General features: G+C 41.5%; 109 protein-coding genes and 6 tRNA genes (2 of these 115 running past the window's edge). 46 read left to right on the forward strand and 69 right to left on the reverse strand.

Translation table 11 applies throughout. The features are described from left to right. The 3 genes from ACGHEH_RS04375 to arcA all read left to right on the forward strand — a co-directional run. A protein-coding gene (locus tag ACGHEH_RS04375; protein ID WP_390442080.1) for an ATP-binding protein crosses the window boundary here: on the forward strand, nucleotides 1–627 show its final stretch. It extends 996 nt beyond the left edge of the window; only the last 627 of its 1,623 coding nucleotides appear in the window; its start codon lies beyond the left edge, outside the window; its stop codon occupies nucleotides 625–627. Between the two features lie 44 nt (nucleotides 628–671). Then, nucleotides 672–1,139, forward strand: a complete 468-nt coding sequence (locus ACGHEH_RS04380) for a YfiR family protein (protein ID WP_390442082.1) — start codon at nucleotides 672–674, stop codon at nucleotides 1,137–1,139. A 107-nt stretch (nucleotides 1,140–1,246) separates the two neighbouring features. Then, the gene (arcA, locus tag ACGHEH_RS04385) at nucleotides 1,247–1,963 is read left to right on the forward strand and encodes a two-component system response regulator ArcA (protein WP_390442085.1); all 717 of its coding nucleotides are present in this window, start codon (nucleotides 1,247–1,249) and stop codon (nucleotides 1,961–1,963) included. Nucleotides 1,964–2,115: 152 nt separating this feature from the next. Here the strand turns inward: arcA and arcB are convergent, their stop codons facing one another. Then, nucleotides 2,116–4,440 carry an aerobic respiration two-component sensor histidine kinase ArcB gene (gene arcB, locus ACGHEH_RS04390; RefSeq protein WP_390442088.1) on the reverse strand — a complete coding sequence of 775 codons (2,325 nt, stop codon included), beginning with the start codon at nucleotides 4,438–4,440 and terminating at the stop codon, nucleotides 2,116–2,118. A 208-nt stretch (nucleotides 4,441–4,648) separates the two neighbouring features. Here arcB and folE2 point away from each other — a divergent pair, with 208 nt between their 5' ends. From folE2 to ACGHEH_RS04410, 4 genes are all read left to right on the forward strand, one after another. Next, complete coding sequence (gene folE2 / locus ACGHEH_RS04395) at nucleotides 4,649–5,569, forward strand: GTP cyclohydrolase FolE2 (protein WP_390442090.1); 921 nt, start codon at nucleotides 4,649–4,651, stop codon at nucleotides 5,567–5,569. A gap of 75 nt (nucleotides 5,570–5,644) precedes the next feature. Next, nucleotides 5,645–6,241 (forward strand): DUF2726 domain-containing protein, encoded by a 597-nt coding sequence (locus tag ACGHEH_RS04400; RefSeq protein ID WP_390442092.1) that lies wholly within the window; start codon nucleotides 5,645–5,647, stop codon nucleotides 6,239–6,241. Nucleotides 6,242–6,417: 176 nt separating this feature from the next. Further along, on the forward strand, nucleotides 6,418–7,125 hold the full coding sequence (gene mtnN, locus ACGHEH_RS04405) for a 5'-methylthioadenosine/S-adenosylhomocysteine nucleosidase (RefSeq protein WP_390442095.1): 708 nt from the start codon (nucleotides 6,418–6,420) through the stop codon (nucleotides 7,123–7,125). After that, nucleotides 7,125–8,090, forward strand: a complete 966-nt coding sequence (locus tag ACGHEH_RS04410) for a cobalamin biosynthesis protein (protein ID WP_390442098.1) — start codon at nucleotides 7,125–7,127, stop codon at nucleotides 8,088–8,090. The genes mtnN and ACGHEH_RS04410 overlap by 1 nt, the downstream gene beginning before the upstream one ends. A 75-nt stretch (nucleotides 8,091–8,165) precedes the next feature. Here ACGHEH_RS04410 and tyrS read toward each other — a convergent pair whose 3' ends face one another. Then, complete coding sequence (gene tyrS, locus ACGHEH_RS04415; protein ID WP_349285742.1) at nucleotides 8,166–9,365, reverse strand: tyrosine--tRNA ligase; 1,200 nt, start codon at nucleotides 9,363–9,365, stop codon at nucleotides 8,166–8,168. A 148-nt stretch (nucleotides 9,366–9,513) separates the two neighbouring features. Here tyrS and ACGHEH_RS04420 point away from each other — a divergent pair, with 148 nt between their 5' ends. Continuing rightward, on the forward strand, nucleotides 9,514–10,848 hold the full coding sequence (locus ACGHEH_RS04420; protein ID WP_390442100.1) for a peptidoglycan DD-metalloendopeptidase family protein: 1,335 nt from the start codon (nucleotides 9,514–9,516) through the stop codon (nucleotides 10,846–10,848). A 245-nt stretch (nucleotides 10,849–11,093) separates the two neighbouring features. Here the strand turns inward: ACGHEH_RS04420 and mdh are convergent, their stop codons facing one another. Beyond that, nucleotides 11,094–12,035: a malate dehydrogenase gene (mdh, locus tag ACGHEH_RS04425; RefSeq protein ID WP_058030924.1), complete on the reverse strand. Its 942-nt coding sequence runs from the start codon at nucleotides 12,033–12,035 to the stop codon at nucleotides 11,094–11,096. A 297-nt stretch (nucleotides 12,036–12,332) separates the two neighbouring features. Between mdh and argR the strand changes: the two genes are divergently transcribed. Then, on the forward strand, nucleotides 12,333–12,800 hold the full coding sequence (gene argR, locus ACGHEH_RS04430; protein ID WP_058030925.1) for a transcriptional regulator ArgR: 468 nt from the start codon (nucleotides 12,333–12,335) through the stop codon (nucleotides 12,798–12,800). Here argR and ACGHEH_RS04435 read toward each other — a convergent pair. From ACGHEH_RS04435 to ACGHEH_RS04455, 5 genes are all read right to left on the reverse strand, one after another. Then, nucleotides 12,797–13,714, reverse strand: a complete 918-nt coding sequence (locus tag ACGHEH_RS04435; RefSeq protein WP_390442104.1) for a Dyp-type peroxidase — start codon at nucleotides 13,712–13,714, stop codon at nucleotides 12,797–12,799. The two genes, argR and ACGHEH_RS04435, sit on opposite strands and share 4 nt — an antisense overlap. A 27-nt stretch (nucleotides 13,715–13,741) precedes the next feature. Next, complete coding sequence (locus tag ACGHEH_RS04440) at nucleotides 13,742–14,773, reverse strand: ABC transporter ATP-binding protein (protein WP_390442107.1); 1,032 nt, start codon at nucleotides 14,771–14,773, stop codon at nucleotides 13,742–13,744. Continuing rightward, the gene (locus ACGHEH_RS04445) at nucleotides 14,770–16,404 is read right to left on the reverse strand and encodes an ABC transporter permease (RefSeq protein ID WP_390442110.1); all 1,635 of its coding nucleotides are present in this window, start codon (nucleotides 16,402–16,404) and stop codon (nucleotides 14,770–14,772) included. The genes ACGHEH_RS04440 and ACGHEH_RS04445 overlap by 4 nt, the downstream gene beginning before the upstream one ends. After that, nucleotides 16,404–17,408, reverse strand: a complete 1,005-nt coding sequence (locus tag ACGHEH_RS04450; protein ID WP_138480136.1) for a Fe(3+) ABC transporter substrate-binding protein — start codon at nucleotides 17,406–17,408, stop codon at nucleotides 16,404–16,406. The genes ACGHEH_RS04445 and ACGHEH_RS04450 overlap by 1 nt, the downstream gene beginning before the upstream one ends. Nucleotides 17,409–18,100: 692 nt before the next feature. Beyond that, the gene (locus ACGHEH_RS04455) at nucleotides 18,101–18,769 is read right to left on the reverse strand and encodes a tRNA-uridine aminocarboxypropyltransferase (RefSeq protein ID WP_390442114.1); all 669 of its coding nucleotides are present in this window, start codon (nucleotides 18,767–18,769) and stop codon (nucleotides 18,101–18,103) included. A 68-nt stretch (nucleotides 18,770–18,837) separates the two neighbouring features. On the opposite strand from ACGHEH_RS04455, the gene ACGHEH_RS04460 reads away from it, so the two are divergent. Then, nucleotides 18,838–19,374: a GNAT family N-acetyltransferase gene (locus ACGHEH_RS04460; RefSeq protein ID WP_390442117.1), complete on the forward strand. Its 537-nt coding sequence runs from the start codon at nucleotides 18,838–18,840 to the stop codon at nucleotides 19,372–19,374. Between the two features lie 288 nt (nucleotides 19,375–19,662). On the opposite strand, the gene ACGHEH_RS04465 is transcribed toward ACGHEH_RS04460, so the two are convergent. The 10 genes from ACGHEH_RS04465 to rplU all read right to left on the reverse strand — a co-directional run bounded on the left by ACGHEH_RS04465 (nucleotide 19,663) and on the right by rplU (nucleotide 23,574). Then, nucleotides 19,663–19,739: transfer RNA gene (locus ACGHEH_RS04465), tRNA-Arg, on the reverse strand. Nucleotides 19,740–19,776: 37 nt separating this feature from the next. Continuing rightward, nucleotides 19,777–19,853, reverse strand: a tRNA-Arg gene (locus ACGHEH_RS04470). Nucleotides 19,854–20,004: 151 nt separating this feature from the next. Then, nucleotides 20,005–20,081 (reverse strand) — tRNA-Arg (locus ACGHEH_RS04475). A gap of 59 nt (nucleotides 20,082–20,140) precedes the next feature. Next, a tRNA-Arg gene (locus ACGHEH_RS04480) sits at nucleotides 20,141–20,217 on the reverse strand. Between the two features lie 120 nt (nucleotides 20,218–20,337). Beyond that, nucleotides 20,338–20,430 (reverse strand) — tRNA-Ser (locus ACGHEH_RS04485). A 241-nt stretch (nucleotides 20,431–20,671) separates the two neighbouring features. Further along, complete coding sequence (locus ACGHEH_RS04490) at nucleotides 20,672–21,046, reverse strand: DUF3718 domain-containing protein (protein ID WP_390442119.1); 375 nt, start codon at nucleotides 21,044–21,046, stop codon at nucleotides 20,672–20,674. Nucleotides 21,047–21,125: 79 nt separating this feature from the next. Continuing rightward, complete coding sequence (gene folA / locus ACGHEH_RS04495; protein ID WP_390442121.1) at nucleotides 21,126–21,617, reverse strand: type 3 dihydrofolate reductase; 492 nt, start codon at nucleotides 21,615–21,617, stop codon at nucleotides 21,126–21,128. Nucleotides 21,618–21,675: 58 nt separating this feature from the next. Beyond that, on the reverse strand, nucleotides 21,676–22,833 hold the full coding sequence (cgtA, locus tag ACGHEH_RS04500) for an Obg family GTPase CgtA (protein WP_390442124.1): 1,158 nt from the start codon (nucleotides 22,831–22,833) through the stop codon (nucleotides 21,676–21,678). A 152-nt stretch (nucleotides 22,834–22,985) separates the two neighbouring features. Further along, nucleotides 22,986–23,243, reverse strand: a complete 258-nt coding sequence (gene rpmA, locus ACGHEH_RS04505) for a 50S ribosomal protein L27 (RefSeq protein WP_058030934.1) — start codon at nucleotides 23,241–23,243, stop codon at nucleotides 22,986–22,988. 19 nt (nucleotides 23,244–23,262) lie between these two features. Continuing rightward, nucleotides 23,263–23,574 (reverse strand): 50S ribosomal protein L21, encoded by a 312-nt coding sequence (gene rplU, locus ACGHEH_RS04510; RefSeq protein WP_058030935.1) that lies wholly within the window; start codon nucleotides 23,572–23,574, stop codon nucleotides 23,263–23,265. Between the two features lie 389 nt (nucleotides 23,575–23,963). Here rplU and ispB point away from each other — a divergent pair, with 389 nt between their 5' ends. Beyond that, a complete protein-coding gene (gene ispB / locus ACGHEH_RS04515; RefSeq protein ID WP_390442128.1) occupies nucleotides 23,964–24,935 on the forward strand; it encodes an octaprenyl diphosphate synthase in 972 nt (323 codons plus the stop codon). 62 nt (nucleotides 24,936–24,997) lie between these two features. Here the strand turns inward: ispB and lptG are convergent, their stop codons facing one another. Together lptG and lptF are read right to left on the reverse strand one after the other, a co-directional pair. After that, the gene (gene lptG, locus ACGHEH_RS04520) at nucleotides 24,998–26,065 is read right to left on the reverse strand and encodes an LPS export ABC transporter permease LptG (RefSeq protein ID WP_390442131.1); all 1,068 of its coding nucleotides are present in this window, start codon (nucleotides 26,063–26,065) and stop codon (nucleotides 24,998–25,000) included. Then, a complete protein-coding gene (gene lptF / locus ACGHEH_RS04525; protein ID WP_390442134.1) occupies nucleotides 26,062–27,174 on the reverse strand; it encodes an LPS export ABC transporter permease LptF in 1,113 nt (370 codons plus the stop codon). The genes lptG and lptF overlap by 4 nt, the downstream gene beginning before the upstream one ends. A gap of 195 nt (nucleotides 27,175–27,369) precedes the next feature. On the opposite strand from lptF, the gene pepA reads away from it, so the two are divergent. The 5 genes from pepA to ACGHEH_RS04550 all read left to right on the forward strand — a co-directional run bounded on the left by pepA (nucleotide 27,370) and on the right by ACGHEH_RS04550 (nucleotide 33,299). Beyond that, a complete protein-coding gene (gene pepA / locus ACGHEH_RS04530; protein ID WP_390442136.1) occupies nucleotides 27,370–28,878 on the forward strand; it encodes a leucyl aminopeptidase in 1,509 nt (502 codons plus the stop codon). 110 nt (nucleotides 28,879–28,988) lie between these two features. Beyond that, complete coding sequence (locus ACGHEH_RS04535; protein ID WP_130257318.1) at nucleotides 28,989–29,435, forward strand: DNA polymerase III subunit chi; 447 nt, start codon at nucleotides 28,989–28,991, stop codon at nucleotides 29,433–29,435. Between the two features lie 22 nt (nucleotides 29,436–29,457). Next, on the forward strand, nucleotides 29,458–32,313 hold the full coding sequence (locus tag ACGHEH_RS04540; protein ID WP_390442139.1) for a valine--tRNA ligase: 2,856 nt from the start codon (nucleotides 29,458–29,460) through the stop codon (nucleotides 32,311–32,313). Between the two features lie 120 nt (nucleotides 32,314–32,433). Further along, complete coding sequence (locus ACGHEH_RS04545; RefSeq protein WP_390442141.1) at nucleotides 32,434–32,877, forward strand: hypothetical protein; 444 nt, start codon at nucleotides 32,434–32,436, stop codon at nucleotides 32,875–32,877. 98 nt (nucleotides 32,878–32,975) lie between these two features. Continuing rightward, nucleotides 32,976–33,299 carry a hypothetical protein gene (locus ACGHEH_RS04550; protein ID WP_390442143.1) on the forward strand — a complete coding sequence of 108 codons (324 nt, stop codon included), beginning with the start codon at nucleotides 32,976–32,978 and terminating at the stop codon, nucleotides 33,297–33,299. Here the strand turns inward: ACGHEH_RS04550 and ACGHEH_RS04555 are convergent. The 7 genes from ACGHEH_RS04555 to ftsY all read right to left on the reverse strand — a co-directional run bounded on the left by ACGHEH_RS04555 (nucleotide 33,259) and on the right by ftsY (nucleotide 40,766). Continuing rightward, the gene (locus tag ACGHEH_RS04555) at nucleotides 33,259–34,494 is read right to left on the reverse strand and encodes an HD-GYP domain-containing protein (protein WP_390442145.1); all 1,236 of its coding nucleotides are present in this window, start codon (nucleotides 34,492–34,494) and stop codon (nucleotides 33,259–33,261) included. The two genes, ACGHEH_RS04550 and ACGHEH_RS04555, sit on opposite strands and share 41 nt — an antisense overlap. Nucleotides 34,495–34,662: 168 nt before the next feature. After that, nucleotides 34,663–34,998 (reverse strand): ribonuclease E inhibitor RraB, encoded by a 336-nt coding sequence (rraB, locus tag ACGHEH_RS04560; protein ID WP_130254004.1) that lies wholly within the window; start codon nucleotides 34,996–34,998, stop codon nucleotides 34,663–34,665. Next, entirely contained in the window at nucleotides 34,976–35,710 is a 735-nt protein-coding gene (locus ACGHEH_RS04565) for a 1-acylglycerol-3-phosphate O-acyltransferase (RefSeq protein ID WP_390442148.1), read from the reverse strand. Before ACGHEH_RS04565 ends, rraB begins: the two co-directional genes overlap by 23 nt. Before the next feature lie 169 nt (nucleotides 35,711–35,879). Further along, nucleotides 35,880–36,743: an RNA polymerase sigma factor RpoH gene (rpoH, locus tag ACGHEH_RS04570; protein ID WP_390442152.1), complete on the reverse strand. Its 864-nt coding sequence runs from the start codon at nucleotides 36,741–36,743 to the stop codon at nucleotides 35,880–35,882. A gap of 279 nt (nucleotides 36,744–37,022) precedes the next feature. Then, nucleotides 37,023–38,009: a permease-like cell division protein FtsX gene (gene ftsX, locus ACGHEH_RS04575; protein WP_390442155.1), complete on the reverse strand. Its 987-nt coding sequence runs from the start codon at nucleotides 38,007–38,009 to the stop codon at nucleotides 37,023–37,025. Further along, complete coding sequence (gene ftsE, locus ACGHEH_RS04580; RefSeq protein ID WP_390442158.1) at nucleotides 38,006–38,683, reverse strand: cell division ATP-binding protein FtsE; 678 nt, start codon at nucleotides 38,681–38,683, stop codon at nucleotides 38,006–38,008. Before ftsE ends, ftsX begins: the two co-directional genes overlap by 4 nt. A 70-nt stretch (nucleotides 38,684–38,753) precedes the next feature. Beyond that, the gene (gene ftsY, locus ACGHEH_RS04585) at nucleotides 38,754–40,766 is read right to left on the reverse strand and encodes a signal recognition particle-docking protein FtsY (protein WP_390442161.1); all 2,013 of its coding nucleotides are present in this window, start codon (nucleotides 40,764–40,766) and stop codon (nucleotides 38,754–38,756) included. A gap of 183 nt (nucleotides 40,767–40,949) precedes the next feature. Between ftsY and rsmD the strand changes: the two genes are divergently transcribed. The 12 genes from rsmD (at nucleotide 40,950) to ACGHEH_RS04645 (ending at nucleotide 53,792) form a co-directional block, all read left to right on the forward strand. Beyond that, a complete protein-coding gene (rsmD, locus tag ACGHEH_RS04590; RefSeq protein WP_390442164.1) occupies nucleotides 40,950–41,537 on the forward strand; it encodes a 16S rRNA (guanine(966)-N(2))-methyltransferase RsmD in 588 nt (195 codons plus the stop codon). Between the two features lie 139 nt (nucleotides 41,538–41,676). Beyond that, a complete protein-coding gene (gene rpsU, locus ACGHEH_RS04595) occupies nucleotides 41,677–41,892 on the forward strand; it encodes a 30S ribosomal protein S21 (protein WP_010362466.1) in 216 nt (71 codons plus the stop codon). A gap of 21 nt (nucleotides 41,893–41,913) precedes the next feature. Beyond that, nucleotides 41,914–42,360, forward strand: a complete 447-nt coding sequence (locus ACGHEH_RS04600; RefSeq protein WP_138567347.1) for a GatB/YqeY domain-containing protein — start codon at nucleotides 41,914–41,916, stop codon at nucleotides 42,358–42,360. A gap of 74 nt (nucleotides 42,361–42,434) precedes the next feature. Beyond that, entirely contained in the window at nucleotides 42,435–44,174 is a 1,740-nt protein-coding gene (dnaG, locus tag ACGHEH_RS04605; protein WP_390442171.1) for a DNA primase, read from the forward strand. Between the two features lie 119 nt (nucleotides 44,175–44,293). Beyond that, nucleotides 44,294–46,129, forward strand: a complete 1,836-nt coding sequence (rpoD, locus tag ACGHEH_RS04610) for an RNA polymerase sigma factor RpoD (protein ID WP_138567345.1) — start codon at nucleotides 44,294–44,296, stop codon at nucleotides 46,127–46,129. Between the two features lie 67 nt (nucleotides 46,130–46,196). Continuing rightward, nucleotides 46,197–47,075: a 50S ribosomal protein L11 methyltransferase gene (prmA, locus tag ACGHEH_RS04615; RefSeq protein WP_390442174.1), complete on the forward strand. Its 879-nt coding sequence runs from the start codon at nucleotides 46,197–46,199 to the stop codon at nucleotides 47,073–47,075. A gap of 278 nt (nucleotides 47,076–47,353) precedes the next feature. Continuing rightward, the gene (gene dusB / locus ACGHEH_RS04620; protein WP_390442177.1) at nucleotides 47,354–48,325 is read left to right on the forward strand and encodes a tRNA dihydrouridine synthase DusB; all 972 of its coding nucleotides are present in this window, start codon (nucleotides 47,354–47,356) and stop codon (nucleotides 48,323–48,325) included. A gap of 15 nt (nucleotides 48,326–48,340) precedes the next feature. Beyond that, a complete protein-coding gene (gene fis, locus ACGHEH_RS04625; RefSeq protein WP_005491017.1) occupies nucleotides 48,341–48,631 on the forward strand; it encodes a DNA-binding transcriptional regulator Fis in 291 nt (96 codons plus the stop codon). Nucleotides 48,632–49,051: 420 nt separating this feature from the next. Continuing rightward, nucleotides 49,052–50,638 carry a bifunctional phosphoribosylaminoimidazolecarboxamide formyltransferase/IMP cyclohydrolase gene (purH, locus tag ACGHEH_RS04630; protein ID WP_058030955.1) on the forward strand — a complete coding sequence of 529 codons (1,587 nt, stop codon included), beginning with the start codon at nucleotides 49,052–49,054 and terminating at the stop codon, nucleotides 50,636–50,638. A gap of 95 nt (nucleotides 50,639–50,733) precedes the next feature. Continuing rightward, nucleotides 50,734–51,567: a class I SAM-dependent methyltransferase gene (locus ACGHEH_RS04635; protein WP_390442180.1), complete on the forward strand. Its 834-nt coding sequence runs from the start codon at nucleotides 50,734–50,736 to the stop codon at nucleotides 51,565–51,567. Nucleotides 51,568–51,582: 15 nt separating this feature from the next. After that, on the forward strand, nucleotides 51,583–52,866 hold the full coding sequence (gene purD / locus ACGHEH_RS04640; protein ID WP_390442183.1) for a phosphoribosylamine--glycine ligase: 1,284 nt from the start codon (nucleotides 51,583–51,585) through the stop codon (nucleotides 52,864–52,866). A gap of 110 nt (nucleotides 52,867–52,976) precedes the next feature. Continuing rightward, the gene (locus ACGHEH_RS04645) at nucleotides 52,977–53,792 is read left to right on the forward strand and encodes a DUF2797 domain-containing protein (protein WP_058030958.1); all 816 of its coding nucleotides are present in this window, start codon (nucleotides 52,977–52,979) and stop codon (nucleotides 53,790–53,792) included. Between the two features lie 62 nt (nucleotides 53,793–53,854). Here the strand turns inward: ACGHEH_RS04645 and ACGHEH_RS04650 are convergent, their stop codons facing one another. Beyond that, on the reverse strand, nucleotides 53,855–56,389 hold the full coding sequence (locus ACGHEH_RS04650; protein ID WP_390442187.1) for an EAL domain-containing protein: 2,535 nt from the start codon (nucleotides 56,387–56,389) through the stop codon (nucleotides 53,855–53,857). A 76-nt stretch (nucleotides 56,390–56,465) separates the two neighbouring features. On the opposite strand from ACGHEH_RS04650, the gene ACGHEH_RS04655 reads away from it, so the two are divergent. Then, nucleotides 56,466–56,777: a hypothetical protein gene (locus ACGHEH_RS04655; RefSeq protein ID WP_390442189.1), complete on the forward strand. Its 312-nt coding sequence runs from the start codon at nucleotides 56,466–56,468 to the stop codon at nucleotides 56,775–56,777. 26 nt (nucleotides 56,778–56,803) lie between these two features. On the opposite strand, the gene ACGHEH_RS04660 is transcribed toward ACGHEH_RS04655, so the two are convergent. The 6 genes from ACGHEH_RS04660 to ACGHEH_RS04685 all read right to left on the reverse strand — a co-directional run bounded on the left by ACGHEH_RS04660 (nucleotide 56,804) and on the right by ACGHEH_RS04685 (nucleotide 61,837). Continuing rightward, complete coding sequence (locus ACGHEH_RS04660; protein ID WP_390442191.1) at nucleotides 56,804–57,721, reverse strand: histone deacetylase family protein; 918 nt, start codon at nucleotides 57,719–57,721, stop codon at nucleotides 56,804–56,806. Between the two features lie 156 nt (nucleotides 57,722–57,877). Further along, entirely contained in the window at nucleotides 57,878–59,437 is a 1,560-nt protein-coding gene (locus ACGHEH_RS04665; RefSeq protein ID WP_390442194.1) for a serine hydrolase, read from the reverse strand. Nucleotides 59,438–59,459: 22 nt separating this feature from the next. Then, nucleotides 59,460–59,960 carry a gamma-glutamylcyclotransferase family protein gene (locus tag ACGHEH_RS04670; RefSeq protein ID WP_390442195.1) on the reverse strand — a complete coding sequence of 167 codons (501 nt, stop codon included), beginning with the start codon at nucleotides 59,958–59,960 and terminating at the stop codon, nucleotides 59,460–59,462. Nucleotides 59,961–59,962: 2 nt separating this feature from the next. Continuing rightward, nucleotides 59,963–60,589 carry a LysE family translocator gene (locus tag ACGHEH_RS04675; protein WP_390442198.1) on the reverse strand — a complete coding sequence of 209 codons (627 nt, stop codon included), beginning with the start codon at nucleotides 60,587–60,589 and terminating at the stop codon, nucleotides 59,963–59,965. After that, entirely contained in the window at nucleotides 60,573–61,364 is a 792-nt protein-coding gene (locus ACGHEH_RS04680) for a hypothetical protein (protein WP_390442201.1), read from the reverse strand. The genes ACGHEH_RS04675 and ACGHEH_RS04680 overlap by 17 nt, the downstream gene beginning before the upstream one ends. Before the next feature lie 2 nt (nucleotides 61,365–61,366). Then, on the reverse strand, nucleotides 61,367–61,837 hold the full coding sequence (locus tag ACGHEH_RS04685; protein ID WP_390442203.1) for a CreA family protein: 471 nt from the start codon (nucleotides 61,835–61,837) through the stop codon (nucleotides 61,367–61,369). A 66-nt stretch (nucleotides 61,838–61,903) separates the two neighbouring features. Between ACGHEH_RS04685 and ACGHEH_RS04690 the strand changes: the two genes are divergently transcribed. The 3 genes from ACGHEH_RS04690 to ACGHEH_RS04700 all read left to right on the forward strand — a co-directional run bounded on the left by ACGHEH_RS04690 (nucleotide 61,904) and on the right by ACGHEH_RS04700 (nucleotide 64,754). Next, entirely contained in the window at nucleotides 61,904–62,233 is a 330-nt protein-coding gene (locus tag ACGHEH_RS04690; protein ID WP_390442206.1) for a 5-carboxymethyl-2-hydroxymuconate Delta-isomerase, read from the forward strand. A gap of 57 nt (nucleotides 62,234–62,290) precedes the next feature. Next, nucleotides 62,291–62,998: a pseudouridine synthase gene (locus ACGHEH_RS04695; RefSeq protein ID WP_390442208.1), complete on the forward strand. Its 708-nt coding sequence runs from the start codon at nucleotides 62,291–62,293 to the stop codon at nucleotides 62,996–62,998. Nucleotides 62,999–63,125: 127 nt separating this feature from the next. Further along, nucleotides 63,126–64,754, forward strand: a complete 1,629-nt coding sequence (locus ACGHEH_RS04700; protein ID WP_390442211.1) for a methyl-accepting chemotaxis protein — start codon at nucleotides 63,126–63,128, stop codon at nucleotides 64,752–64,754. Between the two features lie 81 nt (nucleotides 64,755–64,835). On the opposite strand, the gene ACGHEH_RS04705 is transcribed toward ACGHEH_RS04700, so the two are convergent. From ACGHEH_RS04705 to ACGHEH_RS04720, 4 genes are all read right to left on the reverse strand, one after another. After that, the gene (locus ACGHEH_RS04705) at nucleotides 64,836–66,011 is read right to left on the reverse strand and encodes a mandelate racemase/muconate lactonizing enzyme family protein (protein ID WP_390442214.1); all 1,176 of its coding nucleotides are present in this window, start codon (nucleotides 66,009–66,011) and stop codon (nucleotides 64,836–64,838) included. Between the two features lie 8 nt (nucleotides 66,012–66,019). Then, entirely contained in the window at nucleotides 66,020–66,787 is a 768-nt protein-coding gene (locus ACGHEH_RS04710; RefSeq protein WP_390442217.1) for a class II aldolase/adducin family protein, read from the reverse strand. 131 nt (nucleotides 66,788–66,918) lie between these two features. Continuing rightward, nucleotides 66,919–67,239: a c-type cytochrome gene (locus ACGHEH_RS04715; RefSeq protein ID WP_058030971.1), complete on the reverse strand. Its 321-nt coding sequence runs from the start codon at nucleotides 67,237–67,239 to the stop codon at nucleotides 66,919–66,921. A 54-nt stretch (nucleotides 67,240–67,293) separates the two neighbouring features. Then, the gene (locus tag ACGHEH_RS04720) at nucleotides 67,294–67,836 is read right to left on the reverse strand and encodes a DUF2058 domain-containing protein (RefSeq protein WP_390442219.1); all 543 of its coding nucleotides are present in this window, start codon (nucleotides 67,834–67,836) and stop codon (nucleotides 67,294–67,296) included. Between the two features lie 260 nt (nucleotides 67,837–68,096). Between ACGHEH_RS04720 and ACGHEH_RS04725 the strand changes: the two genes are divergently transcribed. After that, nucleotides 68,097–69,239: an MFS transporter gene (locus ACGHEH_RS04725; protein WP_390442222.1), complete on the forward strand. Its 1,143-nt coding sequence runs from the start codon at nucleotides 68,097–68,099 to the stop codon at nucleotides 69,237–69,239. On the opposite strand, the gene ACGHEH_RS04730 is transcribed toward ACGHEH_RS04725, so the two are convergent. Both ACGHEH_RS04730 and ACGHEH_RS04735 read right to left on the reverse strand, forming a co-directional pair. After that, nucleotides 69,212–69,718 (reverse strand): prolyl-tRNA synthetase associated domain-containing protein, encoded by a 507-nt coding sequence (locus tag ACGHEH_RS04730; RefSeq protein ID WP_390442224.1) that lies wholly within the window; start codon nucleotides 69,716–69,718, stop codon nucleotides 69,212–69,214. The genes ACGHEH_RS04725 and ACGHEH_RS04730 overlap by 28 nt on opposite strands. After that, entirely contained in the window at nucleotides 69,711–70,052 is a 342-nt protein-coding gene (locus ACGHEH_RS04735; protein WP_390442226.1) for a hypothetical protein, read from the reverse strand. Before ACGHEH_RS04735 ends, ACGHEH_RS04730 begins: the two co-directional genes overlap by 8 nt. 190 nt (nucleotides 70,053–70,242) lie before the next feature. Between ACGHEH_RS04735 and ACGHEH_RS04740 the strand changes: the two genes are divergently transcribed. Both ACGHEH_RS04740 and ACGHEH_RS04745 read left to right on the forward strand, forming a co-directional pair. Continuing rightward, a tRNA-Ala gene (locus ACGHEH_RS04740) sits at nucleotides 70,243–70,318 on the forward strand. Between the two features lie 417 nt (nucleotides 70,319–70,735). Continuing rightward, complete coding sequence (locus ACGHEH_RS04745; protein WP_390442229.1) at nucleotides 70,736–72,583, forward strand: cation:proton antiporter; 1,848 nt, start codon at nucleotides 70,736–70,738, stop codon at nucleotides 72,581–72,583. 26 nt (nucleotides 72,584–72,609) lie between these two features. Here ACGHEH_RS04745 and ACGHEH_RS04750 read toward each other — a convergent pair whose 3' ends face one another. The 11 genes from ACGHEH_RS04750 to ACGHEH_RS04800 form a co-directional block, all read right to left on the reverse strand. After that, on the reverse strand, nucleotides 72,610–73,233 hold the full coding sequence (locus tag ACGHEH_RS04750) for a tetratricopeptide repeat protein (protein WP_390442231.1): 624 nt from the start codon (nucleotides 73,231–73,233) through the stop codon (nucleotides 72,610–72,612). Nucleotides 73,234–73,351: 118 nt separating this feature from the next. Further along, the gene (locus ACGHEH_RS04755; RefSeq protein ID WP_058030976.1) at nucleotides 73,352–74,668 is read right to left on the reverse strand and encodes an adenylosuccinate synthase; all 1,317 of its coding nucleotides are present in this window, start codon (nucleotides 74,666–74,668) and stop codon (nucleotides 73,352–73,354) included. A gap of 179 nt (nucleotides 74,669–74,847) precedes the next feature. Continuing rightward, nucleotides 74,848–75,729, reverse strand: coding sequence for a protease modulator HflC (gene hflC, locus ACGHEH_RS04760; protein ID WP_390442233.1), 882 nt, complete (start codon nucleotides 75,727–75,729; stop codon nucleotides 74,848–74,850). A gap of 5 nt (nucleotides 75,730–75,734) precedes the next feature. Continuing rightward, the gene (gene hflK / locus ACGHEH_RS04765) at nucleotides 75,735–76,907 is read right to left on the reverse strand and encodes an FtsH protease activity modulator HflK (protein ID WP_390442235.1); all 1,173 of its coding nucleotides are present in this window, start codon (nucleotides 76,905–76,907) and stop codon (nucleotides 75,735–75,737) included. Nucleotides 76,908–77,006: 99 nt separating this feature from the next. After that, complete coding sequence (hflX, locus tag ACGHEH_RS04770) at nucleotides 77,007–78,296, reverse strand: ribosome rescue GTPase HflX (RefSeq protein ID WP_390442238.1); 1,290 nt, start codon at nucleotides 78,294–78,296, stop codon at nucleotides 77,007–77,009. A 19-nt stretch (nucleotides 78,297–78,315) separates the two neighbouring features. Then, nucleotides 78,316–78,585 (reverse strand): RNA chaperone Hfq, encoded by a 270-nt coding sequence (hfq, locus tag ACGHEH_RS04775; RefSeq protein ID WP_390442240.1) that lies wholly within the window; start codon nucleotides 78,583–78,585, stop codon nucleotides 78,316–78,318. Nucleotides 78,586–78,659: 74 nt separating this feature from the next. After that, on the reverse strand, nucleotides 78,660–79,553 hold the full coding sequence (gene miaA, locus ACGHEH_RS04780; protein ID WP_390442421.1) for a tRNA (adenosine(37)-N6)-dimethylallyltransferase MiaA: 894 nt from the start codon (nucleotides 79,551–79,553) through the stop codon (nucleotides 78,660–78,662). A 23-nt stretch (nucleotides 79,554–79,576) separates the two neighbouring features. Beyond that, nucleotides 79,577–81,436, reverse strand: coding sequence for a DNA mismatch repair endonuclease MutL (gene mutL, locus ACGHEH_RS04785; RefSeq protein ID WP_390442243.1), 1,860 nt, complete (start codon nucleotides 81,434–81,436; stop codon nucleotides 79,577–79,579). Nucleotides 81,437–81,442: 6 nt separating this feature from the next. Then, nucleotides 81,443–82,783 (reverse strand): N-acetylmuramoyl-L-alanine amidase, encoded by a 1,341-nt coding sequence (locus ACGHEH_RS04790; protein ID WP_390442246.1) that lies wholly within the window; start codon nucleotides 82,781–82,783, stop codon nucleotides 81,443–81,445. Then, nucleotides 82,761–83,246 carry a tRNA (adenosine(37)-N6)-threonylcarbamoyltransferase complex ATPase subunit type 1 TsaE gene (gene tsaE, locus ACGHEH_RS04795; RefSeq protein ID WP_390442248.1) on the reverse strand — a complete coding sequence of 162 codons (486 nt, stop codon included), beginning with the start codon at nucleotides 83,244–83,246 and terminating at the stop codon, nucleotides 82,761–82,763. The genes ACGHEH_RS04790 and tsaE overlap by 23 nt, the downstream gene beginning before the upstream one ends. 2 nt (nucleotides 83,247–83,248) lie before the next feature. Continuing rightward, complete coding sequence (locus ACGHEH_RS04800; RefSeq protein WP_390442250.1) at nucleotides 83,249–84,727, reverse strand: NAD(P)H-hydrate dehydratase; 1,479 nt, start codon at nucleotides 84,725–84,727, stop codon at nucleotides 83,249–83,251. Between the two features lie 12 nt (nucleotides 84,728–84,739). Between ACGHEH_RS04800 and queG the strand changes: the two genes are divergently transcribed. Next, entirely contained in the window at nucleotides 84,740–85,873 is a 1,134-nt protein-coding gene (gene queG, locus ACGHEH_RS04805; RefSeq protein ID WP_390442253.1) for a tRNA epoxyqueuosine(34) reductase QueG, read from the forward strand. Nucleotides 85,874–85,888: 15 nt separating this feature from the next. On the opposite strand, the gene ACGHEH_RS04810 is transcribed toward queG, so the two are convergent. The 3 genes from ACGHEH_RS04810 to ACGHEH_RS04820 all read right to left on the reverse strand — a co-directional run bounded on the left by ACGHEH_RS04810 (nucleotide 85,889) and on the right by ACGHEH_RS04820 (nucleotide 89,613). Beyond that, nucleotides 85,889–87,016: a two-component system response regulator gene (locus ACGHEH_RS04810; protein WP_390442256.1), complete on the reverse strand. Its 1,128-nt coding sequence runs from the start codon at nucleotides 87,014–87,016 to the stop codon at nucleotides 85,889–85,891. A gap of 58 nt (nucleotides 87,017–87,074) precedes the next feature. Beyond that, a complete protein-coding gene (locus ACGHEH_RS04815; protein WP_390442258.1) occupies nucleotides 87,075–89,036 on the reverse strand; it encodes an ATP-binding protein in 1,962 nt (653 codons plus the stop codon). A gap of 91 nt (nucleotides 89,037–89,127) precedes the next feature. Beyond that, on the reverse strand, nucleotides 89,128–89,613 hold the full coding sequence (locus ACGHEH_RS04820; protein WP_390442261.1) for a GNAT family N-acetyltransferase: 486 nt from the start codon (nucleotides 89,611–89,613) through the stop codon (nucleotides 89,128–89,130). A 76-nt stretch (nucleotides 89,614–89,689) separates the two neighbouring features. Between ACGHEH_RS04820 and ACGHEH_RS04825 the strand changes: the two genes are divergently transcribed. The 4 genes from ACGHEH_RS04825 (at nucleotide 89,690) to ACGHEH_RS04840 (ending at nucleotide 91,638) form a co-directional block, all read left to right on the forward strand. After that, entirely contained in the window at nucleotides 89,690–90,229 is a 540-nt protein-coding gene (locus tag ACGHEH_RS04825; RefSeq protein WP_390442264.1) for a glutathione peroxidase, read from the forward strand. Between the two features lie 81 nt (nucleotides 90,230–90,310). Then, a complete protein-coding gene (locus ACGHEH_RS04830) occupies nucleotides 90,311–90,592 on the forward strand; it encodes a peptidylprolyl isomerase (protein WP_349285420.1) in 282 nt (93 codons plus the stop codon). 92 nt (nucleotides 90,593–90,684) lie between these two features. After that, complete coding sequence (locus ACGHEH_RS04835; RefSeq protein WP_390442266.1) at nucleotides 90,685–91,266, forward strand: glutathione S-transferase family protein; 582 nt, start codon at nucleotides 90,685–90,687, stop codon at nucleotides 91,264–91,266. A gap of 21 nt (nucleotides 91,267–91,287) precedes the next feature. Further along, nucleotides 91,288–91,638 carry a DUF2750 domain-containing protein gene (locus tag ACGHEH_RS04840; protein ID WP_390442424.1) on the forward strand — a complete coding sequence of 117 codons (351 nt, stop codon included), beginning with the start codon at nucleotides 91,288–91,290 and terminating at the stop codon, nucleotides 91,636–91,638. On the opposite strand, the gene ACGHEH_RS04845 is transcribed toward ACGHEH_RS04840, so the two are convergent. Together ACGHEH_RS04845 and panP are read right to left on the reverse strand one after the other, a co-directional pair. After that, a complete protein-coding gene (locus ACGHEH_RS04845) occupies nucleotides 91,615–92,004 on the reverse strand; it encodes a VOC family protein (protein ID WP_138477985.1) in 390 nt (129 codons plus the stop codon). The two genes, ACGHEH_RS04840 and ACGHEH_RS04845, sit on opposite strands and share 24 nt — an antisense overlap. A gap of 401 nt (nucleotides 92,005–92,405) precedes the next feature. Continuing rightward, nucleotides 92,406–94,031 (reverse strand): pyridoxal-dependent aspartate 1-decarboxylase PanP, encoded by a 1,626-nt coding sequence (gene panP / locus ACGHEH_RS04850; protein ID WP_390442270.1) that lies wholly within the window; start codon nucleotides 94,029–94,031, stop codon nucleotides 92,406–92,408. 259 nt (nucleotides 94,032–94,290) lie between these two features. Between panP and ACGHEH_RS04855 the strand changes: the two genes are divergently transcribed. Next, complete coding sequence (locus ACGHEH_RS04855; protein ID WP_390442272.1) at nucleotides 94,291–96,168, forward strand: EAL domain-containing protein; 1,878 nt, start codon at nucleotides 94,291–94,293, stop codon at nucleotides 96,166–96,168. Nucleotides 96,169–96,231: 63 nt separating this feature from the next. Here the strand turns inward: ACGHEH_RS04855 and ACGHEH_RS04860 are convergent, their stop codons facing one another. The 7 genes from ACGHEH_RS04860 to rph form a co-directional block, all read right to left on the reverse strand. Further along, nucleotides 96,232–96,903 carry a tRNA (guanine(46)-N(7))-methyltransferase TrmB gene (locus ACGHEH_RS04860; protein WP_390442275.1) on the reverse strand — a complete coding sequence of 224 codons (672 nt, stop codon included), beginning with the start codon at nucleotides 96,901–96,903 and terminating at the stop codon, nucleotides 96,232–96,234. Further along, nucleotides 96,903–97,676: an ABC transporter permease gene (locus tag ACGHEH_RS04865; protein ID WP_138477977.1), complete on the reverse strand. Its 774-nt coding sequence runs from the start codon at nucleotides 97,674–97,676 to the stop codon at nucleotides 96,903–96,905. The genes ACGHEH_RS04860 and ACGHEH_RS04865 overlap by 1 nt, the downstream gene beginning before the upstream one ends. After that, complete coding sequence (locus tag ACGHEH_RS04870; RefSeq protein WP_390442278.1) at nucleotides 97,673–98,593, reverse strand: ATP-binding cassette domain-containing protein; 921 nt, start codon at nucleotides 98,591–98,593, stop codon at nucleotides 97,673–97,675. The genes ACGHEH_RS04865 and ACGHEH_RS04870 overlap by 4 nt, the downstream gene beginning before the upstream one ends. Before the next feature lies 1 nt (nucleotide 98,594). Then, nucleotides 98,595–99,218, reverse strand: coding sequence for a flavin prenyltransferase UbiX (locus tag ACGHEH_RS04875; protein WP_390442281.1), 624 nt, complete (start codon nucleotides 99,216–99,218; stop codon nucleotides 98,595–98,597). Between the two features lie 30 nt (nucleotides 99,219–99,248). Continuing rightward, nucleotides 99,249–100,616, reverse strand: a complete 1,368-nt coding sequence (mpl, locus tag ACGHEH_RS04880; RefSeq protein ID WP_390442284.1) for a UDP-N-acetylmuramate:L-alanyl-gamma-D-glutamyl-meso-diaminopimelate ligase — start codon at nucleotides 100,614–100,616, stop codon at nucleotides 99,249–99,251. 293 nt (nucleotides 100,617–100,909) lie between these two features. After that, the gene (gene pyrE, locus ACGHEH_RS04885) at nucleotides 100,910–101,554 is read right to left on the reverse strand and encodes an orotate phosphoribosyltransferase (protein ID WP_058031001.1); all 645 of its coding nucleotides are present in this window, start codon (nucleotides 101,552–101,554) and stop codon (nucleotides 100,910–100,912) included. A 21-nt stretch (nucleotides 101,555–101,575) separates the two neighbouring features. Next, nucleotides 101,576–102,289 carry a ribonuclease PH gene (gene rph / locus ACGHEH_RS04890; RefSeq protein ID WP_058031002.1) on the reverse strand — a complete coding sequence of 238 codons (714 nt, stop codon included), beginning with the start codon at nucleotides 102,287–102,289 and terminating at the stop codon, nucleotides 101,576–101,578. A gap of 202 nt (nucleotides 102,290–102,491) precedes the next feature. Here rph and ACGHEH_RS04895 point away from each other — a divergent pair, with 202 nt between their 5' ends. Then, on the forward strand, nucleotides 102,492–103,367 hold the full coding sequence (locus tag ACGHEH_RS04895; protein WP_390442288.1) for a YicC/YloC family endoribonuclease: 876 nt from the start codon (nucleotides 102,492–102,494) through the stop codon (nucleotides 103,365–103,367). 49 nt (nucleotides 103,368–103,416) lie between these two features. Here the strand turns inward: ACGHEH_RS04895 and ACGHEH_RS04900 are convergent, their stop codons facing one another. From ACGHEH_RS04900 to ACGHEH_RS04920, 5 genes are all read right to left on the reverse strand, one after another. Continuing rightward, nucleotides 103,417–105,747 (reverse strand): DUF2357 domain-containing protein, encoded by a 2,331-nt coding sequence (locus ACGHEH_RS04900; protein WP_390442290.1) that lies wholly within the window; start codon nucleotides 105,745–105,747, stop codon nucleotides 103,417–103,419. 32 nt (nucleotides 105,748–105,779) lie between these two features. Next, nucleotides 105,780–107,690 carry a restriction endonuclease gene (locus tag ACGHEH_RS04905; protein WP_390442292.1) on the reverse strand — a complete coding sequence of 637 codons (1,911 nt, stop codon included), beginning with the start codon at nucleotides 107,688–107,690 and terminating at the stop codon, nucleotides 105,780–105,782. A gap of 9 nt (nucleotides 107,691–107,699) precedes the next feature. Then, entirely contained in the window at nucleotides 107,700–108,950 is a 1,251-nt protein-coding gene (locus tag ACGHEH_RS04910; protein ID WP_390442295.1) for a DNA cytosine methyltransferase, read from the reverse strand. Then, the gene (locus ACGHEH_RS04915) at nucleotides 108,940–109,272 is read right to left on the reverse strand and encodes a helix-turn-helix domain-containing protein (protein WP_390442298.1); all 333 of its coding nucleotides are present in this window, start codon (nucleotides 109,270–109,272) and stop codon (nucleotides 108,940–108,942) included. Before ACGHEH_RS04915 ends, ACGHEH_RS04910 begins: the two co-directional genes overlap by 11 nt. A 163-nt stretch (nucleotides 109,273–109,435) precedes the next feature. After that, the gene (locus tag ACGHEH_RS04920) at nucleotides 109,436–110,206 is read right to left on the reverse strand and encodes a DUF2306 domain-containing protein (protein ID WP_390442300.1); all 771 of its coding nucleotides are present in this window, start codon (nucleotides 110,204–110,206) and stop codon (nucleotides 109,436–109,438) included. A 179-nt stretch (nucleotides 110,207–110,385) separates the two neighbouring features. Between ACGHEH_RS04920 and ACGHEH_RS04925 the strand changes: the two genes are divergently transcribed. Continuing rightward, a complete protein-coding gene (locus ACGHEH_RS04925) occupies nucleotides 110,386–111,624 on the forward strand; it encodes a helix-turn-helix domain-containing protein (protein WP_390442303.1) in 1,239 nt (412 codons plus the stop codon). A 43-nt stretch (nucleotides 111,625–111,667) separates the two neighbouring features. Here the strand turns inward: ACGHEH_RS04925 and ACGHEH_RS04930 are convergent, their stop codons facing one another. After that, the gene (locus ACGHEH_RS04930; RefSeq protein ID WP_138567835.1) at nucleotides 111,668–112,066 is read right to left on the reverse strand and encodes a hypothetical protein; all 399 of its coding nucleotides are present in this window, start codon (nucleotides 112,064–112,066) and stop codon (nucleotides 111,668–111,670) included. Between the two features lie 127 nt (nucleotides 112,067–112,193). On the opposite strand from ACGHEH_RS04930, the gene ACGHEH_RS04935 reads away from it, so the two are divergent. From ACGHEH_RS04935 to ACGHEH_RS04945, 3 genes are all read left to right on the forward strand, one after another. Further along, nucleotides 112,194–112,847 carry a hypothetical protein gene (locus ACGHEH_RS04935; protein ID WP_130255457.1) on the forward strand — a complete coding sequence of 218 codons (654 nt, stop codon included), beginning with the start codon at nucleotides 112,194–112,196 and terminating at the stop codon, nucleotides 112,845–112,847. 489 nt (nucleotides 112,848–113,336) lie between these two features. Then, complete coding sequence (locus tag ACGHEH_RS04940) at nucleotides 113,337–114,173, forward strand: alpha/beta hydrolase (RefSeq protein ID WP_390442306.1); 837 nt, start codon at nucleotides 113,337–113,339, stop codon at nucleotides 114,171–114,173. Between the two features lie 40 nt (nucleotides 114,174–114,213). Then, on the forward strand, nucleotides 114,214–115,343 hold the 5' portion of the coding sequence (locus tag ACGHEH_RS04945) for a flavin monoamine oxidase family protein (RefSeq protein ID WP_390442309.1). Its footprint extends 364 nt past the window's final position; 1,130 of the gene's 1,494 nt are visible here — the first part of the coding sequence; its start codon is at nucleotides 114,214–114,216; its stop codon lies beyond the right edge, outside the window.

The following is a 115,343-nucleotide window of genomic DNA, read 5'->3' on the forward strand; positions in this document are numbered from 1 at the left end:
CAGTCGGCCTTTGAGCAAAAGACGCTCACATCTAAACAACTAGAAAGATTTATTAACGATGGGGTTGAAAACCTTGATCTTATCTATAGAAATTTAAACCGTGCCGCTGATCTTATCTCTAACTTTAAGCGTGTGGCAGTGAGTCAAGATACTGAAATTAGCGCCGACGTTAACGTGAAGTCTTTACTAAGTAATATCTTAATGGCAATGAATGCTGAGATTTCTATAAAGTCACCAGAGATTGAATTAAGCCTACCGGAAAATTTAACTATTTCGAGTAAGACAGGCCCTCTTCAGCAAATATTCGAACAACTCATATCGAATTCTCTTATTCATGGTTTTGAAGATGAGCAAAATAATCAGATCAAAATTGGTGCTGAAAGCAAGGGAAGTAACCTAGAGATTACATATGTGGATAATGGTAGTGGTGTACCAACTTCTATTAAAAAGAGGATCTTCGATCCATTTGTAACAACCAAACGGGGTGAAGGTGGCAGTGGTCTAGGTATGCACTTAGTTTACAACCTAGTCACTCAGGCTTTAGATGGCTCTATTACTCTAGACGAAGACTATAGCGAAGGCACTCGATTTGTTATTTCTTTACCATTAGGCGAATTAACATCATGAGGTTTTGGTTAACCTGCTTTCTGTTGATTTGCTCTTTCGGTGTTATGGCCAAAACACCAGAACAAATTCGCTCTGCTTTTTTATACCAAATGGCAAATTTTATTGAATTTCCATCAATGGGGGATAGCGGCATCCGTTTTTGTTTTTATGATCTGAAATCAGGACCCGGCGCAATACTCACTAAAAATAAAAGTCTGAAAGTTAAAGGTTTACCAATTAGCATAAAAAAAGTAGAAAAAAACATCGCTATTTTGGAACTTTCCAGTCAATGTGAAATCACATACTTTGATGGAGCTCTTAGCAATGATATACTGTCTTCTTATGACAAGAATACGCCCCTAGATATGTTAATGGTTAGTGATAACCTCAGTTTTTTAGATAATGAAGGAATGGCGGCGCTTGTTCAGGAGGGCAATAAAATCAGGCTTTATGTTAATAAGCAACAGATTGCAAAACATAACTTTAAAGTACTTTCTCGGTTACTCGCCGTAGCAAAGTTTCACCCTAACTGATTTTACTTGTTAACATTTAGATATACTCCTATAATCTTAAATATTCGGTTTTTTCTTCTAGTACCGAATAAAATGTAAATAACATATTCCTAAAAGGTTAAATGATAATGCAAACGCCAGTCATTCTGATTGTTGAGGATGAAGACGTAACTCGCTTGAACCTCGTTAGTTTATTTGAGGCAGAAGGTTACAAAGTAATTGAAGCCATTGATGGCGATGATATGCACGACAAGCTAACGACTCATGATGATGTCAACCTGGTTATTATGGACATTAACTTACCAGGCAAGAATGGCTTAATCTTAGCTCGCGAACTTCGTCAGAAGAAAAACGTTGGCTTAATTTTCTTAACTGGCCGCGACAATGATGTTGACCGTATTCTTGGTTTAGAAATTGGTGCTGATGATTACATCACAAAACCTTTCAATCCAAGAGAGCTGACTATTCGTGCTCGTAACTTAATCTCTCGTACAGGCAACAACCCTGAAGATGCATCTGTTGAAAGCAGTGGTGTAATTACCTTCAACGGCTGGGAACTTGATGAGAATAGCCGTTGTTTAACGTCTCCTGCAGGTGAAGCTAAGCGCTTACCGAAAGGCGAGTACCGTGCTTTACGTTTAATGCTTGATTCACCGGGCCGTATTTTCAGCCGTGAGCAATTAATCAAGCACATGACTGGTCGTGAGCTTCGTGCAAACGACAGAACAGTTGACGTTACTATTCGTCGTATTCGTAAGCACTTTGAAAGTGATACAAATACTTCTGAGCTAATTAGTACTATTCACGGTGAAGGTTACCGCTTCATCGGTAAGATTGATAGCTAATCAATCTTACTAGTTTATGCTTATAATAAAGGGCCTGTTGGCCCTTTTTTAATGACTAAAATTCATTGTTTTAAAGTATCATTTCTAAACTGAGGGCTCAAAAGTATTTTGAATAACTCTCACTCATACTTTGCTAATTTAATCTTAAGGTGTTATCCATCCCAGCTATCTACAACTGTTTTAAGTTCTATTTGTCCAGCTTCAAGCAAATCATATAATTCATCTAACCAGGTTTGTGCAATTTCAGGTCCAACTTCAGCCACTTCTTTCTCCATCCTTTTAGCATGCTCTTGAACTTGCTTTAAGCCAACTGAACCAGATGCGCCTTTAAGTTTATGAGCCACAGAACTATATTCATCGAAGTCACTGTTATCAAGAGATTGCTGTAATTCTTCACAATACTTAGGGCTTAACTTAGCAAATAGATCTGAACTTCGTTTAAACGCTTCGACACCCATTGAGTCGATAAAATCACAGATAGTTTCCATTTCCAACAAGGTGAACTCAGCTTGTTTATCATCACAATTTGCTTTAGTTTCTCTGAGTTTAGGTTTAGCCGCTCTGGCATTAATACCGAATAACTCTGCAAGCATTTTATCAAGCTTAATAGTATTAATTGGCTTCGCTAGTGCGCCTTGAATGTTTATCCCTTCAAGCTCTTCTTCTGCACTACGAACATTAGCTGTTAAGGCGACGATAGGTAATTTATCGAAATGGCTGTCTGCTCTAATCTCTCGAGCAACTTCATCACCATTGATATCTGGCAACTGCATATCGAGTAAGACCAAATCCAGATCATCTTCAGTTGCAACAAACGAAAGTGCATCTTCACCTGTTTCGGCCCAAATGACTTCATGCCCTCGCTGCTCAAGTAGGTTTGTCGCAATTTCTGCATTCAAAGGCACATCTTCAACTAACAAAATGTAAAGGCTACGACCGGCATAGCTTTGCTCTTTTGGTGCGGCGGTCAGGGTTAGTGGAATTTCAACCTCAAAGCGACTTCCCTGACCTACAATACTACTAACTTGAATGCTGCCCTCCATTGCTTCAACAAGCGCTTTTGTCACTGCTAGCCCAATGCCTGAACCTATGGCATTCGAACCGTTTGCACTTGGTGCCTTGTAATACATCTCGAAAATTCTAGCAAGCTGATCTTGTGCAATACCTGAGCCCGTATCAGTAATGCTCATAACGAGCCACACTTCGCCATCACGATTTTCACGCTTACACTCAAGTGTCACACTGCCTCTGTGGGTGAATTTCACGGCATTATTAATTAAATTCCAAAGCACTTGTCTTAAGCGAGTTGGGTCTAATAAAGCGTAGACGTCTAAGATCCCTTGCCTGTTAATATTGAACTCTAAGCCCTTTTGCTCTGCAATAAGCCCAGCAAAATTCACCACATCATTAATAAAATCAGAGACATTGATACTGTCGGCAGCAATATCTAACTGCTCTCTGTCGATTTTATCGAGATCTATGATGTCATTGAAAATATTACCTAAGGTTTCTGCACTAGAGAAAATGGTATTACACCAGCTCTTTTGTTGCTTACTCAGCTCTGTATCTAGCATCATACGAGTTAAACCAACGATACCATTCAGTGGAGTACGAAGCTCATGACTCAAAGTCGCAATAAACTTACCTTTATCTTTATAGGCTGTCTCGAGCTCCTGCTCTGCTTCTTTACGCGAAGTAATGTCACGGCCAAACGCAAGTAAACCAATATACTCGCCCTGATCATTAATAAATGGCAGCTTGCGCATTTCAAACCAGTGGTTTTCATCATTGACCGGGTACTCAACGTCTAGTGTGAGCGCTTGATGCGTTTTCGCAACTTGCTCATCTGTTTTTAGCACTTCAGGAATATAGCTTTCAGGATATATATCAAAAACACTTTTGCCGATAAGCTCATCGCTGCTCTTACCCATGACTTTTTCAAACATCTTGTTGCAGCCGGCAAAAATACCTTGCTCATCACGGTAATAGAATAAATCGGGAGAAGAGTCGACAATTGAGCGTAGCAGCATACTTTGTTGCGCAAGTTCTTGCTGCGTTTTCTTACGCTCTGCGATTTCACGACGTAACTCTTCAATAGCTCGATGCTTAGCATGTAAAGCGATTTTACGTTCGTCAATTTCACTGTTTAGACGGGTAATATTGTCTTTTAAGCTCTGATTTAAAAGCTTTTCTTGTTGAGTTGCGGTATCTAAATACGCTCTAGAAGCCTCAAGTTCTTTGAGTGCTTGAATGCAAATAACCAGTAAGGCAGGAGACGTAACGGCGGCAAAAAACATAATTGCCAATACATCAACAATGACAATCTCGCCTAATGCTACGTAGTAGAACATGCACGACAAAATTAGTGAGGCGAGTAATATCAGGCAATAACACAGCACTCCAGCTTGTTTTTCACCGTACTTATTAATCACATTGGCAAGGACTTTTAGCCATGATCCAAATGAAGAATCTATCATATTAATCAATTTGCTCCGTTAACTGTTTCATTATACGCAAGCAAGTGATTAATCCCAAAGCATTAAAAGTCCAAAAAGCCACAATAGACGTATAATGTTCTTAACAGTTCTCAATAAACGTGCTAATTGATAATGCGAACATATACGCATTAAAGCGCTAAATAGTGTAATATGCGCGACTCAAAATGTCGTGAAAAAGAGGGTTAACATGCAGACTACAATGCCAGATATTGCTCATTCAGCCGATGCACTACAAACCGGTAAATTAGATTGGGTAGGAATGGGTAACATCGAGCTACCTTTAATGCTTGCAACAAAAGGCTTGCCAGAACAGCCTGTAACAGCAAAAGCTGATGCATTTGTAAACCTGCATAAAGAAGATGCTAAAGGCATTCATATGTCTCGCTTATTCTTAGCCCTAGATACGCTATCTTGTGAGCAAGCCCTGTCACCAAACACACTAAAACAACTGCTTGATGAATTTGTAACGACACACCAAGACATCAGTGATGCGGCAAAAGTGGTGATTAACTTTGAATTGCCACTACGCCGACCTTCTTTACTAAGCAAAAAACAAGGTTGGAAGAGCTACCCTGTTAGCATTACTGCCTCAATGATTAACCAAACGTTTTCTATAGAGCTGGCATTAGATGTTACCTACTCTTCTACTTGCCCATGCTCTGCAGCGTTAGCGCGTCAACTTATCCAAGACGCTTTCGCAGCAAAGTTTAAAGATAAAGAGATTTCTCACGAAGAAGTGCATGCTTGGCTCGGCACTACCGAGGGCGTATTGGCAACACCGCACTCGCAACGAAGTATCTCAAACATTAAAGTTAAACTTGATGATAACTGTCAAGAATTCGACATTGTAGGGTTAGTCAACTTAGTTGAAGATGAACTTAAAACCCCCGTTCAAGCAGCTGTGAAACGTGAAGATGAACAGGAATTCGCTCGTTTGAACGGCCAAAATCTAATGTTTTGTGAAGATGCGGCAAGAAAGCTCAAAGCACTGTTCGAAAAAGCAGGGTTTGCCGACTACTATGTCAAGATTAATCACTATGAATCTTTGCATGCTCACGATGCTGTGGCGTATGCATTCAAAGGCTTAGCTGGCGGTTATTCAGCTTAAGCCTGATTTCACTCCACAATTGGCAAGAACTTTGCTTATAAACATCATAGTCAAATTGTTGTTGTGGAGTGTTATATGGAGTTCGCTTTATTATTAGTTTTTGCATTGGTAGCTGGCGCGTCGATCGTCATTGCAAAATATACCGATGCAGGTGGCAATCCATACCCTTTCAATCGTAAAGAATCTGTCTTCAGTACTGTTGAAGCTACTTTCCTAAGTCTACTAGAGCGTGCTGTTGGCGATAAGTTTAAAATTGTCAGCCGTGTTAAGTTGATTGATTTAATCGAATGCAAGCCAGGTTTGTCAAAAAAAGCGCGCAGGGCTGCTTTAGCTAAAGCTAAAAATAAACAACTCGATTATGTGCTGATTGATAAAACCACACTAAACATTGTTGCGGCTGTCGACCTTGTTAATAATTCGAACAAAAGCGGCCATAAAGCCCAAAAAGATTGGTTTGTAACCGGTGCTTTAGAGTCAGCGAATATTCCGCATATTCGTATGAAAGTTAAAACCGGCTATAAGGCCAATGAAGTACGTAGCGCCATTTTGTATAAGATTGGTCAACAACCTCAACCAGTTCGCAAACCAAGAACACGTACTGAAAAGCCAGCAGTGCTTTCTCCTTCGCAAGCAAAGGCGCATTCAACTCAAACCCAGCTTGCTGAAATTTAATAGTTGCCATGTGTCACAAAAGCCCTTTGAATATTCAAAGGGCTTTTTTCTTTCTAAATGGATGCTTTACAAGCAATACTATGGTGATAAAGCTTTATATCATCACCGATATGAACAAGTTTTTTATAAAAGTGCGATAGGCTATACTAGCGAAAATTTTTTGAGGAATAGAAATCATGAAAGTAGGTATTATCGGTGCAATGGAGCCTGAAGTTGCAATTTTACGTAAGGCTTTACAAAACAAAAAAAAGCTAACTAAAGGCGGCTTCACTTTTTATACTGGTGAACTTGCTGGTCATACTGTGACTTTAGTTCAATCTGGCATTGGTAAAGTGGCAGCAACCGTTGCGACAACACTTTTAATTGATAATTTCAACCCTGACTGCGTCATTAATACCGGTTCTGCTGGCGGCTTTGACCCTGAATTAAATGTCGGTGATGTGGTTATTTCTAACGAAGTTCGCCACCACGATGTAGATGTGACAGCTTTTGGCTACGAGATTGGTCAAGTCCCACAAATGCCTGCTGGCTTTGCGGCTCATGCAGCATTAATTGACGCTGCAAAAGCGAGTGTTGCTACCCTTAAAGACATACAAACAAAGGTAGGTTTAATTTGTACAGGTGACTCTTTTATGTGTGATCCTGTTCGCATTGACAAAACGCGTCAAGATTTCCCATCAATGCTAGCTGTAGAAATGGAAGGCGCTGCAATTGCTCAAGCATGTCATGTACTTAACACGCCATTTGTAGTGATCCGCTCACTATCTGATATTGCAGGTAAAGAATCTCCACAATCTTTTGAAGAATACTTAGAAGTTGCTTCTGTAAATTCTTCTAAACTAGTGACTGAACTACTTGAGCAGCTAAACAACGCTAGTTTGTAATGATAGAAAGTCAGCAGTTTGAGGCTTTTCAAAGCCTCATTATTTTTATCTGCGCGATAGCAGCGGCTCACTCGTTACCGCTGCTGAATAGCTACAACCCAATTACTTTCTTTTCGCTTATTTTTGAGCGCATAGGTGCTCGTGTATTTAAGCCACAGAGAAGTAACTCATTGCAAAAAATAGCCGGTGTATTAGGTTTCTTTCTACCCATTTTTACCATTGTACTTATTGCAGCACTGATCAGTCAGTTTGCATTTTATCCAGCTTGGCTCGGGGGATTAGTCCTCTACTTTTGTTTAGATACCCGCGTGTTACAAAGAGCCAAACGCATAGCTGCGCTATTACAACAAAAACAAAAAGCAACAGCGAGACAACTGTTAGCACAAAACGTAGTTCGTGATGTCAATGAGTTATCAAGTATAGGCATTGCCAAAGCCTGCATAGATAGCACGGCCTTAAGAACGGTTCGCCACTACTATCTAGTGATTTTCTTTTACTTACTACTCGGCCCACTCGCTGCATTCTCTTTTAAATTACTACTGGTATGTGATCATGCTTGGCGAAAGCGCGTGCCGCCTAATAGCGCTTTTATAAAACCATTGCAGACAACCATTTTTTATATTGAATTTTTACCGCTCAGAGGCTTTATCTTTTTACTGGCCTTGTTTTTACAAGGTAAGAAAACTTTTCATTACTTCAAACATTATGCAAGGCACTGCTATCAAACGAATACTGGCTGGATCTTATCTCTATTTGCAGCAAACCTATCAATCCAGTTAGGTGGTCCGTGTAAATATCAAGGTGAGCGCTTTGCGAAAATGCGTATTGGCGCTGAACGTCACCCTGAGCCTGAAGATATAAAGCAGTGTTTAACATTTTTAGAAAGAATTAAGTGGTTTACTTTCTCTTTGATCGCTCTGATATGGCTTTTAGATTGGTTTGTTGCGCTTTATTTAAATACTTAAGCAAATAAGCATAAAAAACAAACATAAAAAAAGCTGGTTTAAAACCAGCTTTTTAATATTTGAAATAACGAGTGTTTAGCTTACTGTCACTTTTGCAAACTTACGCTTGCCAACTTGGTAAATCTGTGTAGAGCCTTTCTCAATCACAAGCTTACTATCAGTCACTTTCTCTTCACCGTTTAACTTAACGGCGCCTTGCTTAATCATTCGCATGGCTTCTGAAGTACTAGCTACAAGACCCGCTTCTTTAAGCAGCTGAGATATCATCGTTGAATCTTCATCAATTGTGATAGTTACTTCTGGGATCTCATCAGGTAAAGCATTCTTTTGGAAACGCTTAATGAAATCTTGATGCGCAGCTTCAGCGTCAGCTTCACTGTGGAAGCGCGCGATCATTTCTTTAGCAAAATCAATCTTAATGTCACGCGGGTTACGACCATTTGCAACTTCTTGCTTGAGCCCCTCAATCTCTTCAATTGAAAGTGCGCTTAATAATTCGTAATAACGCCACATTAATTCATCTGAAATTGACATGACTTTACCAAACATGTCGTTTGGAGCATCAGTAATACCAATGTAGTTGCCTAATGACTTAGACATTTTTTGAACGCCGTCAGTGCCTTCAAGTAACGGCATCATCAATACTGTTTGCGGCTTCTGACCTTCATCTTTTTGCAGCTCACGACCCATTAGTAGGTTGAAGCGCTGATCAGTACCACCCAGTTCTACGTCAGCTTCTAGTGCAACAGAATCCCAACCTTGAACTAAAGGATATAAAAACTCATGAATTGCAATCGCTTGACCGCCAGCATAACGCTTTTTAAAGTCATCACGCTCTAGCATACGCGCAACCGTTTGGCGTGCAGCTAGTTTGATCATACCTGCACTACCTAGTTGTTCCATCCAAGTAGAGTTAAATGCCACTGTGGTTTTTGCAGGATCTAGAATTTTGAAAACTTGTTCTTTATATGTTTCAGCATTTGCTAACACGTCTTCACGTGTTAATGGCTTACGAGTGACGTTTTTACCCGTTGGATCACCAATCATACCGGTGAAATCACCAATTAAGAAAATAACCTCATGACCTAAGTCCTGGAAGGTTTTCATTTTATTAATTAGAACAGTGTGACCTAAATGCAAATCCGGTGCTGTTGGATCGAAACCCGCTTTAATTTTTAGCTTTTTACCAGATTTCAATCTTTCCTTTAATTCATCTTCAATAAGAATCTCTTCTGCACCGCGCTTAATCTCGGCTAATGCAGTTTCAAAGTCCACCATTCGTCGCTCCAAAATATACAGTTTATCGCACGATTCTAGCCTATATTCAGATCAGTTTAAATGCACAAAACACTGGTATTCACGCTTTATTGCGTATATCCTGCAATATTATACCGATTTATCTTGACAGCAGAAAAGGCGCGTTATGGTTCACGTTGTTCATAAGCTTCCTAAAAAACACAAACTGCTTATTCTTACCTGCATTTCTGTCATGCTGATAATTGCTTTATGGCCGTCAGAAAAGGCAACTGCATCAAGAGACAGTGACAAAAAAGCACTCGAAGTTGGAAAACGTTACGAATTACCCGTAAAAGTTTCTGAAAATGAAGAACAGCTTACAACTTTAAGTTCACCAGCAGAAGTTCAAGTACCAGAAAAAACCACAATTGATACCCTTGAATTCAATGACTTTGAAGTAAAGCATGGCGATAGCCTTGCGGTACTTTTCAAACGTGCAGGCTTTTCAGCGCAAACTTTACATAAGTTAGTTAACACCAATGCTGAAACACGCAAACTGACTAAAATCCACCCCGGTGAAGTGTTAAGTTTTGCAAAAAATACCGAAGGTGAGTTAACCCACCTTAAATATGTGCTTTCGAAAACAGATACTTTGTTAGTATCGTTAGATGAAGAGCAAAAATATCAAACAGCGATTCACAGCAAAGAAATCGAAACAGTCAATCAAAGCGCTGGCGGTAAAATTAAATCAAGCTTCTGGACAGCTGGTATTTCGGCTGGCTTATCCGAGCGTCAAATTATGAACTTTGCAGACATCTTTGGTTGGGATATCGATTTTGCCAATGACATTCGCAAAGACGATACCTTTGCTTTGGTTTACGAGACCCATTATGTCGATGGTGAGCTGATCGGAAATGGTAAAATCATCGCCGCTGAGTTTATTAATCAAGGTGAACGTTTTAGCGCGATTCGTCACACCGACGGTAATTTCTACACACCAGAAGGCCGCAGTATGCGTAAAGCCTTTTTGCGCGCCCCAGTTAATTTTAAATATATCAGCTCTAACTTTAACCCGCGCCGTAAGCACCCTGTCACGGGTAGGGTATCAGCGCACCGAGGCATCGATTATGCTGCACGTGTTGGTACACCTGTTGTTTCATCAGGTAATGGTAAGGTGACTAAATCTGGGTATAACAAACTCAATGGTAACTATGTGTTTATCCAACATGGTAGTCAGTACGTCACTAAGTACCTACACCTAAACAAGCGTATGGTTAAAACAGGTCAGAAAGTAAAGCAGGGTCAAAAGATTGGTACTGTTGGTGCAACTGGTCGTGTAACTGGTGCGCATTTACACTATGAGTTTTTAGTAAATGGGGTTCACCGCAACCCGAAAACCGTTAAATTACCTAAGTCTGAACCGCTGCCGAAAACTGAACTGGCTAAGTTCAAACCAGTTGCCAAAGACTTACTTGCTCAGCTAGAGCGCTCAAGAGAACTTAGATTAGCACTGAATAACTGACTCTTTATAACTCTTACCAAATTAAAAAAGCAGCGCTGTAGCTGCTTTTTTAATGACATGAAATTACCTAGCCTAGATTATGGCTTCCGCTTCTCGCTTCTCGCTTCTCGCTTCTCGCTTCTCGCTTCTCGCTTCTCGCTTCTCGCTTCTCGCTTCTCGAGTTTAAAACCAACATAGTGATAGCAAACAAATTTCAGGCATAAAAAAACCCGCCGAAGCGGGTTTTTAAAACTTTCAGATTGCGATTATTGCGCAGCCATGAAGTCGATACCTTCTTGGATATCTTTGTTTAATGTTTCTAGCATGTCGTTCTTTGCTTTCTCTTCGAACGCGCTTAGCTCGCCGTAAGAAAGAATTTCTTCAACACCGTTTGTACCTAAACGTACTGGGTGTGCGAAGTATGCTGCGTCACCGTTCTCAACTGCAACGTATGCATAATCAACAACGTTTTGCTCGCCTTGAAGACCTTTTACTAGTGAGAAGCAGAAACGTGCTGCTGCTGCACCCATTGAAAGTGTCGCTGAACCACCACCCGCTTTCGCGTTAACAACTTCAGTACCCGCGTTTTGGATACGTGGAGTAAGTGCTGCAACTTCTTCTTCAGTGAACTCAACACCTTCAACTTGAGAAAGTAAAGGAAGAATAGTAGTACCTGAGTGACCACCAATAACTGGTACTTTAACTTCAGATACGTCAACACCTTTCAGTTCAGCAACGAATGCTTCTGAACGGATAACGTCTAGAGTTGTTACACCGAATACACGTGATGCTTCATAAGTACCCGCTTTTTTGAATACTTCAGCAACGATTGGTACAGTGCCGTTTACTGGGTTAGTGATAACACCAACTAGTGCTTTAGGACAGTTACGTACGATACCTTCAGCAAGTGTCTTGATGATACCAGCATTAACATTGAAAAGGTCAGCACGGTCCATACCTGGCTTACGAGGCATACCAGCTGGGATAAGAACAATGTCAGCACCCGCTAGCGCTGCGTCAAGATCATCTGCACCAAAACCTGCAACTTTAACTGCAGTTGGGATGTGAGATAGGTCTACAGCAACACCAGGAACAACTGGCGCTACGTCGTATAGAGATAGCTCAGAACCTGCAGGAAGGCCATTTTTAAGAAGTAAAGATAGAGCTTGACCGATACCGCCAGCGGCACCTAATACAGCAACTTTCATGTGGAATTCTCCATAATTTGAAGGTGGAATTGTGTGTGCTGTAAAGATAATGAAAAGTGCAGGTAAAAACAAATTTATCGACGCTATTTTAAGGTTTTTTTCGACTATAGTTGTAAAATATTGCTTTCAGCGTGCAAGCTCGCTTTACACTTCAAAATATTCATTCCTGTGTTTCTAAAAATGCCTTACCACTTAAGCAAATCTTGCAATCAATTCACTTTGTTTTTTAATTGCAAAGTTGGGTCTGGATTCAGAATTGTGTAAAATCTAAGTAATATTTAATAAACGAGTTCAATTATGCAAGCAAACGAGAAGCAAGAAGCGCTGATAAAGGCATTCAAAGCACTATTAAAAGAAGAAAACTTTGGCTCGCAGGGTGAAATTGTCGATGCCCTGAAAGATCAAGGCTTTGATAATGTAAGTCAAAGTAAAGTGTCACGTATGCTAAGTAAGTTTGGTGCGGTAAGAACTCGTAACGCAAAACAAGAAATGGTTTACTGCTTACCGGCAGAAATGGGCGTACCAACGGCAAAAAGCCCATTAAGACAATTAGTGATTGATATCATGCACAATGAAATGATGATCATCATCCGTACCAGCCCAGGTGCAGCTCAACTGATTGCTCGCTTACTAGACTCTCTAGGTACTGCTGATGGCGTATTAGGTACCATTGCCGGTGACGATACTATTTTTATTGCACCAGCTAAAATCTCTGAGATAGATGTAACACTTGAGAAAGTAAAAACCTTGTTCGACAACGTTTAACTTTCACCTAATTGCGCCATATTTTGCAGAAACTGCACAGATGGCGCAAAAAACGCAGCCCCCATATCGGCCTGACAATAATCTAGCCACGCATCGTAGTGTTGTTCATTTCCTACTCGTGTCGCTAACAACTTCTCAAAAGCACTGCCCTTTGCGGCACAACTCACCCATAAAGAGCCTTGCTCAAACACATCTCCGAACGGCATACTTTGCTCAAGCAACAGTGGTAAGTTGTCTGCATTGTTAAGCTCAGATAGAGCTGCGTGATTATTAGACAAAGGAACCTCTAGCTTTTTATTTTCTAAACGAGAGCGCCCCATAATAGCTTCTTGGTCATTCAGACTTAGTTGTTGCCAACGGTTTAGATCAAACTTCACTCGCTGCACATGAATGTAGCTACCTTGGTCTTCAAAGCTTTCAGGATCATGAACTAAAGCCACTTGACGCTTAAAACGTCCATGAGGCGTATTAGCGCCATAAATAAAGCCGTTAAAGTCTCTGCCATCTAAAAAACGAAAAGTGCGGATATGTGCAACCAATTCTACTTTGCCTGCCAACATATGCCTGACACTTTGAGCAAATAGATGATTCACATCTTCTCTGTCAGATCGGATCACATACAACAAATCAAATGGTTGAGTGTGCATTAGGTGCTCGTGAGAGCGAATATGCGGAAAGCTTTTTAACTCTTTAGGAATACATTCAGGATATATATGCGGCCAGTATTGTGCCCCAATGGCCACAAAGCTAGATACCATAGACTCAGAGAAACGGTCGCTCAACTCTGACTGTAAGCGTTCACATTGCCCTAATGCTGCTCTAACGGCTTCATCTTGACCATCCAGTACATTAAAAAACAAATGTAGTCCATGCAGATTTGCCTCTGCACACACTCCTGACTGCGGCTGAGCCATGGCACCCCAAGTTATAATAAGTAATGACTATGAAAAGAAATTTACCGCATGTGGCTTTATTTTAAAAGTCACAGGCTCATTAATATTCAGGGCATGTTCACTTTCGACTGGCACTTCGATAACTTGCTCTGCCACTTTTATTTGATAAATAAACTCAGTCCCTATAAAGCGCGATTGCAGAATTTCGACGTCATTTGTCTCGCCATTTTCTAGCTGTATATGAGCTGGTCGAATATAAATTTGTCCAGAGCCTTGCGCATTCCCACACACTTTGGTCGAAGTAAGTTTGCCAAATGCAGTGGTGAACTCGCATTTATCTTCAGCCTGCGCTGGAATATAAATGCCCTGCCCCAAGAATTCTGCCACTTCTTTACAAGCTGGCTGCTCAAACAATGTTTTAGCATCGCCTAATTGGGCTATTTTACCTTTATGCATTACAGCCAGTTTATCTGCAAAAGCAAAGGCCTCTTCTTTTGAATGACTCACAAAGATAGCTGAGACCTTTTGATCTTTTATGATCTGTCGAATGTCATTGATAAGTTGGAAGCGCACTTGCGCATCAATATTCGAAAAAGGCTCGTCAAGCAGTAACAAGTTGGGTTTATAAGCAAGCGCTCTTGCAATGGCGACACGTTGTTGCTGACCACCTGAAAGTTCATGAGGATAACGTTGTGCAAATTCAGATAAGTGCACAAGCTCCAGCATTTCATTTACGCGTACTTGTTTGTCAGCCTTATTAAACTTGTTTAGGCCAAACGCGATATTTTGAGCAACCGTTAAGTGAGGAAATAACGCATAATCCTGAAACATCATGCCAATATTACGATGCTGTGGCGCTATAAACTCCGTGTTGTCACTCATGGTTTTACCATGAATAACAATTTGACCTTGCTGAGGGATTAATAAACCTGCCACGGCTTTTAAAGTGGTGGTTTTGCCGCATCCACTGGCTCCCAATAAGCAAACAATTTCATTTTCGGCGACTTCTAAATCTAAATTTTCAATCACTTTTTGGCCGTCGTATTGATAGCTTAAGTTTTTTAGAGACAAACTACTCATGAATTATGCTGCTCCATTGAGCGATTAACAAAATACAAAGGCACTAAGCCAACAAGAACAATAAATAATGCAGAAATGGACGCAAGCTCTAACTGTTCGTCACTCACATATTGAAATACATGGGTTGCCAAGGTTTCAAAATTGAAAGGACGAAGTAGTAAGGCAGCAGGAAGCTCTTTCATACATTCGATAAATACCAATAACACAGCAGTTAAAATGCCCCCGCGTAAAAGTGGGATATGCACACTACTTAGCATTTGCGCAAAATTCTTACCCATACTTTGGCTTGCCATATCAAGCGACGGACTAATTCGTACATAGCTAGCTTCAACTGCGCCTTGAGCAATGGCATAAAAACGCACCACATAAGCAAATACCATGGCAAAAATAGTACCGCTAAAAAGCAGACCAGGCTCAAATGCAGTGCCTTCTAACCACTCATTTAACTTAGTATCAAGCAAAGTAAGCGGCAGTAAAACCGCAATCGCTAATACTGTTCCAGGTAATGCATAGCCTGTGCTTGATACACGCCCTGGCAAGGCCTTAGACTTTTGTTCACCAATGCGCTGATAAAACAATACGATAATACTTAAAGCGATTGCGATAACGCTTACCCATAAAGAAATCTTTAAGCTCTGCAAAGCATATAAGAAAAACTCAGCGTTCCATGCTTGATCGAAATAATCTATTGAATAACTGACGAGTACACCAACCGGTAAGGCAAAAGCAAAAAACAACACCACAATACAATAGATACTGGCAAGCCAAGCATACTTGCCTGAAAGCATATATAAATGCGTGTCGTTTACGGCACTTTGTCTTTCATGCACTGTGGTATTTTTACGGCTTATTTTTTCTAGTGTGATGGCCACAAATAAGAACAACAACATGATCCCAGAAATTTTCGCAGCCGCAGTCAACGAGTAATAGCCGAGCCAAGTATCATACACGGCCGTTGTAAGTGTGCTGACAGCAAAATAATGCACTGTAGCAAAGTCTGCCATGGTTTCCATACTGATCAAAGCAAGCGCTGCGACAATCGCGCCTCTTGCAAGAGGTAAACTCACCTTGAAGAAGCTTTGTAGTGGGCTCATACCCATTAGTTGGCTAGCTTGCAATAACTTGAATGACTGCTCACGCAAAGCAGTTTTAAAAATAAGGTAGAGGTAAGGATATAAAACCAATGCAATCATCACGATTGCCCCGCCTAATGTGCGAATATCAAAGAACCAATAGTCATCCGGCGATTGCCATCCAAACCAGTCTCTTAAGGCAATTTGTACAGGCCCTGCGTAATCAAATAAATCGGTATAGACATAGGCAATAATATAGGTTGGCATTGCTAAAGGTAGCATCAGCGCCCATTCGAAGTATTTTTTCCCGGGAAATTGACAATAAGCAGTAAGCCAGCCGAGCGGTAATGCAATTAAGCAACTTAAGAGGAGCACGCCGGCAATGAGTACTAGGGTGTTATAAATATAATCCCAAAGCACGGTATCCCACAGGTGGGTAAAAACATCAGAGTCGCCTTGCAGCGACTCGAAGATTAAAAATGCCAGTGGTGCTGATAAGCAAGCGCCTATCAGCCAAGCAAAAACCTGCCATTTAGACAGAGAAAATAATGATTGCATTAAAGATCAAATTTTACCTCATCGATTAGCTTAAGCGCTAAAGGACGGTATTTACTAATTTCTGACAATGGTAAGTTGTCTTCCTTAAACTCACCCCAAGATGCCACAAGTTCAGAAAGCGCCACACCTGGTTTAACTGGATATTCCATATTCATTGACGCATACATATTTTGCGCCTTATTGTCCGTCATAAACTCAATAAGTTTCAAGGCGTTTTCTTTATTTTTCGAATATTTAGTTAGGACAACACCCGAAACATTTAAGTGAGCGCCTCGATTTGTTTGGTTCGGGAAGTTGATATAAACAGAATCAGCCCATGGCTTTTGCTTTTCATCTTGCAGCATCTTGCCAAAGTAATAGCTATTACCTAATGCAAGATCACATAAGCCCTCTTTCACTGCTTTAACTTGCGCTCTGTCATTACCTTGTGGTTTTCTTGCTAAATTTGCTTTAACCCCTTCAAGCCATGATTTAGTCTCGGCTTCACCATGATGCGCGACCATAGATGCAACTAGCCCTAAATTATAAGGGTGCTTACCAGAGCGAGTACAAATTTTGCCTTTATACTTTACATCAGCCAATTCTTCATAAGTTAACGCATCTAATTTTCCTAAGCGCTCTTTTGACGAATATACGTTACGAACACGCTTGGTCAGTGCAACCCACTGGCCTTCTGGATCACGAAAGCTTGCAGGAATATTTTTGGTTACGGCGTCGCTCTTAATCGGCTGCGTTAGATCCATCGACTCTAACTGCATTAAAGCACTGAAGTTAGATGTTAAAACAACATCAGCACGGCTATGCTTACCTTCACGCTTAACTCTTTCAATTAGACCTTTTTTTGCAAAGACCACATTCGTTTTAATACCAGTTTGCTTAGTAAAATCATCAAGAATAGGTTGAATTAGAAAAGGCTGACGGAAAGAATAAATGTTGATTTCTTCGGCTGCCATAGCAGGCAAACACGTGACAGTTGAGAGTAGAATAGCCAATGCTTTTTTCATAAGGCCTCCAAAGCCAAACAATAATTATTATCAACTAATTTTAACTATTCTAGTTTCAAAGTACACCCTTTTACTGATTAAAAACTGTAACTTGTTTTTCTATTCAGGTCTAATTAGCAGCTTAATATGTAAGAGATCTCTTACTTTAACTGTCGCTTTGAAGTAAAACCTAGCTCAACAAAACAACAACAATAAAATTAATCATTATTTATCATAAACTTGAAAACTTACTACCAATTCAGCTCTCGAAATAATTAAATTTTTAATCTTTTTTAACTTCGCTATTCCATTAAACTTTTATCATATTTTCAGGAAGCCAGTGATGGCAGTAAATCACATGATGTGTAATGGACTGTAATAGTTAATTATTGCCAAATACGGTTTAATTAACTTATGGAACAACAGGATGGGCGCTCAAGGTGAGCCATACTGGATGTATATAGGATTTAATGGAGCCATGATGGCCTAATTTGTTATGGATAACGGCAGGAAGCTCGGATAAGGGCATATGGATGTTTGGCATGAAGCCAATGAAGGACACTACAGGAAGTAGTACTTGCTTAACTATAAAAATGCGAGTGAAAGGACATTGATTGTATGGAGTTGATCAGCTCAAAACACAAGCAGGACGCTTAGAAGATTCCGTCAACGCGGCTCATAGAGCCGCGTTTCTTCGTTTAGCGGCTATGAGTTTAACTTAAACTTCTTTTTCCTTTTAAGTAAGCATCTCTAAAATCAATAAAGTGAGCTGTTAACTTCTCTGCAGCAGAGCTTTCTCCTGCTTCAGCTAATATGACACACGCGACCTCTGCAGTACCTAGCTGATGAGCATGCGGAGCAACTCTAAGTTTATAATCTGATAGAGAATCAGGTGACACAGAAAGAACCGGGAAAGTATCTAAATACTCACTCTTTCTAAACATTTTCTTCGCTTCACGCCATGTTCCATCTAAAAAAATAAACAATGGCTTTTTAGACTCAACACGTTCAATTTTAGTAATAACGCGTTCAGGCTCTGTGCTATCAGCGGGGAAAACGACAATTGGCTGATAGCTTGGATCTTTTAGAAGCGATAGCAATGCCTCATCTGGCTCAGTCCTATCCCAACGGAAAGCGTAATTATCAGGCACCACATCTGCGATTAAACGACCCGTATTTGAGGGCTTAAAACTTTCATTGTGATACATTAATAGGCACACTGCACTTTGACATTCTTCGGCAACTTGAAGCTTGTCACAGATACACAAATGTTCAGAAAGCAAACAAGCTTCACAGCGGGATAGTTTCGAACCGCGCGCTTTAAACTCTCGCTTGGCCGCAGCAATTTGCTTTTGACGTAGAATTAATACTGAATTTTTCACTAATGCCCCTTAGATTACAAGCCTCATATTGTAATCAACTAAATTAATAAAAGCAGTAGGGAACTCAAATGAAGATACAAAACTCGCAAAGATTACGTTATCGACTCATGGATAAAAATGATGCCGATTTGCTATTCGAATTGGACCAAGATCCTGCAGTCATGAAATATTTAACGCATGGTAAGCCTAATTCGATGCAGACGATTAGAGAGGTTTTCATTCCTCGCTTAGATCAGTTCACAAATTTAGAAAAAGGTTGGGGCTTATGGCAAGTAAATACCTTAGAAGAGGATCTGTTCATTGGTTGGATATTAGTTCGTCCGATGGGCTTTTTTACAGGTCAGCGTAACGACTGTAATTTAGAGCTGGGCTGGCGCTTTAAGCAAATGAGTTGGGGCAAGGGTTATGCGACTGAAGCTGCACAACATATAGCTAATACACTCGCTACTGACAAAGCATACGCCGCTTTTTCAGCCGAGGCCCTTGAAGGCAACTTAGACTCCATCAATATTATGAAGAAACTTGGTATGCACTATATAAAGCATTTCATTCATCAAGATGAGCAAGGTCAGCATAACGCTGTACTTTACTCTAAAGAGCTGTAAGCTTTCCGACGAAAAGCAAATTGGCTACTGCAGAGGTGGGAATACTTGATTAAGAGTAAACCTCAGACCGTCTGGTTTATAAGCACAGTAGATATATATATTGCAGGCATAAAAAACCGACGCTCAATGGTTATTTCTCACCTCAAAAGTTTGATGTGGCGGACGCGGGACTTACTTTATGAGGAGTGAACCTCAGACCGTCTAGTTTATAAGCACAGTAGATATATAAGTTGCAGGCATAAAAAAACCGACTTTCGTCGGTTATTTCTCACATCAATTGGTTTGATGTGGCGGACGCGGGAGGATTCGAACCTCCGACCGCCTGGTTCGTAGCCAGGTACTCTATCCAGCTGAGCTACGCGTCCGTATATCAAATTCTCTATTTTTACCATCTTAGAAAGATGGCGGACGCGGGAGGATTCGAACCTCCGACCGCCTGGTTCGTAGCCAGGTACTCTATCCAGCTGAGCTACGCGTCCGTATTCTAGTTTTTTACATCTTAACATCTAAGATGCGAACGTTGTTCGTAGCCATCGTTGCTAAATAATCTATTAAGCTGAGCTACGCGTTCGGAACAAGTTATTTTATATCTTACTTTAGATACTCACATATTTAACCACTTTAAGAAAGTGGCGGACGCGGGAGGATTCGAACCTCCGACCGCCTGGTTCGTAGCCAGGTACTCTATCCAGCTGAGCTACGCGTCCGGAACAAGTTATTTTATATCTAACTTGAGATACCCATATATTTAACCACTTTGAGAAAGTGGCGGACGCGGGAGGATTCGAACCTCCGACCGCCTGGTTCGTAGCCAGGTACTCTATCCAGCTGAGCTACGCGTCCGTATTTGAGTTTGTTTTACATCTTAACATCTACGATGCGAACACTGTTCGTAGCCATCATTGCTAAATAAACTATCCAGCTGAGCTACGCGTCCGTCTTATAAGACAACCATTAAAATAATGGCGGAGAAGGAGGGATTCGAACCCTCGATAGGGCTACAAACCCTATACTCCCTTAGCAGGGGAGCGCCTTCAGCCACTCGGCCACCTCTCCGTCTTGTGGATGCGTATAATAAAGGCTTACGAAAATAAGTCAAACACTTTTATAGTAAATTATTGTCAAATGCTCATAGAATATGCAGCTTAGCTCAATACATCTAACTTATGTTTATCTTTTAAACTAACTGATTGAAAAGCACACTGAAATAATAGTTTAATGTGTTTAAATTTTTGTAAAAACAAAAAAGCCAGAAGAAATACCTTCTGGCTTTTAGAACTATAAGAACAGACTATGTTTATAAACCAGCACGCGCTTTAATTGTACCTATTAAAGCCGAACCACCATGGCCGTTGCCTTCTGCCCAAGCAATATCAGCACCATCGGCTAATTTACTTTTTGGTAAGTTCTTTACAATATACTCGCCGGCACCTACCGCATTACTAGCAATCGCATGACGTAACAGATTATTACCATTACATAACACACCATCGAAAATGTTCCTTATTTTTAGACGAGAGCTCTTAAGCTTTTTACGCAAACCACCTTTATCGTCTGCAGCAACATATTCACACAATGATGCAGCTAATTGATCATTGGCTTGTGCTGAAAAGCTAAAAGAAAAAGACGCAACAACCAGCGAAGCTGATACAAGTGCGGTAGATAATTTCATTTCGTCGACCCTTTAATACTTTGTTCGTAACAGAATACGTATATAATTGTAGCAATCAATATAATCTACCGCAACAAACTCATAACTTTTTATGTAAAGTTACAAAGGTATAGCCATACTTATTTCTTTCATCTGGCTTGTGAGTCTCAGACTCTACTTCTGTCCACTGATAGTCTTTTTCATAATCAGGAAATTGCGTATCGCCAGCAACTGTTAGATCAATAAAGGTCAAATATAAGCGTTCTGCTAATGGTAAGAATTGACTATAGATATTACCACCACCTATAATCATCACCTCTTCAGTGCCCTCTAACAAAGTCAAAGCTTCCTCTGGGCTCGAAACAACCTCTATTCCTTCTGCTTTATAAGTTGCATTTCTGGTTATCACAATATTGCGGCGCCCTGGTAATGGGCGACCTATTGATTCAAATGTTTTACGCCCCATGACCACTGGTTTAGCCATGGTAACACGCTTAAAGTGTTGCAGATCAGCAGGTAGGTGCCATGGCATCTGATTATCATCGCCTATAATACGATCATTCGCCATTGCTGCAATCATAGAAATAATCATTGTTACTCCCTAGGTATTTAGTATTAAAAAAGGGCTTTAAAAGCCCTTTTATTAAAAGTTATCTCTCGTAGATAACTTCCACATCATAATCATCTTCATCCCAGTCGTCATCCCAGTCATCGTCCTGCGCATTTTTCTTCGCTTCACGATGATAAGTATCCCACTTGAACTCAACTTCTTCTTCCACTTGCTCTTCTTCAAACTTATCTTTAGGCATACTCTCAAGTAACGCCATAATGTCATAGCACAAGGGTTGAGTATTCTTTTTGTTTGCAGCAGAGATACGATATACAACCTCGGCACCAAGATCTTCAGCGATACGCTCACAAGTTTCTTCTACTTCGTCTTCTGGAAGTAGGTCAATCTTATTAAGTACTAACCAACGAGGCTTATCAGCCAATTTAGGACTGTACTGATGTAGTTCGTTAATGATCGAGAAGGCGTTATCCACCGGGTCTGTACCATCAATTGGCATCACATCAACAATATGCAGCAGCACACGACAACGCTCTAGGTGCTTTAAGAAACGAATACCAAGCCCTGCACCATCTGAAGCGCCCTCAATCAGACCGGGGATATCCGCAATCACAAATGATTTACTCGCTTCTGGGCGAACGACACCAAGATTTGGTACTAGAGTTGTAAACGGGTAATCAGCCACTTTGGGTTTAGCTGCTGAAACACTTCGGATAAATGTCGATTTACCTGCATTTGGTAAACCTAGCAATCCAACGTCAGCAAGTAACATGAGCTCTAACTTAAGGTTACGAACTTCACCTGGCGTACCCAACGTTTTTTGTCTCGGCGCTCGGTTTACACTCGATTTAAAACGCGTATTGCCTAAACCATGAAAGCCACCTTTAGCAACAAGCAGCTTTTGACCATGCTGCGTTAAATCACCTAAGCACTCTTCAGTGTCTTCGTCAGTGACACGTGTACCAACAGGCACTTTTAGGAACAGGTCGGCACCTTTTTTACCTGTACAGTTTCGCGATTGGCCATTTGTGCCTCTCTCTGCACGATGGAATCGCTCAAACTGATAGTCAATTAATGTATTCCAGTTTTCATCAGCAACGAGATAAACACTACCGCCATCACCACCATCACCGCCATCAGGGCCACCATCAGGAACATATTTTTCACGGCGAAATGACACTATGCCACTGCCGCCGTCGCCAGCTTCAGCTCTAATTACAACTTCATCGACAAACTTCATGGTTTCTCTCTGTTTTGGGAGGTCTGATAGCAAATTATAACTCAAGCTATTGCTTCCTGCTTACTAGAGTTGTGTTGCTAGATAAAGACCTAAAATAATTTACATACAAAAAAAAACCCCGCCGTAGCGGGGTTTTTCTAAATCTTTACCGATTACTCAGCAACGATGCTAACGTATTTACGGTTTAAAGGGCCTTTAGTTTCGAAAACTACTTTACCATCTGCTTTTGCAAAGATAGTGTGGTCTTTACCGATACCTGCGTTAGAACCAGCGTGGAACTTAGTACCACGTTGACGAACAATGATGCTACCCGCTAAAACTGATTCGCCACCGAAACGTTTAACACCTAGGCGTTTACTTTCTGAATCGCGACCGTTACGAGTACTACCAGCTGCCTTCTTATGTGCCATCTTTCTGTACCTCTAAAAATTAAGCGCTAATGCCAGTGATTTTAACTTCAGTGAACCACTGACGGTGGCCCATCTGCTTACGAGAATGCTTGCGACGTCTAAATTTAACAATCTTAACTTTCTCACCGCGACCGTGTGAAACAACTTCAGCTGTCACTTTACCACCGTTTACGAACGGTGCACCGATCTCGATTTTCTCACCATCAGCAACTAGAAGTACTGAATCGAACTCAACTGCTGCACCAGTCTCAACGTCTAATTTTTCTAGACGAATTGTTTGACCTTCAGTCACACGGTGCTGTTTACCACCACTTTGGAAAACCGCGTACATATTTAACTCCGTTGTGCGCCCTCAAATCGACGCAACTTAATATTCTTCAATAGGGCGCGAAGTTTACGCTAATGTGAAACTTCACGCAACCCTATTTTGTAGATTTTGCATAAAAATTAGCTACGACGAGGGCGAATTACTATTTCGTGACAGTTTATCGAAAAATCCCTATAAACCAAAGTTATTTTTCGCCGATTTATCAGCTTTTGGGTAACACAAATCTGGCTCCCTAAAACGACGACAAAGCGCTTTTATGGTAGTTCAATAAACAGACAAACCACTAAGTTAATAGTTTTTTTGGTCTCAATTCACGACTAATTATCGAGCTTACGTAATTTTTGTAGTACAATTCGCGCGTTTTATCATTACCAAACTTGGCTCGGAGCAAGATGGATATCAAAGCTATCCAGACGTTAATTGCAGATGACATGCAAGACGTCAATCAACTTATTCATGCACAAATGCAATCTGATGTGGCACTAGTAAATCAGCTAGGCTTATACATTGTGAATAGTGGCGGAAAGCGCATTAGACCAATGCTTACCCTACTTGCAGCCCGTGCGCTCGGTTGTAATGACAACAAGCATATAACCCTCGCAACAATCATCGAATTTATTCACACTGCGACCCTACTTCATGATGATGTAGTAGATGAATCAGCACTTAGAAGGGGCGAACCAACAGCAAATGCAGAGTTTGGAAATGCGGCAAGTGTTTTGGTCGGAGACTTTATTTACACGCGTTCGTTCCAGCTTATGGTCGGCTTACAGAACATGCAAATAATGCAAATTCTAGCTGATGCAACCAATGTCATCGCAGAAGGTGAAGTACTTCAGTTAATGAACTGTAATGATCCGGATACCACTGAGCAGAGTTATATGCAGGTTATCTACAGTAAGACTGCAAAACTGTTTGAAGCAGCCACACAGCTACCTGCCGTTGTACTTGAACAAAGTATTGAAGTACAAGACGCCTTAAAGTTGTATGGTATGCACTTAGGCACAGCCTTCCAACTTGTCGATGATGTTTTAGATTACAGCGCGAACGCTGAGCAGATGGGTAAAAATTTAGGTGACGACTTAGCCGAAGGCAAACCTACATTACCACTTATTTATGCAATGCAAAAAGGCTCTGAGCAACAGGTGGCACAAATTAGAGAAGCCATTGAAACAGGTAATGGCATGCAGTTTTTAAATGACATTTTAGTAACCTTATCTGATACTAAAGCGCTTGATTTTGCAATGGATAAAGCACGTGGTGAAGCACAAAAGGCGATCGGCTATTTAAGTATTTTACCCGAGTCTGATTATAAACAAGCCCTCATAGCTCTAGCTAACTTATCTGTTTCTAGAGACCACTAACCAAAAGTTTTTACATTAAAAAAGCCAGCAAATGCTGGCTTTTTTAATGTAAATTCAGCGCTCTACTGCTGGCGCTTCAACAAAACAGTTGCCACTAATACAAACAGTACGGCTGGCATCGCTGCGCCGATAAATGCTGGGACGTTATAAACCATAACAATGGGGCCAAAAATCTCATTGCTTAAATGGAATGCTAAGCCTGTTATTACCCCCATAATAATACGCGCGCCCATACTAACAGAACGCAGAGGGCCAAAAATAAATGACAGTGCAACTAGCAACATCACTGCGATTGTTAGAGGTTGCATCACTTTTCGCCAAAGCGCCAAATCATAGGTACTGGTATCTTGATCATTCTGAGCTAAATACGATAAGTACGACATCAAGCCTTTAAAAGACAATGATTCTGGGTCTACAGAAACGACGTCTAGCTTCTCGGCTGTGAGCTGAGACGCATAGAGCATTGATTCACTATATTGAGTAGTAATTTGCTCATCCGTTACCATCATTTCTTCCACACCTTGAAACTGCCACCCTTGAGGAACACTTTTTGCGGCCTCCACACGCGTGACTTTTGTTAATGCCAATGAGTCATCAAAATGATAAATACTGACGTCTTTCAGATCACCCGTTTGCTCAACATTTCCGATATTTATAAAGTTATTACCATCTTTAGCCCATACACCCTGTTGCGCATTAAAGACTTCTCCACCGTATATGGCATGATTTCGAATTTGCTTTGCCATTTTTTCTGACTGTGGCACCCCCCATTCACCTAATGCCATCATACAGAGCGCCAGAATGATCGCCGTTTTCATGACCGAACCAATAATTTGTAGCCTTGACCAGCCTGCAGCTTGCATAACAACCAACTCACTGCTCGATGCCAGCGCACCTAACCCCATCAAACCACCTATTAGCGCGGCCATAGGGAAAAACACAACAATATCTGAAGGCATGCTATATAAGGTGTAAAGTAAAGCAGCAGCTATATCATAGGTGCCTCGGCCTACAGACTTTAATTGCTCTATAAACTTAATCAGCGTATTAATACCAACAAAGACCAGCAATGCAAAACTGGTTGTTTGTAAGATACTACGGCCTAAATACCAATCTAACGTTTTCATCATGCTGTTTGTGCTCGCTTAGCAAATAATGAACGTAACCAGACGCCAAATGGACGACCTTTCGCTATTAAATAAGCACCGATAAACAGTGCGCTAACATGTATCCACCAAAGCCCTACCGCAGTAGGTACTTTTCCTTCTGCAACTAGAAACTTACCCGCATTGAGAAGAATAAAATAACCTAGATATAAACCAATCGCAGGTACCAACTTGGCAAACTTACCTTGCCTTGGGTTTACCACACTCAAAGGAACAGCCATAAGCGTGAGTAACATAATCGAAATCGGTGTCGAAAGGCGGAGCTGAAATTGTGCAATGGCTTCAGGTGTGCCCAGTTCAAGCAACTGCATTGACGGGATTGCTTCTAGCTTGCGACGTTGATGTTCAATTTCTTGCTCTTGGATCTGTACTTGATAAGTGCCAAACTCAGTTTTACTTAACGCTTGGCTTTGACCGTCGGTTTCAAAACGAAAGCCATTATCAAGTTGTAATTGCTGCTCGCCAGTTTCTTGTTCAATAACACGCCCTGTTTGTGCATATACCAAGCGTGCGGCTTGTGAAGATTCTTTATCAGGTAGCTGAGCAACAAATACTTTGTTTAATTCTCTACCTTGTTGGTTGATATCATGGATAAATACCACGGCTTTTTCGTTGCCAGTTTGTTGAAAGCGCCCGGCCCTTAAACTCGACAAACCCGCATCTGCTTCAGCTTGTTCTTTTAGCTGGTATTCTTTTTCATTAGCCCAAGGTGCCACATACATACTTAACGCCCCCGCTAATAAAGCAAAAACCACACTTGATACCAGCGTTACACGCACCACATACCATTCACTCACACCGCACGCTTTAAGCACAGTCATCTCGCTGTCGGCATAAATACGGCTGTAGGCCAATATAATCCCTAAAAACAGACTTAAAGGGAGTATATAAACCGCCAATTGCGGGAGTTTAAGCGCCAAATAAGAAAGAATTAAATTGCTTGGTGTGCCACCATCACTTGCATCACTTAGTATTCTGACAAACTTTTGTGAGACAAAAATAGTCATTAAAGTGAGAAAGACAGCAATTTGCGACTTCAAGACTTCAGCTGTTAGGTAGCGAAAAATTAGCAAAATATGCCCCTATAAAACATCGTGTTTCACTGGAATAGTAGGAAAAATTGAGTAAACTGATTATTTTAGTCAGTTTATTATATGTCATCAAAACCAAATATCATACTAAGCATATTAGATAATCATGCATTTATGATATGGATAAGCGAAGACAGATAAAGTTCAAAAAGACATAATTTAGACTCAGGAGTCACAATGGAATTCAGCGTAAAAAGTGGTAGTCCCGAAAAACAACGCAGTGCCTGTATTGTAGTTGGCGTATATGAGCCGCGTCGTTTATCTCCAATCGGTGAACAGCTGGATAAGATCAGTGAAGGTTACATTTCAAATTTACTACGTCGTGGTGATTTAGAAGGTAAGCCTGGTCAAGTATTACTACTTCATCACGTTCCAAATATCTTAAGCGAGCGCGTACTACTTGTTGGTTGCGGTAAAGAACGTGAATTAGATGACAAACAATATAAACAAATCATCTCAAAAACTATCAACACATTAAATGAAACAGGCTCAATGGAAGCAGTGTGTTTCTTAACTGAGCAACATGTTAAAGGCCGTGATACTTACTGGAAAGTTCGTCAAGCAGTAGAAACAACACAAGACTGCTTGTATACATTTAATCAGTTAAAAAGCAAAAAAACAGATCCACGTCGCCCGCTTCGTAAAATCGTATTCAACGTACCAACGCGTCGCGAGTTAACCATTGGCGAAAACGCCATTGAGCATGGCCTTGCCGTTGCTGCAGGTGCAAAACTGTGTAAAGACGTAGCCAATATGCCACCAAACATCTGTAACCCTCGTTACTTAGGTGAGCAAGCTCAAGAATTAGAATCTTTTGACAACATTTCTGTAAATCTAGTCGGTGAAAAAGAAATGGAAGAATTAGGTATGCACTCATACCTAGCAGTTGGTCGCGGCAGTGATAACGAATCAGTCATGTCAGTAATTCACTACAATGGTGCGCCGGAAGAGCAAGCACCGGTTGTCTTTGTCGGTAAAGGTCTGACGTTCGATTCAGGTGGTATTTCAATCAAACCTGGCGAAGCTATGGATGAAATGAAATACGACATGGGTGGCGCCGCAGGCGTGCTAGGTTTAATGCGCACAGTTGCAGAGCTTCAGTTGCCGATTAATGTTATTGGTGTACTAGCAGGCTGTGAAAACATGCCAAGCTCAAACGCCTACCGCCCAGGCGACATCCTCACTACGATGTCAGGCCAAACAGTTGAAGTATTAAACACTGATGCGGAAGGTCGCCTAGTATTGTGTGACGCACTGACTTATGTTGAAGCTTTCGAGCCTGAAATCGTGGTGGATGTAGCAACTCTGACAGGTGCCTGTATTGTAGCTCTGGGTGCACACGCAACGGGTTTACTGTCAAATCACAACCCACTTGCGCATGACTTATTAAAAGCATCTGATCAAAGTGGTGACCGTGCATGGCAACTACCATTGTGGGATGACTACCATGAGCAACTTGAAAGTCCATTCGCTGACTTCACAAACCTTGGTGGTCGTGCAGCAGGGACTATCACTGCAGCATGCTTCTTATCTAAGTTCACCAAAAAGTACAATTGGGCACACTTAGACATCGCAGGTACAGCTTGGAAGAGTGGTAAAAACAAAGGCGCGACAGGTCGACCTGTACCTATGTTGACACAATACCTATTAAATCGTGTTGGACCAACTGAAACCCAAGCAGATTAACCGCTGTGAGTGATTGATGGTCAGTTCGTTCTGTGTCAAAATGCGGGTTTATTTTGAACGCTTATTTTAACCCTGTAAAACCGTTAAAATATGTAATTTGAAGCGAATTTATGACCATCAACGCACGATTTTATGTGTTAAAACAAAATAATGAGCCGGAAGTATCTATCCCGGCTCATTTTGATCTTGCCGCTCGCGCTGCTGCTAAGCAGTTTAGAGCTGGCCATCGTGTGTTTATCTACGTCGATTCGATTGATGACGCCCATCTAATTGATGAGCAATTATGGTGTTTCGAACCCGATAGTTTTGTGCCCCACAACCTGCAAGGCGAAGGCCCCAAAGGCGGTGCCCCTGTCGAGATTGGCCAAACACCCCCCGTTGGTAGACGCAATGTGCTAATTAATTTAGCCACCACCCTACCCGACTTTATAAGACGCTTCAGTCAGGTATATGATTTTGTACCGACGGAGCAAAACGCCAAGCAAGCCGCGCGTCAGCGCTTTGTGCACTTACGTCAGCTTGGCGCCAACATTTCAACTCAAGAAATTGAAAATTAAGCACTAATTAAGGTTCTGTGAAATGGATAAAACCTATAATCCACAAGATATAGAACAGTCTTTATATAAAGACTGGGAAGACAATGGTTACTTTAAACCATCAGGTAAAGGCGAAGCATACTCAATTATGATCCCGCCACCAAATGTCACAGGTAGCCTACATATGGGCCACGCTTTCCAAGACACCATCATGGACACGCTGACTCGTTATAAGCGCATGCAAGGTAACAACACGCTTTGGCAAGTAGGTACTGACCATGCGGGTATCGCAACACAAATGCTTGTTGAGCGTAAGTTAGCTGCTGAAGAAGGTAAAACACGTCACGACCTAGGCCGCGATGCATTTATCGATAAAATTTGGGAGTGGAAAAACCACTCTGGCGGCACTATCACTAAACAATTACGTCGTTTAGGCGCTTCTGTAGATTGGGACCGTGAGCGTTTCACTATGGACGAAGGCCTTTCTGAAGCGGTTAAAGAGGTATTCGTACGCCTTCACAAAGAAGACTTAATCTACCGTGGTAAGCGCCTAGTTAACTGGGATCCTAAACTACACACTGCGATTTCTGATCTTGAAGTTGAAAACAAAGACAAACAAGGTCACATGTGGAATCTACGTTACCCACTTGCTGACGGCGTAAAAACCAAAGACGGTAAAGACTACATCATTGTTGCGACCACACGTCCTGAAACAATGCTAGGTGATACAGGTGTGGCAGTAAACCCAGATGATGAGCGCTACCAAGACTTAATCGGTAAAGAAATTTTACTGCCTATCGTAAACCGTCGTATTGCAATTGTTGCCGATGAGCATGCAGACATGGAAAAAGGAACAGGTTGTGTGAAAATCACGCCTGCCCACGACTTTAACGATAACGAAGTAGGTAAACGTCACCAACTACCAATGATCAACATCTTCAATAAAGATGCTGCGGTATTAAGCGAAGGCGAAAGCTATACATTCGACGGTAAAGAGCTTGAATTAGATGCGCCAATTCCTGCACGCCTTCATGGCCTTGACCGCTTTGATGCACGTAAAGCGATTATTGCAGAGTTCGAAGAACTTGGTCTTTTAGAAAAAATTGAAGATCACAGCCTAACTGTACCTTACGGTGACCGTTCAGGCGTAGTGATTGAGCCACTTCTTACTGATCAGTGGTACGTGCGCGTAGCGCCTCTAGCAGAGCCTGCAAAAGAAGCAGTTAAAAATGGCGACATTAAGTTCGTACCTCAACAATACGAGAACATGTACTTCTCGTGGATGAATGACGTACAAGACTGGTGTATTTCACGTCAGCTTTGGTGGGGTCACCGCATCCCTGCTTGGTACGACAACGAAGGCAACGTATATGTTGGTCGTGACGAAGCTGAAGTACGCCGCGATAACAACCTTGCTGATGATGTTGCACTTAAGCAAGACGAAGACGTGTTAGATACCTGGTTCTCGTCTGCACTTTGGACTTTCTCAACGCAAGGCTGGCCGGCAAACACAGACGATTTAAAAACCTTCCACCCGTCTGACGTATTGGTAACAGGTTTCGACATCATCTTCTTCTGGGTTGCCCGTATGATCATGATGACCATGCATTTCATCAAAGATGAAGACGGCAAGCCGCAAGTACCATTTAAAACCGTTTACGTCACTGGTCTTATCCGTGATGAAAATGGCGATAAGATGTCTAAGTCGAAAGGAAACGTACTTGATCCTATCGACATGATCGACGGTATCGACCTTGAAAGCCTAGTTGAAAAGCGCACTGGTAACATGATGCAACCACAGCTAGCGAAGAAAATTGAGAAGAACACCCGTAAAACATTCGAAAATGGTATTGAAGCACACGGTACAGACGCACTGCGTTTCACCCTTGCTGCAATGGCTTCAACAGGACGTGATATCAACTGGGATATGAACCGCCTTGAAGGTTACCGTAACTTCTGTAACAAACTATGGAACGCAAGCCGTTACGTATTAATGAATACAGAAGATCAAGACTGTGGCTTCGCTACAGACGCTGAAAAACAATACTCACTCGCTGATCGTTGGATTTTAGGCCAATTTGAAGCAACTGTTAAAACCTATACTGAGCATTTAGAAAACTACCGTTTTGACCTAGCTGCAAATACCATTTATGAGTTCACTTGGAACCAATTCTGTGACTGGTACCTAGAACTTACTAAACCAGTATTGTTTAAAGGTAACGAAGCACAGCAACGTGGTACTCGTCATACCCTAATCACGGTATTAGAAAGCCTACTTCGCTTAATGCACCCGTTAATGCCATACATCACAGAAACGATTTGGCAACGTGTTGCACCGCTTGCAGGTATCGAAACTACGGGCACTAGCATCATGGTTCAAGGTTTCCCTGTATACAATGAAGCAAATGTTGATAGCCAAGCAATGGACGACCTAGAATGGGTTAAACAATTCATTCTTGCTATTCGTAACATCCGTGGTGAAATGGACATTAGCCCAAGCAAACCATTATCGGTATTACTTGCTAATGCCTCTGACGTAGACAAGCGCCGCTTAACGGAAAATGAAGCTTTCTTAGCGTCTCTTGCTAAACTTGAAGCGTTCACGCTACTTGATAACAAAGACGAAGCACCTGCGTGTGCAACATCATATGTTGGTAACCTTGAGATCATGATCCCAATGGCTGGACTAATCGATGTTGAATCTGAATTAGCTCGTATCGCGAAGCAGCTTGAGAAAGCAGAGAAAGGCTTAGCACAGGTTCAAAACAAGTTAGCTAACGAGAAATTCGTTAACAACGCGCCAGAAGCGGTGCTTGCTAAAGAAAAAGATAAGCTAGCCGAATACTCTGATGCTAAAGCGAAATTACTTGAGCAAAAAGCGAAGATTGAAAGTTTGTAATATCACTTTTAATCATTGCTAACACCATAGAAAACGCGAGCCTCGGCTCGCGTTTTTGTTTCTAAAAACAACAACAAACTGATACACTCATCGACAATAAAAACAACAAACGGATTAACCATGCTTAAACAGCTTTTACTCGCATCAACATTGTCTATCGCCAGCTTTTCGAGTCATGCAAATGATAATTCATCTTGGTCATTCGGTGCTGGCCACTTTGAACATGGTGGTGTTCTCGGTGCAAAATACACATATGATATAAATGAAAAACATAGCGCATTTGCTTCAATAGGCATTATTGGCTATGCATTGGGCTATGAGTATCATTTAAATGATCATGTTGATTTAGGACTAACCCTCGGGCAACAAGCTGCCTATGCAAGTGACGGCTTTTTAGTCGCAAAAGCAAATTATTACTTCAGTAACCAAGATAAAGAAGGCTTCTATGTGGGCGCGAGCTTTGGCGTAAAAGAAGAAGATGGTGAATGCTTTATTTTCTGCGAACAAGCTGATACTGAAAAGGTGAAGTCTATTGGTGGCATTCATATTGGCTACCGTTTCTAGAACCAAATAATATTAATTCTCATTTAGATTGACAATCTTTCGGCTCCTTTTTAAACTAAGCCTTATCTTTTAATGGAACATAAAATGGAGCCTTCATCATGTTCGTCATGCTTATTCTAGTCTCTTTGATGTTTGCAGGATTAAGTGTTTATTGCTTTTGTAAAGCCAATTACTGCGCCTGTAATAAAGCAGGACAATGTGATAATCCTATCAACCTTTTCTGGTTAGGCACAATTTTAGCTGCGCTCGTTTCTTTGGCCTCTAGCTGTTTTGCACTTCACACTGAACAGGGCACTATTCTATGGCTTATTATGATGACAAGCTGTCAACTCGGCGCGGTATTATCTGCAAAATGGCAAGCCCTAACACGCTCCGAAACACCTAAACTAAAAGATGAGACCTTAACAGGCGGGATAAATTGAGCTCATAATCACTAGGTCTGACACTGGCAACGACTTTAATTTCATCTTCGACTGCATGTAAATCAAGATCTTTTCCTGTGATGTGATGCTTGTGCTTAGTGTTATAGAATACTTTCACCTTAGGTTTCATAGGTGATTGTTTGTTCCCTTCAAGCACAAGTGCCAACCTATCATTCGTTAATCGCACAATAGTGCCGACAGGGTGAACCCCTAAGCACTTTATAAACTTTTGCACTAACTGTGCATCAAACTGATGCTTATTTGCCAGTAAATAACGTAATGCATGGATGGGCTCTTCACCGTTTTGATGAGGGCGCTCTGACGTCATTGCATCATAAACATCGACAATCGCCATCATCCTTGCTGGTTTGCTGATTTTTGAGCCCGATAAGCCTCTTGGGTAGCCTGAACCATCCACCCTTTCATGATGGTTTAAAATCATATCCATCACCAGCGGGCTGATCCCTGACTCCCCTTTTACCAGCCCCAATGATTGCACTACATGTTTCTTCAGTGCTTTAAATTCTAACTCATTGAGGTTTTCGGTTTTATTAATGATCCCTTGGGGTAATTTTGTATGGCCTACATCATGTAACATAGCACCTAGTGCTAACTGCTGAATTTGCTCATTTTTAATGCCTAGGTATTTAGCAAACACACTCATTAAAATGGTGCAGTTGATCATGTGACGCCAGTTGTAGCCATCTTTGTCTTTTAAACGGCTCAAAATCGCCATAGCATTACTGTTACGTAAAACTGAGTCGACTATTTCATTACTAACTTGATTAAGCAGAGAAACATCAAGCTTTGCACCTATGGTTAGGTCGTTATATAAACTTTTTAATTGCTGAGAATGTTGATCAAATTGTTGAATTGCCATAGCAAATTCCTGCTCTAAAGACTTTTCAGCAACCGCAGGTTTTACTGATTTTTTTATAGCAGAGTTAACGACTTTTTCAGGTGCTTTGCTTTCTTCTTTTGCTTCTGGAAGATACTTTTCCGGAACATCAATATCACTTTGAGAAAAGTCTATTTTTAGCTCCATTACCCCTTTAGAAAGTAACTGGGCAATAATCGCCTGATCCCGCACCATACCACGGGACTTTATTTTTATTTTGGCATCGCTGCGCTGTTTGCATACACTATCTACAAACATCCCAGGTTGTAATTCAGAGATTGGCAAAGAAACCAGCATAAGCACATAAATTTAACAAATTAGATACAAGAATGGTTTGTATCATTTTTCAACGTAACCCGTCTATCTTTTAAACTAAATTTAATACATTCGCCCTAGAAAAATCTTATAAAAAGTGCATTAAAAAAGGAGCTTTCGCTCCTTTTCGTAATTTCTGGTAAGTTCAACCTACTCTTGGAAGTAAGTGCCCCAACCGTCATATTCAACTCTGCATTCAATAGCAAGCGCAGCTAACTTATCAACATCTTCCATAATAACGTCAACGTCTAGCTCAGCTTCAACAACAACATCAAAGCCCCAGATCTTACTGCCATCTTCAAGCTCTAGCTCTGCTGGGTCTTCTACGTCATAGCCAAGTTTAAATGCAGCTAAAGCCGCTTCTTCTAATTGCTTAAAATCTTCACTTACAAAGTGATGTTCAACTTCGTATAGTTTTTCTGTTGAAGAGCCGTCTTCAATTAAAGATTCGACGATGTCTTCACTAATTTCGCGCCAGTTTTCCATTATCTTCTTTTACCTTGTCATCAAGTTGTGCAATACGTTCAGCCATCAGGGTATGTGTTGCACTAGCATGGTCTCTGGCACTGATTTCTTTATCAAGGGTGATCGGTGCCAATACATCAATATAGATTGTACCATTGTCCCAACGATTTAGCTTAATACAATCATGGGTTGAGTTCATACAAACCGGTACCACAGGCACATCAGCGTTCATAGCTGTATGAAATGCACCAGTTTTAAACGGTAATAAACCTCGGCCATAGCTTCGGGTGCCCTCTGGAAACATCCAAACAGATAAGCCATTACCTTTTATCTTTGCTACAGACTTGCCCAAGGTGCCCATTGCTTTAGAGCGGTTACCTCGATTAATTAAAATATTACCCGATAGCCAATAAAGCTGACCAAAGAATGGGATCCACTTTAAACTGTGTTTACCCATACTCACTGTATTTTCAGGAACTGCCGCAGGTAGAGTAAATAGATCATAGTTGTTCTGGTGGTTTGCAACATAAATGGCTGGGCCGACTGTTTGGGCACTGGGATCGACATTAATTTCCAACTTAACCCCTACCACTGTGGACATTTTGCCAAACCAGCTAGCAATAATATGCACATTATTTCTATGAAACGGCCTAATGATTGAGAGCAATAAACCAAAAATACAACTCAACACAATGAATAGCGCCATAGCTATTACACGTAAAACAGCTAACAAAACCCATACTCCTATTTAAATCAGCACCGCATTATAATCAATTAGCGAACACTTGTAAGCTCAAATGTACTTTTCTCGCATTTCAAAGTTCGCTGACTAACTCTGTGCTGTATTCAGGCATAAAAAAATGCCGCTAAAGATAGCGGCATTTTATGAAATCTATTCTATTTTAGTGCATTGCTGATTGCAGCTTCTTCATAGCTGACTTTTCAAGCTGTCTGACTCGTTCAGCTGAAACTTTATATTTAGCAGCTAAGTCTTGTAAGGTAGCCTTTTCATCAGCTAACCAACGTGAGCTAATAATATCTTGAGAGCGCTCATCTAAGGTTTTTAATGCTTCAAACAGGCGGTTTTGAGATTGCTCTTGCCATTGCTCTTCTTCAACAACATCAGCTAAATCGCCACTTTGATCGGTTAAGTATTGTACCGGTGAGAAGCTGCTTGCTGGTGCATCATCATTATCATCCGATGTTAAGTCGAAGCCCATGTCTTGGCCACTCATACGAGATTCCATCTCACGTACTTCTTTTTCACTTACACCTAACTCGTTTGCAACAGTCGCCACTTCATCTTGGTTAAACCAACCTAGACGCTTTTTATTCTTTCGTAGATTGAAGAATAATTTACGTTGTGCTTTAGTCGTCGCAACTTTAACGATGCGCCAGTTTTTCAATACATATTCATGGATCTCAGCCTTAATCCAGTGAACAGCAAATGAAACTAGGCGAACACCCACTTCAGGGTTAAAGCGTTTTACCGCTTTCATTAAACCAATGTTTCCTTCTTGGATTAAATCTGCTTGCGGCAAACCATAGCCCGCATAGCTTTTAGCGATGTGCGCTACAAAGCGAAGGTGAGAAACAATAAGTTGCTTAGCGGCTTCTAAATCACCATTTTGATGTAAGCGAGTCGCTAGTGCTTTCTCTTGCTCAGCATCAAGCATAGGAATTTGGCCTACGGTTTGTAAGTAGCCATCTAAACTTGCGCTTTGTTGTCCTGTTGTCAGGGCCATTGCGTAAATATCGTTACTCATTTTTCACCTCAGTGATAAACATTTTAGCTGATTTTAGCACTCTCACCTTAAGAGTGCTAACACCTATATAATACTTTTCTGTTCTTAATTGCAAGAAGTTTTATTCAATTTTGGAATTAAAAAAATAAACCAATGATAAATATAGAGAAAGTGATTATTGAAATTAATTTAAAAGTGTTTCAAGTTGTGAATTTAACGAAATGATATGACAGATAAATGACAGTTAAGTTCGTAAAAGTTGCTGAGAGTGCAATTTTAGCACTCTCTATTTATCTTCAATTAAACTTTGTCTGGCTCTATGTCTTTAATATATTTTCTAACGGAAATATAAGAACCACTAAAACCAAGACCAACTGCCAATGAGAGTAAAGTTAACAACTCGTTGCCATTTAAGCCGGTTAATACAAAATTACTTTGATACACACCTGCAACCATAACCACTGCTGACTCTAGCCACCATAGCATCATGATCACACTCATGAATGCGACAAATCCACCTATTACGCCATACCATATACCAGTCCAGATAAATGGCGTATGAATAAAAGCATTTGTTGCACCAACCAGCTTTAAAACTTGGATCTCTTCTTTCTTGTCCATAATAGATAAACGAATGGTATTACCTATAATAAGTATCACTGCACTGAGTAATAACAGTCCTACTGTAAATACACTTTCTTTTAATAGGCTTAAAAGTGCGTTTAAACGTTCTAACCAGCCAATATCTAACTTACCGAATTCGACCTCTCTTTCAGCTTCAAGTTTAGTCAAGAGTTGCTGGGCTGCTTGAGGTTTTCTGTAACGCACGGTCGGCGTCACTAACACCACATTCGGCAATGGGTTTTCATCTAAGTAGTCTAGCGCCTGTCCAAAGCCTGAAACCTGTTTAAATTCTTTTAGAGCTTGAGACTTCGAAATATAGCTGACGCTTTCGATCTCTGGGTAGAGTGCTAAGCGTTTTACCAATGTTTGCGTTTGCGCATCATTGAGCTCTTCTTTTACAAATAAAGATATCTCAGCGGCATCACTAAACCCGCTGCTCACTTGTTGTACGTTTTTCACGACCACATATAAAGTCGCTGGTAAGGTTAAGCTCAACCCTAGTACCAAAATAGTCATTAAAGAGGCGATTGGCGTTCGCCACATCTCACCTAAACTATTTACGCCTTGGCGAATAAAGTTCAGTAGCGAAAAGTACAGTGCGCTAATGCCATTACGGTTATTGCTGCCACCTTGAGAGTTACGACTTTTAAAAAGTAAACTCATAGCACCTCCTGCGCTAATGGATCTGTGATTAAGCGACCATGATCCAAAGTAAGGCTTCGATACTTCATTCTAGCGATTAACCCCAAGTCATGGGTGGCGATTAACACTGCGGTGCCATGACGATTGAAATCCTCGAAAAGCTTGAGAATCTCCATTGATAACTCTGGGTCTAAGTTCCCCGTTGGCTCATCTGCAAGTAATAAAGGTGGAGAATTTACAATAGCACGCGCAATCCCGACACGTTGTTGCTCACCGCCAGATAAAGTACTGGGCTGACATTTTACTTTATTTAAAAGTCCCACTTTATCTAACGCAGCATGAACACGTTTGGTGATATTTTTGTGGTGCATCCCCTCAATCACTAATGGCAGCGCCACATTATCAAACACGTTATACCTATCTAACAGTCGATGGTTTTGGAAAATAATTCCAATATCACGGCGTACGTAAGGGATTTGCCGATTTTTCACAACATTTAAGTCAACGCCATTAATATATACATGACCTGCTGACGGCCTTTCCATGACGCTAATAAGCTTTAACAACGTACTTTTACCAGCTCCACTGTGGCCAGTTAAAAACGCTAACTCACCATCAGCTAACTCAAAGCTGACTTTTTCTAATGCTCTATGGCCACCTGGGTAAGTTTTACTTACATTCTCAAATCGGATCATGTTAGGCCTACTCTAAATGTTATTATTTTGAGACCAAAAAGGGAGTTAATACTCCCTTTTATTTCTATGGTTAATCGTCTTGGCTAAATAGCGCCTCGATGAAATCATCACTTTTGAAAGTTCTCAAGTCATCAATGCCTTCACCGACGCCAATATAACGAATAGGGATCTGGAACTTATCGGCAACAGCAAAGATAACACCACCTTTCGCGGTACCATCTAGTTTAGTTAAGGTGATACCTGTTAAGCCGACCGCTTTATTAAATAGGTTAACTTGGCTGATAGCATTTTGACCAGTACCAGCATCGATGGTCAGCATGACTTCATGCGGCGCATCAGGGTCCAGTTTTTTCATAACGCGCGCAATTTTTTCAAGCTCTTGCATTAAGTTGTCTTTATTCTGAAGACGACCCGCAGTATCGGCAATTAACACATCAACATTACGTGCTTTTGCTGCTTGGAAAGCATCAAACACCACTGATGCACTATCAGCACCTGTATGCTGAGCAACAACTGGGATATCATTACGTTCACCCCAAACTTGTAACTGCTCAACTGCTGCTGCACGGAAAGTGTCACCTGCTGCCAACATCACTGACTTGCCTTCTTGTTGGAACTGCTTGGCAAGCTTACCAATTGTCGTTGTTTTACCAACACCGTTTACGCCCACCATTAAAATCACAAATGGTTTTTTATCCGCATTAATTTCTAATGGCTTTTCTGCAACTTTTAGCATTTCAGCCATTTCTTGCTTCATTAAGTCATAAAGAGCTTCACCATCTTTAAGTTGCTTCCTGTCAGCGGCATCTGTCAAGTTGTCGATCAGCTTCATGGTGGTATCGACACCTAAATCAGCGGTAAGCAGTTGCGTTTCTAGATCTTCAAATAGGTCATCATCAATTTTCTTACCTTTAAAGATAGAAGCAAAGCCAGAGCCAATATTTGCTTTTGTCTTTAAAAGACCTTTTTTAAGGCGAGAGAAGAAACCTTCTTTTTTAGGTTTTTCCGCTTTGGCTTTTTCTTCAGCTAATTTATCAGCTTCTAATCGAGCCTGCTCAGCGATTTCGGCTTCGCGTGCTAAACGCTCTACTTCTTCACGTTCGGCTTGTTCTTTAGCAACACGTTCTTGCTCTAGCTTTTCAGCTTCTAAACGCGCTTGCTCTGCTGCTTCTGCTTCTCGCGCTAAACGCTCTGCTTCTTCACGTTCGGCTTGTTCTTTAGCAACACGTTCTTGTTCTAGCTTTTCAGCTTCTAAACGCGCTTGCTCTGCCGCTTCTGCTTCTCGCGCTAAACGCTCTGCTTCTTCACGTTCGGCTTGTTCTTTAGCAATGCGTGCTTGCTCTAGTCTTTCAGCTTCTAAACGCGCTTGCTCAGCCGCTTCTACTTCACGCGCTAAACGCTCTGCTTCTTCACGTTCGGCTTGTTCTTTAGCAATGCGTGCTTGCTCTAGTCTTTCAGCTTCTAAACGCGCTTGCTCAGCCGCTTCTGCTTCACGCGCTAAACGCTCTGCTTCTTCACGTTCGGTTTGTTCTTTAGCAATGCGTTCTTGCTCTAGTCTTTCAGCTTCTAAACGTGCTTGCTCAGCCGCTTCTTCTTCACGCGCTAAACGCTCTGCTTCTTCACGCTCGACTTGTTCTCTTGCGATACGTTCTTGCTCGGCTTTTTCTTCAGCTAGTTTTTCAGCTTCCAAACGTGCTTGCTCAGCCGCTTCTGCTTCACGCACTAAACGCTCTGCTTCTTCACGTTCGGCTTGTTCTTTAGCAATGCGTTCTTGCTCTAGTCTTTCAGCTTCTAAACGTGCTTGCTCAGCCATTTCGGTTTCACGCGCTAAGCGCTCTGCTTCTTCACGTTCGGCTTTTTCTTTAGCAATGCGTTCTTGCTCTAGTCTTTCAGCTTCTAAACGTGCTTGCTCAGCCATTTCGGTTTCACGCGCTAAGCGCTCTGCTTCTTCACGTTCGGCTTTTTCTTGCGCCAACTTCTCAGCTTCTAATCGCGCCTGCTCTTCTGCTTGTTGAGCCTTTTGTTGCTCTTCATCTTTTTTGCCAAAGCCTAACCAAGACAGAAATTTATTCTTTTTTCCCATACCCGCTAAATACCATATAGATAAAGTCTGATAAACTAACTCGCCCTGGTAGAACAAAGCTTTTAGTTAGCCAATAAGAGTTGTACTGAAAACTTTGCCCAGTGTATCACGTAACACTAGGTAGTAAAAATGCTGCCTAGGTTAATTTAAGCACCAAATAACAATCAGTTTGATGTCAAAAGCATGAGAAAAAAATCAGCACCTCAACGAATCAAGAATAATGGCTTTATTAGGATCATTAGTGGCCAATTTCGCGGCCGAAAGTTACCTGTTAATGATTTAGAAGGACTGCGCCCAACGACTGATAGAGTCAAGGAAACGGTGTTTAATTGGTTAATGCAAGATACCAGAGGTGCCAATGTACTTGATTGCTTTGCAGGGTCTGGCGGCTTGGGGTTTGAATGTTTATCACGATTTGCAGCACATGCAACCTTTATCGAATTAAATAAAAAGGCAGCTGAACAATTAAAAAACAATGCCAATACCTTAAAACTAGATAACACAAACATAATAAACACAAGTGCCATTGAGCACTTAACTATTGAAAATCAAGGTGCTAAGTTTAATTTAGTTTTTGTTGACCCTCCTTTTAGAAAAGGGCTTGCAGAACCAAGCTGCCATTTACTTGAGCTGAATGATTGGCTTGCTGATGAGGCATTAATCTATGTTGAAGTTGAAAAAGAATGTACTTTTGATGCCCCTGAGAATTGGCAAGTATTAAAAGAAAAACAAGCAGGACAAGTACTTTGCAGACTTTATCAGCGAAATTAAGAAAATGCTAAGTAATTTGCTAAAATTTAGTCTTTACACGCGGCAATGCTTCAGCTTACAATACCGCACCATTTTTGAACCACGTGGTCAGTATTTGATCAGATGAGCTTAGCTCATAAATTAGGTAGGTGAATTTTTAATGCCAGTAATTAAAGTAAGAGAGAACGAACCGTTTGACGTAGCACTTCGTCGTTTCAAGCGTTCATGTGAAAAAGCAGGTATCCTTTCAGAAGTTCGTCGTCGCGAGCACTATGAAAAGCCAACAGCTGAGCGCAAGCGTAAAAAAGCTGCTGCAGTAAAGCGTCACATGAAGAAGCTTTCTCGCGAAAACGCACGTCGCGTTAAATTATACTAATCCGTTTTTGGTCTTGTATAAATGAGCCTTTTAATACAGCTAAAAGACGCACAAAAAGAATCTATGAAAGCAAAAGACAAGGTTCGCCTTGGTGCAATTCGTATGGTTCTTGCTGAAATCAAGCAGCGTGAAATTGACAATAAAACGACACTAGATGATGCAGGTATTACCTCTGTTTTAGTTAAGTTAGTTAAGCAGCGCCGTGATTCATATACCCAGTATAAAGATGCGGGTCGTGATGATTTAGCCGAAATTGAAGCCAATGAAATTGAAGCACTTGAAGCTTTCTTACCTCAGCCTTTGACTGAAGAAGAAATCTTAGCTTTGATTGATGCTGCAATCGCCGAATCAGGTGCAGCAGGTATGCAAGACATGGGTAAAGTTATGGGGTTAATCAAAGCAAAAGCAGAAGGTAAAGCCGATTTAGGTAAAGTTTCTGGTTTAATTAAGCAAAGATTAAGCGCATAATCCCTCATACTGATAGTATGTTTAAGTAAACCGAGCCACGCGCTCGGTTTCTTCGTATAAGCTCTAGAGTATTTATGGCAGGAAAAATTCCCAGACAATTTATCGACGAACTGCTCGATAGAACCGATATTGTTGACCTGATTGATAATCGTATTGGCCTAAAAAAAGCGGGCAAAGATTACCAAGCATGCTGCCCTTTTCATAACGAGAAAACTCCCTCATTCACTGTCTCTAGAGATAAACAGTTTTACCATTGCTTTGGTTGTGGCGCTAACGGTAACGCTATTTCATTTATGATGGACTACGACAAACTAGAGTTTGTTGATGCCATTGAAGAACTCGCTGCACTTTTAAATCTAGAAGTACCTCGTGAGCAAGGTTCAGGTAAACCTGAACGCAGCATGCAAGAAAAAAAGTCTGATTATGACTTAATGTTGCAAACAGCAAAATTCTTTCAACACCAGTTGAAACATCATAAAAATGCCACACAAGTCATCGATTATGTTAAAGGTAGAGGCTTATCTGGAGAAACGGTTCAAAAATACCTCATTGGTTATGCCCCTGACGAATGGAATGCATTAGGCGGACAACTAGCTCGCAATCCAGCACAAAAGCAACAACTACTCGAATTGAAACTCGCATCAGAAAAAACACCTGGAAAGCAATTCGACTTTTTCCGTAATAGATTGATGTTCCCTATTCGTGATAAGCGTGGTCGTGTCGTCGCTTTTGGCGGACGTGTGATGGGTGATGATCAAGGCCCTAAATACCTAAACTCGCCTGAAACACGCATTTTCCACAAAAGTCTTGAGTTGTATGGCTTATATGAAGCAAAGCAAGCGAATAGTAAGCTTGAAAAAATGCTCATTGTTGAAGGCTATATGGACGTTGTGGCATTAGCAGAACAAGGCATAAGTTACGCAGTAGCGGCACTAGGCACTGCCACAACACCAGAGCATATGCAAACTCTATTCAGAACAACCGATTTAGTCATTTGTTGTTATGACGGTGATAGAGCCGGTCGCGATGCGGCTTGGCGGGCACTCGAGAACGCTTTGAGCAACTTGAAAGACGGCAAGTCTTTGCGCTTTGTTTTTTTACCGGATGGTGAAGATCCAGATTCACTGGTGCAAGAAGAAGGCAAAGACGCATTTGAATCTCGCTTAGATCAGGCTGAAGATTTTTCCAAAGTACTGTTTCGCAAGTTACTAGAAAATTGCGATGTCACGTCCGACTCTGGAAAAGCCAAGTTAATGAGCGATGCATTACCGCTTATTTCTAAAGTGCCCAGTGAATTCTATCAAGAAAACCTGCTAGAAACATTGGCAAAGCTGATCGGTCGAACGAAAGAGCAGCTCGCTAAAAAGGTCGATAACCCAAATGAGCAACTTTCAATAGAAAGAAAGTTCAAAGTGACTCCTATGCGTGGTGCTATTGGTTTATTGCTACAGCACCCTAAGCTTGCTAGTAGTGTCGAGTATATGCCTGAACTTGCCGAAATGGCCATTCCCGGCATTCAACTGCTGCTCAACATACAGCACCTATGTTTGCAAAACATAGACATAACAACGGCACAACTTCTCGAACAATATAGAGATACACCTGAGTTTGATGCTTTAAAAAAACTGGCTGTTTGGCAACATGGTGTCGCTGATGAAAAGCTGGAAGATTATTTTAAAGATTCTTTTCAGTTTATTGAAAACCAGTGTTTAAATTACCGACACGAGACCCTATTAATAAAAGACAAAACCGACGGTTTAAGTAGAGACGAAAAACTCGAGCTTGCGTTATTAACTCAGGCACTTAAACGTTAGAATGACTAGCGAACATTAATCATTGCTGTTATAATGTTCTATTCACGTGCGTCTAGCTTAAAATGCTGTAGTGCTAGCGCCTGTTGTATCAACTTATCAGAGTGGAAGCATAATTCTCTATGGATCAATCTCCTCAGTCACAACTCAAACTTCTGATTCAGAAAGGTAAAGAACAAGGTTACTTAACGTTTGCAGAAGTTAACGATCACCTTCCACAGGACATCATAGATTCAGATCAAGTAGAAGACATCATTAGTATGATCAATGATATGGGTATCAAGGTTGCTGAAAATGCACCAGATGCCGATGAACTAATGATGCAAGAAACTACGACAGACGAAGATGCTGCTGAAGCAGCCGCTGCCGCACTTGCAACTGTGGAAAAAGAAATCGGTCGTACTACCGACCCGGTACGCATGTATATGCGTGAAATGGGTACTGTTGAACTACTAACACGTGAAGGCGAAATCGAAATCGCTAAGCGTATTGAAGAGGGTATCAACCAAGTACAAATCTCAGTTGCTGAGTACCCTGAAGCAATCACTTACCTGCTTGAGCAATGGGATAAATTTGAAGCGGAAGAAATTCGCCTGAGCGATATTATTTCTGGCTTCTTTGATCCTGATGCTGAAGAGACCCAAATCTCGGCTACACACATCGGTTCAGAATTAAGCGAAGAAGAGCTTGATGATGAAGACGATGACTCAGATGATGAAGACGAAGAAGAAGCAGATACAGGTCCAGATCCTGAAGAAGCACGCGAAAACTTCGAAAAACTTCGCGAACTTTATAATGCTGCACGCGTTATCTTTGAAACAAAAGGTCGTGCTCACCCTGAAGCGCAAGTAGCAATCACTGAAATTGGTGACCACTTCCGTACTTTCAAATTAGTACCTAAGCAATTCGATCGCATGGTTAACAACATGCGTGAAATGATGGACAAAGTACGTGTTCAAGAACGTATTGTCATGAAGCAAGTGGTACAAATCGCCAAGGTACCGAAGAAGACTTTTGTTAAGCACTTTGCTAACAACGAAACTGATATGGCTTGGGTTGACGCTGAAATTGCAGCTAACGAAAAGTACTCAGTAAAACTACAAGATGTTAAGCCTGAAGTAGAGCGCTGTATCAACAAATTGAAAGCGATCGAAGAAAGCACAGGTTTAACCATTGAGCGTATCAAAGACATCAATCGTCGTATGAGTATTGGTGAAGCTAAAGCTCGCCGTGCGAAAAAAGAAATGGTTGAAGCGAACTTACGTCTTGTAATTTCAATTGCGAAAAAATACACCAACCGTGGCCTACAGTTCTTGGATCTTATCCAAGAAGGTAACATTGGTCTAATGAAAGCAGTTGATAAGTTCGAATATCGCCGTGGTTATAAGTTCTCAACTTATGCAACTTGGTGGATCCGTCAGGCAATTACACGTTCTATCGCTGACCAAGCACGTACAATCCGTATCCCTGTACATATGATTGAAACGATTAATAAACTAAATCGTATTTCACGTCAGATGCTACAAGAAATGGGTCGTGAGCCAAGCCCTGAAGAGCTTGCTGAGCGCATGATGATGCCTGAAGACAAGATCCGTAAGGTATTGAAGATTGCGAAAGAGCCTATCTCAATGGAAACACCAATTGGTGATGACGAAGATTCGCACTTAGGTGATTTCATCGAAGACACGACAATTGAGTCTCCGATTGATTCAGCAACGATGGAAAGTCTTCGTGGTGCAACGAACGAAGTGTTAGCAGGCTTAACAGCTCGTGAAGCAAAAGTTCTTCGTATGCGTTTCGGTATCGATATGAATACCGACCACACATTAGAAGAGGTAGGTAAACAGTTTGACGTAACACGTGAGCGTATTCGTCAGATTGAAGCTAAAGCGCTTCGTAAGCTTCGCCACCCTTCACGCTCAGACTTATTAAAGAGCTTCTTAGACGTTAAAGGCTAAGAAAAAAAACTTATTTTGAAGGCCGCTATAAGCGGCCTTTTTATTAACTTATTATTTAGGAATACCCATGGCTTGGATCCAAATTCGCATTCACGCTAACAAAGAAAGCGCTGACCAAATCAGTGATTTACTTTTAGACGTAGGCTGTCCATCAGTCACTTTTATGGACGGCAGTAATACTCCGGTATACGAACCAAAGCCGGGCGAAGTCATCTTATGGCCAGAAACCATGGTGATTGGTCTGTTCGATGCTGCACACGATATGGACGTAGTTGTCGCGTATCTAAAAGCCAATGTTGCTGATACGCTTACTTACAAAATAGAACAGCTAGAAGACAAAGATTGGGAACGCGAATGGATGGATAACTTCCACCCAATCAAATTTGGTGAGCGACTTTGGATCTGTCCTAGCTGGCGTGATATTCCAGAACCAAATGCCGTAAACGTACTGCTAGATCCAGGCCTTGCATTTGGTACTGGAACACATGCAACAACCGCCCTTTGTTTAAAATGGCTAGAAAGCCAAGATTTGGCGGGTAAAACAGTGGTCGATTTTGGTTGTGGCTCAGGTATTTTAGGCATTGCTGCAATCAAACTTGGTGCTGAGCGCGTGATTGGAGTTGATATTGACCCGCAAGCATTGATTGCGTCTAAAGATAATGCAGAGCGTAACGGCGTAGCCGACCAGCTTGAAGTATATCTACCTGAAAACCAACCTGAGTTTCATGCTGATATTGTGGTAGCAAATATCCTTGCTCAGCCACTTCGAGAACTACATGAAATCATTCTTGGCTTCTTAAAGCCAACAGGTGCGATTGCCATGTCAGGTATTTTAGAAGAGCAAGCACAATCTGTTGCCGATGTTTATGCGCCATTTATTGACCTTGAAGCAATTGCGCAAGAAGGGGAATGGACGCGCGTAAGTGGTCAAATGAAAGCAAGTTAAGCAAAATACTCTGTCTGTAGAGTTAGTAACTTGTAACAGCTAAAGCCTGTGTTTAACAGGCTTTACGATTTTTTCACTTTCATGACCTAAATTATTTTTCTTCATACATGCTGTTTTTGCTTAAAAAACCACCAATAAGAAAGCCCCTTCAAACTGTTATCAAAAGTCAAGATATAAAGTTCAAAAAAAAAGCAATAATGTTCAATTATTAGCCTTTGATTTTTTCAAAAAAAACCGTAAACTTAGCGCCCCTTGAAACGAGGCAGATTTGGATAGCAGTGCGTATAGGTCCATACCAACTTGAAAACAACTTGATCGTAGCACCAATGGCTGGGATCACTGATAGACCATTCAGACAACTATGTCGTCGAATGGGTGCCGGTCTTGCGGTGTCAGAAATGATGTCTTCAAATCCAAAAGTATGGAAAACAGATAAATCGATGAACCGTATGGATCATTCTGGTGAGTCTGGTATTCGCTCTGTACAAATTGCAGGTGCCGATCCTGAGTTGATGGCACAGGCAGCCCAGTTCAATGTAGATAACGGTGCGCAGATCATAGATATCAATATGGGTTGCCCCGCGAAGAAAGTGAATAAGAAATTAGCAGGCTCTGCATTATTGCAGTATCCACAACTGGTTGAAGAAATTGTTCAGGCAGTTGTCGCAGCTGTTGATGTACCGGTGACATTAAAGATCCGTACTGGCTGGGATACCGATAACCGCAATGGTGTTGAGATTGCAAAGATAGCTGAACGTAATGGAATTGCTTCTTTGGCTGTGCATGGTCGCACGCGTGCTTGCATGTACAAAGGGGAAGCTGAATATGCCACTATTCGGGATATTAAACGTTCAATATCAATTCCTGTGGTTGCCAATGGAGATATTACCTCTCCAGAGAAAGCGAAGCAGGTACTGGAATATACGGGCGCAGATGCCATTATGATTGGTCGAGCCGCCCAAGGTCGTCCTTGGATTTTCCGAGAGATAGACCATTATTTGCGAACCGGAGAGCATATGCCTGCACCAGCATTGTCTGAAGTGCAAAGCATATTGATGGAGCACTTAGTGAACCTTCATCAATTCTATGGGGAGCCGATGGGAGCGCGCATCGCACGCAAGCATGTATCTTGGTATTTGCAGGCCCATGACCAAGAAGGTCAATTTAGGCGAGTATTTAATGCCCTTGAAACGCCAAAAGAGCAAATCGAGGCATTAGAGCAATACTTTAAAACACTAGCAGCTAACTAAGAAAGAGACATAAAGATGTTCGAACAAAATGTGACTTCTCCATTTATTACTAACGCTCACGTTCAGTCACAAGAGAAACCGCAACCTTTGCGCGATGCAGTAAAAAAAGCTGTACACCACTATTTAAAACAGCTTAACGGTCAAGACGTACAAGACGTTTACGATCTTGTTCTTTCTGAGCTTGAAGCACCACTTTTAGAAGAAGTAATGACTTATACTCGTGGTAACCAAACTCGTGCTGCGATCTTACTAGGTATCAACCGTGGTACTCTTCGTAAGAAGCTTAAAAAGTACGGCATGAACTAATTTCAGTTTCTGCTTGATGCTTGTACCAACCCTCAATAATACTTAATTATTTTGAGGGACTAAAACTGGCGCTAGCTTCGTTAAAAATTCCTTATTTAGAACAACTAAATTGCAAAATTTTTGCCTAGCTATCGACTAATTTTACTTGCCTCAAGATAAATCACTTGATTAAGAGGGTTGGTATTAATAAAAAAGCGCCTTAGGGTGCTTTTTTATTGCCTAAATTTTAACAATTTAGCACTGCAAGCAACTAATACTTAAATTTCAATTAACCATGCTTTGTACAAAATACCAACAGCATAAATTCAGTTTTTCTCACCCTCTTCTCTGCCTTTTTAATCGTTTTCTCATTCGTTTTAGGCTAAAATAGCCCACTTCTAAGCTAGCCCTTAAGTAATCATTGAGGAAACCCAAACCATCATGGATATACATCGTCCAATTCGTCGCGCGCTACTAAGCGTGTCAGATAAAACCGGTATTGTTGAATTTGCCCGCGCACTAAGTGCACAAGGCGTAGAAGTACTTTCAACTGGCGGTACGTTTAAACTACTAACAGAGAACGGCATTGCTGCCACGGAAGTATCTGACTACACAGGTCACCCAGAAATTATGGATGGCCGAGTAAAAACCCTTCACCCGAAAGTACATGGCGGGATCTTAGGTCGTCGCGGCCAAGACGAAGGCGTGATGGAAGAAAACAACATTTCGGCTATCGATATGGTTGTTGTTAACCTTTACCCGTTTGCACAAACTGTTGCAAAAGAAGGTTGTACTTTAGAAGATGCGATTGAAAACATCGACATCGGTGGCCCGACTATGGTTCGCGCTGCAGCTAAAAACCACAAAGACGTAACGATTGTTGTAAACGCATCAGATTACGATCGCGTTATTGCAGACATGCAAGCAAACGAAGGCTCAACGACGTACCAAACACGTTTTGACCTTGCGATTGCAGCATACGAGCACACAGCACAATACGACGGTATGATTGCCAACTACTTCGGTAAAATGGTTCCTGACTACACTGAAGAAGCTGCTGTTGAGACTAAGTTCCCTCGTACTATCAACATGCAATTCACTAAGAAGCAAGATATGCGTTACGGTGAAAACTCTCACCAAGATGCAGCTTTCTATGTTGAAAACAACCTTGAAGAAGCCTCAGTTGCAACTGCAAAGCAACTACAAGGTAAAGCGCTTTCTTACAACAACATCGCTGACACTGACGCAGCACTTGAGTGTGTGAAAGAGTTCGACAAGCCAGCGTGTGTTATCGTTAAACACGCAAACCCATGTGGCGTAGCGGTAGATGAAGACATTCTTGCAGCTTACGACCGTGCTTTCAAAACAGACCCTACGTCTGCATTTGGTGGCATCATTGCATTCAACCGTGAGCTAGATGCAAACACAGCAGAAGCGATTGTTTCTCGTCAATTCGTTGAAGTGATCATCGCACCAAGTATTTCTGCAGAAGCGACGCAAATTGTTGCTGCTAAGAAGAACGTTCGTCTTCTTGAGTGTGGCGAATGGTCAAGCAAAACGACGCAAGCTGACATCAAACGTGTTAATGGCGGTATTTTAGTACAAGACCGTGACCAAGGCATGGTTGAAATGGGTGACCTTAAAGTGGTTTCTAAGCGCCAGCCTACTGAACAAGAACTAAAAGATTTAATGTTCTGCTGGAAAGTCGCGAAGTTCGTTAAATCAAACGCAATTGTATACGCAAAAGACGGTATGACAATCGGTGTAGGCGCAGGTCAAATGAGCCGCGTTTACTCTGCGAAGATTGCTGGTATTAAAGCGGCTGATGAGAACCTAGAAGTAAAAGGTTCTGTAATGGCTTCTGACGCATTCTTCCCATTCCGTGATGGTATTGATGCCGCTGCTGAAGCGGGTATCACTGCGGTTATCCAACCAGGTGGTTCAATGCGTGACGAAGAAGTTATCGCGGCAGCTGATGAAGCTGGCATGGCGATGGTATTTACTGGCATGCGCCACTTCCGTCACTAATCGAGATGCGCGAAACATTCATCGTTTCGTGCTTTTTCTTTCTCCCAATTTCAAGTAGTCTGCTTAAAACACACTCAAAGTGAAGGACATAAAAAATGAAATTCGGTTTAAAAACACTTCTCGCTGCTAGCATTGTAACTGCTATTGCAGGTTGTTCTGCAACAGGTTCATCTACATCATCTAGCTCTGCACAGTTAACATCGGCAGTTGCTGATAGCGCACGTTCTGATAAGAACCGTGCTCGTGACCAATACCGTCGCCCAGCACAAACCCTTGAGTTTTTTGGCCTTAAGCCAAATATGACAGTGGTTGAAATTGCGCCTGGTGGTGGTTGGTATTCAGAGATCTTAGCACCTGCTGTTAAAGGCCAGGGTACTTTTTATGCAGCGCATTTCCCTGCTGATTCAAAAGTAGGTTATTACCAGCGCTCACTGGCTGGCTTTAAACAGAAAGTGGCTGAAGATACTCGCTTTAGCGAAGTAAAAATTACCGAGTTTGCACCGGTCACTCACTCAGACATTGCCCCTACTGGCTCTGCTGACATGGTTTTAACTTTCCGTAATGTACACAACTGGTACATGCGTGGTGGCGAAGACAGCACTTTAAGTGCATTTAAAGCATTTAATAAAGCGCTTAAAACGGGTGGTATCTTAGGTGTTGTTGAACACCGTTTACCAGAACACCGTGCCGACGAAGACCAAAAGTCATCAGGGTATATGAAGCAAAGCTATGTTATCGAAGTTGCTAAAAAAGCAGGTTTTGAATTGGTAGAAGCAAGCGAAATTAACGCTAACCCTCTTGATAGCGCTAATCACCCGAAAGGTGTTTGGACATTGCCACCACGTTTAGCTTTAGGTGAAGAAAAAGCTGAGCAGTATAAGGCAATTGGAGAAAGCGATCGCATGACCCTAAAATTCAAAAAGTTATAATAGGATAAATACGCCATGAATGTACTAGTCATTGGCAGTGGCGGCCGTGAACACGCTCTTGCGTTTAAAGCCGCTCAAAACCCTTCTGTAAGAACCGTTTTTGTTGCACCTGGTAATGCAGGTACTGCACTAGAGCCTAAGTTAGAAAATGTGGCAATTGGTGTTGAAGACCTAGATGCACTCGTTGCATTTGCAAAAGACAATAGCGTCGAGCTAACCATTGTTGGCCCTGAAGCACCATTAGTTATTGGTGTGGTTGACCGTTTCCGTGAAGAAGGTCTAGCTATTTTCGGCCCAACAGCGGCAGCAGCGCAACTTGAAGGCTCTAAGTCATTCACAAAAGATTTCTTAGCACGACACGATATTCCTACTGCGGAATATCAAACGTTTGAACAAATCGAACCTGCACTTACTTATCTAAAAGAAAAAGGCGCACCGATTGTTGTTAAGGCTGATGGCCTTGCTGCAGGTAAAGGTGTGATCGTTGCAATGACAGAAGCAGAAGCGGAAGAAGCAATCCGCGATATGCTTGCTGGAAATGCATTCGGTGAAGCGGGTAGTCGTGTTGTTATCGAAGAGTTCCTTGAAGGTGAAGAAGCCTCTTTCATCGTCATGGTTGACGGTAAAAACGTGCTGCCATTCGCAACAAGCCAAGACCATAAACGTGCATACAATGGCGACCAAGGTCCTAATACGGGTGGTATGGGTGCTTATTCTCCTGCACCAGTTGTAACCGCTGATATTCATGAGCGCATCATGAACGAAGTGATCAACCCAACTGTTGAAGGTATGGCTAGTGAAGGTGCTCCTTACACAGGTTTCCTATACGCAGGTCTTATGATCACCGCTGATGGTACACCTAAGGTAATCGAGTATAACTGTCGTTTCGGTGATCCTGAAACTCAACCTATCATGCTACGTTTACAGTCTGATTTAGTAGAACTAATTCAAGCGGCAAACCGTGAAGAGCTAGATCAAACTGAAATTAAGTTCGATTCACGTGCAGCGGTAGGCGTCGTGCTTGCAGCGAAAGGCTACCCTGGTAGCTATCCAAAAGGTGATGCTATCTCAGGTCTTCGTGTTGATTATGCTGAAGGCGAGAAAGTATTCCACGCAGGTACTAAGCAAGACGGCGAAAACGTTGTAACAGCAGGCGGTCGTGTCCTTTGTGCAACAGCACTTGGTCACACAGTGACTGAAGCACAAAAACGCGCTTATGCACTGGTAAACGAAATCAATTGGGACGGCGTTGAGTTCCGTACTGATATCGCTTATCGCGCCATTGCTCGCGAACAGTAATCTCACATCTATTTAGATGATTAAAGGCCCTTTATAGGGCCTTTCTTTTAACTAGCCACCAGCTTTGCTAGACTGCGCACTTAAATTTTCACATCTTTAGGGGCGTAAAGATGCAAGGTACACTGCGTAAACTAAAAGCAGATCACACTCAACCGATTCAATATCATCTTCCACTAGGCGATGAATTGGTTAATCTAAACCAATATTTTGGTAAAGCGATTAAGCTAACTTTCACAGGTAATATTTTCTGTTGCAGCTGTGGTAAAAAAACCAAAAAAAGTTACTCACAAGGTCATTGCTTTGTGTGTATGAAAAAACTGGCTAGCTGTGACATGTGTATTATGAAGCCTGAAACCTGTCATTTTGATCAAGGTACCTGTCGCGAGCCTGAATGGGGTGAAGCGAACTGCATGATCCCGCACTATGTTTACCTTGCAAATACATCTGGGTTAAAAGTCGGCATTACCCGCCATACACAAATTCCTACACGCTGGATTGACCAAGGTGCGACACAAGCGCTGCCAATTTTTAAAGTGCAAACACGCTTACAGTCAGGTCTCGTAGAAGTCGCTTTAGCCGAGTTCATTGCCGATAAAACCAATTGGCGCAATATGCTCAAAGGCGTCAGTGTCGATGTTGATTTAAAAGCCGCTGCTGCTGAGCTTATCCCACAAATTCAAGCTAAATTAGATGAGCTGGCTGAGTTGTTTGGTGCCACCGCCATTGAACAATTAGACGAAGAAGTCGTTGATTTAGATTTCCCTGTCACAGAATACCCGACCAAGATCAGCTCGTTTAACTTCGACAAAGATCCTGAAGTGTCAGGCGTACTTGAAGGCATTAAAGGTCAGTACTTAATTTTTGACAAAGGCGTTATCAACATTCGTAAATTCACCTCTTACGAAGTGGCTTTCGAAGCTTTATAAGGTAGTAAATCTCTTAACCTAAGTTCAGATTAAGTTACCCTTAATACAAAGCACCGATGCAGTTAATGCATTGGTGCTTCTAAATTTGAACTTGTATGCTCTTGATAGAAGCTCAACCATTGCGATTCACTTAAAGGCCGACAGAACAAATAGCCTTGCAAGTAATGGCAGTCTAGCCGCTTTAAGAACTCTTTTTGAACTTGCTTTTCTACCCCTTCAGCGACTACTTTCAACTTTAAAGCTTTTGCCATCGCCACAATGGCAGTCACAATTTCGCTATTACCATATTCATCAGGCACTTTTGCGGTAAAGCTGGCATCGATTTTAAGTACATCAATTGGTAATTTAGTTAAGTAGCTTAAAGCAGAGTAACCTGTGCCAAAGTCATCTAGTGCAATCGATACACCTAACGCTTTTAATTTTTTCAGCTCGCTCTTCGCTTCATGTAAGTTACTAATAAAGCTGCTCTCTGTTAATTCTATTTCTAAGCAACTTCCCGGTAATTGGTGGCGCTCTAGGGCATTTGCAACAGTTAACGCCAATTCACCTTGATGTAAATGCTGTGCCGACACATTGATTGCAATGCGCTGCAGTTGAACACCCTGATGGCGCCAAAAAGCCATTTTTTCGCAGGCTCTATTGATCACCCACTGATCCAATTTAGTGATTAACCCAAGCTCTTCAGCAAGCGGAATAAACTGAGCAGGTGAGATCATACCTAAATTAGGATCTTGCCATCTGAGCAAACACTCAACACTCGAAATATGCTCTTCGTTTAAACATTGTACTGGCTGGTAGTGAAGCTCAAACTCATTACATTCTAAAGCGTTTTGAAAACGGCTTAACATCGACAAACGCTCTAACGAACGCGCATTCATAGAGGCTTTATAGAGCTGAAAAGAGTTACGCCCCACCTCTTTAGAGCGGTACATAGCAACATCAGCGTGCTTAAGCAAAGACTCACTGTCTAAACCATCTTCGGGATACACAGCCGCGCCTATAGATGCCGTAGCCCCGACACTCATACCGATAATTTCAAATGGCTGCCCAAGCAAATCTAGAATATCACTAGCAAACGACACCACATTGGCCAAATCTTTTACTTCAGTCAATAACACCACAAATTCATCACCACCGAGTCTTGCTAATGTGTCGCCTTCTCGGAGCTGCCCTTTAATACGTTCACTCACTTTTACAAGTAATTCATCACCTGCACTGTGCCCAAGGGTATCGTTGACTTCTTTGAAGCGGTCTAAATCAATGAACATGACTGATAACTTTTGTTTATCTCTGTGTGCTGATGCAAGTGCTATTGAAAGTCGGTCGTTAAACAAACGACGATTAGGCAATCCAGTTAATTCGTCAAAATAGGCAAGGCGAACAATCTTCTCTTCAGCATTTTTACGTTCTGTAATATCACTAAAAATAGCAGCGTATAGCACGTCATCGCTGTAAGGCTCATTGATTTCTATAATAGTCAGCCACTCTACATAAATGTCGCCATTTTTCTTACGATTACAAACCTCTCCCTGCCATACTCCTTTTTCATTTAACTCATCCCACATTTGTTTATAGTATTCAGGCGGATGAATACCTGAGCTTAAAATATTGGGAGTTTTGCCTAATACTTCGTAGTCCTTGTATCCTGTCAGGGCACTAAAAGCAGGGTTTATCTGAATTATTTCACCTGAACTTCTGGTGATCATAATGCCATCTAGAGACGCATCTATAATGCGGTTTGCTAGGTAGAGGTTCTTCTCTGATTTTTGCAGCGCAAGGTCGCGCTGGGCGAGCACTTTTTCGAGTTCACTGCAGTATGCGGTTTCGATTTCGGTTAAGACATTTTTTAATGCCAGCAAGCCAATTACCTGCTCTGTGGTTGGCTCTTTGACTACTAAATGGCGAATAGAATTTGCAGTCATTAACCGGTAAGCATCAAACAAGCTATCTTTAGGAACCACTGACTGCATTGGGTAGCTGGCTAACTCCCAGCACGGCATACGCCAATCAGGGTTAAGCACCATATAAGCAATGTCTCTTTGCGTAATAATGCCATATTCACCGAGAGACTTATTATTTATGAGCACTGCTGTAACTTGCTTAATTCGCATCACATCAATGACTTTAGAGATGCAATCACTGCTATCTAAAATGGTCACCTTCTTTTCGTAATGATCTTCTATTGGCCTAAAATGCAGGTAATGATCTAACCCCTGATTACGCACAATATCTGACAATGACACTACGCCAACTGGCTCAAAGTGCTCATCTTTAACCAGTAGATGACGAATACCCAATTGGTGAAATTTGATGGTAGCTTCACTGAGGCTTTTATCAATTTGCACACTTTGTACTGGCGCAGCCATCAATTCCCCAATAGGGGTTTGCTGAAAGCCTTGCTGTGAAAAGTTGAGCTTAACGCAATCTGATTCGGTCCAGATACCTACAATTTTGTCTTCTTCCGTGACAAAAATAGAGCTAACTTTGTGCGCACGCATTTTTGTTACTGCACTAAATAATGAGGTGCTGATATCACACGATAGCAGCTGGTTGGTAAAGATATCTTTGACCTTTAGTTGACGACTTTCAGATGTCATTAAGCACTCCTCGCATTGAGTCAATCTTTGCCAGTATAATATTGGCTAAGAAACAAACTTTGATTGAGGACAAATTTTGACTATTCAAGCACTCCCTTTATTGCTCATAACAGAACAAAGCATTGAGTATATTGAAAGTGAGTCGTCACTGTCTGATGCGCTTTTCTATCTCTCAGAGGAACAAAAAAGGGGATCGATGTATATTCAAAATAGTGATGAGGCATTTAACCTGGCGTCAAGCCAGCGCACTGACGTGAACCTTGATAAGTTAACTACAAAGCTGCAGCAGCAATTAGCGCAAGACGGTCATTGCTGTATTGCGAAACTAAGCTTCACTTCTTTGCAAGATCTATATGACTTTGCCTGTGAGATTTACAGGCAAGACTAAATAGTCTGAGCTCTGAATAATAAGCCTTAAGCTTCAACCAAGGCTTTAATGTGCGTCACTGCACTTCTGCCTAGTGCAGAGAGTGCATAACCACCTTCAAGGTAAGAGACAATCCCTTTACACTCTGTTTGCTTAACAAGTTCAGCAACCTGCTCCGTTAACCATTGATAATCCGCCTCAGTGAATTTAAGGCTGCCCATATCATCTTCTAGGTGAGCATCAAAGCCTGCACTAATAAAGATTAGCTCGGGGTTAAACGCCCTTAACGTAGGCTCCCATTGCTGTGAATATAGCGCCTTCAAATCAACCCCATCACTGGCTATCGCCAATGGTGAGTTAATAACAGTGTCAGTATTTACAATGGCGGTATTAGGGTAAAACGGATACTGAAACAATGAGCAAAACAGTACGCTTTTATCGTCTCTAAAAATATCTTGGGTGCCATTACCATGATGTACATCAATATCTAAAATCGCGATACGTTTCACACCCTGCTGTTTTGCATAAGCGGCAGCAATAGCAACGTTGTTAAAAATACAGAAGCCAGAAGACGTTGACTGATTAGCATGGTGCCCTGGCGGTCTGACATTGCAAAATGCAGCATCAATGCTTTCAGCTAAAATTTCATCAACCGCTAATATACCCGCTCCGACCGCACGCTCAACTGCCTTCATCGAATCAGGGCATAGCCAAGTATCACCATCTAGCTCTCTTAATCCTTCTTGCGGAATTGAAGTCAGCACTTTATCGATTAACGCTCTGTCATGCACCAATGCTATATGCTCTAACTCTGCTTTAGGGGCACTTTTTTGAGCCACCGCAATATCCAGTCCAGATGCCAATAATCGGTCAGATACCGCATCAAGACGCTCTGGGCACTCGGGGTGATCCGCAATCATTTTATGTTTACGACAATGTGGGTGACTGATAACTGCGGTACGCATAACGGGTCCTTGCCAAGAAAGTTCACATTCAGTTTAACAAAACTATTTTATAACGCCTTTGCGACTTTGGTGCTAGTTAGAAGATTTAACTTATATCAATGCTAATACAAAAAAGCCCGACTAAGTTAACTTAGTCGGGCCTACAACAGCTAAAAGCTAATCTGCACGTTTGGCTTTTAAGTCCAAATTGTGGAAGTCAAAACTAAAGTCGGTAATGTGCGGGTTCACATATTCCATGCTTGCTGACTTTACTTGCTGTGCTTTATCCATTTCAAAATGGATATATGCATCTGCCTCTAATAGTGTGTTGTCCCAACGCACAATAAAAGTATTGCCAGTGTGATGCTCTAGTTTACCTTTGAGCATTTTAGTATGAGTAAAATCAATACGTAGTTCATCTGCCACATACTCAACAATCACATCACCATACCAATCGCTGGTTAGCGTACCTGTATAATTTTGTGCCGGTAACGCAGGTTGTATTTGTTCAAGCTTCACCGCACCAGCTTTGGCATAAGCTTCTTTTTTACCTTTGTGGAAGCGCTCAGCCGCTTTTGTCACATAGTCTTGATCTTCAAGGCCTAACGCATCTTCAAATACTTCATTAATAATGGCTGTTAATGCAGGGTAAGCTTGCTGGTTAGATAAAACCACTACACCCAGCTTTTTCTCTGGGATCATTGCAACCTGCGACACCATACCTAATATACCGCCACCATGACCGACTTTTTTGAAGCCATTGTAATCTTCAATCGACCAACCTAAGCCATAGCCTCTAAACTGCTGACGATACGCTTCAAAGGCACTTTTAGACGCCACACGCATAATATGCGGGTGCCACATTTGTACTTGCTGCTCAGGGCTAAACAATTGCTTACCATTTGGCATTTTACCGCCATCAAGCTGTGTTAATAACCACTGGCTCATTTCATTGACGTTAGATGCAATGGCGCCTGCACCACGAAAATCTTCTAAATAGTTCACAAAGAAAGGCGTTAGTTTACCTTCCATTGGAATATGACCTGTAGCCCAGTTTTGGTTGCCTTTAGCAATACGAGAAAAACCAGCACGAGACGTGGTCATTTCAAGCGGCTTCATCATTTTTTGCTCGACAAATTCTTGCCAGCTTAAACCACTTACACGGGCAACAACTTCACCGGCCATCACGAACATTAAGTTGTTATAAGCGTATTGACTGCGAAAGCTCGAAACCGGTTTTAAATGGCTGATCCCCTCAATTAGCTCAGACACTGCTTTATTAGTGTCAGGCCAGATCATTAAGTCACCCGCGCCTAACCCTAAACCACTGCGATGACTTAATAAGTCACGAATGGTCATTTCTCGAGTGGCATATGAATCATGTAATTTAAACTCAGGAATATACTTGATGACTTTATCGTCCCAAGTAATTTTGCCCTCATCCACCAGCATAGCCAACGCCGCAGCGGTAAACGCTTTAGAGTTAGAAGCAATACCAAATAACGTATTCGCATTAACCGGAGCTTGTGACTCTAAGTGACGGACACCAAACCCTTTTGCTAACACAACTTTGTCATTCTCTACCACTGCAATGGCAATACCCGGTATGTTAAATTGCGACATAGCGTCGTTGACAGCTTGCTCCACGTCTTGTGGCTTAACTTGTTGTGCAAATGCATTGAAGCTGCTTGTTGCAGCAACTAAACACATGGCTGAAAATAATGCCTTGAGTTTCATAATGTCCCTTGTTGTTGTTCTTTTATAATTTGTGGATGGCCCATTCTCTAGCAGCGCGTTCAAGATTACTATCGCTTTGCGATGCTTGTGCAGAGATCTGAGTTATATAATCTGAGTTAAATTGATGCTCTTGCGCGCCTTTTAGAACGTGCTCGACATACCAGTCAAAAGGCAGGTGCACATCTATAAAAGTGTTAGCAATGTAACTCTGAGCGATGAGTATTTCTCCACATGGACGCACAATTTCCACCGCTTCACGGTCGTATCTTTCACCTTCAATTGCATCTAATCTCGCAAGCTCTTGGTCATCGAGCGCATACAGTACACCGTGAACAAACACCTCGCGCTGCTTTGCAGGCACAATATTACACTTTGCTGAGCCGTCGGTAGAAAGCATATCAAACGTCAATTGATAAGCATGTAAAGTGCCCACACCGAGTAATTCTGCATTGGGTAGACGCGCAAATAGCCTAGAGGTAGACATATTCGAACCATAGGCAAAGTTAATGTGTTTCTTTTTCATTGCTACACCACCACTCGAATTGCCAAGGCAATCAGTACAACACCTATGCCTCTATCAAACCAATGTCCTGCTCGATGAAAAAAAGCACGCACAGGTTGCTTACTCAAAACCATACTTAAAAATGAGAACCATGCCCAAGTTGCTAATGCCATATAAAGACCGTATATCGCTTGCACTGAAGTCGGCGTTGTTGGTGCAATCACAAGTGTGAATAATGACATAAAGAATAAAGTCGCTTTAGGGTTCAATGCATTGACTAAAAAGCCGCGCTTAAATGCTTTAAATGCCGACTCAGCCTGAACATGCTCTGACGTTTCAACATTGCCATCACCAGATGCCGGCCTAGCTCTGAGCGCTTGCACACCCATATAGGCTAAATACGCACCAGCCACATACTTCAAAATAGTAAATAACTCAGGTGAGTTTGCTAGCACTAAAGCCACACCTAATAAGCAATATGCGACATGCACAAATATACCCAACCCGACACCAGCACTGGTCCATAAGGCGTTATTGCGCCCCTGCTGAATACTCTGCTTAAGTACGATGGCAAAATCAGGCCCAGGGCTTGCCACCGCAAAAAAATGCGCGATGGCGATTAATAAAAACTCATCAAGATAACTGAGCATGGCGCTTCTCTTCTAACGCTAACAAGTATGGATTGGCTGATTCATTTAGCAAAGCCTTAATCTGCTTTTGCGCCTGTTTATACATACTGCGCAAATGAGGTTTTAGATGCTTTTTACCATCAACTTGCGGCTTGAAATGACAGATCAGTGCGTGCATAAACACTGTCTGAGGTTCAGTAAGCGCCGCCTGCCTGTTGGCATAAGGGTTATAGCAAGAGCCACAGCCACCTTTAAATTGATAGACGGTATTGCTCATCATCACGCCAAAACCTAAATAACACGCTAATGCATCACTGGCTGCAGGAATTTGCTCTTTCCCCCCCGGCGGCATAACACCTTTTTGATAAACCATCATCAAAGCTAGGCTTCCTGCCAAGCTGGCAACGAGGTCTTGTGGTTGATTAATCTGGTTTGGGTTATAAGACAAACTCATTGGGATACTTGGCGGGTTAACGATCTGCGCATCCGCTCCACGGTTAGAGCTGACAAATTTAAAAGGTGCAATTTGCTGAGGCATCATTTGATTCGGGTTAACCAGTTGCACAGGCCATACTTGTAAGCCTGCGTAATCACGCACGCGCTTAAACACGGTTTGCGCCATTTGCTCAACACTTGAAACCTGATCTGGGAAAAACTGCCCTGTCGGCTCGATAACCTGTGTATGCTCTAAAAAATATTGACCATCAAAGTTATCGCATGCCCAAATAAAGGCATCAATTAACCAACTTTCTTCTTCTTTTGATACAAGGGGTTTTGCTTTAAATAACGACAACATATCTATTTTTCTTTGTTAGTCCAATTCCAAGCCTGAGTGTTATACAAAGGCACACTCGATAAAGCATGATGGTGACTACCACTGGTCTCTTTAGTCGAATAAGACAAATACAATAAGGTTTGCGTATCGGCATCGTAAATACGACGCACTTTTAATGATTTAAACAAAATACTTTTAGAGGCTTTAAAAACCACTTCACCATCTTTTGATAAATCTATTTGCTGTAACTGCTCGGCAGTAATTGGGCCTGTTTGTCGACAGGCAATTGACATATCCGAAGGATCTGAAAAATCTAAATCAGCTTCTATATGACTTATATGACAAGTCACGCCTGTTACAAGAGGATCTTGCTTCGCTTTAACCACCACATCTTTGGTAGTAAATAAACCTAAACTGACTTTAGCGGCGTCATCACTACAACCCATTAAGCCTGCAGTGATCAAAATAGCGCCGAGAGTGCGTTTTAAAAACATCTGACAATACATCTATATTCACATAACATAGCGTTATTTACGCATAATTAACGAGCGAAGTCATCTATGCCGCACTTTATCATTGAGCACTCAGACAACTTACATATACAGACCGAAGAACTGGTCGCAACCATTCATCAAGCTGCAATTGGCACAGCGCTATTTGATTTAACGACGGTAAAGACACGAGCGAATAGTTTTCAACATTTTCAGCTTGGTAATGGTAAAGCAGGATTTGTCCATGTCCAAGCCCATATCATGGCGGGACGTGAAATTGAGAAAAAGCAGTTTCTCAGTGAAACCTTACTGTTTGCTTTAGAAGATTTACTGGGCTATGACTACCAACTCAGTGTTCATGTTTACGATTTATTGCCTGAAGTATACAGAAAGAACTGATTTAAAATATCGGCTTTCGTATAATGCCATTACAATGCATTACAAAAGTGATTTAACATGAAATTTCCTTGTCGATTAGATAAATTCGTTAGCCATATAACAGAGTTACCTCGCTCTAAAGTCAAAGCGGGTATAAAAAAACGTAATGCTATAGTGAATGGAGAACTGATCACAAAGTTTGATCACCCAATCTCACAAGATGATCACGTTGAATGGCAAGGCGAGCATATAGCGTATCTAGGTATGCGCTACTACATGCTAAACAAACCACAAGATTATATCTGTGCCAATAATGACGAAATGCACGCCACCGTGTTCGATTTACTTGATGAACCCAACTTAAAAAACTTTCATGTTGCAGGTCGACTAGACATCGACACCACAGGCTTAGTCCTCATCACCAATGACGGCGATTGGTCACACAAAGTCACTTCTCCTAAGCAGAGGAAATTTAAAACTTATTTGGTAGAAACCCTAGAACCTATCAGTGATGAAATGCTGTCTCAATTAGAGAAAGGTGTCATGCTACATGGTGAAAAAGATGCAACTTTACCTGCTAAAGCAGAGCGCTTAGCGACGTACAGCTTAAGACTCTCTATTTGCGAAGGTAAATACCACCAAGTAAAACGCATGCTCGCAGCAGTTGGAAATAAAGTTGTTGAATTACATAGAGAAAATATTGCTGGCATCGAGTTAGATGAAACGCTTGCACCCGGTGAATACCGCGCTTTAAATGAGCAAGAAGTTCAACTGATTCGCAAATAACCATATAAGTATTCAGGGTTTATGAAAAAATATCACATCATAAATCCTGCATTTTCTCAATCCCCGCTTAACATCTACCCTATAATCATGATAGACATGAAAGACTGAACTAAGTTAGGAGTCCGTCGTGCTGTCAGGTATAACCTTAAGAATAAAAATAATTTTATTTACTGCGGCAATTTTCATCTCACTTTTAGTGGTTGCAGTGTTTGGTTTACAAACATTAAGCCGCGCCAGTGAAAGCGATAATATTGCACGCATCAATCAACTAATGAAAAGCACGGTTAATATCGTCGAGCAGTTTGAGCACTATGTAACCATCGGTGAATTAGATGAAGCACAAGCAAAGAAGCTTGCCACAGAAATGCTGCGAGAAAATAAATATCACGATTCGGAATATGTTTATATCGTTGATAATGATCTCAATTTCGTTGCTGCACCGCATGACCCTCAACTTCATGGAACCAGCTTTAATGATTTTAAAGATGCCAGTGGCGGCAGTATCGGTAGCATGGTAGAAAGACTCGTAGGCAACAAAACCAATCAGATCATCACCTATCATTGGACTTCTTTAAGAGAGGGTGAAATTGCGGATATGACTTCTGTGGTGCAAAAAACACGTTTGTTTGGTTGGTATGTTGGCACAGGCATTAGCTCCAAAGAAACCGATGAACGTTATTGGAATACTGCACAGTGGCTACTTACGATTTCACTCGTGATAGCAACTGCATTATCGTTTGCGCTTGCTAAATTTGGTTTAGGGTTATCTAACAAACTAGGCGCCGAACTCGATACTGTGCTTTCGATCGTAAAACGTGTATCTCGCGGTAACCTAAGCACAGACATCAACACCAATAACGCCAATGAAGAGAGTATCATTGCCGCCATGCAATATATGCAGCAGGGTCTGAAAGGCGTTGTCGATGGTATCCAACATGTTAGTACTGAATTGCAAGCACAAAGCCATGACGGTGAAGCTCGTTCCGAAGAATTAGAGCAACTCACCCGCAGCTTAAGTGAAGAAACCCAAATGGTTGCTTCTGCTATTACTGAACTGACAGCCTCGGCGCAAACTGTTGTTGAGCATGCCGAGCAGGCCGCTTACTCAGTACAAGAAGCCGAGCAACAAGGTCAAAATGCTGATAAGCAAACGTCTGAAGCGGCACAAGCAATCGCGCTATTAGAACAGCAAATTGATAGTGCGGGTAACAATATTCGCATTCTAGATGATGAAGTTAAGAATATTGCGAATGTACTGAGTGTTATTCAAAGCATTGCAGAGCAAACCAATTTACTTGCGTTAAATGCGGCCATCGAAGCTGCCAGAGCGGGTGAGCAAGGTCGAGGTTTCGCTGTAGTAGCTGACGAAGTACGCCAGTTAGCGCAAAGAACTCAATCAAGTACTGAAGAAATCCATACCATGATTGGTAATCTTCAGTCTGCGACACAAGAGGCTAAAAACTCAGTGAGCTTAAGTGTAGAGACGTCTGAAAAAACCGTGAAGATGTCTAAAGATGCCAGTGATGCCTTGCAGATGGTTGCCAACTCGCTAGGCGCTATTTCGCAGATGAGCCACCAAATAGCCCATGCAGCCAAGGAGCAGCTTGCAGCCGGTGAAGATACTGCTCAGCGTGTAGTCACAATTTCTGACACAGCGGCGCAAACTGCTAATGTATCTCACCATGCTCATAGCGCAACAGACAGCATTAAAGGGTTAACAAAAGACCTTGAGCATGAGATGGCTAAGTTTAGTTAATACACCACCGAGTTAAAACTTAAGCCATTTAAAAGGGTCACTGTAATGTGACCCTTTTTTAGGTTTAGTGATGTTTAGCTGTTATTTTATTTCAACTCGTGTAGAACGCATCACCACTTCATCATTTAGCTCAATACCGATACCTGGTGCTTCTGATGCTTTGAATACGCCATTTTTCGGCTGTGGATCTTGAATACACAGTTCTCGGTTCCATTTCTTAATCGCATAGGTATGGTGTTCATGAATTAAGAAATTCGGAATAGCCGTTTCTAAATGCAGCGATGCTGCCGTTGCAACTGGGCCACCACATACATGTGCTTGAATACGAACATCAAAGATATCAGCGTAATCACATACTTTCTTCGTCTCAGTGAAACCACCACATAGACCAATGTCTGGCTGTAATACATCTACACTCTGATCTTCTAAATATGGACGTACACCCCAGCGGTTATACAAACGCTCACCACCCGCAATTGGCACTGCCACTTTATCGGCAACTTTGGCATGTAAAGAGTGGTTTAAGTAATTCACCGGCTCTTCGTAATACATACAATCGAACTCTTCTGCGATCTCACCAATTTGAATGGCTGATGTTGCGCCTGGCAAACTGTGACATTCAAAAATAATGTCTACTTCATCTCCTACCGCTTCGCGAATCGAAGCCATACGCGCACGGTATAGCTTCATTTCTGCACGAGAGATAAGCTTAGTACGGTCGTAATAGGTATTACCGTCTTTGTCATACATGATAGGGTCAACTTTAACCGCGTCGTATCCCTCTGCTATCGCTTTATGTGCCGCTTCTGCATATTCATGAGGTTGCACAAGGGCTTTGAACTCATCATCCCAGTCAAACTGTAGTTGCGATGCATAGGTGCGAAGCTCTGGGTTTACCTTACCACCAAGAAGTTGATAAACCGGCAGATTTAATGCTTTGCCTTTAATATCCCAAAGTGCAGTATCAATGGCACTCATCGCAGCGTAAACTACAGGGCCACCGCCTAATCCCCAGAAACTTTCACGTAGCATACGTGACCAAAGCATTTCTGTTTGGAATGGGTCATGACCAATAAGAAAAGCTTCTGCCATTTCTTTGATCATACTCGCTGCAGCACTGTGACCTAAGTCATAGGCAAGGCCTGCTTCACCTACCCCACTGATACCTTCATCAGTATGAATACGAACAAAAACTGGAGTCCAAGCTGGTCTGTCTGGACAATGGATATCAAAAACTTCGACGCGAGTTACTTTCATGTTAGCTCCTATTCAGCAAAGCTGGGATCAAGGCGGTACGCTTTTCTAAGCATTGCAGGCCAGGCTAACTGCCCACCTGTGCTACCGCTATGAACGACATTTGCTTGATTATAAATATTATCAATGATTGGTTGAGGCACAGGCACGGCTTTTTGGCCCGTCGCTTGAATAGCAACTTGAATTTCACAAGCTCGCTGTAAATCATAAAAACGCATAAAGGCATCACCCACAGTTGGACCTACTGTCAAACCACCATGATTAACTAACAGCATATGATTGGTAGTACCTAAATCATTCTGTAGGCGCGCTTTTTCGTCTTCATTCACCGCTAAACCTTCATAATCGTGATAAGACAGCGAGGGCAATGAGAACATAGAATGTTGGCTTAATGGCAATAGGCCACACTCAAGGCTGGCAACAGCAATGGTTTCTTTTGTATGAAGATGGATCACACAGTGTGCGTCTTCTCTTACTTCATGAATAGCGCTATGAATGGTGAATCCAGCAGGGTTTATTTCAAATGGCGTGTCATCCAAAATATTTCCTTGTAAGTCGACCTTCACTAAATTAGATGCTGTCACTTCATCAAAACTCAAACCAAATGCATTCACCAAGTAATGATCTGTACCCGGTAAACGCGCAGACATATGCGTGTAAATTAAATCACCCCAACGCATATGCTCAACAAGACGATAACACGCAGCTAAATCAACACGAAGTTGCCATTCTTGTTCGCTGACTTTGTCTTTTAAGTTGAGTTTTGGTAGTTCAAACATAATTTGCCTTAAAATATTAACTTGGCTCAACCAGCCAATTTAGAAGTTTAGAAGTCTAAATGACTCTTGTTCGATGTTCAATAAAATAAAAACCACCGACATGCGGTGGTTTTTTCATAATCCAATGTGGATTACTTAACTTTTGATAGATAATCAGCAATCGCTTCTAGCTCAGCGTCAGATACATTTGCAACCATCGCCTTCATTGCCATAGACATGCCGTTAGCGCGCGCGCCAGATTTAATGTCTTTCATTTGGTTAAGTAGGTATGTTTTGTTTTGACCATTGATTTTAGGGTATGCATCCATGATAGGTGCTTTACCTTCAGCACCATGACATGTTTGGCACATTTTTGCCGTGTATAACGCTTTACCATCTGCAGCTTCTGCATTGTTTGCAAATGCAGTGAATGCAATGCCTGCACCTAAAACCAGATATTTTACTTTACTCATAATTTTCTCTTCTTGTGTGACTATATGAATTCTTTACTTGCCCCAATCACGACTTTACCAAGTTAAATCGTCTGGTATCTCATAACCCGCATATGGGTCGTCTTCATCGCTTTCAACTGTATCGTCAGCAACATGGAAAACAATGTATTTCTCGTCCACTTCAGCGATCTTACGTGCTGGTTCGTCTTGAAGTACATAAAACTTACCTTCAAGAACACAAATTGCTAAACGCCCTTTTGATAGGGATTGTTTAGTTTGCTCGTTCACATCCAACTCTTTTACTTTATTGTCGTAAGTAAAGTTGAATGTCACTTCACCACGAATTTCGTCTTGGTTGTGGTGCTCTAATATTTGCTTAACACGAGCAACTTGCTCGCGCTCTTTTAGCTCTGCTTGTTTAGCTTGATTTAGCTCTTCGGCTTTGCGCTGCTGTTCAAGCTTTGTTTGTTCAATATGCTTTTGTAAGTCAGATTGATCACTTGTCGCGCCTTTTTTCTTTTTCTTCTTTTGTGCTTTACGTTTTTCGGTTTTAGCAACTTTGGCTTTATGCTCAGTCGTTAAACCTGCTTTTAGTAATTGGTCTTGTAGAGAACCCATGCTGCAACTCCATGAAAATACAATTCCCAATATATTAACTCAGATACACGACACGACAAAGAGAGGTGCAACTGCAATCTAACTAAAGTAAAGCAAATAAAGTGTGATTTAGCGCAAAAAATTACCAACTAATTGATAAAGCTTTAAACTTAATACGTTTCATGCATTAACATGCTCTGCAATTTAACTTTATATTTAGCTAGTCTATTTAGGTTTAGCACAATAGTTTCTTATTTGCGCTGTTTTGGGTATCAGACTTCATGTCATTATTTAAATTACTGCTTTGCTCTGTCTGTACATTTTTAGTCTTATACGCCCCTCAGCCTCTACTACCTATTTTTTCTGAGCTATATGATGTTTCAATTGCAAACAGTGGAACATTAATGACTGTGACTATGCTCCCACTTGCCATCGCACCACTTTGCTATGGCGTTATGCTGAGCCAATTCAATCCATTGTCTATTTTGCGTATCGCCTTACTGATCCTTGCTGCAAGTAACTTACTTTTTGCCTATTCAGATTACTTCTCAGGACTATTAATTTGCAGACTTATACAAGGCCTTACATTACCTGCTGCGCTAATAGGCATGACAAGTTATATCGGCACCACTTTTCAAGGCGATGCACTACAAAAAAATATGACTCTGTATATTGGTAGTTCAATTATTGGGGGTTACTTGGGCAGGATGCTTGCAGCAAATTTTGCCGCATTTTGGCAGTGGCAGAACTTTTTCTACTTAATAAGTGTGAGCTTAGTTGTCCTTGCGTTAATCATTCCTAAACAACTCAGAAAAGAAGAAACCACTAAACAAAAAATAAAGCCCTGGCTTCATTTAGCTCATTTAAAAGACACTGTTCTTTTACGGCTATTCATCGCAATATTTTTCATGTTTTTTTGCTTTGCCGCATTACTGAACTTTTTACCCTTTATTGTACAAAACCAATACGGCATTTCGGATAGTAAAGAAATTGGTTTTATCTACACGGGCTACCTAGTTGGGGCAGTTTTATCTGTTTGTACCCCCTGGCTTAATAAGAAAATTAAAAACGCTTGGGCACTACTGAGCCTGATGTTCATTTTATATTGTGTAAGCCACATCATGCTTACAAGTCATATATTGAGCTTATTTATTATCAGCTTTACCGTTTTCTGTGGCTGTATGTTCGTTATACACGCAACCGCAGCGCCGTTAGCAAACAAAATTAGTTCCGCACCCGCTTCGGTGACTAATGGTGCTTATGTGTCTTTTTATTACAGTGGTGGCGCACTCGGGTCATTCTTGCCCGGGTTTATCTTTGAAGAATATGGCTATATCGCGTTTTTGGCTTGTTTATTAGTGTGTTGCTCACTCGGGCTTATTGCATGCCTTGCTAACTACAAACAAGGCACGTCTATAACTTGAGGCGCATGACTTGTATACTCAAAAAAACGCTCTAAATCTGCTTTGTTTAACACCCAAGTCTGATCATTGATAAACGGGTGACACTGAAATTGCTCAGCCTGCCATAGACTTGATTCTACCCATACTGTAACAACTTGTTCAGTATCGTTAAAAACCGCTAATGCAGAAACACAGCCCGGTTTAACACCTAAATACTTAGCTAACCGTTGAGATGATGCAAATCCCAATCGCGATAACTGTTGCTGTTTAGACAGCGCTTTTAAATCTACCTGATAGTCAGCAGGCACCAATAATAAAAAATGTCGCTTACCGTAGTTATCTCGTAAAAATAGGTTTTTTATTCTTTCACCAGCCCGATTGAGATTAAGTTCATCTGCATCTTGGCACGTGTTTAAAGGCGGGTGTTGGTATTTTATTGCATTGAGATTCAATTGTTTAAATAAGCTCTCTAACTCTGTTAACTTATTAACTTCAGTCACGACACTGGCCTCTTAATTGCACCTTTCGCTCTTTCCAATACACTTCTTCAATATCGTAACCTTGCTGGCAATAACCCTGTTCGTCTAGAGCCGTTTTTAGAAGCTGTACCGCACGTTCTTCTAAAGCTAACTTTAATGCAGAAGAGTCTTCGATATGCTCTTCATTTAAAAACATCTTAAACTCGGTGCGTGAGATCTCTTTTCGAGTATCTAACTTCACCCGAGCTTGTTTCTCAACGGACACAATGAAGGCAAATAATTTTGAACCATTATCAGCCAGACGTGTGTGTAATGTTTGATCTACAACCTTAAAAGGCTCATCAGGCTTTGTCATACATCCAGACAAAAAAATCATCATAAGTACGAACAGAAAGAGGAATTTCAACATAGTAAACTGACCAAAACGCTTATTATTTTGACCATCAGTGTAACAAAGCGCGTAAAAACTTTGTGATTTTTTTACCGCTAGTATTGACGAAGAAATAAAAAAAATATAAATTTCCAGCGTATCCAAACTGGAATATGGGGCTATAGCTCAGCTGGGAGAGCGCCTGCCTTGCACGCAGGAGGTCAGCAGTTCGATCCTGCTTAGCTCCACCACTTTCCACCTTTCATTAATTCTTCATTTTAAGTACATATTCTCCTAATCAGGTCTATGTTTAACTAAATGACTTTATCGTATTGTGCTGGTTAGCTCAGAGTGTCTTTTGCCAAAAAAATTAACTGACAATTACTTTATAAATCGTTATATATTTGTTTTATAACGCTCCTTTTAATAAATTTTTTTATTCTTGGAGTGGTATTATACCAATCCTCTTAATTAAGAGATTTATTTTGAGGCAAGGAAAACTGGTCGATAGCAAGGCAAAAATTTTGATATTTAGTTGTTCTAAATAAGAAATTTTTAACGAAGCAAGCGTCAGTTTTAGTCCCTCAAAATGATTGAGTGTTATTGAGGAGTGGTATCACAGTAACTAGCTAGTCATATTCACGTATGACTAAATGATAGGAGAGTGCATGTCAGCTATTTATATTGCTGGAATTGCCGTTTTTTCAGTCTTTGCGCAATGGTTAGCTTGGATCTTTAAAGTTCCTGCTATCTTATTTCTTTTATTAGTTGGCTTATTACTTGGTCCAGTTACCGGCCAGCTCGACCCTGACCTTTTACTGGGCGATTTACTCTTCCCTGTCGTGTCTTTATCCGTTGCAATTATTCTTTTTGAAGGCGCACTTACCCTTCATTTTCGAGAATTAAAAGGCATAGGTAAAATTGTTCGTAACCTCTGCTCAATAGGTATGCTTGCGACCTTTATCATTATTGCTTTAGCTGGTTATTATGTTTTACAACTAGATTGGCGCGTCGCGGCTATTTTAGGTGCTGTGCTGGTTGTAACAGGCCCAACAGTCATTGCGCCTATGCTTAATGCCATGCGACCAAATCAAGATATTGACCGTGTCTTGAGATGGGAAGGCATTGTAATCGACCCTATCGGCGCATTATTCGCAGTACTTGTCTTTGAAGCTGTCAGTCTGGTTGGCAGTGGCGAGGTATTTGGCCATACCATGTGGGCCCTATTCTCAACACTTGGGGTTGGACTTGGCATTGGTATCATAAGTGGCTGGCTCACTACCCTATTGATACGAAAAGAGTGGCTGCCTTATGAACTACATAAGTTTGGCATTTTAGCGCTCGTTTTATTCAGTTTTACGCTTTCAAACCATTTAAGCCATGAGTCAGGCTTATTAGCTGTCACTGTGTTTGGTATTTGGTTGGCTAATCAAGACGACCTAGAAATTGATTCTGTACTAGAGTTTAAAGAAGACTTATCTATGATATTAATCTCCAGTCTTTTTATCCTTTTGGCAGCGAGACTTGAAGTGAGTGATCTTATGCTACTAGGTTTAAATACCTTGGTCTTTATCGCCATTGTACTTTTCGTTGCGCGACCAATTTGTATTGCGGTTTCAACGTTTAATTCAGATTTATCGTTTAAATCTCGGGTATTGCTATCATGGATTGCCCCGCGAGGAATAGTTGCCGCTGCAGTGGGTTCTGTTTTTGCGTTAAGTATGATTGAAAAAGGCATTCCTGATGCCGAAAAAATCGTGCCGCTGATCTTCACAATCATCATAGTCACTGTGGTACTTCAAAGCCTAACTGCCACCCCCTTCGCTAAGTTTTTAGGTGTCCGCCAGCCAAGTCCAAACACTCTACTGATTATTGGTGCTAATCATGTTGCACGTGCAATAGGTAAAGGTTTGCAAGAACAAAATATCAGTGTGCATTTATCAGATCCTGCCTGGGAGAACTGTAAAATGGCACGTATGGACGGCCTACAATGTTACTACGGCAACCCACAATCCGAGCATGCTGAACGGTACTTACCCATGACGCAACTCAATAAAGTGCTAGCTCTATCGCCTAACCGTCACCATAATGCGCTTGGTGTACAGTATTTTTCTCATTTATTGAATGAGCAGAGCGTATATTCACTCCGTTCTTCTACCAACCACGCCAAAGCAAACAAGGACAGTGCAACATTTTTATCTCGCCAAATTTTATTTGGTGAACAAGGTAGCTTTGCCAAACTCAGTAGCCTGATCTCAAAAGGAGGCAAGATAAGCGCAACTAAGCTTACAGAAGAGTTCGATTGGCAAAAATATCAAGAGGTAAATAAAGAGGCTCTGCCCCTATTCATTATTGAAGAAAATACTAAAGATGATGAACAAATTGAAATTCGTCCGTTTGTAAGTGAACAAAAGTATGTGCCAAAAGACGGGGATAAAATCGTTGCTCTGCAGCCACCCAAGATGAGCGTACTGAAAGATTCATACTTGCAAAATGAATCTGAGGCTGTGAGTTAACAATAAATTGAGTCAGGTTACCAATTTTACATTGGTAACCTTGCCCTGCGAACCACGCTCGCAGGCATCTTCCTAGCAAGATCTGCCAATGCCGCTTCTATCTGCTTGTGAACTTTTTTGTCAGCTACTACTGAGTGAAATAACCATCGATACGCGTCTTCATAATCTCTTGGGCTGCCATGACCTTCATTGAATAAGCGCACTAAACGCATTTGCGCTTTTAAATCACCTTGCGCTGCAGCTTCACGCAAATAAGTAATGGCCATTGCCTTATCAGCTTGTACCAGCTGTCCCACATCGTAATACCTGCCTAACTGCTCCAGCGCTGAGGCTAAGCCCTGCTCTGCAGCTTGTTTCATATAATATAGGCCAAGCTCAACGTCGCGCTCTACACACACTGCATAGGCCAACATATCACCATACAAAAATTGATACGAGGGCAACGCCATGGTTTCTGCACGTGCTTCGATATCTTGCACGAGCTGACACTCATCGTCTTTGACTCGTTTTAAATGCTGGTTCTTTTTAATTAATTCAATTAATTCAGCTTGGCTGTAAAGCGGCACGGCTTTTAACTCTCCCGGCTGCGCAAAAGAGAATTGACTTATACTGGCTAATAGTAAGCCGATTAAATGACGCTTTTGAGACATAAACACTCACCCATATAAATGACGCTCAGATCATTCAATAAATATACCAAGGTTAATCAGCACGAAAAGATTCAGGCATAAAAAAAGCTGCCGAAGCAGCTTTTTCAACAAGATTGAATTACGCACCAAATGGGTTACGAACAATCATTGTTTCGATACGGTCAGGACCTGTAGAAATGATGTCTACTGGTACGCCTGTGATTTCTTCGATACGCTTGATGTAGTTGATAGCCGCTTCAGGAAGCTGCTCTACTGACGTTGCACCAAATGTATTTTCAGACCAGCCTGGCATTTCTTCGTAAACAGGTGTTACTTTCTCGTAGCCTTCAGCCGCAAGTGGTGTAACGTTTGTTACTGTGCCATCTTCTAACTGATAACCAGTACAGATCTTAATAGTTTCAACACCATCAAGTACGTCTAGTTTAGTTAAACAGAAGCCTGAAATTGAGTTGATCTGTACAGCGCGACGCATTGCAACAGCATCAAACCAGCCAGTACGACGTAAACGACCTGTAGTCGCGCCGAACTCATGGCCTTTGTCACCTAAGTGCTTACCTACTGGATCTTGCTTATCAAGACCATCGTAAAGTTCTGTAGGGAAAGGACCTGAACCTACACGCGTAGTGTAAGCTTTAACGATACCAAGTACATAATCTAGGTTAAGTGGACCGAAACCTGCACCCGTCGCAACACCGCCAGCAGTTGTGTTTGACGACGTTACATATGGGTATGTACCGTGGTCAATATCAAGAAGTGTACCTTGAGCACCTTCAAATAAGATGTTGTCGCCAGCTTCACGCGTTTGGTCAAGTAGCTCAGTTACATCTACAACCATTGCTTTTAAGATATCAGCAACAGCCATTGCATCGTCATAAGTCTTCTGGAAGTCAACTGGGTCTACTTTGTAGTAGTTAACTAATGTGAAGTTATGGTACTCAAGAATTTCTTTAAGTTTTGCAGCAAACTGCTCTGGGTTGAATAGATCACCAACACGAAGACCGCGACGAGCCACTTTATCTTCATATGCAGGACCGATACCACGACCAGTTGTACCAATCGCTTTTTCGCCACGCGCTAGCTCACGCGCTTGGTCTAATGCTACGTGGTAAGGCAAGATAAGAGGACATGCTTCACTGATAAGAAGACGCTCACGAACTGGTACACCTCGCTCTTCAAGCATACCCACTTCTTTCATTAACGCATCAGGTGCTAATACAACACCATTACCAATTACACACTTAACGTTGTCACGTAAAATACCTGACGGGATTAAGTGTAGAACGGTTTTCTCACCATTGATCACCAAAGTATGACCCGCGTTGTGGCCACCTTGATAACGCACAACAAGAGAAGCTTTATCTGTTAGTAGATCAACTACTTTACCTTTACCTTCGTCACCCCATTGGGTGCCTAGTACAACGACGTTTTTACCCATTGCAATATCACTTAGAAAAAATTAGGCGAGGATTTTACCAGAAAATGACAACGAAGATAACCGTAAAAGTGGTATTTTTTCTGTACTGTGGGCGCGAATAAAACAATGTTTTGAAATGCAACAAAAAAAGCCCTGAAAATTTCAGGGCTTTTTAATTAAGAAATACGAGCGCTATTTAATTACTTCGCGCCTTTCGCATCCTTCATATAGTCAAAGAACTCGCTGTCTGGTGATAGCACCATAACATCGCCTTTGTTATTGAAGGTTTTCTTGTATGCTTCTAAAGAACGAACGAAACCGAAAAATTCCGCGTCTTTATTGTATGCATCAGCGTAGATCTTAGCCGCCGTTGCATCGCCTTCACCTCGTACGCTTCGCGCATTACGCTCAGCATCAGCAAGCATAACCGTCACACGACGATCCACTTCTGCACGAATTGTTTCAGCTTTTTCTTGACCTTCAGAACGGTGCTCTTTAGCTACCGCAGTACGCTCAGCACGCATACGACGGAAGATTGACTCACTGACTTCATTAGGTAGATTGATTTGTTTTACACGGACGTCTAAAACTTCTATACCTAGCTCAGTTGCACTTTCAGATGCTTGTACCAAGGCTTCTGCCATTAACTCACTACGCTCACCAGAAACAATCTCTTTGATTGTACGGTTACCAAAGTTAGTTCTCAGACCGTTATTCACTTTTTGCTTAAGTAGCGTTTCAGCATATTGCTTATCACCACGCGCACGTAGGTAGTAAGCACTAAAATCATTCACTCGCCATTTAACAAATGAGTCAACGATTAGGTCTTTTTTCTCACTCGTAACGAAACGATCTGGTGCACCGTCAAGCGTTTGAATACGCGCATCAAGCTGCTTTACTTGGCTAAAGAAAGGCACTTTGAAATGAAGACCTGGGCCGTATACAACTGCATTGTCTTCACTGTCTTTTTGCACCTTACTAAATAGTAAAACAATCGCACGTTGACCTTCTTTAACAACAAAAACCGATGAAAATGACATCAACACGGCAACAATTAAGAGGATAGATCTAAAATTTCTCATAACGCTTATCTCCCGCTGTTGTTATATCTGTCATTTGAAAAACGGTCTCTAGCGCTATTCACAGTACTATTATTACGTGATTGCTGACCTAAAGTTTGACGTAATTGATTAAGGTCGCTCGCATTTGGTAGTGTCATCGCGCCTTGTTGACCACTGCGCTGCATGATCTTATCAAGCGGTAAATACATCATGTTGTTACCACCTTTGACATCAACCAACACTTTACTACTGCTACCTAATACTTCTTCCATCATATCGATGTAAAGACGCTGACGAGTTACTTCTTTCGCAGCTTGATACTCAGGTAAAAGTTGCTCGAATCGTGCTACTTCACCCTGTGCTTCAAGAATAATACGCTCTTTGTAACCTTCAGCTTCTTGCGTCATACGAGTAACTTGACCACGTGCACGCGGCTCGATTTCTCTTTCATATGCTTCTGCTTCACGAATGAAACGCTCTTCATCTTCTTGTGCAGCAATCGCGTCATCAAACGCATCTTTTACTTCAGCTGGCGGACGAGAGTCTTTAAAGTTCACATCAGTTACGATTAAGCCTAGGTTATACGGTTCGATAATCTTATTTAACTCGTCCCATGTACGTTGACGAACGACTTCTCGACCCGTTGTTAACACTTGGTCCATGCGTGAATGACCAACAACATAACGAAGCGCACTATCAAGCGCTTGTTGTAAGCTGTGATCAGCATCTGTCACGCTAAAGCGATATAGCGTTGGGTCTACAACACGATACTGAACTTCGAATTCAACACTCACTACGTTTTCGTCTTCAGTCAGCATGAAGCCTGAAGCCGATAACGAGCGAACTGCTTCGATGTCGATTGGGATCACTTGTTCAATAAACGTTGCCTTCCAGCGTAAACCTGGCTCTGCAATTCGGTCGAATTTACCGAACTGTAATACAATGCCTCGCTCGGCTTCTTTCACGGTATAAATACCACTTAGAGCCCAAACAACGATGGCAATTAGCAATACAAAGGTAATACCTGCACCGCCTAAGCCACCGTTACTACCACCAGGTTTGCCGCCAAAAATACCGCCAAACTTATCGCCGAATTTACGGAATACTTCGTCAAGATCGGGTGGGCCTTGATCTTTACCACCGCGCTTTTTCCACGGATCGTTATCATTGCCATTCTTACCCGGCTCATTCCAGGCCATAGCTATACTCCATTGTTATCTAAAATGAATTAAGTTAAATCTAACAAATATCTCGCATGACTTATATCTTTATGCGAAGAAAATCGTAACAGTCTTTGTTTAATCTGAAACGATGAACTGCTCGATATTTGCACCTTGTTCTTTTTTCAATCTTTCCCAATCAACTTGTGGGATGCGTACATTAAGCAGCCAATTACCTTGCTCATCATAGCTTTCTTGTTTTACGCCATTTAAATTAAACAGCGAACCACGTAATTTACCTGACGCAGGTGGTATACAAAGTGTGTGAGCAAACACTTTCTTTGCTAGTAGCTTAGAGATCGCCTCTAGTAGTAACTCGGTACCTTCACCAGTCTGTGCTGACAACCACACGCGAATTGGCACACCTTCATCGTTAAAGTCAATTCTTGGCTTAACATCTTCTAAGAGATCAATCTTGTTATAGACTAAAAGCTGAGGAATTTCATCTGCTTCAATCTCTTTAAGAACCGATTGTACCTCTTCTATGTTCTCTTTTCTTCTATTGTCAGCAACATCTATCACATGCAATTGTAGATCTGCTTCACGGGTCTCAGTCAGTGTCGCTTTAAATGCAGCAACTAAATCGTGTGGTAAATGTCTTATGAACCCTACCGTATCAGCGAATATTACAGGGCCAATATCGTCAATTTCTAACTTTCTAAGGGTCGGGTCAAGTGTTGCAAAGAGCTGATCTGCAGCATAAACTTCAGCATCAGTAACAAAATTAAACAAGCTAGACTTACCCGCATTGGTGTAACCCACTAACGACACAGTAGGCACTTCATTTCGACTACGCGCACGTCTGCCCTGCTCTCGAACCGTGGCGACTTTCTCAAGCCTTTTACGTATACTTTTTATACGCTCTCTTAATAAGCGGCGATCGGTTTCAAGCTGAGTTTCACCTGGACCCCGCAAGCCAATCCCGCCTTTTTGTCGTTCTAAGTGGGTCCAACCACGGATCAGGCGCGTTGAGATATGCCTTAGCTGGGCAAGCTCAACCTGTAGCTTACCTTCGTGAGTACGTGCTCGCTGAGCAAAAATATCTAAAATCAGCGTCGTTCTGTCTAATACACGACACTTACAGATACTCTCTAGGTTTCTTTCTTGAGAGGGGCTGAGTTGGTGATTAAAGATGATGACATCTGCATTGTGGATTTTGACAATCTCAGCGATTTCTTCTGCTTTACCAGTTCCGACAAACAGTTTGGCATGTGGTGCTTGGCGACTGCCTTGCACAACCGCCAAACTTCTAACACCAGCAGAAGATACCAACATTTCTAACTCTCTGAGATCTTCTCGATCTCCTTCGTTTTGAAAGTCGATATGAACTAAGATTGCCTGTTCGCCGGCTTCATAACGGTCAAACAAGCATTACGCTCCTAAAAAATTAATAATTACCTTCTTCGCTACCAGAATTCTCTGAGTTATCACCGCCTTGTGCAGATTGGAAATTTACTGCTCTAGCTGGCACAACTGTTGAGATAGCGTGTTTGTAAACCATTTGGTTCACTGTATTTTCAAGTAAGATTACGAATTGATCGAATGATTGGATCTTACCTTGTAATTTGATGCCGTTAACTAAAAAAATTGAAACAGGAATGCGTTCACGACGTAGTACATTCAAAAATGGGTCTTGTAAAGATTGGCCTTTTGCCATTGTCTTATCCTTCGTTTTAGGTGTTATTATATTTTCTTTGTTGAGAAAACTCGAACAGCTTGATTTATCAACTACTAATAGCTTAGCGAAGTTAGAACACGTTGCAAGTTTTCTTGCGTATCAGTCTCTAACCAAGTCACATTTGGCCATCCCCTCAACCAAGTTAATTGTCGCTTTGCGAGCTGTCTCGTCGCCGCGACTCCTTTAAATAACATTTCATCGTGATCGTATTCGCCGGCTAAGTGTTCCCACATTTGTCGATATCCAACACAACGTATCGACGGTAAATCTAAATGTAGGTCTTCTCGCTGATATAGGGCCAAAACTTCATTTTTAAACCCCTGATCTAGCATTATTTTAAATCTTTTTTCGATTCTTTCATGTAAGACTTTACGGTCAGAAGGGGCGATGGCGAATTGATGAAACGTATAAGGTAATTCAGGTTGCTTCTGTTGCTGCAACTCTGTCATAGTTTTACCCGTCAAACGATACACCTCTAGCGCACGATTAATGCGCTGAGAATCATTTTCGCTGATCTTCGCTGCAGCTTCTGGGTCAACCTCACTCAAAAGTGCATGAAGTGCAGGCCAACCAAGTTCATTGGCTTCTTTTTCTAACTGGGCACGGACTTGGTCATCCGCTTCAGGCAAAGGTGATAGACCTTCTATTAACCCCTTAAAATACATCATGGTGCCGCCGACTAAAATAGGCACTTTACCTTTCGCATGCAGCGCATCGATACATTCAATGGCATCACGTCTAAACTCTGCAACTGAGTAACTCTCTTTGGGATCGATAAGATCAATCAATTTATGTGGCGCTTGTGCCAGTTCTTCCGCATTGGGTTTCGCAGTACCAATGTCCATCCCTTTATACACGAGCGCAGAATCAACACTAATTATTTCTGTGTCTAAATGCTGACATAACTCAATTGCCAATGCTGTTTTACCAGCGGCGGTTGGCCCCATTAGGGTAATGACAGGTAACTTACTCACTGTGCGCCTTGTTCTAAAATTGTTTTAAACATATTACTGTCTAGTTTAACTGCTTTTGACTGTATTGCTGAAAGACATTGTGTATTGTTTTGTATTTTTATTTGTAAATTCGCAAAGCTATCACTGGCAAAATAACTACTTGGCGTTTGCTCATATAACCACTCAAGCCAATGATGAATATCGCTGAACCCTTTTTTGCTACAATCTAACGTACGATTAATTAACTCAGCCACATCTATGCTATACACATTGAGTGGTAGTTTTTTAACCATAATGTATTTTTCAAAAAACTGAATATCAAAGCCGAGTAAAGTCAACCAAGATTGGTTTTTCTCGAGCACTTGTTTATTTTGAGAGTCTAAATTAACGCGAACAGGTAACAACAGAGCTTTACCTGTCAATGCCGCATCTTGCTCAATATCAGCTAGCCAAAGAGGTAATAGAGCATACTTATAATGGCTTAACAGAATATGATTTTGCTTTTTAACAAACAGCATTCCCTCTGATAAAGGCATAATGTCGACTTCTGCACCAACTGTATTTGCTACATTGTCTTCAAGTGAATAAACCTCAGAAGATGTTTGAGTTTGCGGTGTCAGTGCTTGGTAAAACTCATTGGCATTATATTGATGCTGAGTTTGCTCAGTCATATTCTGGTTTACAGTTGCACGCCCCCCTGAGTTTGAAGTTGAGTTCGCCCTACTACTTTGCCCGGCACTTGATGAAAACTGGCTAGGTTTGGGCGTAAAATCAAACCCTGAGGGGACTGATACAAGAGGCTCAGATGCAGGGGTCAGCTCTGAGCGATAATTCTGCTGCCGAGCATCTTCGACATAATCGGGTTGTATCTCTGCACTCAAACTGCTTTGCTCTGGCATAAATACCGCTTGTTTCACAGCTTGCACAATAAAATCGTGCACTAAACGCGCTTGATGAAAGCGCACTTCATGCTTGGCCGGATGCACATTTACATCCACTTGCCTTGGGTCCAATTCAAGATAAATCACAAAGCCAGGCAGTTCTATTTGTCCCATCTGCTCTTCAAATGCTTGGCGTATCGCGTGCAAAATGAGTTTATCTCGCATCATACGACCATTTACATAGGTATATTGTGAGTTGCCATTATCTCCACACGGTAATACCCAACCGTATAGTTTTAGGCCTTCAGCACCAGATTCGATATATGCTGCGTCGGTTGCAAATGCTTTTCCTGCCACTTGTGCAACTCTGTCAGTACCCTGCTCTGGCGTTCTAGCACGATATTGACGAACCACTTTTTTATTGTGAGTCAGAGTAATTGCCACATCAAAACGACTTAACGCAATGCGTTTCACCAGCTCATCAATATGACTAAATTCGGTTTTTTCGGTGCGTAAAAATTTACGTCGAGCTGGGGTATTAAAAAATAAATCTTTAACTTCGATGGTGGTGCCATTGGGGTGAGCGGTCGGCTGTACTTGCACGGCCATGTCTCTCCCCTCAGCAAATGCTTGCCAAGCTGTTTCTTGCTCAGCAGGTTTTGAGCTTAAAGTAAGACGCGATACAGAACTAATTGAAGCCAGCGCTTCTCCACGAAATCCTAAAGATGAGATGCATTCGAGATCATCTAAACTTTTTAATTTACTGGTTGCGTGACGAGAGAGTGCCAAAGTGAGTTCATCTTTGACAATACCATGGCCATTATCACGAATGCGGATCAGCTTGTGACCACCGCGTTCAATGTCGATTGTGATGCGGTTCGCCCCCGCATCAATACTATTTTCGACTAACTCTTTAACAACAGAGGCAGGCCTTTCAACCACTTCACCCGCTGCAATTTGGTTTGCTAAACGGGCAGGTAAAATTTCAATGCTCATGCTAGTCTACACTTTAGGGATTTTTAATACCTGGCCAATATACAAGGTATTTTTACTCAGTTTATTGGCTTTTTTCAGCGCCGATACAGTGGTGCCATAACGCTGTGCTAACAAGCTTAACGACTCACCTCGCTTTACTTTATGTTGCATAGGTTTATTTTCTTTCAAGCGGGCAAACAGCGAGTCATCTGGCGGATTTTGCTGATAATGAGTACGAATAGCCTTAAAAATTGCACGTGCTAACCGCTCTTGGTGACGTGCCGTTTTTAGCATTTTTTCTTCTTTTGGATTCGAGATAAACCCAGTTTCAACCAATATAGACGGTATATCAGGCGATTTTAGAACCCCAAAATTGGCTGACTGAGGCGTTTTCTTATGCAGTTTGGCAACTTTTTTCAGCTCTCTTACCACTTCTTCGGCAACGGTAAAACCCGTTTTCATAGAGTGGTCCATCGACATATCTAATAAGGCTTTTGCTAGATAGCGCTCATTTGCCGTGTCTTTAATTAAATCAGCAGCGCCTCCTAGTAGCTGAGAGTGCTTTTCTCGGTCTTCTAGCCATTTACCAGTTTCTGACTGCGCGCGTCGAAGCGATAATACCCAAACAGAGGTGCCGTTGGGCTCTGGCCGAGTAAATGCGTCTGCATGAATAGACACAAAAAAGTCAGCACGCTTTTGTCTAGCTTTCGAAGTACGTGTATTCAGCTTTAGAAAGTAGTCACCAGTACGGGTGAGCCTTGCTTGCATACCCGGCTCTGCGTCTATCATTCTCGCCAATCTTTTGGCTATTGGTAACGTTATATTTTTTTCATAGGTGCCTGAAGGGCCAATGGAACCTGGGTCTTCGCCACCGTGACCGGCATCAATAGCAACAATAATGTCTCGATCAGTCACACGTTCTCGTTTTTTCTTAGTATCGTTCGCTTCTAGGCTTTTTTGCTTGCCATATAAGTCTATCACTAATCGATCTTTATAAGGCCCAGTAGGTGCCAAAGCAAAAATAACAGGTCGAGCAGTACGCGTTAAATCGAACACTAGGCGGGTACTTTTCGCACTTTTTGGTTTGCTGTAACGCAGCTTAGATAATACTCGGTGCTCTTTAGGAATTACCGGCAGCTTGTTATGCTTTTTTGTGTTTTCTAAATCAACCACTAAACGAAGCGGGTTCTTTAGCATAAAGTAGCTAAACTCGGGTTTGGCAGACATATCAAGCACGACACGGGTACTCTCAGGTGAAGGCCACACCCGAACCCCTTCGATGCTATTTTTTGCCCATGCTGATACACTCAGTAACAGGCAAAAGATGAGACTTAACTGTATTATTTTAATTATTCTTAGACTGTTCATCGTTTTGTAGTGTGTTTAGTATTGCAATACCTCGTTCAGACTCAGCTTCAATACTGATCTGTCTTTGCTCCCCTTGGTACTGCATAGTAATGTTTAAATCGGGAGTCGGAATAAACCCGTAACCCTTTTCAGGCCATTCAATCACGCAAATCGCTGTCGGTGCAAAATAATCCCGGATCCCCATATACTCTAACTCTTCAGGGTCCCCTAAACGATACAAGTCAAAATGATATACCGAACAATTCGATAATTCATAAGGCTCAACTAGGGTATAGGTTGGACTCTTAACCTTATCAGTATGGCCTAAGCCCTGCACAATGCCGCGTGTTAAGGTGGTTTTTCCTGCCCCTAGATCACCATGTAAAAAAATCACCGCGCCTTGTTGAACAACCTGAGCAAGCCTGCCCCCCATATTCACGGTTGCAGTTTCATCCTCTAACAATAAAGTAAACGTATTACGCATGTTTATCCTAATAAACGTCGAATATAAACGAATAAATCACTGGCTAGTAACCCCTTTTCACCGTCTTTAGCAGCTATCTGCGCTGCGAATCCGTGAATATACACCGCGAGTTGTGCAGCTGTGTTTTGGGCTAACCCTTGTGCAATTAAGGCAGCAATCATACCAGATAAAACGTCTCCCATCCCAGCACTGGCCATAGCTGGCGTTCCTGAGCGATTAATTGCTGTGCAATTGCCATCATATATCAAACTGCCCGGCCCCTTTAATACCACTGAAGCCATATATTCTTCATAGAGTAATTTTGCCACCTTGAAGCGAGCAGACATACTGCAATGCTCACCTAATAATCGCCTTGCCTCGCCTTCATGGGGTGTAATGACGCACCTTGGTAATTTTTTTGGCTGCTTTGCCAGTAAGTTTAAACCATCGGCATCTATCACCATTTCATCATTAAACTCTATGGCAGTATCAAACAGCTCCTTTGCCCAACTAGATTGTCCAAGTCCAGGTCCTATCACTAGGACATCGGCTTTATCCATAAGTGCCAATAAATCAGCTTTATTTTCAACGCCATGCACCATGAGCTCATAGCGCCCTTGTAGTACCATGGCAACATTATCTGGATGTGTTGCGACACTGACAAGGCCAGCGCCCGTACGTAAACAGGCCTCTGCCGCGAGCCGTATAGCACCGGCCATCCCTTTTCCACCACCAATCAATAACACATGACCACATTGGTTTTTGTAGGTATCAATGGCTCTAGCTGGGCTGTTCGCAAGGTGCGCGTGTTGATTAAAATACGTTGCAGATGCCTGAACAAGCTCGCTGAAAGCTTCTGCCACCCCCAACTCAGCTAAATAAAGCCGCCCACAATGCGCTGTTGCTTGACCCGTTAATAAACCTTGCTTTAAAGCGATAAAAGTCAGTGTGACATCTGCTTTAAAGGCACCAATAGCAACTTCTGATGAATTTGCATTAACACCACTTGGCACATCAATACTTACTTTAATTGCGGTGCTTTTTTCACATTGAGCAAAAATAGAAACAAGCGGAGCGCTTAAGTCACCTTTAAAACCTGTGCCAAATATGCCATCCACAATCACATCAAACGTTTGTTGCTGAGGCCAACCTGCACTGAATTCAACTTCACATAATTTAGCGTGTTGGTAGGCTTTTAACGTATCACCTTGCAATAAACTAGTAGGAAACACACTGTAAACGACAATCTGTCGGCCTGTTTGCTGTAAATGCGCGGCCAACAAGTAGGCGTCTCCCGCATTATTGCCTTTTCCAGCCAAGATCAAGATTCGTTCAGCATCAACAAACTCGACGTCAAACAAACTGAATAACGCCTCACCAGCTCGTTGCATTAATTGCCATAACGACAGTCCCATTTTTTGCGCAGCTTGTGCTTCATACGCTTGTACCTGTTGGGCGAGGTATGCGTATTGTGGTAAGTTAGCGGTGTATTTAGCTTCCAAGATTATGATTCCGTGACTGCCACTAAGATTGATTATATTGAACTTGCTGCAAAAATTAAGCAATGGGGTAAAGAATTTGGCTTTGCCGACGTTGGGATCACTGACATTGACCTGAGTGAACACGAAGCTCAACTGCAGCGCTGGTTAGATAATGGCTATCATGGCGAAATGAGTTATATGGCCGCCCATGGTATGAAACGGGCAAGACCCGCTGAACTTGTCCCGGGCACTCAGCGAATCATCAGTGTAAAAATGAATTATCTGCCACCTGAAGCGAGTTTTGCAAAGGCGCTTGGAAATAAAGAAACCGCCTATATTAGCCGCTATGCGTTAGGTCGTGATTACCATAAAGTGATCCGTAATAAACTGAAGAAGCTTGGACAAAAAATTGAACAGGAAGTTGGACAGTTTGGCTTTCGCCCTTTTGTGGATTCAGCGCCGGTACTAGAACGCCAACTCGCCGAAAAAGCAGGCCTTGGGTGGCGCGGTAAAAACAGCTTGTTAATCAATAAACAAGCTGGTTCATGGTTTTTTTTAGGAGAGTTATTTGTTGACTTACCCCTTCCTATTGATGAACCCAACAAAGAAGAAGGCTGTGGAAAATGCACCGCCTGTTTAACATTGTGTCCTACTGGCGCCATTGTTGAACCCTATGTTGTTGATGCTAGAAAGTGCATTTCGTATTTAACCATCGAGTTGCAGGGCCCCATTCCTAAAGAGTATCGCACTCTATTGGGCAATCGCGTATATGGATGTGATGACTGTCAGCTGGTTTGTCCTTGGAATCGCTTCGGGCAACTTACTCAAGAAGATGATTTTGCGCCACGCAAGAACTTAAAAGATCAAGAACTACTGACTTTGTTTAGTTGGACAGAAGATATATTCTTGAAAAACACCGAAGGTAGTCCGATTCGCCGAATTGGCTTCGAACGCTGGCAGAGAAACCTAGCTGTAGGGCTCGGAAATGCACCATTTAATCAAACCATCGTAGACGCTTTAGAATCCTCGCTTCATCAAAGCAGTGATTTGGTTAAAGAGCACATTGAATGGGCTTTAGAGCAACAAAGGCAAAAACAGCGCAATGAAGATAGAAAGCAATCGCGCTTGATCCGCATTATTGAAAAGGGATTACCGCGCGATGCTTAAGTAGTGGTTGCCCCACTACTTTTTATTGATTAGTGATAGATCCGCTTCGATTTCAGCAAAAGCAGTTCGAACCTTAGTGATTGACTCTTCACGTGCCACTGAGTTTTGAATCGCCTGATCTACATTGGTAAAGATAAACACCTCTTGGTCTTCATCTAACCCCATGGTTGGAATACGGCTTTCAAACTGCTCTTGTAATGAACGAAACACCTCTTCGTTATGCTTGCGATTATCGTCCAGTAACGACATTAACCCTGTGAACTTACTATGCACCATAGAAATCACTTCTGAAAGGTTTTGCTGCTGTTCCTGTAACTCCCTGCGAGTCAAAATTGACAAAAGTTGTTGCTCAGTCACACTCACAATAAAGCAAATATGATCACGAATACGGCCATGCTTTTCTTCGTCATCTTCAGGCATATTCAAAATTAATAGACTTAAATTTTCGTAATTTACCAGAATACGGTTTTGGAACTCATGTAGTCGGCCTTTTGACTTGAGGATCTCGAAAAGCTCCAACACAATAGGGGAACATAAACCTGATGACGCAAAATGCTGTCTATCGTCGTCGATCCTCAACTCCATATTACAATTCAAGCCAAAACTTGAGAGGCAGCTGATCAAGGCTTTTGCTAATTCAGAGACATCGTCTATTTGACCGATTTGCTCGATGTAATTAACAATTTGCCCCATTTCACTGCTCGTCGCCATAGCGCTAAATGCAGTACTTGTTGCATCTTCAACTTGTTGCTCCAGACTTTCTTTCTCAAGTAATATCTGGCCCAAATTACTCAGTTTGCTTTTCAATTCACCATGGGCAAAAGGCTTAACAATATAATCTTCTGCACCCACAGAGTAGCCTTCCATACGCTCTTCAACTGAGCCTCGAGCAGACACAAACATAACGACTATGTCTTTAGTAGCTGGGTTTGCTTTTATTTGCCGACAAACTTCGTAACCATCCATCCCTGGCATACTTACGTCGAGTAAAACCACTTGCGGAGAAAACGATTCTAAAACTTCCAAACATTCAGGGCCGCTTTCTGCAGTCACCAATTGTAAGTCCAAATCTTCTAGGATTTCTTCTATGATCTCTAAATTAAACGGTTCGTCATCAACGGCTAAAATTCTTTGTAATGCCATGAGCTATTCCTTTTCTTATACCCTGTAGAATAGTTATAGTCTTGGTTTTGCAAGTTTGCTAAACCATTAATTCATTTTGTTTCTTTAATGGTAACTCAATCATCACGGTAGCACCGCCATTATTGTTATTTTTAGCACAAATATAACCCTTATGTAGTAGTATAAACTCCTTACAAATGGCCAAACCAAGACCTGTACCACCAGCGCCACTGTTGGTTTTACTACTTTGAACAAACTTTGAAAATACCTGCTCTAATTCATCTTCAGGAATACCAACACCTCGGTCACTAATCGAAATATGAACCTTTTCTTCGTCTAACGTAATTGCCACGCCAACTTCACTGTCTTTTGGGCTGAATTTAAGCGCATTGCCTAACAAGTTTCGTATTACTTGATTAAGCTGCTCTTGATCGCAAAACAGCGGCAACCTATCAACGGGTGAATTAACCCGAATTTGTATGCCCTTTTCCATTGCTGAGCCAGCGACATCTTCAATGCCTGTTTTTATGATAGACATTAAATCATGATTACTTGGATTGAATGGGAAGTGGCCCGCATCAAGCTTTGAAAGGTCTAACAAGTTATTGAGTAATAAAAGTAAACGCTCACCACTGGTTTCTATTCGCGATAAATATTTTTTTAATTTATCGACAGGGGTTTCTCCGGCACCCAACTTATCTAATCCAAAGCGTGCAAAACTTAAAATGGAATGCATGGGTGTACGAAGCTCATGTGACATATTAGCTAAAAATTCAGATTTACTTTGGTTAGCTGCCTCTGCATCATCTTTCGCTTTTTGTAACTGTGCAGTTCGTGCCTGTACCTCAACTTCTAAGACTTCTTTTGCCTCTTCTAACAATTGTTGCTTTTTCTTAAGCTGCGTGACATTTTTTAATATCACTGCAAATGCCATTTCACCATGATGGTCAATTTCGGTAAAAGTGCCCATGAGTGGCACCGAGCCGCTTTCTCTGGGCAGTAATAACTCAAAATCAAAATGTCTATGAGCACCAACGCCTTGGATAGCCGTTTTAAGGCCTGAAGCAGTCTCTGTATCAAATAGCTCGAAGATCGAATGTTCCGGTAAATCTTCAGGAGAGAGCTTTAATAGTTCACCACAGGCATCATTCGCTTCGATGATTTTGCCATTTCGAGAGAACAACATAATTGGGTCAGGTGTATGTTTATAGATAACCCGAAGTAAACTATCTCTTTCAATTAAGGCGTCAACAGTATCTTGTAGTCGCTCAACCAGCTCTTGATTATGACGTTTGAGCAGTTCGGTTTGCCATAATTTGTGCAAAGATTGCAGTAGCTCACTCTCGTCAAATGGTTTGATCAGCACATCTTCAACGCCTTGACGAATGGCTTCCATCATATCAACTTGATTTGCTCGAGATGTAAATAACAGGCATCGACAATGTGGATACACCGTTTTGAGCGCATTAAATACCTCAAGCCCTGTATCTTGCTCTAAATTAAAATCACTGATCAGCAAGTCAATATCATTACTTTTGGCAATCTCAAGGGCTTCCTCTTTACAATGCGCGGTCAAAACTTGAAGTTGAGCGCCTCGTAGGCTAGTAGCCAGAGATTCAAGCCGCTCATGATAGTGATCAACTAACAACACTTTTGGTAACACCAGTCGAGAATCAATTCCTATCTCTAAAACACGCTCTAATAAGTTAGTAATTTCTTTGTTGGCAAAGAAAGGGTAAATCACAATACCATTAGGTAAAGCACGGTTAAACTGGCTAAAAACCTGTAAGTGCTCTGTATTGTCAGGCTTAGGGGCAAGTAATATTAATTTAGGGTGTGCGCGAAGAACAGATAGACTATCTAAATATTCACTGGGAATACCATGCGCAATGGCAACAACACCGTATTGGTTATAATCAAAAGCGTCATTTAACATGCGATAGTGAATATGTTCTACCTCACCACCCAGTAACTCAAATAGCACTTTTAGACGCATAGCCAGTACACTATTGCTGTCAATTATCAGTATTTTATTAGACATAGTTTATTCTTACATTCTATTTCCTTGCCAAACTAAAGTCCGCTGACAAGATAAACTCACACTTGAGCAAATCAGTGATTAATAATAAAAATCACAAATGCTTCCCTAGAATAGTCAAACTATAAGTCTGATCATCCATTTCTGCCACTTGAGGAAACTCACCCCATACAGCATAGCTATGCTGTTTAAATAACTTAATACTTGGAGTGTTATGCGAAAATACAAAACCAAGTAATACTTTCAAACCTATTTCTCGACCATGTTCTTCAGCAAATTCGAGCAGCTTTTTGCCTAACCCCTGACCACGTGCTTTGTGAGTAATATAAATACTAATTTCTTTACAGTTCTGGTAAGCCGGTCGCCCATAAAAATCTTTATAACTTAACCACCCAAGCACATCTTCACCATCGCAACAAACAAAAATAGGCGAGCGCCTATTATGACTTTCATACCAAGCTATTCGAGACTCAACAGTCACGGGTTCAGTGTCAGCTGTCACCATACGACTGGCAATGGTTTCGTTGTAAATGGCAACTATCGCCTCTAAATCAGATGCTTGTGCATAGCGAATATTCATTACTTTTACTCTACAATGATCGTGGTAAACGAAGAATTCGTATCTTAAACTAGTCAAATAAAAAATGGGAAAACATATGTGTAAGTATTTATTAAGTTTAATGATTTTGTGCTATACGCTGCTAACAAAACCAGTGCTGGCAAATAGCTGCGATGACTTCACGAATGTCACAATGCGAAAACTACACTCTGAGGAGTCAGTAAATTTTTGCGAATTTAAAGATAAACCCCTGCTGATTGTGAATACGGCTAGTAACTGTGGTTTTACAGGCCAATTTGAAGAACTTGAAGCTCTGCACCAAAAGTATAAAGACAAAGGCTTAGTAGTAATTGGTTTTCCTAGCGATGACTTCTTTCAAGAAGAAAACGATGAAGCAGATACCGCAGAAGTCTGTTACGTAAATTACGGGGTAACATTCACTATGCTCTCAACCACAGCGGTTCGTGGTGATGATGCCAACTCTATTTTTAAGCACCTCAATGCAGAGACAAGTTCACCAAAGTGGAACTTCTATAAATACCTTGTTTCAGCAGACAGAAAAACTGTGCAACGCTTTAACAGCCGAACTAAGCCGCTTTCGGCAAATTTAACTCAAGCAATTGAAAATTCACTATAACCGTTGCGCGAGAAAAAATTCTATCTATACTAGAATAAACTATGAGTAAATATTGCTCAGACTTAGAATTATGGAGAATATATGACAGTTGCCAGTGCAAGACATATTTTAGTTGAAAGCGAAGCGCTTTGCTTAGAATTGAAATCAGAAATAGAGCAAGGTGCAGACTTCGCAGAACTTGCAAAAAAACACTCAAGCTGTCCGTCAGGCCAAGATGGTGGTGAACTAGGTGAGTTTGGGCCAGGTATGATGGTACCAGAATTCGATAAAGTGGTTTTTTCTGCACCGGTTAATCAAGTACAAGGTCCAGTGCAAACTCAGTTTGGTTATCATTTACTAGAAGTAACAAGCCGAACTGAATAAACATCAATATATTCTAAAGCCGCTTTAGCGGCTTTTTTTATACCTACTTCAAAGGTATTTTTTCAATAAGCATAAAAGATAGGAGCCGATTTATGCACTTGTATGGTTCTGACACCTCTCCCTACGCACGCCGCATTCGTATGTTTGCCCAGTATCATAAATTTGATTTACCTTACACTTGTCTAGATATATTTGCGCAAGCAGACCGACAAACCATGGTTGAGCACAATCCGACCCGTAAAATCCCATTTCTTACTGATGGCGAGTTAAACATCGCGGACTCAGGGTTAATCATGCATTATTTAACTGAACAACACCAGGTACCTGAAATGACTTGGTGGCAAGCGAACCAACTAGTGCAGGTCGACGCTTGTAATGATTCATTAATTGAATTGTTACTTTGCCATCGTTCAGGTTTTGATACCTCTGAAAACAAACTATTCTTTAACCTTCAACATGAACGTATTGCTGCACTTTTGGCCTATTTAAATGAACAATGTGTGAAAGAAGCGTTTTTAGAAAGCAGTTATCTCAAGATCAGTTTATACTGCCTGCTAGATTGGATCTTGTTTCGTGATCTCTGTAATTTGCAAGACTTTGCAGCTTTGGTGGCATTCCATCAAGTACAAAGTAATTTGCCCGGTGTAGCACAAACTGATCCTAGACATTCTTGATAGCTTAAACAGGATAAAATGATGAGCGAAATCGAAATTGAATCAGAATTAGTCACATTTGTTGAGCAAGCCCGCCTTGGAGCGCAAGTTTGGGCTTTAGGCGCAGAAGATGGTGGCGTCGTTGTTTGCGAGTCAAACCAGTTTGAAAATGCGGATGTCCTTTTGCTATGGGATAGTGAAGAAAAAGCAAAAGCACAATGTAAAGACGAGTGGCAAGCATACTCACCTATGGTTATCGACCTAGACGAGTTACTAGACGAGTGGGTTGAAGATTTAAACGAAGACCAAGCACTATTTGGCTTAAACTGGAACGATGAGAACGTGTGTGTAGAAATCGAGCCTACAGGCTTAGCACGCGCTTTGTGTGACTAACGCAATCAAAGTTCCTTCGATAGCACGCACATAAGCTTGTGTGTGCTCTCCTCTGTGAATTGGTGGCATCAGTGGCTCCGCGCCAGCTTCAACCGCTTTATCATAACTTTCAATCACATTTTCACACTCAATACACAATTCAAACCCCAGTGCAGGCTGCTTTGGATGGCTACGAATATAACTTTGCTTAAACTGCGCTTGTGCCAAAGGGTGTGAGGCAAAGCCAAGTGTCACCATACCTGTATCTAACTCACCATAATCAGCCGCTTCTGTCAGCGCAGTAGTCGCAAAACCAAAAGCTTGATAGTAGAAATCTAACGCCTCTTCAACTGAGTCGACATAAATGATTGTTTTTAAATACTGCATGTTCAGAAGTAGATTAAAAATTGCTTAAACTAAGCATACTATTTGAACAGCAAAATACCAATCCTCAATAATACATAGGGTCTGTTGTTCTTTGCTCTTCGAATTTTGCTCTTTTTGAGCGGGCTTTGATCACGGCGCTCGGTTTGATGCTTAGTGGGCTAAGTACAATTCGAGCCATAATGAATAAAGTTCGCTCTGAAGAGCTCTTCGGGCAGCGCTTGATTGGTATTTCTACTGCGTTAAAAATCTCTTATTTAGAGTAACTAAATTACAAGATTTTTGCCTTCTTATCGACAAGCTCTCCTTGCCTTAAAATAGCTCACTTAATTAAGAGTATTGGTATAAAAAAGCCAACTTATTCAGTTGGCTTTAATTTATAAATAGCGTTTAAATATATAAAGTTAAATATACTTAGCTAAGTACTTTTTAAAGATAGGGTCTGTTTTCGCCAATTGCTTTTGCTCGTCTAGAATTTCTTTAAGCATAGCTTCAGAGGTTAATGGGTTGGCTAATACCACTCTGAAAACAACCGTAGGCTGATTATCGTATTGTGCTGGCGTAAGGCGTGTACGAGAGACAAATGAGCGCCCAGCTTCACGCTGACGCTTTTGCATGCTTGCAGTGAATCGGTTTAATGCAGCATAAATGTCGATTTTCTCGTCTTCATTCGCATTGGCAATTGCCTGCTTAATTGCCTTAGGTACATAACGGTAAGTTAACAAACATAATTCAGGCTCTGAAACCAACTCAAAATCTTCATCTTGTTTGATAAGCTCGGCAAAGTACTTTGCTTTCGCAATGCCCTTATCGATCAGCATTTCATAGCCTTTACGACCAATCACACGCAAACAGGCATGCACCAGCATCGCCATGCCTGGACGGCTTCCCTCTAGCGTATGACTCCCTAAATCTTTAGAGCCCTTACGAAGAATATATTCAGCGTGATGTTCGATGGCATCTGTGGCATGCGGATCTTTAAACAGCACCATACCTGCGCCCATAGGCACATACATTTGTTTGTGCGCATCAATGGTAATTGAATCCGCACGCTCAATGCCTGCTAATAATGGACGCGCATTGCTCGACAATAAGGTGGCGCCACCCCAAGCTGCATCAACATGGAAGTGACAGTTTAGCTCTTGAGCTAGATCAGCCATCTCATATAATGGGTCGATGTTACCTGTCTCCGTTGTGCCAGCAACCCCCACTAATGCCATGACCTTAATACCTTGCGCTTCAAGCTCTAACGCTTTCTCACGCATGGCCTGAACATCAACCTTGTTATTATCACTGGTCTTAACGGCAATAAAATTGTCGCGGCCAATACCTAGAACATCAGCGGCTTTACCGAGTGAGTAGTGTCCTCGTTCAGACACTAAAACCGCCAAGCCTTTGTAGCCATAATGCATCATAGCTGCAACCAGACCTTGGCTATTAATGCCTTTAAAGTCACCTTGTGGTTTTAATAAGCGATTTCGGGCGATCCAAAGTGCAGTAATATTGGCAACGGTTCCACCTGAACAAAACGCTCCTAACGACGTTTTTGCACTGTGCATCCATTTGCTATAGAAAGATTCATCGGCACCGTAAGCAAGGTGATGCATCATACCTAATACTTGACGCTCTAATGGTGTAAATGCTTTCGAGGTTTCGATTTTTACTAGGTTCTGATTTAACCCCACCATGAGTTTTGACAAGGGTAAAACAAAATGCGGCAACGCTGATGTCATATGCCCAATAAAGCTCGGGGAAGCCGTATGCACTGAATGCGCAACCAGCTGTTCCATAATATCTTGAGCATAGTCAGATACAAACATAGGCTGTTCTGGAATAGCAGCCAACTGAAAATCTTTTTCCACTTCGTGCAAAGGTTTTTCAATTGCAGCAATATTCTCGTTTAAAAAGCCCACCAAATTATTGGAGATTTCCAGTTCAATCTTGCTTAAAGTTGAATCTGGCGCTTCCGGCACCGTAAATATACGCATTAAAGTTTCATCAGAAGCTACAGCACAACGCTTAGGACCCATGTTTCTACCTAGTTAAACAAACCAACGATGGACGTAAATATCCTCATTGGCCTTATAATTCTTATATGACTAAACCGCTAACTGTACTTTAAGTTTTCATTAAAGTCTCGTTTTGCGCCTATAAAACTTAAACGCGCTTTCTATACTAGTGTAAAAGACGTAATCTTGAAGTGGACTTAAGTCAGATATTTGCCTAATATTTGTGAAAATAATGATCACTCTTCAAAGCTTTTTTTGCTTTTTAGAATAAGGACTAACAATGATCAGAAGGACCTCGCCAGCAAATATTCTCTTTGCAGGCTTCTTTATATTTCTAACTTGCTTAGTGGGTTACGTTTATTACACCTACGAAACAACACGTACAGCCATTATTAGTGATATTGATGAACGCTTACTACATGCAGCTAAAAGTGCACAGCTTTTGATTGGTGAACAATATCATGATGATTTAGCTGCAATTCAACCTGAACAATACCAACGTTTAAGCAAACAACTTTCGCTTTTGGCTGATACGCTCAATGTCGAGTACGTCTACAGCATGCTGTATGAACAGCCTTTTGTACTTTTTACTTCATCAAGCTACACCAAAGAAGATGTGCAAGCTAACATGCTTACTCGCTTTTTAGACCCTTACCCTGAAGCAACAGTCACAAACAAAAGTGCTTTTCGCTCTACTGAGCCTGTATTTGAGATTTCAGAAGACCAATGGGGGCGATTTAAAACAATTCTTGTGCCCTATATAAGCAATACAGGTAAAACTTACCTGGTGGGTGCTGACATAACTATGGATTCTGTGCAAGCGCAGCTCAATGCCAGCGTTACGCGTGCCATTCTCAGTGGTAGCTTTTTCTTTTTAATTGCAGTGTTGGTGGCTAGCTTTTACTTTATCCTATATCGCAAATCACTCACCACCGATCCACGTACAGGGTTTGGTAATCGCATTGCCCTTGAGCATGACATTAAACAACACAAAAGTGAGCACTTAAGTCTTGCCATTGTAGAAATACATGAGCTAGAAAATATCGTCAGTTTTTACGGGGCGAATGTGGGCGATCAGGTCATGAACAAAGTAATGGGTTACTTTGCTACTCAGTCTAACTCTGTGTATGTTTACCGACTCGCAACATCAAAGTTAGTGTTGTTTTGTGACAGTGAACGTGGCGAGCATTTTTTAAGTAATTTAGTACAACAGTTTCCTGCAAGCTCCCCCGTATTAAATCGGCCCCACCTTTATGTTCAGCTTAATGCAGGCATAGCGGAAGGGAATAAATCTTTACTGTTAGAAAACGCCTATGTTGCTTGTCGACAAGCGGTTCAGCAAAAAGAGTTAGTGTGTATTTACAGTATTGATAAGCATGAAGCTAAACAGTTGCAACATGCTCGCCTCGCAATGGCTAAAACACTTAACGATGCCTTTTCTCAAAATCGTGTGGTTGTTTATTTTACCCCGCGCTGCGCGCCGAACCATGACAATATATGCCAGTATTTATGTAATGCCCGTGTACTCGATGAGCAAGGCGGTATCATTACCGACAACGCTTTTTCTGAGGTGGTGAAACAGTCCCGCATGGAAGGGCAGCTCACGCGACATATTTTTTCTCAATGTATAACTCGCTTTAGAAAATCTCGTACCGCTTGGTCGATTGGATTAAGCTACCAAGATGCCTCTGATCCACAATTAATTGATTTCATTACACAAGAGCTGCGTCGCTACCCGCAACCAAGCTTAATCACCTTCGAACTTGATGAACAAGATATTCTAGATAACTTTAATGCTATGGCGGTTGCCATCAATATATTAAAGAGTAAAGGCGTGAAAATCTTGGTGAACTCAGTGAGCAGTGGTTTGTTGACCGTCAGTAGAGTGATGAAACTCAGCATTGATGCCATCAAGCTCGATGACGCCATTTCAACGCACCTAGAAAGTGATGAACAAGTCCTGTCTTTTATCGAGCATTTAGCGTGTTTATGTAAAGATAGAGAAATGCACTTGATCGTCGGTAATGTAGAAACCGAAATACAGTACGAACTACTCAGTGCGGCTGGTGTTACTTACTTACAAGGGAGTTATATTGGCAAGGCTACGCCACATATCAAATGCCCAGAAGAGCATGCGACATATCAGGCGAGTGCATAGACCTTTGGGCCCAATGTAAAAAAGGGCTAGATAGCCCTTTTTTAATGAGTTTGAAAACAGGCTTTAGCGCGAAAAATCTAACTTTAAACGCGTGCTAGATTGCCCGCTTGCCCAGTATTTACGCTCAAACGGCGTGATGGCAGTGTCACTCTCATAAGCTTCAACGGCAACTGGGTGGCCAGCTAATTCTAACGCTCGTGCAAACTCTTTAACGTAAATATCCCAATTAGAGCGCACTTCTAAGATACCGCCTAGCTTCACAATAAATGGGAAGACGGGGGCACCATGCCAACGTCTACCAATATGCTTGGCTTTAGGCCAAGGGTTTGGATATAACAAATAATGATGCGTTGGCTGCCAACCAGCTTCTAGCGCAAGGCGCCAAAAGTCGTTTAAATCAGCCTGAACTAAAATATAGTGCCCTGATTCAGTTTGCTTATATTCCACATCATGTTTATCTAAGCGATGCGACGACTTATCGATACCAATCACCAAGGCATCTGGGTGCAGCTTAGCTAAGTTGGCGGTGCTTTCACCTACTCCGCAGCATGAGTCTAAAATCAAAGGTCCGTTAAAAGCCTGAACCTTTTCATTGACCTCATCAAACGCTTTTTGCGTATGTTCGGCAATGGGCTTTTTAAACTCTGCCGCTAGGTGTTTTTGTACTATTTCATCGAGCTTTTCATGTAGCCCAAGTTGGTTTGAAACAATGCTTCTCGAATTTGCTTCGCTCATCAGTGACGTAACCCTATCCCACGGCGAATTAATGTCAGTGCCGTAATAAATAAACCAGTAATTAGCACTAATAATACCGCAAATGAGGTGTAAATACTGACATCTGACACACCTAAAAAGCCAAATCTAAATGCGTTCACCATATAAATGATCGGGTTTGCTTGCGACACACCTTGCCAAAACTCAGGCAACAGCGTGATAGAGTAAAATACCCCACCTAAGTATGTCAGTGGCGTCAGGACAAACGTTGGGATAATACTGATGTCATCAAAGCTGTTTGCATAAACGGCGTTGATAAGGCCACCTAACGCAAAAACCGCCGATGTCAGTACCACAGTGGCAATGATCACAAACACATTATGAATTTGAATATCAACGAAAAACAAAGACACAATTGTGACGATTAAACCTACTAGCATGCCACGAGCCATACCGCCGCCCATGTAACCAAGCACAATAATGTAATTTGGCACAGGTGCAACTAACAGCTCTTCAATGCTCTTTTGGAATTTAGTCGAATAGAAGCTTGATGCCACATTTGAATAGGAGTTGGTGATCACCGACATCATGATCAAACCAGGAACAATAAACTCCATATAGCTAAAGCCGCCCATCTCGCCAATGCGCGAGCCGATTAAACTACCGAAGATCACAAAATACAGCGTCATGGTGATCGCAGGTGGCACTAAGGTTTGCACCCAAATACGTAAAAAGCGGATACATTCTTTTATCCAAATACTTTTTAACGCGACTGAATAACGACTTAAACTCATGCTTCACGCCCCTGCTCTAGTAAACTTACAAACAATTCTTCTAATCGGTTGGCTTTATTTCGCATACTCAGCACAGTATTACCTTGCGCTGATAACTGTGAAAACACCTCGTTTAACCCTTGAGATTTTGCCACTTCAACCTCTAATGTGTGGTCGTCACTCATAACGAACTCATAACCCTCTAAGATAACGGGCTTCACAGGTGACTGTAAGTCGAGCACAAAGGTTTCTTTGTCTAACTTAGCAAGTAAAGCTTTGATTGTGGTGTTTTCAACAATCGTACCTTGGTCGATGATGGCGATGTTTTTACACAATAACTCCGCCTCTTCAAGGTAGTGAGTTGTCAGAATAATCGTTACCCCCTGCTCGTTGATTTCACGTAAGAAATCCCACATTGAGCGACGTAGTTCAATGTCTACACCCGCGGTTGGCTCATCTAAAATAAGCAACTTAGGTTCGTGCATTAATGCGCGCGCAATCATCAAGCGACGTTTCATACCACCCGAAAGCGTACGCGCTTGCTTGTCTTTCTTATCGAACAGGCCCAGCTTTTTTAAATATTTCTCGGCACGCTCATGGGCAAGTTTACGTGGCACACCATAGTAACCCGCTTGGTTCACTAAAATTTGGTTCAGAGTTTCGAACTGGGAAAAGTTAAACTCTTGCGGTACAAGACCTAGTTCTTGTTTCGCGTCTTCCAGTTTTGTATCAATTGAATGACCAAAAACTTCAACTGTGCCTGCGGTTTTATTTACCAATGATGAGATGACGCCAATGGTGGTTGATTTACCTGCACCATTAGGGCCAAGCAGCGCGAAAAAATCGCCCTGCTCTACTTGCAAGTCGATACCTTTTACCGCCTCGACGCCATTTTTATAGACTTTGCGTAAGCCTTGAATATTTAATGCGATGGTCATGTTATTTGTGGTCTCCATAACCCCAACGTTTAGTGAGTGTATGTTCGATATTAAGGTGGTCTAAAATTCGCGCCACCATAAAGTCGACAAGATCTTCGATTGATTCAGGCTTATGATAAAAACCCGGAGCCGCAGGCATGATGGTCACGCCCATCTGACTCAGCTTGTGCATATTTTCTAAGTGAATTGAGCTAAATGGCGTTTCGCGCGGTACTAAAATCAGTTGCCCACGCTCTTTAATCACCACATCAGCCGCACGTTCTAATAGGTTATCCGATGCGCCTACCGCAATCGCCGATACAGAACCAGCGCTACATGGGCAAACCACCATTTTTTTCGGTGCCGCCGAACCAGAAGCCACTGGGCTAAACCAGTTATCTTTACCAAATACTTTTACTTGCTCAGGCCCAGCTTTTACCAGCTCACTTAACTGTTCAGTACATTTTTGCTCATTGCCAGACAACTTTATGTTCGATTCGGTATCAAGCACCACACGCGCAGCGCTCGAAATAAGCACATAGACTTGGTAGTTCATTGCCACCAGCACTTCGAGTAGACGAAGACCATAGGGTGCGCCCGATGCGCCACTAAAAGCCAGAGTGATGGCCTCTTTATACTGTTTCATTTTTAAACCTTTAAGCTCGACGTTGGCAACCTAGCTAAATTTAGCCTGCAACGCTGCCAATAATTTTTTATGGATACCCGCAAAACCACCATTACTCATGATAAGAATATGCTGACCAGCTTGTGCATTTGCACACACCTTCTCAATAATAGACTCAATCGTGCTATCGCACTCTCGCCCTGCTTCTTGGGCTTGGGCCTTCAGCGACCAGTCTAACCCTTCAGGTTCGAATAAATATGCTTTATCAGCTTGTTCAAGTGACGCCAACAAGGTTTGTTTGTGTACGCCCATTTTCATGGTGTTAGAACGAGGCTCTAAAATAGCAACGACCTCATCACTGCCTACTTTGGCTTTTAAGCCTGCCAAAGTGGTTTTAATTGCAGTTGGGTGATGTGCAAAGTCGTCGTAAATACGAATACCAGCTACTTCACCGATCAACTCCATGCGGCGTTTTGGTGATATAAACTCAGCTAAGGCATCAATCGACACATCTACTGGAATGCCCACATGGCGTGCTGCGGCAATGGTCATCATGGCGTTTTTCACATTGTGCTCACCAATTGCGTCCCACTTCACAACCCCTTGTACTTCACCGTGTAAAAGTACTTCAAATTGCGAGCCGTCAGCTGAGAGTAAGTGATAATCCCAATCGCCTTTTAAAGTTTCTTGTTCACTCCAAAAGCCGCGCTCAACCACCTCTTGCAAGGCAATATCATCTGCCGGATAAATGGCTTTGCCTTTACCCGGTAAAGTGCGAATAAGATGATGGAATTGCGTTTGAATGGCGTTTAGATCCGCAAAGATATCAGCATGATCAAATTCCAGATTGTTCATGATCAGCGTACGAGGCAGGTAATGTACAAACTTACTGCGTTTATCAAAAAAGGCTGTGTCGTATTCGTCAGCTTCAATCACAAAAAACGGCGTATCACTCACGCGTGCCGACACCCCAAAGTTTTGCACTATGCCACCAATTAAAAAACCAGGGCGCAAACCTGCGTATTCTAAAACCCAGGCCAACATACTCGCCGTTGTGGTTTTACCGTGTGTGCCCGCCACAGCAAGCACCCAGCTGTCGCGCAGTAAATGATTCTTTAGCCACTCAGGGCCTGAAGTGTAATTTAAGCCTTGCTCTAACACATACTCAACGCATGCATTACCACGGCTCATGGCATTACCAATCACCACCATATCAGGCACTGGATTTAGCTGTTTAGGATCGTAACCTTGAGTGAGCTCAATACCTAACTCTTCAAGCTGAGTACTCATAGGTGGATAAACGTTTTGGTCTGAGCCTGTCACTTTATAACCCAAAGACTGAGCAATGGCCGCAATGCCGCCCATAAATGTGCCGCAAATACCTAAAATATGAATGTGTTTATTATTGTTGTTGCTCATAAACCAAGACCTTGGGTGAAGAATATATGGTTTGCCATATTACTTTATTTAAACTTAATGTGGGCAAAATGAATAAAAAAAATGCCAGTCTTAGACTGGCATCTTCTATCTTATATTTGTACCTATTCTCTCAAACAAACGCATTTATAACAGCACATAGAACAGGTTCAAACTCTAAGTATTTCGTATTGTACGTAGGCGGCAAACATATGAGACCCATGAGCATAGATTTCCTATGTGATTGGGCGATATATGTGAAGCCAACACCCGTACGATACGAAAGACGACGAGTATTAGGCTACGCCGTACTGGTCGCGGTACGCCTTAACTGCTTCTAAATGCTCGCCCATTGAGCCTTGCTCTTCTAGGTAAGTAATTAGGTCAGCAAGTTTCACGATTGATACCACTTGTGTACCAAAATCACGTTCAACTTCTTGAATTGCAGATAATTCAGCTTTACCTTTTTCCTGACGGTCTAAGGCAATTAAAACACCTGAAAGATCAGCACCTGCTGCAGCAATGATTTCCATTGATTCACGAATTGCAGTACCCGCTGTGATCACGTCATCAACTAACATGATACGACCTTCAAGTGGTGAACCTACTAAGCTGCCGCCTTCACCGTGGGTTTTTGCTTCTTTACGGTTAAAGCAATACGGTACGTCTTTGTTGTAGTGATCAGCCAGTGCAACTGCAGTCGTTGTTGCAATTGGAATACCTTTGTACGCAGGGCCAAATAGTAAGTCATATTCAATGCCAGCATCTTCAAGTGCAGCTGCATAAAAACGACCTAAACGCGCCAGATCACGACCTGTATTGAACAGACCCGCGTTAAAGAAATAAGGGCTAGTACGGCCAGATTTTAAAGTGAACTCACCAAACTTTAATACCTGCTTCTCTAGAGCAAACTCAATAAACTCTTTTTGATATGCTTTCATGTCAACTTAACCCTACTTAAATTATGCCAATGCTTGTTTTTGAATATCGATGATTTCGCGGATTGAATGCTTCGCCAAACCTAGCAGCTCATCTAATTCTTCAAATGAGAACGGTTCGCCCTCAGCTGTACCTTGTACTTCAATCAGCTTGCCTGTTTCTGTCATGATCACATTCATGTCAGTTTCAGCTTCTGAATCTTCTAGGTATTCAAGATCAGAAATCGCTTGGCCTTTGTAAACACCCACAGAAATTGCTGCAATCATAAACTTCAGCGGGTTATTGTTGATCATGCCTTTCGCACGCATGTTAGTCAGCGCATCAACCAATGCCACACATGCACCGCTGATAGATGCCGTACGCGTACCACCGTCAGCCTGAAGCACATCGCAATCAATTGTAATGGTGTTTTCGCCAAGCGCTTTTAAATCAACCGCTGCACGAAGCGCGCGCGCGATTAAGCGTTGAATTTCCATTGTGCGGCCGCCTTGCTTGCCTTTCGCTGCTTCGCGGTTATTACGCGTATGAGTAGAACGTGGCAACATACCGTATTCAGCTGTGATCCAACCTTTACCTTGGCCTTTCATAAAGCGAGGTACACCGGCTTCAACCGTTGCTGTACAAAGTACTTTTGTGTTGCCGAACTCAACCAGCACAGAGCCTTCGGCGTGCATAGTATAGTTACGGGTAAAGGTCACAGGCCTAATTTGATTTGCTGTTCTTTCACTTGGACGCATCCACGTTCCCCTATATTCAAAATTTTCAATATTATAAAGGGTCATGCGTTATCTTGCCACGGACATTTGTGTTAATTCGAGCTATAACTTACTCTCAACAAAAATGATGATTTTGTGACTGGGCAGAAATTGCACTTCAAACTGACCAGCCCTGTGGCTATAATGCCATCGGTTTTAATTTTATGATTTTAGGAATCTTTACATGATCCACAGTATGACCGCCTACGCACGCCGAGAAGTTAAAGGTGAATGGGGCACAGGGGTTTGGGAAATCCGCTCAGTTAATCAGCGTTACCTAGAAACCTTTATCCGAGCACCTGAACAATTTCGCGGTATGGAGCCGGTAATACGCGAACGCCTTCGCAAGCACCTACAACGCGGCAAGGTTGAAGTATTCTTAAAGTTTGCAGCCAACCCAGCCCATGTTGGCGAATTGTCTATCAACGAAACTCTGGCACAACAGCTAATTAAAAGTGCCCAGTGGGTTCAGTCGCAAAGCAATGGCGACCAAGCGGTAAGCACCATTAACCCAGTTGATATTTTACGTTGGCCGGGCGTAATGGAAGCCGAAGAAATCGATTTAGACACAGTAAACAGCGAGCTACTTGCTGGTTTTGATTTACTGGTTGAAGATTTCAAAGCCGCGCGCGCAAGTGAAGGTGAAAACCTTGAAACCATGATCACGACACGCCTTGATGCCATCATCGATCAAGTGGCGATTGTTGAAGGTCATATGCCAGAAGTGGCTAAATGGCAGCGCGACAAGCTAACTAGCCGTTTAGATGAACTTAAAACAGACATCGACGAAGGCCGCCTTGAGCAAGAACTTATTTACCTTGCACAAAAACAAGACGTCGCTGAAGAGCTAGACCGTTTGAAGTCTCACGTTAAAGAAACAAACAAGATCTTAAAGAAAGGTGGCGCATGTGGCCGTCGCTTAGACTTTATGATGCAAGAGTTTAACCGTGAATCAAACACCCTAGCGTCAAAGTCAATCAACACAGAGATCACCAATGCAGCGGTTGAACTTAAAGTGTTAATTGAACAGATGCGCGAGCAGATCCAGAATATTGAGTAACACTCATCTGGGGTATAGTCTAAGTAATAAGGCTATACCTCAATCTATTTCAGCTACTCACTAATTCAGCATACACTTGCAGCTCACCATTTATATCTTGCCAAGAGTTAATTAAAGAAAGTTGCTCCGCTTTTAACAGTTTAAATTCAAAATGTTCTTCATACGTCTTACTAATTGGTTTATTTAATTTCAAAGGCTCAGGGTAAAACTCAAACTGCCAATAGAAGTGTGTTTCTTGGCTATCTTTTCCAGAAATTGAAAAGTCAATTTGGTTCCGAGGTAATAACTTCACATGTTTGACGCGGTACAGGTAACGCCCATATTGTTCAGTATCATTTTCTGCATCTCGAACAGTCAAAACACAATAACGAATTTCCCGAATAATATTGCGATGAACATTTTGCCTGTTCGTTGCTACTAGCTGCGTATGGTACCCTGCTAATTGCCCTATTCTGGCTTGCATTAGGTACTGATTGGTTCTACCAAGTTCGTTAATAGGTGCCACCATTGTCAAGCCAAAATGTCGTATTGGATTAACACCATATGGAGCAATACGCGCGGTGTCTTCTATAAAATAGTAATCTACATTGCTAGAACTAGCATAGTTATGACCTTTTTTAGGGGCGCCTAAAGCATTTTCTAGGTATTGCTTCAACCAAACATTATGCTGCTGCTCTGCCACTCCACTTGGTAACAATGCAAACGCACCAATGCCAATTTCGTTAATGGCATCAGAATATGGGTTATTTTGTACATTTTGATCAGTAAAAAAGCCAGGGTACAACGCAAACGCGCCTTTTACTGGGCGACTTTTTGATGGGGCTTCAAACTGGTGCTTGGTTTGATGAATGATTGCGTCCCGATAGCGGTGCATCTGGTTGATTGCATCGATAGGTACACCATCCATGTTTTTAAACTGCTGACTATCAATACGATATTTGGCATCAAATAGTATAAAAAAGGATTCATTATTCGCTAGTGTAGCGCGGATCACAATATCGGGTTTGTGAGTTCCTAACCATGTGCGGTTTGCATCCCCTTTGGGATTAAACTTTGGCTCATGCGCGATTTCCAATCGCATCCCATCGCAATGACGAACCAACTCGAAAGCAGATGCCATTTCATCCTTCGGATTGTCGTTTATAAATTGTCGATGTTTAATCTCTCTAGCTGTTTGAGTTAATTCAACAAAACCCAACACTTTAACCAAGGAAAGTACTTCGGTAAAACACCAAACCTCATAAACTTCAGCAACTGATTTTACCGCTAAGTTTGCATCGCCTCGGGATTGCTCAAGATAATATTTTAGCTGTTGCCAAATCTGATAAACCTTCGCATAACCATTCGCCTGCTGCAATACTTTAGAGCTCGATGCTAAGCCCTCGAATTTCCCTACTTCTCGCCACATCGAATGTTTTAATGCGCACTCAACTGAGTGTTGCCAACTCTGTAAATGAAGTAAAAACGACTCAGAAAAGTTACTCTCTTTACCAGCATAAAAACCTAAAATATGTGTCAGCTTACTTTTAGTCTGCTGCAAAATATACTTAACAAACCGATTTTCAGGCGTATCTAATGCCAACTTTTGTGATGTCACCGCAATTTTTACATTGGCACGTTTAGAAGCAATCAGTTCGTTTGCCTTTTCTTGTTTTTTGACAGACAACGCACCTTTAAGTCGATCAAGGCCAATTGAGCGTGAAGTAGACTGTAATCGGTTATGAGGCGATACTAAAATGTGTTTAACCGCACGGTTAAATTGCTCAACCAAACGTTCAAATTGTGCGAGCCAAAATAACTCAAAATGCGCCCGTTTGTTACTTGATTTTGTATGCTGCTGCGTGGTTTTTCCCGAAACTGCATAACGCCAAAGAGGGTATATTTCATCAAGCTTTTGATTCATTAGCTGCAAATCATGCTCAATGATCATCTTAGTCGCGAACACAGTAAAACAAAGGCTAGACGAAAATATCTCTTCACCTTTACTGTATTCGATTGTGAGCTCACAGCGGCCAACATCATTACCAAAATTCAGCATAGCTTGTAACGCATTACGTCTAGGGCTTTTTGAAAAACTTTGTTCAAGTAATCGATATTTATGGGTGATGTTCGTTGACTGCGGATTTACGCTGTCTTTGAATTCTATTTCTACCCAATAAGCCTTGTTCTCAAAGAAAAACACCTGTTCTAGTACACCGCCATCTAAACAACTAAATGGCTTTTCATCTAAAAAAACAAAACAACCATGCGGTGCATTTAACCCACGGTATTCATAGGTGTTGGCTAATTTATTACGCAGCGCTCCAAGCTTGTCGCTGGTAATAAAAATATCAAAATCATCGTGCGAGTAGGTAATTATCTCTCGTTCTGTGTAAGCCATCTCTTTTGCACTTCCTTATCGCGGATTAAAGATTAAGGCCAGAAAGAGCAAAAGCCATTGTTGAGTTGCTTATTCATCCATTCGAGCTTTGTTTTGCTACGACAAGGTATATTCAGCACAGTCTCCGTATCGCCTTCTTTGCATTGCAATAAGTCTGGGCGCAAGTTAACAACCTCTGGTGTTGGCCAGATCTGATTTAACTCCGTTTCTAACACGTCCATCAACGCAACCAGTACATTGTTGTTATCTGCTGCGACTAATTTATCTTCATCCCCTTCAATACGAGGTAAGACTTTACACATTAAAAAGTCATCAAACACAGCCGCTAACTCCTTGGGGGTCTTAGGCGAAAACGCAATCACGCTTAAACACAGTTCATTAAAGGCTCTAAATGCCAGCTCAAAAGGGGTTTGCTTTAATACATTATTGATAGCTTTAAAAAATGCTTTGGTTTGTTCAGCATCATTATCTGCTCCAACATTTTTAAAGTCCTCCAATTTTGCGTGGCTTGTTACCGGATAACTCAACCTTTTAGCTATTGTGCGCCCACCTTCTACAAAGAACTCATCAATGTTATTTGGAAAAAACTCACCAAAATCAAAGCTCAGCGCTCGGTCAATTACCTTGCGTGAAAAGCCGTGAGTGGTTTCATCCATATTCACTGTGCCCGCAACAAGCAGGTTAAACGGAATACCTAAGCCATATTGGCAAATATGTGCCCACAGCTCATCGTATTGCGCGTTATCAAAACCTAGCGCTTCGCGTAGCTTTTCTTTGTCAGCAACTTCCTTAATGGTGGCGGGTTTTAATAGCGCATCACAGCTGTAGGTAAAGCTTTCACCTGTCCAACACCATTCGCGGGTTTCCAGCACCGATAAATAATCAGCAAAATATTGCTCAACAGGCGCAAGGTTCATTTCATCCAAGCACAACCAATGAGACAATACCTGCCCAAGCGCATCACGCTCACCTGTAACCACTAAACGCTCGCCTTGGTCTTCGCTCTCTTGCACTTCAACGGTTAAGTTACTATCCTCAATGGCGCGCCAAGCTTTAGCTATAAACTTCAATACATCGGTAGTGATGTATTCCGCAGCGCCATTTAGGCGTGAAATATATCCGAGTAAATCACTCGGCTCATGCCAGTCAGGGCGCACCGAGGTTAAACAATAAGTTTCAGCAAACTGCCCCGAGGTTTTTGCTTGCTCACGCACAAAACGGGTTTTACCTGTACCTGAGATGCCAGCAAGAAGCATGAAGGATTTGGGCATTTTAATACTTGGTCTTGTTATTTCTCTCGAAGGTATTGGATTGGATAATGTATCGAAATACGTTCGAATTTCATCATATAAGTCTTTATTTTGTACAAGCGAATACACCAAGTCACCAAAAATGCTGGATGAGGAGTTTGGTAAATTGACCATGGTTAAAACAACTGAACCGAAGCAATCTTCATTTGAGCGGACGCTTATCTTACCGGTATCACTTTTATTGAAGATTGATTTTCCACCGAGTCTATATTCGTTTTTCTCACCTTTTTTCTTTGGAAAAGATATAAATTGAGCAAGCAGTTTAGCATCTTGTCCGTTTAGAAAACCCAATGCCAGTAATTTAGCTTCAATCTCTTCTACATTTTCAGAAAATAGGTCTATCAAACTCATTGATGTTCTAATTTCATCCAAGACGTTAAAGTAGGCTATAACATCGAAAGCTGCATCATAGATTTCACATGCAAATCGGAAAATCTGATTTGGCATTACAGCGTAATTTATTGCACTTGTATTAGAAAATGCAGTGTAAGGATTAACAGTAAGTTTTCCTGATAAAATTCGCCCTTCTATCTTATCCCTGAGATTTCTGGGTAGTTGAATTTCTTTCAGAGTATTGGTATTCACTACAGCATTAGAGCTGTTACCACTATATTTCCTTAAATCGATTAACATTAAGCATCCTTATAGATATTCTGATATGCAATTTGCTATTGCGTCTATAACATCAACAGTCACACTATTACCAAACTGTTTATATGCTTGAACTTTTGAAGTACTTGGTTCAAATTCATCAGGAAACCCTTGCAATCGAGCAGCCTCTCTTGGGCTAATCTTCCGAGGATTTTTTCCAACCTGATCAATCAATACTTCACTACCATCTTTGTAATATCTTGCTGAGATAGTATTAGTGTACGGTGACTCTTCCGTAACTAAGCCAAAACCAAAGCCCTTACCATTTTTTTTGTTTTCAATTTTTCTACGTTGATGGCCTTCCCATAATCTATCAGAAATAGTTAATTTAGGATCTGGGTTTTTCTCTAACTTATCACCAACTTTAACTTCAATGCCTAGTGGTTTTGGGTACTCAAAACTTTTAACTTCGCCGTCACGCCATAGAACGATATATATGCGCTGCCTATTTTGCGGTACTCCAAAATCCACTGATTTAAGAACCATTTCTTTGGCTAAGGCTTGGATTTCCTTTGTAGAACCATGTTCAATAACACTTTTCGGGATATTACAGCTATATCCTATTTTGGTTAGCGTTTTTAAAATTACTTTGAGTGTGTAGCCTTTATCATGGCTAATTAAACCTTTCACATTTTCAAGCAACGCAAACTTAGGCTTTTTCATTTCTAGAATATTGGCTATGTCATGAAATAGAGTACCTCGGGTATCTTCAATCCCTAGTTTAAGGCCTGCATGCGAAAATGGTTGGCATGGGAAGCCAGCCAAAAGAACGTCATGATCAGGGATTTCATTTGCGGGTATCTTTGTAATATCACCAAATGGAATCTCGCCATGATTATTTTTGTAGGTTTGCTGAGCATGCTTATCAAATTCGGAAGAAAAAACACAAACGCCGCCGTTTTGTTGAAAACCGAGTCGAACCCCACCGATCCCTGCGAATAAGTCGATAAAACGAAAATTAGCGTCCAAACTAGGTTTTAGCTTTAAAGCACCAAACACATCATTAAAGAACGAGTTACGCGTTGTGTATAAATCAGCTTGCTGTAGCAAGCTGATTACACGTTCTTTGAGTTGTTCTGGCTTACTGATTACTGGATTACAGTAAAACTTGCTATCGGTCGCAATGGCGTGTAACCATTGGTCAATTACCGCTGCAATATCACTGTCTTGTGGCACATGCTCAAGTGCTAATGGCTTGATAATTTCTTCGGCTTGTAAAAGGACGTTTGCTTTATTGTTCATTATTAACTACTACTAAAAATTCTTGATGGATGGCTTTAGGGCGAAGCGTATTTTTTATACTTAGCATTTCAACTAGGTTGTACTTACCCAATGTTTTCAGTGTTCTTGATACATTACTGACCGCTCTACCTGTAAGTGTAGCCAGCTCAGTCACCGATTGCGGCTGTTGCTGGGCAATCACTTTTAAGAGTTGCTGGTTTTCTTTTGATAGTACACTAGCTACTGATTTCAGTGAGTCGAACCAGATATCGACGGGATAATTAGGATCAGGCGTTTGCCCTTTAATGCCAATAACGCAGCGCGATTGTTTTGCATTTTTCATTTCTTTACTCGTATAACTTACTAGAATCGTTTGCTAAATAGATTCCCTGCAAGTAATAAAACAACTCTTAGCCAAACATAAATACTGTACACTTATACATAGCCATCACATCTTATCAGCTGTTGATAATAGCGCAAGAGGTTTTCAGTTATGAAAATTACAATCACAGTTTATAATTTGTTGCCATAGCTCTTAAGTCAGTCAGCGTCTTTCTCATGCACACCTCTACCACCAGCACATTTAAAGCCAATCCAATCAAACGGTCATAGTCGTGTAAAACACTAATTGCTATCTCTCCAACCGGGCTCGCAACATCGATAAACAAACTTAAAATTACTTCTAAAAATAGTGGTGTTACCACAGCTAAAGTCACTGCGACGGCACGTGTCATCCATACCTTGTGGGCGACGATGTTTTTCTTCATTGCAAATACAATAGCTGTACTGAAGCTAATGCAAATAGCGATGGCGACAATCACCAAGGATATAAAACGCGTACCTAAGTCTGTTGGTGAAAATACTAGGTGCATCCACACGCCAGATATTGCCACTAAGCACGCAGACACAACGGCCAAGCGCCCCATTACTCTGTGCATCTTAGGTCGAGTTATGCGTAATCGAGTTGAGAACTGAGTGGGTAATGAAAAGAAGAAAACAATGCCGCTTACCCCATGCACCAAAATTGCAGCCGGAAGTTCAAAGTAACGGGCATTAATCAAACCTGATGCCTCTGCGATTGCATCAGGACCCAGTAAAACCAGCGTTACGATAAAAATTGCAGGTATAGCGGGCAGGCCAATTAAAAAGAATAATAGGCTGACTGCTTTCCAATTACTTGGTATTTTTTTGTACGTACTAGAGGTTGAATCAGCATGATTTTTTGAGTCTAAGAGTTGCAGATCTTGTTGCTTATTATTTGATATGTGTGTGTTCATAACATTGCCTTGTTTCTCGTTGTGCTTGAGGCAATCTTGTAATATCAATGCTAATGTGTCGTTCTAGCCTATTGATTAAGACTTTGTCGCAGACCTTAATCTAAATAGGCATGAGAAATAGAACACCATGAAGAAAAAACTAACCAACTGTAAAGTAAGGATAAAAAAGGATTACTTATATGCCAGCCGCTGAATTAAATTTACTGGCAATTAATATTGCGACTTTGAGCGTATTATTCTTTAGCGCTAACTTACTGGTTGTTCGAGCCGACAAAAACCATACTTATTTTCCGCTCGCTTTGAGTTTTATTGGTATCGCGATTGTCATTTCACAGCCAAGCCTCAAAGTACTCGCACCCGCTTTACAGCTTTCAACCTTAACGCTGGCATTACCCGCTTTATTAATTATCGCGCCCTGCTTTTGGCTATATGTAAAAGGCTTAACACACAGTGCGCCTTGGCGATTTAAAAAAGTCGATGCGCGGCATTTGGCTCTACCAGGGCTTGGGTTATTGATTAGCTTTATCACCTTTTTGTTGCCCGCAGATATTCATTACAACCTGCTTGGCAAAGGCGACACAGCGATACTAGAACAGAAATCGGCACTGTTTAGAAACTTTATCTATGGATTACTAATTATTACTTTTGTGCTGGTGTTGGGCTGGATTGCACAATCAGCGTTCTACTTGATTAAAATCGTCAAGCGATTACAACGCTACAGAACTCAATTAAAGCAGGTATTTGCTTCAACTGAAGCCAAAGAGATCAGATGGTTAAGTGGTTTACTGCTGTTTGTAGGCGTTGCTTGGGCTATCGCTGCAATCAATTTATTACTCGATAATTTGTTTATCGCCAGTGAATATACACAAGATATTTTTCAGTTTGTTTTGCTCATTACAGTTTGCTTTGTCGCCACTTGGGGATTAAGACAAAAACCAGGCTTTGAAGAGCTATTTTCTAACGAGTCGGTCGATGTTGAATATCAAGCGTCTTTAGCTATGGATAATGAAAACAGCCAAGTTAAAGAATCTGAAAATATTTCCTCCCAAAAATACAAACGCTCAGCTCTCACTGCGGAAAAGGCAGAAAATATTGCGAAGAAAATTGAAGTGGCGATGACCTCAGAGCAGCTTTATTTAGATGCTAACCTCTCTTTACCAAAACTTGCCAAACACATTCACACGTCGCCTAACTATATTTCGCAAACGCTAAATGAAACCTTAGCGACTAACTTTTTTGATTATGTGAATCATAAACGCATTGTAGCTGCACAAAAGTTGCTATTAGAGTCAGAACTAACGGTTTTAGATATTGCCATGCAAGTGGGCTTTAATTCTAAATCAGCGTTTTATAGTGCATTCAAAAAACATACTCAGTTAACGCCCAGCAGTTATAAAAAGCAAAATTTAAATCAATAGTAGAAGATTACATTGCAATTAGAGCAAGCAAAGTTAAAGCAGACTAAGTAATAACCCATTCTAACCAATTATGTAGAGGCGTTTTTATTGTTTTAACATTGTCGCTGTTTTGTTGTTGTTGAGCGTCTCTTAATGCTTGGCTTAGCTCTAAGTACTCAGATTTGGCACTCAATAAACGTGCTTTTAGCACATTAACTTGGTCTGTCTCTTGAGTGCATCTGTTTTTCATTATCTCCATCAAAGATGCTTCATTAATCTCAGCCTTTGCCAACGCTCTTTTAATATAAGCTTGCCACTCATCTTTATAACTACTCTCTAAGCGCTCTGGGAAAAGGTATAAGTCCATCATATCTTGATGAAGGTTTACGACATCACCTTTGTTATCAAATGCAATTCTAAGAAGTAGTAAGCTTTCAATTGAGAGCGTATTTAAGTAATTCATAACAGAACCTCTTTTTTAAACTCAATATAAATAGAGCTGGGTATTAGATCACTTCTAAAATTATTTACTCAGACTAATCTAACTAACATTGAGATGCGTAATAAAAATATTTCAGCGATAAACCGATATGTTTTTAAAGAAAATAAAACAAGCTTTAAAGATAGATAAACCCAATGAAACAATACCTGAAAAGCCACAAACTATTTCTTTATGGGAAGACACAGGTAAAGTTTTTTACATAGAAAATACCCTCAAGCTGACATATGAATCTAATAGTGGTTCTATCACACTTGAAAAGTTATCAATGCAAGCACTGCCTGATCTAATAAATAACATTTCACTCTTGCCAGAAAACTCCCCTCTTGCCATCAAGAACACTGCGAATCAAAAATCAGCATTCAATATCAGCCTATGCGGGGTCACTTGGCAAAAAAATGCAAATGCGACCAGAATAAAGGCTATACCTGATGCTGCATTATTGAGAAGCCAAACAGCCTGCTTTTCAAAATCACAGGCAATCTTTCGCCATGCTACATTGCTAGAACATGATGACTTACTCACCTCCTCTTTGATACAACCGAAAGCTGGACAATTTATTTATAACAGAATCACAGTTGAGCAATTTACCCAACAGATAAAAATAGCCAACAAGCGCATTTCTGAAGACCTGAGAAAGAAAGTGCTTATCAACCAAGATAATTTCGATAGTCCTTTTACAGAGCATGAATCAGAAGAAATAGAACGTTTAATTGATATCAACTTACAAAAGAAGATAACTTAGTAAAAATGTTTAAGGTTTAAAAAGATAATGAATAGAATAATTAAAAAAATTATAAAAAAAACTATTTAACTCCCCTCAACAGTGCCCAATAAGAAAACTCTTTAAGACTGCATATTTCAATAGTGGGAGAAAGATAAAGGTTAATTTGACAGATAAGAAATAATCATAACTGTGCACTTACTCTCGCAATATTTACATTATTGCAGGCCGTTTTGAGTAAAAATAAGACAGTCCATTTAACTACAAGAAACAATAATTATTTTTATTCGACAAAAGTATAATGTGCTCACCTCACGAACAAAGAGAATAGTTAAACTGCTGTTTAGCATAAAAATTCTCAACTCTTTCGGCAGACCTAAATCATTTTTGAATTTTTTCGATTAACGCATTTAAAAAGCAAAAGTCCCTATTTTTTATACTGTTATTTTTCGTATTTTTTATTGCTAAGATGCCCGCGTTTTTTACTTACAGAATTAGGAAGGACTTAGGATGAAGTTAAAAAATACCTTTATCGCTTTTTGTACCACAGGCAGTTTAGTGGCTTGTAATAGTATTTCTTCAGACTCAACACCGCTTTCTGCGGCTGCTCTAAGCGCTGAGCAAGCTGCTGCCACTGTTGTATTTATTCATGGCGCACATTTGCGTGGCTCTGCTTGGCAGCCTGTTGCAACTGAACTTGAAAGTGCACAAATTGCATCACATATTCTAGATTTACCCGGACGTGATAATACTGTTACGCCATCAAGCATTACCTTAAACCACGCAGCAAAGGCACTGTGTGAGCGAACTAATGCACTACCTCAGCCTCAGGTTTGGGTTATGCACAGTCAAGGTGGTGCGGTTGCTCACGAAGCGCTCGCATCATGCAATAAGGCTGAGATCAGTAACTTAATCTATGTCAGTGCCGTTGCGCCTATCGAAGGCGCTAAACCTTTTGCACTGCTAAACAAAGACGATGAAGACAATTACTTCAAAGGGGTCACCTATAAAGATGGCTGGATGAAAATCACCAATCAAGCAGAATATGTTGCGTCTTTTACCAACACCCAATCTCACTCTCTTAAGGCAAAAGTTTGGTCACAATCTGTCGATGAACCTGCTGTCACGGGCGAAGGCAAAGTGTACTTAAACAAAACTAAGTTAGACGCAATTCCAAAAGCCTATGTGTTTGCAAAAGAAGATAAAATCATCTCATATGCGACACAGCAAAAGATTGCTCAATCTATAGATGCGACAAAAACCTACAGTATTACGTCTGGTCATTTGCCTATGATCACACAACCTGTAGCTTTGGCAGATGCGATTAAATCAGCGTTAACACTTTAATTTTTAAATAAACTCAATCAATCGTTAAAAGGACTTTTTAATGATGAATAATACTCTTGCCCATAGTGGCAAGCCTATGGCGCTATTGAAAAGTGTCAGGGCACTTGCTGCCCAAAGTTTACCGAAAACGCCTTCTGTTACTATTGTTGGAGGTGGTATTGCGGGATTAACCAGCGCCTACGAGTTACTAAGACTCGGTGCAAAAGTGACCATCATTGAGGCTGATCCTGGTCATATCGGTGGTCGCGTTAGAACCTTACGAGAATCTGATACGCTTTATGCCGAATTAGGCGCAATGCGTATTCCAACACATCATCAGCTATCACGTCATTACATCGCTGAAATGGGCTTAAAGTTGAGACCATTTGTACAGGATAATGTCAAAGCTCACGCGATGATCCGTGGCCAAAAAGTCGCTCGGAGCGCTGAAGGTTTTGAACGCTTAAAACAGACCTTCGATCTGACCCCTAAAGAGCGCAACATGAGCGTAGATGATATGTGGGATCTTGCCGTCACAGAAGTACTCAATTCTTTATCGGATAAAGAAAAGCAGTCCCTATATGACAAAGAGTTAAGTACTGACAGACTGAAAAAACTTGATGCTATGTCGCTAAAAGATGCCTTTAAACAAGTGGGATTAAGCTCAGAAGCCCTTGAGTATGTCTCGTCAATTTATGGGGTTTCGACCTTGCTACATACTGCTTTTTCAGAGCATTTACGCGAGCAACTTGAGCGAGTTTGGTTTGAAGGTTTTGACGAAATCGTCGGCGGTACGGATTTACTCGCACAACGTCTTTATCAAAATATTGCAGGTAAAGTTAATTTTCTGGCGGGAGCCAAAGTCGTCGACATTAACAATCAAGCCGATAAGGTATCTGTGTGTTACCAGTCGAGAGATAGAAACAAACACACCATAGAGTCTGATTATGCTATTTGTACGTTGCCTTTTGGCGTATTGGGCAAAATAGACTTTCATAACAGCATAAACCCAAAGAAAGCGCGTGCATTTGCACAAGTGCACTATGATTCAGCCACTAAAGTATTGATCAGAACAAAGAATCGTTTTTGGGAGCTAAAAGAAGGGATCTATGGTGGTAGCACCATCTATGATGTCGGCCTAGGACACACTTGGTATCCAGCTGATAATGCCATTGCTAAAGATACTTCGGT

Source organism: Pseudoalteromonas sp. MTN2-4, from assembly GCF_042848605.1.
Taxonomy (GTDB): domain Bacteria; phylum Pseudomonadota; class Gammaproteobacteria; order Enterobacterales; family Alteromonadaceae; genus Pseudoalteromonas.

Coding starts and splice junctions, on each gene's coding strand:
- ACGHEH_RS04635 (WP_390442180.1), top strand. CDS start 50,734: ATGAAATTCGGTTTAAAAACACTTCTCGCTGCTAGCATTGTAACTGCT.
- ACGHEH_RS04490 (WP_390442119.1), bottom strand. CDS start 21,046: ATGAAATTATCTACCGCACTTGTATCAGCTTCGCTGGTTGTTGCGTCT.
- rph (WP_058031002.1), bottom strand. CDS start 102,289: ATGCGTCCAAGTGAAAGAACAGCAAATCAAATTAGGCCTGTGACCTTT.
- ACGHEH_RS04875 (WP_390442281.1), bottom strand. CDS start 99,218: ATGAAACAGTATAAAGAGGCCATCACTCTGGCTTTTAGTGGCGCATCG.
- ACGHEH_RS04690 (WP_390442206.1), top strand. CDS start 61,904: ATGCCGCACTTTATCATTGAGCACTCAGACAACTTACATATACAGACC.
- mpl (WP_390442284.1), bottom strand. CDS start 100,616: ATGAGCAACAACAATAATAAACACATTCATATTTTAGGTATTTGCGGC.
- ACGHEH_RS04920 (WP_390442300.1), bottom strand. CDS start 110,206: ATGAACACACACATATCAAATAATAAGCAACAAGATCTGCAACTCTTA.
- rpoH (WP_390442152.1), bottom strand. CDS start 36,743: ATGAGTAACGATATTTACGCAATGGCCCTGACAACAGGACAACAAAGC.
- ACGHEH_RS04535 (WP_130257318.1), top strand. CDS start 28,989: ATGACCATCAACGCACGATTTTATGTGTTAAAACAAAATAATGAGCCG.
- ACGHEH_RS04450 (WP_138480136.1), bottom strand. CDS start 17,408: ATGAAAAAAGCATTGGCTATTCTACTCTCAACTGTCACGTGTTTGCCT.
- rplU (WP_058030935.1), bottom strand. CDS start 23,574: ATGTACGCGGTTTTCCAAAGTGGTGGTAAACAGCACCGTGTGACTGAA.
- ACGHEH_RS04815 (WP_390442258.1), bottom strand. CDS start 89,036: ATGTCTAATAAAATACTGATAATTGACAGCAATAGTGTACTGGCTATG.
- ACGHEH_RS04870 (WP_390442278.1), bottom strand. CDS start 98,593: ATGACCATCGCATTAAATATTCAAGGCTTACGCAAAGTCTATAAAAAT.
- ACGHEH_RS04940 (WP_390442306.1), top strand. CDS start 113,337: ATGAAGTTAAAAAATACCTTTATCGCTTTTTGTACCACAGGCAGTTTA.
- rpoD (WP_138567345.1), top strand. CDS start 44,294: ATGGATCAATCTCCTCAGTCACAACTCAAACTTCTGATTCAGAAAGGT.
- rsmD (WP_390442164.1), top strand. CDS start 40,950: ATGAGAAAAAAATCAGCACCTCAACGAATCAAGAATAATGGCTTTATT.
- ACGHEH_RS04445 (WP_390442110.1), bottom strand. CDS start 16,404: ATGCAATCATTATTTTCTCTGTCTAAATGGCAGGTTTTTGCTTGGCTG.
- ACGHEH_RS04555 (WP_390442145.1), bottom strand. CDS start 34,494: ATGCTGGTTTCTTTGCCAATCTCTGAATTACAACCTGGGATGTTTGTA.
- panP (WP_390442270.1), bottom strand. CDS start 94,031: ATGGGTCCTAAGCGTTGTGCTGTAGCTTCTGATGAAACTTTAATGCGT.
- ACGHEH_RS04645 (WP_058030958.1), top strand. CDS start 52,977: ATGCAAGGTACACTGCGTAAACTAAAAGCAGATCACACTCAACCGATT.
- hflC (WP_390442233.1), bottom strand. CDS start 75,729: ATGAGAAATTTTAGATCTATCCTCTTAATTGTTGCCGTGTTGATGTCA.
- purH (WP_058030955.1), top strand. CDS start 49,052: ATGGATATACATCGTCCAATTCGTCGCGCGCTACTAAGCGTGTCAGAT.
- mutL (WP_390442243.1), bottom strand. CDS start 81,436: ATGAGCATTGAAATTTTACCTGCCCGTTTAGCAAACCAAATTGCAGCG.
- ACGHEH_RS04735 (WP_390442226.1), bottom strand. CDS start 70,052: ATGACAAAGCCTGATGAGCCTTTTAAGGTTGTAGATCAAACATTACAC.
- ACGHEH_RS04685 (WP_390442203.1), bottom strand. CDS start 61,837: ATGTTTTTAAAACGCACTCTCGGCGCTATTTTGATCACTGCAGGCTTA.
- ACGHEH_RS04695 (WP_390442208.1), top strand. CDS start 62,291: ATGAAATTTCCTTGTCGATTAGATAAATTCGTTAGCCATATAACAGAG.
- ACGHEH_RS04910 (WP_390442295.1), bottom strand. CDS start 108,950: ATGAACAATAAAGCAAACGTCCTTTTACAAGCCGAAGAAATTATCAAG.
- ACGHEH_RS04680 (WP_390442201.1), bottom strand. CDS start 61,364: ATGTTGTCGTTATTTAAAGCAAAACCCCTTGTATCAAAAGAAGAAGAA.
- ACGHEH_RS04545 (WP_390442141.1), top strand. CDS start 32,434: ATGCTTAAACAGCTTTTACTCGCATCAACATTGTCTATCGCCAGCTTT.
- ACGHEH_RS04895 (WP_390442288.1), top strand. CDS start 102,492: ATGATCCACAGTATGACCGCCTACGCACGCCGAGAAGTTAAAGGTGAA.
- mtnN (WP_390442095.1), top strand. CDS start 6,418: ATGAAAGTAGGTATTATCGGTGCAATGGAGCCTGAAGTTGCAATTTTA.
- ftsE (WP_390442158.1), bottom strand. CDS start 38,683: ATGATCCGATTTGAGAATGTAAGTAAAACTTACCCAGGTGGCCATAGA.
- dnaG (WP_390442171.1), top strand. CDS start 42,435: ATGGCAGGAAAAATTCCCAGACAATTTATCGACGAACTGCTCGATAGA.
- tsaE (WP_390442248.1), bottom strand. CDS start 83,246: ATGCGTAATACGTTTACTTTATTGTTAGAGGATGAAACTGCAACCGTG.
- ACGHEH_RS04830 (WP_349285420.1), top strand. CDS start 90,311: ATGACAGTTGCCAGTGCAAGACATATTTTAGTTGAAAGCGAAGCGCTT.
- ACGHEH_RS04825 (WP_390442264.1), top strand. CDS start 89,690: ATGTGTAAGTATTTATTAAGTTTAATGATTTTGTGCTATACGCTGCTA.
- ACGHEH_RS04750 (WP_390442231.1), bottom strand. CDS start 73,233: ATGTCTCAAAAGCGTCATTTAATCGGCTTACTATTAGCCAGTATAAGT.
- ispB (WP_390442128.1), top strand. CDS start 23,964: ATGGATATCAAAGCTATCCAGACGTTAATTGCAGATGACATGCAAGAC.
- ACGHEH_RS04675 (WP_390442198.1), bottom strand. CDS start 60,589: ATGCTCAGTTATCTTGATGAGTTTTTATTAATCGCCATCGCGCATTTT.
- ACGHEH_RS04660 (WP_390442191.1), bottom strand. CDS start 57,721: ATGCGTACCGCAGTTATCAGTCACCCACATTGTCGTAAACATAAAATG.
- ACGHEH_RS04745 (WP_390442229.1), top strand. CDS start 70,736: ATGTCAGCTATTTATATTGCTGGAATTGCCGTTTTTTCAGTCTTTGCG.
- ACGHEH_RS04715 (WP_058030971.1), bottom strand. CDS start 67,239: ATGAGTAAAGTAAAATATCTGGTTTTAGGTGCAGGCATTGCATTCACT.
- folA (WP_390442121.1), bottom strand. CDS start 21,617: ATGATTATTTCTATGATTGCAGCAATGGCGAATGATCGTATTATAGGC.
- arcB (WP_390442088.1), bottom strand. CDS start 4,440: ATGATAGATTCTTCATTTGGATCATGGCTAAAAGTCCTTGCCAATGTG.
- ACGHEH_RS04380 (WP_390442082.1), top strand. CDS start 672: ATGGCCAAAACACCAGAACAAATTCGCTCTGCTTTTTTATACCAAATG.
- ACGHEH_RS04665 (WP_390442194.1), bottom strand. CDS start 59,437: ATGAAACTCAAGGCATTATTTTCAGCCATGTGTTTAGTTGCTGCAACA.
- purD (WP_390442183.1), top strand. CDS start 51,583: ATGAATGTACTAGTCATTGGCAGTGGCGGCCGTGAACACGCTCTTGCG.
- ACGHEH_RS04860 (WP_390442275.1), bottom strand. CDS start 96,903: ATGAGCGAAGCAAATTCGAGAAGCATTGTTTCAAACCAACTTGGGCTA.
- ACGHEH_RS04840 (WP_390442424.1), top strand. CDS start 91,288: ATGAGCGAAATCGAAATTGAATCAGAATTAGTCACATTTGTTGAGCAA.
- lptG (WP_390442131.1), bottom strand. CDS start 26,065: ATGATGAAAACGTTAGATTGGTATTTAGGCCGTAGTATCTTACAAACA.
- argR (WP_058030925.1), top strand. CDS start 12,333: ATGCAAGCAAACGAGAAGCAAGAAGCGCTGATAAAGGCATTCAAAGCA.
- ACGHEH_RS04845 (WP_138477985.1), bottom strand. CDS start 92,004: ATGCAGTATTTAAAAACAATCATTTATGTCGACTCAGTTGAAGAGGCG.
- ACGHEH_RS04835 (WP_390442266.1), top strand. CDS start 90,685: ATGCACTTGTATGGTTCTGACACCTCTCCCTACGCACGCCGCATTCGT.
- ACGHEH_RS04725 (WP_390442222.1), top strand. CDS start 68,097: ATGTCATTATTTAAATTACTGCTTTGCTCTGTCTGTACATTTTTAGTC.
- ACGHEH_RS04650 (WP_390442187.1), bottom strand. CDS start 56,389: ATGACATCTGAAAGTCGTCAACTAAAGGTCAAAGATATCTTTACCAAC.
- ACGHEH_RS04710 (WP_390442217.1), bottom strand. CDS start 66,787: ATGTTTGAACTACCAAAACTCAACTTAAAAGACAAAGTCAGCGAACAA.
- folE2 (WP_390442090.1), top strand. CDS start 4,649: ATGCAGACTACAATGCCAGATATTGCTCATTCAGCCGATGCACTACAA.
- ftsY (WP_390442161.1), bottom strand. CDS start 40,766: ATGGGAAAAAAGAATAAATTTCTGTCTTGGTTAGGCTTTGGCAAAAAA.
- ACGHEH_RS04810 (WP_390442256.1), bottom strand. CDS start 87,016: ATGGCATTACAAAGAATTTTAGCCGTTGATGACGAACCGTTTAATTTA.
- ACGHEH_RS04600 (WP_138567347.1), top strand. CDS start 41,914: ATGAGCCTTTTAATACAGCTAAAAGACGCACAAAAAGAATCTATGAAA.
- ftsX (WP_390442155.1), bottom strand. CDS start 38,009: ATGAGTTTACTTTTTAAAAGTCGTAACTCTCAAGGTGGCAGCAATAAC.
- hflK (WP_390442235.1), bottom strand. CDS start 76,907: ATGGCCTGGAATGAGCCGGGTAAGAATGGCAATGATAACGATCCGTGG.
- ACGHEH_RS04440 (WP_390442107.1), bottom strand. CDS start 14,773: ATGAGTAGTTTGTCTCTAAAAAACTTAAGCTATCAATACGACGGCCAA.
- fis (WP_005491017.1), top strand. CDS start 48,341: ATGTTCGAACAAAATGTGACTTCTCCATTTATTACTAACGCTCACGTT.
- ACGHEH_RS04905 (WP_390442292.1), bottom strand. CDS start 107,690: ATGTTAATCGATTTAAGGAAATATAGTGGTAACAGCTCTAATGCTGTA.
- ACGHEH_RS04855 (WP_390442272.1), top strand. CDS start 94,291: ATGATCAGAAGGACCTCGCCAGCAAATATTCTCTTTGCAGGCTTCTTT.
- ACGHEH_RS04550 (WP_390442143.1), top strand. CDS start 32,976: ATGTTCGTCATGCTTATTCTAGTCTCTTTGATGTTTGCAGGATTAAGT.
- pepA (WP_390442136.1), top strand. CDS start 27,370: ATGGAATTCAGCGTAAAAAGTGGTAGTCCCGAAAAACAACGCAGTGCC.
- ACGHEH_RS04420 (WP_390442100.1), top strand. CDS start 9,514: ATGGTTCACGTTGTTCATAAGCTTCCTAAAAAACACAAACTGCTTATT.
- arcA (WP_390442085.1), top strand. CDS start 1,247: ATGCAAACGCCAGTCATTCTGATTGTTGAGGATGAAGACGTAACTCGC.
- ACGHEH_RS04925 (WP_390442303.1), top strand. CDS start 110,386: ATGCCAGCCGCTGAATTAAATTTACTGGCAATTAATATTGCGACTTTG.
- rraB (WP_130254004.1), bottom strand. CDS start 34,998: ATGGAAAACTGGCGCGAAATTAGTGAAGACATCGTCGAATCTTTAATT.
- ACGHEH_RS04755 (WP_058030976.1), bottom strand. CDS start 74,668: ATGGGTAAAAACGTCGTTGTACTAGGCACCCAATGGGGTGACGAAGGT.
- ACGHEH_RS04820 (WP_390442261.1), bottom strand. CDS start 89,613: ATGAATATTCGCTATGCACAAGCATCTGATTTAGAGGCGATAGTTGCC.
- pyrE (WP_058031001.1), bottom strand. CDS start 101,554: ATGAAAGCATATCAAAAAGAGTTTATTGAGTTTGCTCTAGAGAAGCAG.
- ACGHEH_RS04435 (WP_390442104.1), bottom strand. CDS start 13,714: ATGGCTCAGCCGCAGTCAGGAGTGTGTGCAGAGGCAAATCTGCATGGA.
- ACGHEH_RS04930 (WP_138567835.1), bottom strand. CDS start 112,066: ATGAATTACTTAAATACGCTCTCAATTGAAAGCTTACTACTTCTTAGA.
- cgtA (WP_390442124.1), bottom strand. CDS start 22,833: ATGAAGTTTGTCGATGAAGTTGTAATTAGAGCTGAAGCTGGCGACGGC.
- ACGHEH_RS04460 (WP_390442117.1), top strand. CDS start 18,838: ATGAAGATACAAAACTCGCAAAGATTACGTTATCGACTCATGGATAAA.
- prmA (WP_390442174.1), top strand. CDS start 46,197: ATGGCTTGGATCCAAATTCGCATTCACGCTAACAAAGAAAGCGCTGAC.
- ACGHEH_RS04900 (WP_390442290.1), bottom strand. CDS start 105,747: ATGGCTTACACAGAACGAGAGATAATTACCTACTCGCACGATGATTTT.
- ACGHEH_RS04705 (WP_390442214.1), bottom strand. CDS start 66,011: ATGAAAGTAACTCGCGTCGAAGTTTTTGATATCCATTGTCCAGACAGA.
- ACGHEH_RS04915 (WP_390442298.1), bottom strand. CDS start 109,272: ATGAAAAATGCAAAACAATCGCGCTGCGTTATTGGCATTAAAGGGCAA.
- rpmA (WP_058030934.1), bottom strand. CDS start 23,243: ATGGCACATAAGAAGGCAGCTGGTAGTACTCGTAACGGTCGCGATTCA.
- ACGHEH_RS04720 (WP_390442219.1), bottom strand. CDS start 67,836: ATGGGTTCTCTACAAGACCAATTACTAAAAGCAGGTTTAACGACTGAG.
- ACGHEH_RS04790 (WP_390442246.1), bottom strand. CDS start 82,783: ATGAACAGTCTAAGAATAATTAAAATAATACAGTTAAGTCTCATCTTT.
- mdh (WP_058030924.1), bottom strand. CDS start 12,035: ATGAAAGTTGCTGTATTAGGTGCCGCTGGCGGTATCGGTCAAGCTCTA.
- ACGHEH_RS04670 (WP_390442195.1), bottom strand. CDS start 59,960: ATGAAAAAGAAACACATTAACTTTGCCTATGGTTCGAATATGTCTACC.
- ACGHEH_RS04540 (WP_390442139.1), top strand. CDS start 29,458: ATGGATAAAACCTATAATCCACAAGATATAGAACAGTCTTTATATAAA.
- ACGHEH_RS04935 (WP_130255457.1), top strand. CDS start 112,194: ATGTTTTTAAAGAAAATAAAACAAGCTTTAAAGATAGATAAACCCAAT.
- rpsU (WP_010362466.1), top strand. CDS start 41,677: ATGCCAGTAATTAAAGTAAGAGAGAACGAACCGTTTGACGTAGCACTT.
- ACGHEH_RS04410 (WP_390442098.1), top strand. CDS start 7,125: ATGATAGAAAGTCAGCAGTTTGAGGCTTTTCAAAGCCTCATTATTTTT.
- hfq (WP_390442240.1), bottom strand. CDS start 78,585: ATGGCAAAAGGCCAATCTTTACAAGACCCATTTTTGAATGTACTACGT.
- ACGHEH_RS04865 (WP_138477977.1), bottom strand. CDS start 97,676: ATGAGTTTAAGTCGTTATTCAGTCGCGTTAAAAAGTATTTGGATAAAA.
- miaA (WP_390442421.1), bottom strand. CDS start 79,553: ATGGGGCCAACCGCCGCTGGTAAAACAGCATTGGCAATTGAGTTATGT.
- ACGHEH_RS04400 (WP_390442092.1), top strand. CDS start 5,645: ATGGAGTTCGCTTTATTATTAGTTTTTGCATTGGTAGCTGGCGCGTCG.